Here is an 83137-nt window from a genome sequence, read left to right on the forward strand (position 1 = left end):
TCAAGCGTCAATGCCATTCGTCGTCCGCTCCGTTCAATTCGCCGAACCGGACAGCGCCTTGAGCACCTTGTCGGTGATGTCGATGCGCGGGCTGACGTATACGGCTTCCTGCACGATCAGATCGTAGTTCTGCTGCTCGGCAATCTGCTTGATAACCTTGTTCGCGCGCTCGAGCACCGCCGCGAGCTCCTCGTTGCGACGCTGGTTGAGATCCTCGCGGAACTCGCGCTGCTTGCGCTGGAAATCGGTGTCGAGCTGGGCGAGATCGCGCTGCTTCTGCGCGCGATCGCCCGCCGACAGCGATGCGCCGCTCTTGTCGAGCGAATCGGACATCGACTTCAGGCGTGCCGCCAGGTCCTGCAGATCCTTGTCGCGTTTCGCGAACTCGGCTTCGAGCTTCGTCTGCGCCGCCTTGGCGGGCGCGGACTCGCGCAGGATCCGATCCGAATTGACCGCCGCGATGCGGGCGACGTCCTGTGCATGCGCCGTTGCCGCGCCCAAGGCCAGCGCAACGGTCAGCGCACACATCACTCGTTTCGAAAACTTACCGGTTAGCAAAATTACCCTCTCGTTGCTGTTGTCATGTGCGTTCGATCAGAACGCCGTCCCGATCTGGAACTGGAATTTCTGGTACTTGTCGCCTTCGTTCTTCTGGATCGGGAAGCCGAGGCTCAGCTTGAGCGGCCCGATCGGCGAGATCCACGCGAGACCGACGCCGTAGCCGTAGCGCAGGCCGTTCGCGCCCGTGCTGGTGCCGCCCGGCGCGTTGCCCCAGACGTTGCCGCCGTCGACGAACGTGAACACGCGCAGCGTGCGGTCGTAGCCGGTGCCCGGCAGCGGGAACGTCAGCTCGATGTTGCCGACGACCATCTTCGAGCCGCCGATCGGGTCGTTCGTCTTCGAGTCGCGCGGGCCCAGCGAGCTCGGCTCGTAGCCACGCACGGAGCCGATACCGCCCGCGTAGTAGTTCTTGAAGATCGGGTACGGGTTGCCGATGCCGTTACCGTAGCCGCCCTGGATGTTCATGCCCAGGATGAAGCCGCGCGAGAACGAATAGTAGTACTGCGCCTGCAGGTCGGCCTTGTAGTACTGGATCTTGCCGACCGGCACGCCGTACTCGATGTTCGCCTGCGTGAAGTAGCCGCGGCTCGGGATCAGCGCGCTGTCACGCGCGTCGCGCGACCACGCGACCGTCAGCGGCACCGTGTTCGACACACGGCCGAATTCGTTGACATAGGCCTGGTAGCTCTGCGGCGTGTTCGAATCGACGTCGAGGCGGTTCTGCTCGAAGCCCGCGCCGAAGTAGATGGTATCGACTTCCGAGAACGGGATGCCGAACTTCATGTTGCCGCCCGCGCTGACGATCTTGAAGCTCGAGTTCGTCGAATAGTAGAGCGGCTGGTACGTGCGGTAGTAGACGTCGGTGATCCGCTTGATGCCGTCGACCGTGAAGTACGGATCGACCTGCGTGACCGTCAGCGTACGGTAGCTCTTCGCGGTGTTGACGTTCACCGCGAGACTCGTGCCCGAGCCGAACACGTTGTCCTGCGACACGCCGGCCGACAGCACGACCTTGTCGGTCGACGAGAAGCCCGCGCCCAGCGTGATCGCGCCGGTCGGCTTTTCCGCGACCTTCACGTTCACGTCGACCTGGTCGTTCGTGCCTTCGACCGGCACCGTCGACACGTCGACGTCGGTGAAGTAGCCGAGGCGGTTCACGCGGTCCTTCGACAGCGCGAGGCGGCCCGAATCGAACCACGAGCTTTCGAGCTGGCGCATTTCGCGGCGCACGACCTCGTCGCGCGTACGCGTGTTGCCGACGATGTTGATGCGGCGCACATACACGCGGCGGCTCGGATCGACGACCAGCGTCAGGTTCACCTTGTGGTTCGCCTGGTCGATGTCCGGCTGTGCATTGACGGTCGCGAACGCATAGCCGTACTGGCCGAGCTTGTCGACGATCGCCTTCGTCGTCTGCTGCAGCTTCTCGGCCGAGAAACGGTCGCCCGCCTTGATCTTGATGAGCTTGTTCAGCTCGGCCTCGCGGTCGAGCAGGTTGCCCGCGAGCTTGATGCCGGACACGGTGTACGGTTCGCCTTCATGCAGCGTGACCGTCATGTACATGTCTTTCTTGTCCGGCGAGATCGACACCTGGGTCGACTCGATGTTGAACTCGAGGTAGCCGCGGTTCAGGTAGTACGAGCGCACCGCCTCGAGGTCGCCCGTGAGCTTTTCCTTCGAGTAGAGGTCGTTCTTCGTGTACCAGGAGAACCAGTTCGGCGTCGACAGCTGCATCTCGTCGCGCAGCGTGCTCGTCTTGAACGCCTTGTTGCCGATGAAGTTGATCTGGCGGATCTTCGCGCTCGGCCCTTCGGCGACCGCGAACAGGATCGACACGCGGTTCGCGTCGACCGGCGTGACCGTGGTCTTCACCTCGGCCGCGTAGAAGCCGCGCGTCAGGTACTGGCGCTTCAGTTCCTGCTCGGCCTTGTCGACGAGCGCCTTGTCGTAGTAGCGGCCGTCCGCGAGGCCGACTGCGCGCAGCGCCTTCGTCAGGTTGTCCTTGTCGAATTCCTTCGTGCCGGTGAAGTCGATCGACGCGATGGCCGGACGCTCCTGAACCTGCACGATCACGACGCTGCCCTGGGTGGCGATGCGCACGTCGTTGAAAAAGCCCGTCGCGTACAGCGCGCGGATTGCTTCGGATGCCTTGTCGTCGGTAAAGGTGTCGCCTTGCTTGATCGGCAGGTAGGCAAACACGGAACCCGGTTCGACGCGCTGCAAGCCCTCGATCTTGATGTCTTGCACCACGAACGGCGCGGCTGCATGCGCCGCGAGTCCGTGCGCGGCGAGCGCCGCCGCTGCAACTGTCTTAGGTACAAAGCGATGAGGTTTGAACAACATGCATCCCCAATATTTAGCTGCATCAAATCAGGCGGCTGCCCGGCGGGCGCCACCTGACGCTTCAAAAATGGATTAACCGAGCCAGATCGTTGAACAGCGCGATCGCCGACAATGCGACGATGCAGATCAACCCGGCTCTTTGCAGAATCAGTTGCCAGCGCTCCGAAACGGCTTTCCCGGTCGCGGCTTCAACCAGATAATATAACAGATGACCCCCGTCCAAAACGGGAATCGGCAACAAGTTCAGTACGCCAAGGCTAATGCTGACAAGGGCGAGGAACGACAGGAACGCCGACGGGCCGAGCCGGGCGCTCTTGCCCGCATAGTCGGCGATCGTCACGGGGCCGGACAGGTTCTTCAGCGACGCATCGCCGGTGATCATCCGCCCGAACATCCGCAGCGAGTACACCGCGATGTCCCACGTGCGGTGCGCGCCGAGCTTCAGGCTGTCGATCGGGCCATAACGCACGTCGACGCCCGGCGTATGCATCGACAGCGCCGCGCCGATGCGGCCGACCTGCTGCCCGGTCTCCTCGTCGCGCTGCGCCTGCGGCACGATCGTGACCGTCTGCGCGGCGCCGCCGCGCTCGATCTTCAGCGCGAGCGGCTTGCCTGCATGGTGCTTGACCGCGTCGATGAAGCGCGACGCGCCGCCGACCCGCTCGCCGTCGATCGCCAGCAGCTTGTCGCCGGGCTTCAGGCCCGCCTGCTGCGCCGCGCTGCCGGGCTGGACCGATGCGACCGACAGCGTGCCGCCGCCCGTCTCGAAACCCAGTCGCGCCATGAAATCGTCGTCGATCGCGCCTTCGTCGATCTGCCGCAGGTCGACGCGGAAATCGTAGGTCGAGCCGCCGTCGCGCGCGCCGAGCACGACCTCCCGGTGATCGAACGCCGCCGCGAGGAGCTTCCAGCGCAGATCCGACCAGGACCGCACGGCCTGCGCGTCGCCGCCCTGCGCGTCGCGGATCGACACGATCGTTTCGTTGCCGTCGAAGCCGGCCCGGGCTGCGACGGTGCCGGCCGCCGGCGGCGCGATGATCGCCGCGGGCTCGGTCACGCCGGTCGCAAAAACCGCGGCGAACAGCACGATTGCCAACAGGAAATTGGCAATCGGCCCGGCCGCTACGATCGCGATGCGCTTGCCGACCGACTGGCGATTGAACGCCTGCCCGAGCTCCTCCGGCTTCACGCCGGGGCCCGGCTCGCGCTCGTCGAGCATCTTCACGTAGCCGCCGAGCGGCAGCGCGGCCAGCGTCCACTCGGTCCCGGTCTTCTTGCTGACCCAGCGCGCGATCGGCTGGCCGAAGCCGATCGAGAACCGCAGCACCTTCACGCCGCACCAGCGCGCGACGCGGTAATGACCGTACTCATGCACGACGACCAGCACGCCGATCGCCACCGCAAACGCGATCAGTTCGACCAGCACGTTCATGAGCACCTCATTCAGGCAGTGCGCTCCACGCTCGGCGCAGGCGCTTTCGAAATGAACGCGGCAGCGAGGCGGCGCGCCTCGGCATCCGCCGCGATGACGTCATCGAGCCCGTCGGGCGTGCGGTTCGGCAGCGCGTTGAGCACCGCGTCGACCGTGGCCGCGATCGCCATGAAGCCGATCCGGCGCTCGAGAAACGCTTCGACCGCGACTTCGTTGGCCGCGTTCAACGCGGCGCTCGCGATGCCGCCTTCGGCCAGCGCCTTGACCGCCAGCGCGAGGCACGGGAAGCGCGCGTAATCGGGCTTCTCGAACGACAGCTGCGCGATCTGCACGAGGTCGAGCTGCTCGACGCCCGCATCGACGCGATCCGGATACGCGAGCGCGTGCGCGATCGGCGTGCGCATGTCGGGATTGCCGAGCTGCGCGAGCACCGAGCCGTCACGGTACGACACGAGCGAATGGATCACGCTCTGCGGATGGATCAGCACGTCGATCCGGTCGCCCGGCAGCCCGAAGATCCAGTGCGCCTCGATCACCTCGAGGCCCTTGTTCATCATCGTCGCGGAATCGACCGAGATCTTGCGCCCCATCACCCAGTTCGGATGCTTGCACGCCTCGTCCGGCGTCACGTCGACGAGCGTCGCCGGCTCGCGGGTGCGGAACGGGCCGCCCGACGCGGTCAGGATGATCTTCGCGATCCCGCCGTGCTCGGCCGCGTCGCGCGGCATGCACTGGAAGATCGCATTGTGCTCGCTGTCGACCGGCAGCAGGATCGCGCCGTGGTCGCGCACCGCGTCCATGAAGATCGCGCCCGACATCACGAGCGATTCCTTGTTCGCGAGCAGGATGCGCTTGCCGGCGCGCGCGGCCGCGAGGCTCGGCGCGAGGCCGGCCGCGCCGACGATCGCCGCGACGACGGTGTCGCAGCAGTCGCTCTTCGACACGTCGACGAGCGCCTGCGGCCCGTAGGTCACCTCGGTCTTGCTGCCGGCCGCGCGCAGTTGCGCCTCGACCTGCGCGGCCGTTTGCGCGTCGCCGACCACCGCGATCTCGGGCGCGAAGCGCAGGCACTGGGCGACCAGCTTGTCGCCATTGCGGTGCGCGGTCAGCGCGTAGACCGAAAAGCGGTCGGGATGGCGCGCGACCACGTCGAGCGTACTGTCTCCGATCGAGCCCGTCGAACCGAGCAATGTCAGGCGTTTTTGCATAACAGAAGTGTAGGTATTAACCGTGAAACAGCAGCATCGCGAGCGGCAGCACGGGCAGGAGCGCGTCGACGCGGTCGAGCACGCCGCCGTGCCCCGGCAGCAGTCCGCTCGAATCCTTCACGCCGGCCTGGCGCTTCAGCAGCGATTCGAACAGGTCGCCGATCACGCTGTACGCGACGAGCAGCGTCAACGCCGCCCAGGCGCCCGGTCCGCCGAACTGCGCGGCAAAGGCAGAAAAAAGGGTCGGCTCGAACAGGTGCGCGGCCATCGCGACGCTCGCGACGACCATCACGGCAAGCCAGCCGCCCGCGGCCCCTTCCCAGGTCTTCCCGGGGCTGATCGAGAGCGCCAGTTTACGCTTGCCGAAGGCCTTGCCCGCAAAGTATGCGCCGATATCGGCCAGCCAGACCACGAGCAGCAGCGACAGCACGAACGGCACGCCCTGCGCGCGCGCGGCCACCAGCGCGTGCCAGCAGGCGGCGAAGATCACCAGGCCGGCCGCCAGCAGGAACGGCCGCCACACGCCGCCGGCGAGCACGGGCTTGCGCCACAGCACGAACGGGCCGACCAGCAGCCAGAACACGCCGGCCGCGGCAAAAAGGGGGCGGGATGAGGTTTCGCCGATGCCGAGCCGCGTGGTCGCGAGCAGCGCCAGTGCCGCGACGATCGCATAGACGACCGGGCCGGCGCCGCCGAGCTTCAGCAGGCGCGCCCATTCCCAGGCGGCAAATACCAGCACGACGCCGATCAGCGCGCCGAACGCGCCCAACGGCGCGAACAGCGTGACCGGCAGCAGCACCGCCAGCAACACCACCGCCGTGATCACACGGGTTTTCAGCATGAAAGGGAATCGGCGTTCTGGGACTGCGGTTCGAGTTGCGCGCTCGTGCGCCCGAAGCGGCGCTCGCGATCGGTGTACGACGCCAGCGCGGCGGCCAGCGCCGCGCCGTCGAAGTCCGGCCAGAAGGTATCGGTGAAATAGAATTCGGTGTAGGCGAGCTGCCACAGCAGGAAGTTGCTGATCCGCTGTTCGCCGCCGGTGCGGATGAAGAGATCGGGTTCCGGCGCGTAGGCCATCGCCAGGTGGGGCGCGAAGCTGTCCTCGCTGACCTCCACCTCGCGGCCCTCGCGCGCAGCCTGCTCGACGAGCTTGCGGGTCGCCTGCAGGATGTCCCATCGGCCGCCGTAGTTCGCGGCGATGGTGAGCGTGAGGCGCGTGTTGCGCGCCGTCTTGGTTTCCGCGCGGCGGATCAACGCCTGGATGCGCGGTTCGAAACGGTCGAGATCGCCGACGACGCGCAGGCGGATCCCGTTGGCATGCAGCTTGCCGACCTCGCGCTCGAGCGCGGTGATGAACAGCCGCATCAGGAACGACACTTCGTCGTTCGGCCGCCGCCAGTTCTCCGAGCTGAACGCGAACAGCGTCAGGTATTCGACGCCGGCGCGCGCGCAGCCTTCGACCACCGCGCGCACCGCGTCGACGCCGCGGGTGTGCCCCGCCACGCGAGGCAAGCGGCGTTCGGTCGCCCAACGGCCATTGCCGTCCATGATGATCGCGATATGACGCGGCACGACGCCGACGTCAGGCACGCGAACGGTAGAGCTGGTATAGGTCATGGCCGTTGAGACAGGAATGCGGAAACAGAAGGCGGCACGCGAGAACGACGGTCGTCAGACCGTCATGATCTCCGCTTCCTTGCTCTGCACGAGCTTGTCGACTTCAGCCACGTGCTTGTCGGTCAGCTTCTGCACGTCGTCGCCTGCACGGCGCTCGTCGTCTTCCGAGATTTCCTTGTCCTTCACGAGCTTCTTCAACTGCTCGTTCGCGTCGCGGCGCAGGTTGCGGATCGCGACCTTGGCCGTTTCGCCTTCGCTCTTGACGACCTTCGTCAGCTCGCGGCGGCGCTCTTCCGTCAGCGCCGGCATCGGCACGCGGATCAGGTCGCCGGCGGTTGCCGGGTTCAGGCCGAGGTCGGCTTCGCGGATCGCCTTCTCGACCTTCGCGACCATGTTCTTTTCCCACGGCTGCACGCCGATCGTGCGCGCGTCGACGAGCGTCAGGTTGGCCACCTGCGAGATCGGCACCATCGAGCCGTAGTAGTCGACCTGCACGTGATCGAGCAGGCCCGTGTGCGCACGGCCCGTGCGGATCTTCGCCAGATCGTTCTTGAACGCTTCGATCGAGCGCTGCATCTTCTGCTCTACGCCCTTCTTGACATCAGCGACACTCATTTCAACCTCCGAACCTTCAAACCTTCAATGAACGCGGGCGCTGCACCTGCGCAGCGGCGCCGCGCCGACACCCGCAATCGGTCGCCCGCATCCGCGGGAGTTTACACGTGGACGAGCGTCCCCTCGTCCTCACCCAGCACGATGCGCTTGAGCGCACCCGGCTTGTTGATCGAAAACACGCGAATCGGCAGCTTCTGGTCGCGGCACAGCGCGAACGCGGTCGCGTCCATCACCTGCAGGTTGCGGCTGATCGCCTCGTCGAACGTGATCGTCGTGTAGCGCGTGGCGGACGGATCCTTCTTCGGGTCGGCCGAATACACGCCGTCGACCTTCGTCGCCTTCAGCACCACCTCCGCGCCCACTTCGGAGCCGCGCAGCGCGGCGGCCGTATCCGTCGTGAAGAACGGGTTGCCGGTGCCGGCCGCGAAGATCACCACGCGGCCTTCCTCGAGCTGGCGGATCGCGCGGGGGCGGATGTACGGCTCGACGACCTGATCCATCCGCAGCGCGGACTGCACGCGCGCCTCGATGCCGGCGTGGCGCATCGCATCCTGCAGCGCCAGCGCGTTCATCATCGTCGCCAGCATCCCCATGTAGTCGGCCGTCGCGCGGTCCATGCCCGCCGCGCCACCCGCGACACCGCGGAAAATATTGCCGCCGCCGATCACCACCGCGAGCTGCGTGCCGAGACGCACGACTTCGGCGATATCGGCCACCATCCGTTCGATCGTCGCGCGATTGATGCCGAAGGCATCGTCGCCCATCAGCGCTTCGCCGGAAAGTTTGAGGAGGACGCGTTTATAGGCATTGGGCATAGGGGCTTCCGAGCGACGAGAGGATGACAACCACGAACTGTAGGGGCGAATACTGATTCGGGCAAGCGCCGCCGGCCTGGCCGGGGTTCCGGCCGGCCGGCGGCGGCGCCGGCCGCGGCGGGAGCGGACGCCCGCCGCGGATGCTGCTGGACTGCTTACTGCTGCTTTGCTGCTGCGACTTGCGCGGCCACTTCGGCGGCGAAGTCGTCCTGACGCTTCTCGATGCCTTCGCCGACGACGAACAGCGCGAACTTCTGCACTGCAGCATTCGCCGCCTTCAGCATCTGCTCGATCGTCTGCTTGTCGTTCTTCACGAACGTCTGGTTCAGCAGCGACACTTCCTTCAGGTACTTCTGGACGCTGCCGTCGACCATCTTCGCGACGATCTCGGCCGGCTTGCCCGATTCCGCAGCCTTCTGCTCGGCCACGCGGCGTTCCGTTTCGATCAGTTCCGCCGGCACGTCGGCTGCCGACAGCGCGACCGGCTTCATTGCCGCGATGTGCATCGCGACGTCCTTGCCGACCTGCTCTTCCGCACCCGTGTACTCGACGATCACGCCGATGCGCGCGCCGTGCAGGTACGTTGCGATCTTGTTCGCGGTTTCGAAACGGACGAAACGGCGGATCGAGACGTTCTCGCCGATCTTGCCGATCAGCGCCAGGCGCACTGCGTCGACCGTCGAGCCGTCGAGCGGCAGCGCCGACAGCGCGGCCACGTCGGCCGGGTTCTGCGTCGCGACGAGTTCGGCGACGGTCTTCGAGAATGCGAGGAAGTCGTCGTTCTTCGCGACGAAGTCGGTTTCGCAGTTCAGTTCGACGAGCGCGCCAGCGTTGCCGCCGACGAACGATGCGACGACGCCTTCGGCCGTCACGCGCGATGCCGCCTTGCTCGCCTTGTTGCCGAGCTTGACGCGCAGCAGCTCTTCAGCCTTGGCCAGGTCGCCGTCGGCTTCCGTCAGCGCCTTCTTGCACTCCATCATCGGTGCGTCGGTCTTTGCGCGCAGTTCTGCCACCATGCTTGCGGTAATTGCCGCCATCATTCGCTCCTTGAGTCTGTATTCACAACGCCGCCCGCTTGGACGCGAACGGCCGAGATTCGTTTCCGGACCCGCGCCAACGCGGCGCGATCAGGTCCGGCGCACAAGCTTAAAAAAAGGGGGCCTGTTGAGAGCCCCCTTCTTGCGCCGGCTCGGGGCCAGTTACGCGTTTTCCTCGACGTACTCGTCGTCGCCGCCACGCACTGCCTGGACCACTTCGTTGACCGCGTTCGCACGGCCTTCCAGGATCGCGTCGGCCACGCCTTCCGCGTACAGCGCGACGGCCTTGCTCGAGTCGTCGTTACCCGGGATCACGTAGTCCACACCTTCCGGCGAGTGGTTCGTATCGACCACTGCGATGACCGGCACGCCCAGCTTGTTCGCTTCCGTGACGGCGATCTTGTGGTAGCCGACGTCGACGACGAAAATTGCGTCCGGAATGCCGCCCATGTCCTTCACGCCGCCGATCGACTTCTGCAGCTTCGCGATTTCGCGTTCGAACAGCAGCGCTTCCTTCTTGCTCATCTTCTCGAGCTCACCCGCCTCGACCGCCGCTTCCATGTCCTTCAGGCGCTTGATCGAAACCTTCAGCGTCTTGAAGTTGGTCATCATGCCGCCGAGCCAGCGTGCGTTGACGTACGGCATGCCCGCGCGCTGCGCTTCCTGGGCGATCGTGTCGCGCGACTGGCGCTTCGTGCCGACGAACAGGATGGTGCCGCGGTTCGCTGCCAGCTGACGCACGTACTTCTGTGCGTCCGTGAACATCGGCAGCGTCTTTTCGAGGTTGATGATGTGAATCTTGTTGCGGTGACCGAAAATGAACGGTGCCATCTTCGGGTTCCAGAAACGGGTCTGGTGACCGAAGTGGACACCCGCTTCCAGCATTTGGCGCATCGTAACTGCCATGTAAATTCTCCACGAGGGTTGGGTCTTAAGCCGGCCGCCGTACCGCCGCGCGAACGTGCCCCGAAAGGCTGCCGCTCCGCGCGGCCGGCACCCTGGTTGCGCCGGCTTGCGATTTGGCACGCGCGAAATGCCCGTGCCGCCAGCCGTCACCGCAAACACCGCCCCAGCTTGGGGCATGAATGGTATTTGAGTGCCGACTTAGCCAAAGAGTATAGCATGCGAAAGTGTCCGCCCTCAAGTCGCGCGGCACTTTGCCGGCGGGCCGGCGGCCCGTGCGGCAATCCGCAAAAACCCGCATCCGCGCAGGCGCCAGGGGCTGCGACGCCCGGCATAAGGTGCGATAATTCGTCAATTCACCGCTTTCCAGGCACACCTCGATGGCTATTACGCTCAAAAACGAACACGATATCGCGCAGATGCGCGTCGCCTGCCGTCTGGCGAGCGAAGTGCTCGACTACCTCACCCCGTACGTGGCCGCAGGCATCACGACGGCCGAACTCGATCGCCTCTGCCACGACTACATGGTCAACGTGCAGGGCACGGTTCCCGCGACGCTGAACTACCAGCCGCCCGGCTACCCGCCCTATCCGGCGTCGTGCTGCATTTCCGTCAACGACGTGATCTGCCACGGCATCCCGGGCGACAAGGTGCTCAAGAACGGCGACGCGCTCAATATCGACGTCACCGTGATCAAGGAAGGCTACTTCGGCGACACGAGCCGGATGTTCATCGTCGGCGAAGGGTCGATCCTCGCGAAGCGCCTCGTGCAGACCACCTACGAATGCATGTGGCTCGGCATCGACCAGGTCAAGCCGGGCGCGCATCTCGGCGACATCGGCTACGCGATCCAGAAGCACGCGGAAGCGCAGGGCTACAGCGTCGTGCGCGAATACTGCGGCCACGGCATCGGCACCGTGTTCCACGAGGATCCGCAGGTCGTCCACTACGGCCGCCCGGGCACCGGCGTCGAACTGAAGCCGGGCATGATCTTCACGATCGAGCCGATGATCAACGCCGGCAAGCGCGACATCCGCACGATGCCCGACCAGTGGACCGTCAAGACCCGCGACCGCAGCCTGTCCGCGCAGTGGGAACACACCGTGCTCGTCACCGATACCGGCTACGACGTGCTGACCGTGTCCGCGGGCTCGCCGGCCCGCCCGGTGTTCGCCCATCCGGCGCCGGCGGCCTGAGCGCCGTCGCGCCTGCCCGCCCCGCCCGCACCTGAGCCGCCGCCCATGAGCGCCCACGCCGCCCCCTCGACCGAAGCGCTCTCGCGGCGCGCCGAATTCAAGGCCGCCAAGGCCGACCTGCTCGCGCGCTTTCGCAGCGCGACCAACGTCGCGTCGCTGATGCACGCGCTGTCGAGGGCCACCGACGACGCGCTGCGGCTCATCTGGGACGACTGCAGGCTGCCCGCGACCCTCGCGCTGGTCGCCGTCGGCGGCTACGGGCGCGGCGAGCTCGCACCGTATTCCGACGTCGACATCCTCGTGCTGCTGCCCGACGGGCACGATGAAGCGCTCGATGCGCGCATCGAGCGCTTCATCGGCATGGCCTGGGATCTCGGCCTCGAGATCGGCAGCAGCGTGCGCACGGTCGAGCAATGCATCGAGGAGGCGTCGCAGGACGTCACGGTGCAGACGTCGCTGCTGGAAGCGCGCCGCATCGTCGGCAGCACGGCGCTGTTCGAGCACTTCACGGTGCGCTACCACGAGGCGCTCGACGCCCGCGCATTCTTCACCGCGAAGGTGCTCGAGATGCGCCAGCGCCACGCAAAGAGCCAGGACACGCCGTACAGCCTCGAGCCCAACGTGAAGGAAAGCCCGGGCGGGCTGCGCGACCTGCAGACGATCCTGTGGATCGCCCGCGCGGCCGGCTTCGGCAGCAGCTGGCGCGAGCTCGACACGCGCGGCCTGATCACCGACCGCGAGGCGCGCGAGCTGCGCCGCAACGAGGGTTTCCTCAAGACGCTGCGCGCGCGGCTGCACGTGATCGCCGGGCGCCGCCAGGACATGCTCGTGTTCGACCTGCAGACCCAGGCGGCGGAAAGCTTCGGCTACCGGCCGACGCCGGCCAAGCGCGCGAGCGAGCAGCTGATGCGGCGCTATTACTGGGCCGCGAAAGCCGTTACGCAGCTCGCGACGATCCTGATCCAGAACATCGAGGCGCAGCTGTTCCCCGCGACGAGCGGCATCACCCGCGTGCTGTCGCCCGACCGCTTCGTCGAGAAACAGGGGATGCTCGAGATCGTCGACGACAACGTGTTCGAGCGGCATCCGGACGCGATCCTCGAGGCGTTCCTGCTCTACGAGACGACGCGCGGCGTGAAGGGCCTGTCGGCGCGCACGCTGCGGGCGCTGTACAACTCGCGCGAGGTCATGAACAACGTGTGGCGCCGCGATCCGCAGAACCGCCGCACGTTCATGCAGATCCTGCAGCAGCCCGAAGGCATCACGCACGCGTTTCGGCTGATGAACCAGACAAGCGTGCTGGGCCGCTACCTGCTGAACTTCCGCCGCATCGTCGGCCAGATGCAGCATGACCTGTACCACGTGTACACGGTCGACCAGCATATCCTGATGGTGCTGCGCAACATCCGCCGCTTCGCGGTGGCCGAGCATGCGCACGAATATCCGTTCTGCAGCCAGCTGATCGGCAACTTCGAGCGGCCGTGGGTGCTGTACATTGCCGCGCTGTTCCACGACATCGCGAAAGGCCGCGGCGGCGACCACTCGACGCTCGGCATGGCCGACGCGCGGCGCTTCTGCCGCGAGCACGGCGTCGCCGGCGACGATGCGGCGCTGATCGTCTGGCTGGTCCAGCATCACCTGACGATGAGCCAGGTCGCGCAGAAGCAGGACACGAGCGACCCGGAAGTCATCAAGCGCTTCGCCGAACTCGTCGGCAGCGAGCGCCGGCTGACGGCGCTCTACCTGCTGACGGTCGCCGACATCCGCGGCACCAGCCCGAAGGTCTGGAACACGTGGAAGGGCAAGCTGCTCGAGGATCTGTACCGCGCGACGCTCGCGGTGCTCGGCGGCGCGCAGCCCGATGCGCACTCCGAGCTGAAATCGCGCCAGGAAGAAGCGCTCGCGCTGCTGCGCCTCGAGACCGTGCCCACCGACGCGCACCGCGCGCTGTGGGATCAGCTCGACGTCGGCTTCTTCCTGCGCCACGACGCCGCCGACATCGCATGGCAGACCCGCGTGCTGTACCGGCACGTGAACGCCGACACCGCGATCGTCCGTGCGCGGCCGTCGCCGGTCGGCGACGCGCTGCAGGTGCTCGTCTACGTGAAGGACCGCGCTGACCTGTTCGCAGGCATCTGCGCGTACTTCGACCGCAACGGGCTGTCGGTGCTCGACGCGCGCGTCAGCACGACGCGGCACGGCTATGCGCTCGACAACTTCATCGTCACGCAGACCGAGCGCGACGTGCAGTATCGCGACATCGCGAACCTCGTCGAGCAGCAGCTTGCGATGCGCCTCGCCGAGGCCGCGCCGCTGCCGGAGCCGTCCAAGGGCCGGCTGTCGCGGCTGTCGCGCACGTTCCCGATCACGCCGCGCGTCGACCTGCGGGCCGACGAGCGCGGCCAGTACTACATCCTGTCCGTGTCCGCCAACGACCGGCCGGGCCTTCTTTATTCGATCGCGCGCGTGCTGGCCGAGCACCGGGTCGGCGTCCATGCGGCGCGGATCAACACGCTCGGCGAGCGCGTCGAGGACATCTTCCTGCTCGATGGTGCCGGCCTGTCCGACAACCGTCTGCAGATCCAGGTGGAAACCGAGCTGCTGCGCGCGATCGCAGTCTGAAACAGTCTGAGTCCGAAAGTATCCCAGCGTTTATGCGCACCAAATTGACCGTCAAGAATCCGCGGCCGGCGTCGCCGACCCGCGCCCCCGTCCGTTCCGGCAGCCTCGTCGCCCGCAAGCCGGTGCGCGCCGCTGCACCGGATGCGGCCGCCAAGCCGGCCCGCCCGAAGAAGGCGCCTGCGCCGGCGGCCGCCGGCGAGCGTGCGTTCAAGCCGCGCGCCGCCAGTGGCGCGGATCGCCCGGGCGCGGATCGCGCGCCGGCGAAACGCCCGCCGCGCGACGGCAGCACTGAGCGGACCTATCGCGGCGGCGATGCGAAGCCCGTCGGCCGCACCGAACGCGGCGCAGGCCGCCCCGGTGAGGGTCGCCCGTATCGCAGCGCGGAAGGCAAGCCCGCCGCACGTGGCGAGCGCGGCGAATCGCGCCCGTACCGCGACAAGGATTCGAAGCCCGCAGGTCGCACCGAACGCGGCGAAGGCCGTCCGTATCGCAGCGCGGAAGGCAAGCCCGCCGCACGCGGCGAACGCAGTGAATCGCGCCCGTACCGCGACAAGGATTCGAAGCCCGCGGGTCGCACCGAACGTGGCGAAGGCCGCCCGTATCGCAGCGCTGAAGGCAAGCCCGTCGCACGCGGCGAACGCAGCGAATCGCGCCCGTACCGCGACAAAGACGCGAAGCCCGCGGGTCGCACCGAACGTGGCGAAGGCCGCCCGTATCGCAGCGCTGAAGGCAAGCCCGCTGCACGCGGTGAACGCAGCGAATCGCGCCCGTACCGCAGCGCCGACGCGAAACCCGCCGGCGAGCGCCGTGGCGCCGACGGCAAGTTCAGCCGCGGCAACCCCGATGCACGCCCGGCACGCCGCGGCGACGACGATGCGCGGCCGCGCCGCGCGAGCGCCGGCGCCGAAGGCGGCAAGCGCCCGTCCTATCGCGACACGGCAGGCGGCGAAGGCACGAAGCGCAGCTTCGGCGATCGCCGCACGTCGTCCGACCGGCCGGCCCGCGCGCCGCGCGACGGCGAACGCAGCGCGCGGCGCACGGATGCCCCCGCCAAGCCTCGCGGCGCCGAGCGGCCGTCGTCCGGCGCGGGCTTCAAGGCCGCACAACCGGTGAAGCGCCGCGCGGCCGACGTCGATTACGGCGACGAGTCGGGCCTGATGCGCCTGTCGAAGCGGATGTCGGAGCTGGGCCTGTGCTCGCGCCGCGAAGCCGACGAATGGATCGAGAAGGGTTGGGTACTGGTCGACGGCGAGCGCATCGACACGCTCGGCACCAAGGTGCGCGCCGACCAGCGCATCGAGATCGACGAACGCGCGAGTGCCGCGCAAGCGGCGCAGGTGACGATCCTGCTGCACAAGCCGGTCGGCTATGTGTCCGGCCAGGCGGAAGACGGCTACGAGCCGGCGGCCGTGCTGATCACGCGCGAGAATCACTGGAGCGGCGACCGCTCGGCGCAGCGCTTCTCGCCGCAGCATCTGCACTCGCTCGCGCCGGCTGGCCGGCTCGACATCGATTCGACGGGCCTGCTCGTGCTGACCCAGAACGGCCGGATCGCGAAGCAGCTGATCGGCGAGCAGTCGGACATCGACAAGGAGTATCTGGTGCGCGTGCGCTTCGGCGAGCACCTGCTCGACGTCGACCAGCACCTCCCGGCGGAATCGCTCGCGAAGCTGCGCCATGGCCTCGAGCTCGACGGCGTCGCGCTGAAGCCGGCGATGGTGAGCTGGCAGAACGGCGAGCAGCTGCGTTTCGTGCTGCGCGAAGGCAAGAAGCGCCAGATCCGTCGCATGTGCGAGCTGGTTGGCCTCGAGGTGATCGGCCTCAAGCGCGTGCGAATGGGCCGCGTGATGCTGGGCGCGCTGCCGCAGGGGCAGTGGCGCTACCTGTCGGCCGACGAGACGTTCTGATGGCGCGGCGGCCTGCGCCGCCCGCCCCGGCAGACGTGAAAAAGCCCGCTTGAATGAACTGACAGCGGGCTTTTCTCATTCCGGCGCGCATGCCGCGCGCCGCCGGCTCAGTCAGTCGTCCGCCGCATCGAGCCCCGGGAACAGCACCTCGGTGAAGCCGAAGCGCGTGAAGTCGGTGATCCGCATCGGGTACAGCTTGCCGATCAGGTGGTCGTATTCATGCTGGACCACGCGCGCATGGAACCCTTCGGCGACGCGGTCGATCCGCTCGCCGAACTGGTCGAAGCCGCTGTAGCGGACCTTCGCGTAGCGGCTGACGACACCGCGCATGCCCGGCACCGACAGGCAGCCTTCCCAGCCCTCCTCCATGTCCGGCGGCAGGTACTCGAGCTTCGGGTTGATCAGCACCGTCTCCGGCACGGGCGGCGCTTCGGGGTAGCGATTGTTGTTGCCGAAGCCGAAGATGATGACCTGCAGCCCGACGCCGATCTGCGGCGCGGCCAGCCCGGCGCCGTTCGCGTGATGCATCGTCTCGAACATGTCCGCGACCAGCTCGTGCAGCGCCGGCGTGTCGAACTGTTCGACCGGCGCGGCAATTTCGAGCAGGCGCGGGTCGCCCATCTTCAGAATCTCGCGAATCATGGCGCGTGGCCCTCCAGGAGTTGGTGCAAACCGTCTTCGTCCAGCACGGGGATGCCGAGTTCCTCGGCCTTCGCGAGCTTGCTGCCCGCGTCCGCCCCCGCGACGACGTAATCCGTCTTCTTCGAGACCGAGCCCGCGACTTTCGCGCCGGCCGCCTCGAGCATTTCCTTCGCGGCCTCGCGCGTGAGCGTCGGCAGCGTGCCGGTCAGCACGACCGTCTTGCCGGCGAGCACGCCCTGCGGCGCCTTCGGCGCGGGCGGCCCTTCGGCCCACGTGACCTTGCCGGGCGCGCGCAGCTGCTCGATCACGGTGCGGTTGTGCTCTTCGGCAAAGAACTGGCGGAGCGATTCGGCGACCACCGGCCCGACGTCGTTGACTTCGAGCAGCGCCTCGAGCGACGCATCCATGATCGGATCCAGCGAGCCGAAGTGCTTCGCGAGATCCTTCGCGGTCGATTCGCCGACATGGCGGATGCCGAGCGCGTAGATGAAGCGCGCGAGCGTCGTGTGCTTGGCCTTCTCGAGCGAATCGAGCAGGTTCTGCGCGGACTTCTCGGCGAACCGGTCGAGTTCCGCGAGTGTCGCGAAGCCGAGGTTGAACAGGTCGGCCGGCGTGCGCACGAGGTTCTGCTCGACGAGCTGGTCGATGATCTTCTCGCCGAGGCCGTCGATGTCGAGCGCGCGCCGCTGCGCGAAATGCCACAGCGCCTGCTTGCGCTGCGCCGGACAGAACAGGCCGCCCGTGCAGCGCGCGATCGCCTCGTCCGGCAGCCGTTCGATGCGCGAGCCACACACCGGGCATTCGGTCGGCATCACGAACTCGGGCGCGTGTTCGGGCCGCCGCTCGAGGATCGCGCCGACCACCTCGGGGATCACGTCGCCCGCGCGCCGCACGATCACGGTGTCGCCGATGCGGATGTCCTTGCGGCGGACTTCGTCTTCGTTGTGCAGCGTCGCATTGGTCACCGTCGCGCCGCCGACGAACACCGGCTCGAGCCGCGCGACCGGCGTGATCGCGCCGGTGCGCCCGACCTGCACGTCGATCGCGACGAGCGTCGTGAGCGCCTCCTGCGCGGGGAACTTGTGCGCCAGCGCGAAGCGCGGCGCGCGCGACACGTAGCCGAGCCGCTCCTGTTCGTCGCGGCGGTTCACCTTGTAGACGACGCCGTCGATGTCGTACGGCAGCGCGTCGCGCTTCTCGCCGACCTTGCGGAAGAATCCGAGCAGCCCTTCCGCGCCGCGCACGACCGCGCGCTCGCGGTTCACCGGCAGGCCGAGCTGTTCGTACCAGTCGAGCAGCGCGCTGTGGGTCTCGGGCATCGCTGCGCCGTCGAGCACGCCGATCCCGTATGCGAAGAACGACAGCGGGCGCTGCGCGGTGATCTTCGGGTCGAGCTGGCGCAAGCTGCCGGCCGCCGCGTTGCGCGGATTCGCGAACTCGCGCTGCTCCGCGGCGCGCTGGCGTTCGTTCAGGCGTGCGAAATCGCGCTTGAACATCAGCACCTCGCCGCGCACGTCGAGCACGGCAGGCAAGTGGCTGCCCTTCAGCTTCAGCGGAATCGAGCGGATCGTGCGGACGTTTTCCGTCACGTCCTCGCCGGTCGTGCCGTCGCCGCGCGTCGCCGCCTGCACGAACACGCCGTGCTCGTAGCGCAGCGAAATCGCGAGGCCGTCGAACTTGAGTTCGCACGCGTAATCGACCGGGTCGGTCACGGTGCCGGCGAGGTCGACGTCCTTGTCGAGCGCATCGGCGACGCGCTTGTCGAACGCGACGATGTCCTCGTCGGCGAAACCGTTGTTGAGCGACAGCATCGGCATCGCGTGGACGACCGGCGTGAAGCCGCTCGCGACTTCGCCGCCGACGCGCTGCGTCGGCGATTCGGGCGTCACGAGTTCGGGGTGATCCGCTTCGAGCTGCTGCAGCTCGAGGAACAGCCGGTCGTATTCGGCGTCGGGCAGTTCCGGCTGGTCGAGCACGTAATAGGCGTAGTTCGCCCGCTCGAGTTGATCGCGCAGCCACGCGGCGCGCGCGTCGGGCTGGCTGGCTGGCGGTTCGGCTTGGGTTCGGGCCATGCTGGCGGCGTTTATTTCTGAGACAGTCGGATGTCGAATTATCTCAGTTCGCCGGGGCTTCGGCACATGCTTTCACAGTGATCCGGTTGATCGTCGGAAAGCATTTCACTCGGCGGTCGACCGCGCACGATCCGTGCACGGATCGTGCGCAATTCGTGCGCAATTCATGCGCGTTACTGACTGAACAACCGCCGCGTCACCGGGGAGCCCGCCGGAATACCGGCCTCTTCGAGCTTCGCGTACAGCTTCATCAGCTGCTGCTCGATCGCGAGCAGCGTCGATTCCGGCAGCGGCCGGCGCGAATCGTCGACGACCCGCGCACCGATCCGCTCGGACAGCGACTTCGCGTAATCGCACATCAGCCGGAACGGCAGGATGTCCTCTTCCGCCACCGGCACGTCGAGCACCAGCGTGATCATGTTGCCGCCCTTGTAGGTCAGGTCGTCGCGCAGGAAGTTGGTGTCGCCGAACTGCAGCATGAACACCGGATTCTGCTTCGCGTCGAGCTTGACGAAGCGCGTGCCGTCGCGCGACAGCAGCAGGCCGTCCTGCGACGCAACCGCCTGCACGTAGTTGGCCGACCACGGCGCGCCGTCCGACATCACGTTGATCGACAACTGCGCATCGCATTGCGCGGCGAAGCCGTCGAGCTCGCGCGCCATCGACACCGTTTCCATCATGTCCGGGAATTCGGGCGCGCCGTCGATCGCATCGGCGAACTGCTGCACGCCCGTCACGAACTCCGAGAACTCCAGCTCGTTCAGCGGGCCGCCGCGGTTCGCGAGCTGCGCGGCCGCGCGCAGCTCCTCGTAGCGCACGCCGTTCTGCAGCAGCTCCCAGCCGCCGCCTTCCGGCTTGCCTTCGATGTGCACCGGCTTGCTGCCCGCGCGGCGCAGGCGCTGCGCGGCCGGCAGGACCTTGTCGCCCGGCAGCGGCGACGCGAGGCGGATCGGCACGATGCAGTCGATCCGGCGGTCGACGACCGCGGGCGGCGCCGCGGAAATCGTCGTCGCGGCCGGCAGCACCGGCTCGGCCGGCTCGCTCGCGCCGGTGGTCTCCTCGACCGCTTCCGCAGCCGGCAGGTCGGCCGAGGTCGCCTCGGCCTGCAGGTCCGCCGGCATGTCGGCCGGCGCCGCGCCGCCGAAGGTCGGCTCGACGCGCGCGGCCTCGGCCGACGCCGCGGCGCCCGCTGCGGCCTCGGGGGCCGGCGCCGCCGCCTCGCGGCGGGCCGGCTGACGCACCGGCTCGATGAACGGCAGCTCATCGTCGCGCTCGGGGCGGTTCATCGCATCCGCCGTTTCCTGCGGCATCGGACGCGGCATCTTGCGCCGCACCTTCGCGCCCTGCCACGCGTTGTAGACCACGACGCCGCCCACCACGACCGCGCCTGCGCCGATCAATCCGAGTGTCAACTCGTCCATGCACGCTCCATCAGCAATTCTTTTTCGTCGGAACCGCGAACGGGCGCCCATGCGCCGCGCGAACGCGGTCCGGTTTCTTCAAACGTCAATTCTGGGCAAAACCCGCGGCGGTTTCCATGTCCACCGCGACGATCCGCGACACGCCCTGCTCCTGCATCGTCACGCCGATCAGCTGCTGCGCCATCTCCATCGCGATCTTGTTGTGCGAGATGAACAGGAACTGCGTCTTGTCCGACATCGCGCGCACGAGATTCGCGAAACGCTCGGTGTTCGCGTCGTCGAGCGGCGCGTCGACCTCGTCCAGCAGGCAGAACGGCGCCGGGTTCAGCTGGAACATCGCGAACACCAGCGCGGTCGCGGTCAGCGCCTTCTCGCCGCCGGACAGCAGATGGATCGTCGCGTTCTTCTTGCCGGGCGGCTGCGCCATCACCTGCACGCCGGCGTCGAGAATCTCGTCGCCCGTCATGATCAGCTTCGCCTGGCCGCCGCCGAACAGGCGCGGGAACAGGTCGCTGAAGTGACGGTTGACCTCGTCGAAGGTTCCCTGCAGCAGCGTGCGGGTTTCCTGGTCGATCTTGTGGATCGCGTCCTCGAGCGTCGTGATCGCGTCGGTCAGGTCGGCCGATTGCGCGTCGAGGAACACCTTGCGCTCGCTCGCGGCCTTCAGCTCGTCGAGCGCCGCCATGTTCACGGGGCCGAGCGCATTGATCGCATTGTTGATCCGCGTGACCTCGCCCTGCAGGTACGACGGCTTCAGGTCCGGCGTCAGCTTCTCGCGCAGCGCGGCCTCGTCGACCTCGGCCGTCGCGAGCTGCTCGGCGAACTGCTCGACCGACAGGCGCGCGGCCTGCTCCTTGAGCTGCAACTCGGTGATGCGGTCGCGCAGCGGCTGCAGCGATCGCTCGGCCACCAGGCGCTGCTCGTCCGACGCGCGCAGCTTCGACGTCAGGTCGTCGAGCTCGATGCGCGCGGCCTGCAGCGCCTCTTCCTTCACCGCGCGGATCTCGAGCGCGTCCTGCAAACCCGTGTGCGCGGTCTGCTCGTTGATCGTCTCGAGCTCGGCGCGCGCGTCCTCCAGCGATGCGGCGACGCGCTCGCTCTGCTCGTGCGCGACCTGGATGCTGCGCTTGAGCTCGTCGATCCGGGTCGCCGCATTGCGCGCGGCGAAGCGCGCGTCGTTCGCGCCGCGCTCCAGGTCGCGCGCTTCCTGGCGCGCCTGCGACAGCGACTCGTCGAGCGCCTCGAACGCCAGCTGGTTGTCCTCGAAGCGCGCCTGCAACTCGGCGAGCTCGCCGTCGAAGCGCTCGAAATTCGCTTCCGACTCCGCGCGCAGCGCACGCTGCTCCTCGATCTGCGCGCCGATCTCCTCGAGTTCCTCGCGGATCTGCGTGCTGCGCTGCGTGTAGCGCTCGTGCGCCTGCGCGAGCTTCAGCACGTCCATCTGCAGCGCATGCACGCGCTGCGTCGCGCGCTCGGCCTGCGCGCGCACGTCGCCGAGCGCCTGCGTCGCCTGCGTGTGTGCGGCTTCGGCCCGCACGGCGGCCGTGCGCGCGTCGTCGGCGAGCAGCGCCTGTGCGCGCACCTGGCGCGTCAGGTTCTCGATTTCCTGCTGGCGGGCCAGCATCCCGGCCTGCTCCGAATCGGCCGCGTACAGCTGCACGCCGACGCGCGTGACGATGTGGCCGGCCTTCACGACGAACGCGCCGCCGGCCGGCAGCTGCGTGCGGGTGGCGAGCGCCTGCGCGACGTCGTCCGCGACGTACACGTTGCCGAGCCAGTCGTTCAGCACCGCGCGGATGCCTGCGTCGTCGATGCGCACGAGCGACAGCACCGGGCGCAGCCCGGCCGCCGCCGCGGGCGGCTCGCCGGCCGCCGGCGGCGCGTAGAAAGCGAGCTTCGCGGGCGGCGCATCGGTCGCGAACGCCTTCACCCAGTCGAGATTCGACACTTCGAGCGCGGCGAGCCGCTCGCGCAGCACGGCCTCGAGCGCCGCTTCCCAGCCCGGCTCGACGTGCAGCTTCTTCCACAGGCGCGGCAGCGCGCCGAGCTCGTGCTTGTCGAGCCACGGCTGCACCTTGCCCTCGGTCTGCACGTTCTCCTGCAACTGCTTGAGCGCCGCGAGGCGCGCCTCGAGCTGGTGGATCTGCGCGCTTTCGGCCTGCACGCGCTCGTGCGCGGCGCGGCGCTCGGCGTCGAGCCGCGGCACCGTCTCCTGCGCATCCGCGAGGCGCGCCTGCGCCTCGGCGAGGATTTCCTCCTGCTCGGCCAGCTGCATGCGCAGCTCCTCGAGCTGCGCTTCGTCCGGCACGTCGAGGCCGCCGGCCTCCGCCTTCAGCCGCTCGTGACGCTGCTGCAGCTGCTGGAGCTGCTGGTCGGCGTTGCGCTGGTGCGCGGCCTCGAGCTTCAGCGACTGCTCGGTTTGCGCAATCCGCGCGCGCTCGTCGTTGAGCTGCGCCTGCGCGTCGCGCCATTTCGCCTCGAGCGCCGGCAGCGCATCGTGCTTCGACGCGGCATCGTCCTCGGCGAGCGCGGCCTTCTCGTCGGCCATCGCGCGCGCCTCTTCGGCTTCCTCGAGCTCGTCCTGCGCCTTCTCGGCCTGCGCGCGCCACTGCTCGCGCTGCGCGTTGAGCGCGGCGATCTGCGCCTGCACGCGGTTGCGCGATTCGACGATGAACTTGATCTCGGCTTCCAGCCGGCTGACCTCGGCGTTCGCCTCGTAGAGCGAGCCCTGCGCGCCTTGCATCGCGTCACTCGCCGCGTAGTGCGCGACGCGCAGCGTCTCGAGCTGCGACTCGACCTCGCGCAGCCGGGCCGTCTGCGCTTCCAGGTCGATCTGCGCCTGTTCGATCGCGCGCTGCTGCTTCTGCTGCTCGCCGGCGGCCTCGTTCTTGCGCAGCAGCCACAGCAGGCGCTGCTTCTCCTCGCCGTCGGCGACGAGTTCCTTGTACCGGGTCGCGACGACCGCCTGCCCCTCGAGCTTCTCGAGGTTCGACGACAGCTCGCGGATGATGTCCTCGACGCGGGTCAGGTTCTCGCGCGTGTCGTGCAGCCGGTTCTCGGTCTCGCGGCGGCGCTCCTTGTACTTCGACACGCCCGCGGCTTCCTCGAGGAACACGCGCAGCTCCTCGGGCTTGGCCTCGATGATCCGCGCGATCATGCCCTGCCCGATGATCGCGTATGCACGCGGCCCGAGGCCGGTGCCGAGGAAGATGTCCTGGATGTCGCGGCGGCGCGCCGGCAGGTTGTTGATGTAGTAGCTCGACGTGCCGTCGCGCGTCAGCACGCGCTTCACGGCGATCTCGCCGTACTGGCCCCACTGGCCGGCCGCACGGCCGTCGGAGTTGTCGAAGATCAGTTCGACGCTCGCCCGGCTGCCGGGCTTGCGGGCGGTCGAGCCGTTGAAGATCACGTCCTGCATCGATTCGCCGCGCAGCTCGGAGGCGCGCGACTCGCCGAGCACCCAGCGCACGGCATCGATGATGTTGGATTTGCCGCAACCGTTCGGGCCCACGACGCCGACGAGCTGGCCCGGAACCTGGAAATGCGTGGGATCGACGAAGGATTTGAAGCCAGCGAGTTTGATCGAGCTCAGACGCACGGCGGTATCGGATGTGAAGAATGGGTGAAACGGACGACGACACGCCGCGCCGGACCAGCCGGCCCATGCGCGCGGCGCGCCTCGGAATTCAAAAGCGGGGCCGCGCGCATCAGCGTTGGGCCCCGCAAACGGCACCCATCATACCATCGCGCGTGCGCCGTCCCGACCGTCGCCCGGTTTGCCGGGTGCCGGCGCCGAGCGATGGACCCGGCTCGACAGCAGCGTCGCGAGCACGATGCACGCGCCGCCCGCCCATTCGCGCGCGCTCGGCAATTCGTTCGCGAACACCCACGCGGACAGCGCGGTGATCACGATCTCGAACAGCATGATGATCGACGCGCGGTTCGCGGGCACGCGGGCGAGCCCGTACTGCACGAGCAGGTTGTTCGACGCCACCGTCACGCCGATCGCGACGACGATCAGCGCGACGACGCCGAGACTGCCGCTCGCCGGCACGGCCGGGAGCCCCTCGAACAGCGCGGCGATCGCGCCGAACACCGCCGCGCCGCCGAACAGCGTCGCCGTGCGCATCTCGGCGCGCATGTCGGGCAGCTCGCGGCTCGCCTTGATCACCAGCACGTTGCTCATCGCGAAGCTGAGCCCCGCCGCGAGCCCCGCCCACTCGGCCGGATTGGCCGGCAGCGGCACGCCGAGCCGGGGCGACCACAGCATCAGCATCGCGCCGCCGATCGACAGCGCCGCCAGGCCCGCGCCCGCCCAGGTGAGGCGCTCGCGCAGCAGGAAGTGCGCGTAGACGGCGGTCCACGCCGGGGTCAGATAGAACAGCAGCATCACGCGCAGCACCTCGCCGTGGATCGTGCCCCAGACGAAGCCGAGGTTCGTCACGCCAGCCGTTACCGCGATCCCCGGCAGCACCCAGTGCCAGCGCAGGGTCGCGATCGTGCTGCGCCGCGCGACGATCACGAACAGGAACGCGACGGCGCTCGTCAGCGCGCTCGCCGCGGTGCCCGTCATGCCGAGCGACGCCAGGATCCGCAGCGGATACCAGATCAGGCCCCATACCGATGCGCCGATCAGGATCGCCAGCGTCGGCAGGCTGCCGCGTACTGCATTGTTCATCGTGTTCGACACCCTTATCTTTCGTTGCCCGGCCGGCGTTTCGGCCCGCCGTGACCGCATTCCGTCACGCTATAATCGTCGGCTGCGAAACGCGTTGCCGCTCCCGGCGGCGGCGCTTCGCCGCCGCGCGGCGCGCCCGCCGCCCCTTTCGCTCCAACCGGCCGCGATGGCCGCTTCGCCCGTGAATCCTCGACTCGACTCGCTCCAGCCCTATCCCTTCGAAAAGCTGCGCGCCCTGTTCAAGGACGTGACGCCTGCCGCCGGCCTGAAACCGATCAGCTTCGGCATCGGCGAGCCCAAGCACCCGACCCCGGCGCTGATCCGCGACGCTGCGGTGGCCGCGCTCGACGGCCTCGCCGCCTACCCGGCCACGGCCGGCTCGGACGCGCTGCGCACGTCGATCGCGCGCTGGCTCGAGCGCCGCTACGGGCTGCCGGCGATCGATCCGGCCACGCAGGTGCTGCCCGCGTCCGGTTCGCGCGAGGCGCTGTTCTCGCTCGCGCAGACGGTGATCGACGCGAACCGCGCCGACCGCGGCGAGAAGGCGATCGTACTCTGTCCGAATCCGTTCTATCAAATTTACGAAGGCGCGGCGCTGCTGGCGGGCGCCGAGCCGTACTTCGCGAACAGCGACCCGGCCCGCAACTACGCGTGCGACTACGCAGCCGTGCCGGACGACGTATGGGCGCGCACCCAGCTGCTGTTCGTCTGCTCGCCCGGCAATCCGACCGGCGCGGTGCTCACGCTCGACGACTGGCGCGAGCTGTTCGCGCTGTCGGACCGCCACGGCTTCGTGATCGCGTCCGACGAATGCTACTCGGAGATCTACTTCGACGAGGCCAACCCGCCGCTCGGCGGCCTAGAGGCCGCGCACCGCCTCGGCCGCGGCTTCGAGCGGCTCGTGATGCTGTCGAGCCTGTCGAAGCGCTCGAACGTGCCCGGCATGCGCTCGGGCTTCGTCGCAGGCGATGCGGCGCTGCTCAAGCAGTTCCTGCTGTACCGCACCTACCACGGCGCGGCGCTGTCGCCCGTGTGGCAGCACGCGAGCATCGCCGCGTGGAACGACGAGGCGCACGTGCGCGAGAACCGCGCGCTGTACCTGCAGAAATTCAACACCGTGACGCCGATGCTCGCCGACGTGATCGACGTGAAGCTGCCGGACGCCGCGTTCTACCTGTGGGCCAACGTGGCGCGCACCGGCCTGTCGGACACCGAGTTCGCCCGCCGCCTGTACGCCGACTATAATGTGACGGTTCTGCCCGGCTCGTACCTGGCGCGCGACGCGCACGGCACCAACCCGGGCCGCGATTTCATCCGGATCGCGCTCGTCGCGGGCACCCCCGAATGCGTCGAGGGCGCGCAACGCATCGTCGATTTCTGCCGCAACCTCGCGCGGTAATCGTCCATCCCGATCAATTCCATCTTTCCTGCGAAAACGAACATGTCGCAACAACTTCAGCAAATCATCGATACCGCCTGGGAAAACCGCGCCGAGCTGTCGCCGAAGGCCGCGCCCGCCGAAGTCCGCGAAGCCGTCGCGCACGCGATCGAGCAGCTCGACAAGGGTGCCCTGCGCGTCGCCGAGAAGATCGACGGTGACTGGACCGTGCACCAGTGGCTGAAGAAGGCCGTGCTGCTGTCGTTCCGACTGGAAGACAACGCACCGATGCCGGCCGGCGGCTACTCGCAGTTCTACGACAAGGTGCCGTCGAAGTTCGCGAACTACACGGCCGAAGATTTCGCCGCGGGCGGCTTCCGCGTCGTGCCGCCGGCCATCGCGCGCCGCGGCTCGTTCATCGCGAAGAACGTCGTGCTGATGCCGTCGTACACGAACATCGGCGCGTATGTCGACGAAGGCACGATGGTCGACACGTGGGCCACGGTCGGCTCGTGCGCGCAGATCGGCAAGAACGTGCACCTGTCGGGCGGCGTCGGCATCGGCGGCGTGCTCGAGCCGCTGCAGGCGAACCCGGTCATCATCGAAGACAACTGCTTCATCGGCGCGCGCTCGGAAGTCGTCGAAGGCGTGATCGTCGAGGAAAATTCGGTGATCTCGATGGGCGTGTACCTCGGCCAGAGCACCAAGATCTACGATCGCGAAACCGGCGAAATCAGCTACGGCCGCATCCCGGCCGGCTCGGTCGTCGTCGCGGGCAACCTGCCGTCGAAGGACGGCTCGCACAGCCTGTACTGCGCGGTGATCGTCAAGAAGGTCGACGCGAAGACCCGCGCGAAGGTCGGCCTGAACGAGCTGCTGCGAGGCGACTGATGGCGAAGCCGCCCACCGTGGTCGTGTACGGCATTCCGAACTGCGACACCGTGAAGAAGGCCCGCGTGTGGCTCGACGATCACGGCGTCGAATTCGAGTTTCACGACTTCAAGAAGGCCGGCGTCAGCGCGCCGCTGGTCGAAGACTGGCTGAAGGACGTGTCGCTCGACGCGCTCGTGAACAAGCGCGGCACCACGTGGCGCGGCCTGGACGACGCCATGAAGGCCGCCGCCGATACGCAGGCCGGCGCGATCGCGCTGATGATCCACAAGCCGTCGGTCATCAAGCGCCCCGTGCTCGTCGTCAACGGCCGCGTGAAATCGCTCGGCTTCGCGGCCGACCAGTACGCGGCGCTGTTCGCCGCCTAGGGCGCGCCCCGCGCTGCACGGCGCCCGAAGTCATCGCTGCCGGCCACCGCGCCGGCATTTTTTATCGAAAGTGGTCCGAACCATGTCCGCCACCCTAGCCCTTACCGAACAGCTGATCGCCCGCGCGTCCGTCACGCCCGACGACCAGCACTGCCAGCAGATCATGACCGAGCGCCTCGCCGCGCTCGGCTTCGAATGCGAGACCATCGCGTCGCACGGCGTGACCAACCTGTGGGCCGTCAAGCGCGGCGCCGACGGCCGCGACGGCAAGCTGCTCGCGTTCGCCGGCCATACCGACGTCGTGCCGACCGGCCCGCTCGAGCAGTGGACGTCGCCGCCGTTCGTGCCCGCGCACCGCGACGGCAAGCTGTACGGCCGCGGCGCGGCCGACATGAAGACCTCGCTCGCCGGCTTCGTCGTCGCGGCCGAGGAATTCGTCGCCGCGCACCCCGGCCACCGCGGCTCGATCGCGATGCTGATCACGAGCGACGAGGAAGGCCCGGCGACCGACGGCACCGTCAAGGTCGTCGAGCTGCTCGAAGCGCGCGGCGAGCGCCTCGACTACTGCATCGTCGGCGAGCCGACGTCCACCGCCGAGCTCGGCGACGTCGTCAAGAACGGCCGCCGCGGCTCGATGTCGGGCACGCTGATCGTCAAGGGCGTGCAGGGCCACATCGCGTACCCGCACCTCGCGAAGAACCCGATCCACCTGCTCGCGCCGGCGCTCGCCGAGCTCGCCGCCGAGCAGTGGGACGAAGGCAACGAATACTTCCCGCCGACCACCTGGCAGGTGTCGAACCTGCACTCGGGCACCGGGGCGACCAACGTGATCCCCGGCCACGCGGACCTGATGTTCAACTTCCGCTTCTCGACGGCGAGCACCGTCGACGGCCTGCAGGCGCGCGTGCATGCGATCCTCGACAAGCACGGGCTCGACTACACGCTGAACTGGTCGGTGAGCGGCCTGCCGTTCCTGACGCCGCGCGGCGAGCTGTCGAACGCGCTGGAGAACGCGATCCGCGCGGAGACGGGCCTCACGACCGAACTGTCGACGACCGGCGGCACGTCGGACGGCCGCTTCATCGCGCGCATCTGCCCGCAGGTGATCGAGTTCGGCCCGCCGAACGGCAGCATCCACAAGATCGACGAGCACATCGAAGTCCGCTTCATCGATCCGCTGAAGAACGTGTACCGACGCGTACTCGAACAACTGATCGCCTGACGGAGCCCCGCATGACGACACCTTTTGCAACAGTCCGCGACCTTCTGCGCTTCGCGGTCACGCGCTTCTCGAAGGCGAAGCTCGCATTCGGCCACGGCTCGGACAACGCGTACGACGAAGCGGCCTACCTCGTGCTGCGCACGCTCGACCTGCCGCTCGACACGCTCGAGCCGTTCCTCGACGCGCGCCTGCTGCCGGATGAAATCGACGCCGTGCTCGCCGTGATCGAGCGGCGCGCGACCGACCGCGTGCCGGCCGCCTACCTCACGCACGAAGCGTGGATGCACGGCCACCGCTTCTATGTCGACGAGCGCGTGATCGTGCCGCGCTCGTTCATCGGCGAGCTGCTCGACGACGGCCTGCAGCCGTACGTCGCCGACCCCGAACAGGTCGGCGCCGTGCTCGAGCTGTGCACCGGCTCCGGCTGCCTCGCGATCCTCGCGGCAAGCGCGTTCCCGAATGCCGAGATCGACGCGGTCGACCTGTCGGACAAGGCGCTCGAAGTCGCGGAGATCAACGTGCGCGACTACGGCCTCGAGGACCGCATCGCGCTGCACCGCGGCGACCTCTACGCGCCGCTGCCGGCGTTCCGCTCGACCGACCCGGGCGCACGCTACGACGTGATCCTGACGAACCCGCCGTACGTGAACGCCGCGTCGATGGCCGCGCTGCCGCCGGAATACCGGCACGAGCCCGAGATGGCGCTCGCGGGCGGCGAGGACGGCATGGACATCGTCCGCCGCATCATCGGCGAGGCGCGCAACTGGCTGCACGACGACGGTGTGCTCGTCGTCGAGATCGGCAACGAGCGCGAGCATGTCGAGGCGGCGTTCGGCGGCCTCGAACTGACGTGGCTGCCGACCAGCGCCGGCGACGACAGCGTGTTCCTGATCCAGGCGTCGGACCTCCCGAAAAAAGCCTGACGACCTTGCCAGCCCGAACCGGGCGGCGCCCCGCTGCGCCGCGCGGTTCGGTAAGATGCGCGTAATGCGGCCGCCGCGCCGCGCGACTTCAGGAGTCCGTCACGCGCCCATGACCCTCGACTGGCTACACCTTGGCACCCTCATCCTTGCCATCCACGTGCTCGGCGTCGTTGCGGCAGGCCATGCGATCCTGAACACCCGCACGTCGCAAGGCGCGATCGCATGGGCGGTGTCGCTCGCGGCGATGCCCTACCTGACGCTGATCCCGTATCTGTTCCTCGGACGCAGCAAGTTCTCCGGCTACGTCGACGCGCGGCGCCACGAGACCGCGGCGCTGCGCACGCATACGCCCCCCGTGCCGTGGCACGACAGCGATTCGACCGAGGGCCCGCCCGCGGACGCGCTCGGACGCTCCGCGGTGCTCGCGCTCACCCGCCTCGGCGGCATGCCGTTCCTCGCCGGCAACGCGGTGCGCACACTCGTCAACGGCGAGGCGACGTTCGCGGCGATCCTGTCGGCGATCGACGCGGCGCGCGATTACGTGATCGTCCAGTTCTTCATCATCCACGACGACGCGCTCGGCCAGATGCTGCGCGACACGCTGATCGCGCGCGCGGCCGCGGGCGTGCGCTGCTACGTGCTGTACGACAGCATCGGCAGCTTCGACCTGCCGCACAGCTTCGTCGACGACCTGCGCGCCGGCGGCGTCGAAGTCCATCCGTTCGCGACCAAGCGCCAGTTCGTGAACCGCTTCCAGCTCAATTTCCGCAACCACCGCAAGATCGTCGTAGTCGACGGCCATCGCGCGTTCGTCGGCGGACACAACGTCGGCGTCGAATACCTCGGCGCGAAGCCGCGGCTGTCGCCGTGGCGCGACACGCACATCGAGGTGTGCGGCCCGGCCGTCGCGAGCATCCAGTACGTGTTCGCGGAAGACTGGCACTGGGCGACGCAGAAGCTGCCGCCGCTCGCGCCGCCGCCCGCCGCGCTGCCCGACGCCGACATGCACTGCCTCGCGGTGCCGATGGGGCCGGCCGACAAGCAGGAAACCGGCTCGCTGTTCTTCGTCGAGACGATCAATGCGGCGCGCGAGCGGATCTGGATCACCACGCCGTATCTCGTGCCCGACGAAGCCGTGATCGCCGCGCTCAAGCTCGCGGTGATGCGCGGGGTCGACGTGCGCATCCTGATCCCGAGCCGGCGCGACCACTATGTCGTGTTCGAGGCGTCGAAGCTCTATGCGCGCGACCTGGCCGATGCCGGCGTCAAGGTGTTCCGCTACCGGCCGGGCTTCCTGCACCAGAAGGTGGTGCTGATCGACCGCAGCGCTGCCGCGATCGGCAGCGCGAATCTCGACAACCGCTCGTTCCGCCTCAACTTCGAGATCATGGTGCTGACCGTCGACCGGGCATTCGCCGACGAAGTCGAGGCGATGCTCACGGCCGATTTCGCGCTCGCGTACCAGGTCGACGCAAGCGAATACCGCCGCTCGCCGGCATGGCGGCAGGTCGCGATGCACATCGCGCGGCTGTTCGCGCCGATCCTCTAGGCGGGCCGCGGCGTCACCGGCGCACGCCGCGTCACAGCAGCTTTTCGATGTCGGCGGCGATCTCGTCGGGTTTGGTCGCCGGTGCGTAGCGCTTGACGATCCGGCCGTCGCGCGCGACCAGAAACTTCGTGAAGTTCCATTTGATCGCCTTGAGCCCGAGGATGCCCGGCGCTTCGTCGGTCAGGTAGCGGTACAGCGGATGCGCGCCGTCGCCCTTCACGTCGATCTTCGCGAACATCGGGAACGTCACGCCGTAGTTGCGCTCGCAGAATGCGCCGATCTGCGCGGCGTCGCCCGGCTCCTGCTTGCCGAACTGGTTGCACGGGAAGCCGAGCACGAAGAAGCCGCGCGCCGCGTACTGGTCGTACAGCTTCTGCAGGCCCGCATACTGCGGCGTGAACCCGCACTCGCTCGCGGTATTGACGATCAGCAGCACCTTGCCGCGATACGCGTCGAGCGACGCCGGCGCGCCGGCGAGCGTCTCTGCGCTGAATGAATACAGTGTGGACATCGTGCCCCCTTCTTTCGCAATCGGATCGACCCGGAGTATAGGGCCTGCCTGCGCCGAAACGGTATCTACCGGACGGCCGATGCCCGGTGTGCGGCGCGCAGTCTAGAATAGCGGTTTTGGCCAGTCATTTCCGCCGTGATCCGTTTCAATCAGTTCAGCCTAGCGCGCGGCACCAAGCCGCTGTTCGACGCGGCCTCGTTCGTGCTCAATCCCGGCGAGAAAGCCGGCCTGATCGGCGCGAACGGCGCCGGCAAGTCGACGCTGTTCGCGGTCCTGCGCGGCGAGCTGCACGCCGACGCCGGCGATTTCTCGATGCCGCCGTCGTGGCGGATCGCCCACGTGTCGCAGGAAACCCCGGCCGTCGACCGCACGGCGCTCGACTACACGCTCGACGGCGACGCCGCGCTGCGTGAGATCGAGGCGCGCATCGCCGCCGCGTCCGCCGCGCATGACGGCTCGGCCGAAGCGGAAGCGCACGCGGCGTTCGCCGATGCCGACGGCTACACCGCCCCGGCGCGCGCCGAGGCGCTGCTGCTCGGCCTCGGCTTCACGCTCGCGCAGACGCGCGAGCCGGTCTCGAGCTTCTCGGGCGGCTGGCGCATGCGCCTGAACCTCGCGCAGGCGCTGATGTGCCGCTCCGACCTGCTGCTGCTCGACGAACCGACCAACCACCTCGACCTCGACGCGATCGTCTGGCTCGAAGACTGGCTGCACCGCTATCCCGGCACGCTCGTCGTGATCTCGCACGACCGCGAATTCCTCGATTCGATCTGCAACGTCACGCTGCATCTCGAAAACCGCCAGGTAAAGCGCTACGGCGGCAACTACTCGCAGTTCGAAGTGCTGCGCGCGCAGCAGCTCGCACTGCAGCAGAGCGCATACGAGAAGCAGCAGAAGACGGTCGCCCATCTGCAGAGCTTCATCGACCGCTTCAAGGCCAAGGCCACCAAGGCCCGGCAGGCGCAGAGCCGGATGAAGGCGCTCGAGAAGATGGAGCTGATCGCGCCGGCGCACGTCGCGTCGCCGTTCACGTTCGAATTCCGCACGCCGGACGCGGCGCCGAACCCGATGATGGTGATGGAAGACGTCCGCTGCGGCTATCACGCCGACGACGGCGGCGAGATCCCGATCGTCGAGCGCGTGTCGCTGTCGATCCAGAACGGCCAGCGCATCGGCCTGCTCGGCGCGAACGGCCAGGGCAAGTCGACGCTGATCAAGACGCTCGCAGCAACGCTCGAACCGCTGTCCGGGCACGTACGCGAAGGCAAGGGCCTGACGATCGGCTATTTCGCGCAGCACCAGCTCGAGACGCTGCGCGAGGACGATTCGCCGCTCGCGCACCTCGCGCGGCTCGCGCCCGACACCCGTGAACAGGAACTGCGCGACTTCCTCGGCGGCTTCAATTTCTCGGGCGACATGGCGACGAGCCCGGTCGGCCCGTTCTCGGGCGGCGAGAAGGCTCGCCTCGCGCTCGCGCTGATCATCTGGCAGAAGCCGAACCTGCTGCTGCTCGACGAACCGACCAACCACCTCGATCTCGAAACCCGCCACGCGCTGACGATGGCGCTCGCGCAATTCGATGGCACGCTGATCCTGGTATCGCACGACCGGCACCTGCTGCGCGCAACGACCGACCAGTTCATGCTCGTCGCAAAGCATCGGCTGCAACCGTTCGACGGCGATCTCGACGACTACCGCGACTGGCTGCTGCAGCACGCGGCCGAGCAGCGCGCCGCCGCGAAAGCCGACAGCGCCGCGGCGCAGGACGCCGGCCCGGCCGTCAATCGCAAGGATCAGAAGCGCCAGGAGGCCGAAGCGCGGCAGCGGCTGTCGCATCTGAAAAGGCCGCTGCAGACGCGCATCACGAAGCTGGAAAAGGAAATGGACGCGCTGCACACGGAGAAGGCTCGCCTCGACGCGTTCGTCGCCGATCCGGCCAGCTACGAAGCCGCTCGCAAGGTGGAGCTCACCGACGCGATCCGCAAGCTGGGTGATGTCAACGCGCGGCTCGAAACCATCGAGGCGGATTGGCTCGCGGCACAGGAAGAACTCGAGCAGATCGGCTGAATGCCACACCGCGCAGTGCCAACGCATGCGCCACTTGCGACAAGGCCGGGCGTAACGGCCCGGCCTGGGTGCGCATCGTCCGCCGCATGTGGCCCGGCGCCTCGGCAGCGCGATGAATCAGCGCCGCGGCAGCGTGTCCCGCGGCATCTGCTCGTCGTCGCCCATCAGGTGGCGACGCCCCTGCGTCGGCCGGCGCATCGCCGCGACGACTTCCGCCTCCGTCACGTCCTCGGCGACGACCCGGCGAGCGATGCGCCCTTCGTCGTCGATCCATTCGACGATCCGGCACCCGCCGCCCCACGGCTGGCGGATCGGCTCCGATACGCGGCAGCCGCGCAGGTTGTAAAGGCGTCCGCCGGGCGCCTGCCCATATTGTTTGAACATAGGTCCCTTTCGCATTGCGCGGTTCGACAGTCCGCCCAAGGATAGGGAAAAGCGATGTCCGCCGGGTTACACAACCCTACGGATTGTTTACATCGAATTACGTGACAGATCGCCGGAGGCATCGCCTCCGGCGTGCGGGAATGCTCATTCGAGCCCGCGGACGCGGTCGATTGCCTGCTCGATCCGGTCGACCGCCATCACCTCGAGGCCGTCGATCGGCTGCTTCGGCGCGTTCGCCTTCGGGATCAGCGCGAGCGTAAAGCCGAGCTTCGCGGCCTCGCGCAGGCGCTCCTGGCCGCGTGGGCACGGCCGGATCTCGCCGGCCAGGCCCACTTCACCGAACACGATCAGGCCCTTCGGCAGCGGCTTGTTGCGCATCGACGAATGGATCGCGAGCAGCACCGCGAGGTCGGCGGCGGGCTCGGTGATCTTCACGCCGCCCACCGCGTTGAGGAACACGTCCTGGTCGAAGCACGCGATGCCCGCGTGGCGGTGCAGCACCGCGAGCAGCATCGCGAGCCGGTTCTGCTCGAGGCCGACCGCGAGACGGCGCGGGTTCGGCACATGCGCGGTGTCGACGAGCGCCTGGATCTCGACGAGCAGCGGGCGCGTGCCCTCCTGCGTGACGAGCACGCACGAGCCGGGCACGACCTGCTCGTGCTGCGACAGGAACAGCGCGGACGGGTTGGCGACGCCGCGCAGCCCGCGCTCGGTCATCGCGAACACGCCCAGCTCGTTCACGGCGCCGAAGCGGTTCTTGAACGCGCGCACGAGGCGGAACGACGAATGCGTGTCGCCTTCGAAGTACAGCACCGTGTCGACGATGTGCTCGAGCACGCGCGGGCCCGCCAGGTTGCCCTCCTTCGTCACGTGCCCGACCATGATGATCGCGGTGCCGGACTGCTTCGCGATGCGCGTGAGCTGCGCCGCGCACTCGCGCACCTGCGCGACCGAGCCCGGCGCCGACGTGAGCGCCTCCGAATAGACGGTCTGGATCGAGTCGACGACCGCGACGTCCGGCCGCTCCGCATCGACCGCCGCCTGGATCTTCTCGAGCTGGATCTCCGCGAGCAGCTTCAGCTCGGCGGCCGGCGTGCCGCCGTCGAGCAGCGACAGCCGTTGCGCGCGCAACGCGATCTGCGCGGCCGATTCCTCGCCGCTGATATAGAGCGCGCGGCGCTCGCTCGCGATGCCCGCGAGCGACTGCAGCAGCAGCGTCGACTTGCCGATGCCCGGATCGCCGCCGATCAGCACCACGCCGCCCGCGACCAGGCCGCCGCCGAGCACGCGGTCGAATTCGCCGATGCCGGTCGAGAAGCGCGGCACGTCGGCCGCCTCGATGTCGACGAGGCGCTGCACCGGCGCGCGTTTCGCAAGCGACTGGAAGCGGTGCGCCGACGGCGATTCAGCGACCGATTCGACGAGCGTGTTCCAGGCCTGACACGACGGGCACTGCCCCTGCCACTTCGGGGACTGGCCGCCGCACTCGCTGCAGACGTAGAGCGTTTTCTGTTTGGCCACGCGGTGCGCCCTTATTCCGCGCGCACCGGTACGCGGGCGGCCACCGCGCACATCAGTTCATAGCCGATCGTCCCGCAGTGCCGCGCCACGTCGTCGATCGGCAGATCGTTGCCCCACAGTTCGACGCGTGCGCCGACACCGGCCTGCGGGCACGGCGTCAGGTCGACGGTGATCATGTCCATCGACACGCGGCCGACGATCCGCGTGCGGATGCCGTCGACGATCACCGGCGTGCCCTCGGGCGCGACGCGCGAATAGCCGTCCGCGTAGCCGCACGCGACGACGCCGATCCGCATCTGCGCCGGCGCCGAGAACGTCGAGCCGTAGCCGATCGATTGCCCTTTCGCGATCGTCTGCACCGCGATCAGCTCGGACGCGAGCGTCATCGCCGGCTTCAGGCCCGTATCGGCGATGTCGGCGGAGCGCCCGGACGGCGACGCGCCGTACAGCACGATCCCCGGGCGCACCCAGTCGAAATGGGTTTGCGGATGCCAGAGCACCGCCGCCGAATTCGCGAGGCTGCGCGCGCCGGCAATGCTTTGCGCGCCGCGCTCGAACGCGGCCAACTGCTCGGCGACGCCGCGCTCGCTGTCCGCGTCCGAAAAATGAGTCATCAACGTGATCTGGCCGATGCCGTGGCAGGCACGCGCCCGTTCCCACGCGGCGCGATACTTCTCGGGCGAGTAGCCGAGGCGGTTCATCCCGCTGTTCATCTTCAGCTGCACGTTGACGGGCTTCGACAGCCGCGCCGTTTCCAGCATCCGCATCTGCTCGTCGTTGTGGACGGTCGTGGTCAGGCTGTAGCGGTCGATCACGTCGATGTCGGTCGAGCGGAAGAATCCTTCCAGCAGCAGGATCGGGCCGGCCCAGCCGAGTTCGCGCAGCTTGACGGCCTCGTCGAGGTCGAGCAGGCCGAAGCCGTCGGTGCCGCGCAGGCCGGGAAACACGCGCGCGAGGCCGTGACCGTAGGCGTTCGCCTTGACGACCGCCCAAACCTTGGACTGGCCGGCGTAGCGGCGGACGACGGAAAGATTGTTCGCGAGAGCGGCGGTGTGGATGGTGGCGGAGATCGGGCGCGGCATGGGAAATTTACGTAAAGACGCTTGCGAATCATCAGCTTACCGTGCCTTTTGAGCACCGAAGCCGACAACTTGCGGAACGATCGGGGAATCTTGCTAGTCCGAATTGCTGTATTTTCGTGTTATAAAGCCGTGCGCACAACCCATTTCGAACGGAATAAGCCGATCGCATACCTGGCGGCCTACGCGGCCGGGCCGCAGCGACGAACGCATCGCATCAGATGAAAAAAGGTTTTTACACCATCATGGCCGCGCAGTTTTTCTCGTCGCTGGCCGACAATGCGCTCCTCATCGCCGCCATCGCCCTGCTGAAAGACCTTCACGCCCCGAACTGGATGACACCGCTGCTGAAGCTGTTCTTCGTGTTGTCCTATGTCGTGCTCGCGGCGTTCGTCGGCGCCTTCGCGGATTCCCGCCCGAAGGGCCGCGTGATGTTCATCACCAACTCGATCAAGGTCGTCGGCTGCCTGATCATGCTGTTCGGCGCCCATCCGCTGGTTGCGTACGGGATCGTCGGCTTCGGCGCGGCGGCCTACTCGCCCGCCAAATACGGCATTCTCACCGAGCTCCTGCCGGCCGACCGGCTCGTCGCGGCGAACGGCTGGATCGAAGGCACGACCGTCAGCTCGATCATCCTCGGCACCGTGCTCGGCGGCGCGCTGATCAGCCCGCACATCGCATCGCACGTGATCGCGCACACGCCGTCGTGGATCAACACGCCGGCCGAATCCGCGATGGCGATCATCATGGCGATCTATGTCGTCGCCGCGCTGTTCAACCTGCGCATTCCCGATACCGGCGCACGCTACCCGCGCCAGCAGCACGGCCCGATCAGGCTCGTCACCGACTTCGCCGACTGCTTCATGGCGCTCTGGCGCGACAAGCTCGGCCAGATCTCGCTGGCCGTCACGACGCTGTTCTGGGGCGCCGGCGCGACGCTGCAGTTCATCGTGCTGAAATGGGCCGAGGTGTCGCTCGGCATGTCGCTGTCCGAAGGCGCACTGCTGCAGGCGGTCGTCGCGGTCGGCGTCGCGGCCGGCGCGATCGCCGCCGCGGGCCGGATCCCGCTGAAGAAGTCGCTGACGGTGCTGCCCGTCGGCATCATCATGGGCGTCGCCGTGATGCTGATGGCGTTCTACACGCGCGACATGATCCCGTCGAACTGGGTCCTCCATCTCGGCCACATCCGCATGCCGATCTACCTGCTCATCGCGTACATCTTCCTGATGTGCGTCGGTGCGCTGTCCGGCTACTTTGTCGTGCCGATGAACGCGCTGCTGCAGCATCGCGGCCACGTGCTGCTGTCGGCCGGCCACTCGATCGCGGTGCAGAACTTCAACGAGAACCTGTCGGTGCTCGTGATGCTGTGCCTGTACGCGGTGCTCGTGTGGCTCGACGTGCCGGTCGGCGTCGTGATCGTGCTGTTCGGCACCTTCGTCTGCCTGACGATGTGGCTCGTGATGCGCCGCCACCAGGCGAACCAGCGCCAGTTCGATTCGGTCGCGCTGATCGGCGAATCGAAGCACTGACGCTACACTTCCCGTTTCCGCATGCCCGCGCCGGTTGCCGAACCGGCGCCTTGCCATCATGACGCACCCGATTCCCAACGTCCTGACGATCGCCGGCTCCGACTCCGGCGGCGGCGCAGGCATCCAGGCCGACCTGAAGACGTTCTCCGCGCTCGGCGCGTACGGCGCGAGCGTGATCACCGCGCTGACCGCGCAGAACACGCGCGGCGTGACCGGCGTGCATGCGCCCGACGCCGCGTTCGTGACCGCGCAGCTCGACGCCGTGTTCGACGACATCCGCATCGACGCGGTGAAGATCGGCATGCTCGCCAATGCGGCGATCGTGCATGCGGTCGCCGACGCGCTGCGGCGCTACGCGCCCCGCTACGTCGTGCTCGACACGGTGATGATCTCGAAGAGTGCGCACGCGCTGCTCGCGCCGGACGCGGTCGATGCGCTGCGCGGCGCGCTGCTGCCGCTTGCGACCGTCGTCACGCCGAACCTGCCCGAAGCGGCGGCGCTGCTCGGCGACGCGCATGCGACGACCGAGGACGAGATGGTCCGGCAAGGGCAGGCGCTGGTGAAAATGGGCGCGCACGCGGTGCTGATGAAGGGCGGCCATCTGCCGGATGCCGACGCGAGCCCCGACTGGCTCGTCGACGCGACGCACGCCGTGCGGCTCGACGGCCCGCGCGTGCCTGTCGCCAATACGCACGGCACCGGCTGCACGCTGGCATCCGCGATCGCCGCGCTGCTGCCGCGGCATCCCGACCTGGAAAGCGCCGTGCGCGACGCGAAGGCCTACCTGACCGGCGCGATCGCCGCGAGCGGCCGTCTCGACGTCGGTCACGGCGTCGGGCCCGTGCATCACTTCCACCGCTGGTGGTAAGCGGCGGCCCGCGCAGCGTCAGTCCGCCTTTGCAGCAAACGCCCGCGCCTGCTCCGGCCAGTCGTCCGGCACGATGAACCCGCGGGCCGTCTCACGCCACGCGGCGTCGGCGTCCGGCCGATAGACCCCGATCAATGCCGGCGCCTCGCGCGCCGACAGGACGGCCGGCAGCGCCTGTGCCGCCGCAAGCGGCTCGGGCGCGCTGGCGCCGTTTGCGATGCGCCGCGGCGCGAGCCACGCAAGGCGCGGCAGCACCGCCCACGCGGCATCCTCCGGCAGCGCGGCGGCCCACGCCGCCCACTGCGCGCGGGTCAGCCAGAAGCCGCGCGGATGGTCCGGCGCGACTTCCTCGCGCACATCCGGCAACGGCGCGCCATGCGGGTAGAACAGCCATCCCTTGATGAACATCTGCGCATCGGACGGCTTGCCGTAGCCGAGCAGCGCGAAGCCGTCGCGCCCGCTCAGGCGCAGCTGGTGATCGATCAGCCGGCGGCGCTTGCGATCGAAGCGGTCGACGAGATTCGGTCCGACGAAGTCGGCCAGCGATGCCGTGCCTTGCACGGGCGCGCACAGATAGCACTTCACCGCGAGTTCCCAGTGCAGGCGCCGCCCGCCGGGCGTGTCGACGAGGAAATCCACCTCGCCGAGCGTCTGGCGGTTGCTGCGCAGCGCAAGATTGGCCGCGACGAGCCGCAGCGACGGCCCGTGCGTCAGGAAGTATTCGAGCAGGCATTCGGCGTAGCGGCCGAGCCGGACCGGCCGCAGCCCCTCGAGCGCGCGATGCAGCGGCTCGGGCGCCGCGTCGAGCGCGGCCAGCCATGCCTCGGCCGCCGCCCGCTCCGCGGCATCGGCCCACGGCCGCGCGAGCGGCGCGCCGGGCGCCGCGGCGAGCAGGTCCGGGCTCGACAGCAGCCATGCCAGATCGCGGACCGCGGCATCGCGCAGCGTTTCGACGAACGACGACGCCGCGCCGGCCGTCATGGCGCGGACCGCTCGCCGTTCGCCTCGCCGGAGGCCGCCCCACGGATGGCCGCCCCACGGAACGTATCGCGCGCGAGGCACAGGTCGGCCCATGCCTTCGCCTTGTCCTGCAGGCTGCGCAGCAGATAGGCGGGGTGGTAGGTGACGATCACCGGCACGCCTTCGTACGTGTGCACGCGGCCGCGCAGCGACGCGATGCTGGCGTCCGTCTTCAGCAGCGTCTGCGCGGCGAAGCGCCCGAGCGCGACGATCAGCTTCGGCTTCACGAGCGCGACCTGGCGCTGCAGGTACGGCTCGCAGCGCGCGACCTCGTCCGGCTCCGGGTTGCGGTTGCCGGGCGGGCGGCACTTGATCACGTTGGCGATGTAGACGTTGTCGCCGCGTTCGAGCGACAGCGACCGCAGCATGTTGTCGAGCAGCTTGCCGGCCTGGCCGACGAACGGCTCGCCCTGTTTGTCCTCGTTTTCACCCGGCGCCTCGCCGATCAGCATCCAGTCCGCCTCGCGATCGCCGACGCCGAACACGGTGTTGGTCCGCTTCTCGCAGAGGCCGCAGCGCGTGCAGTCGGCCACGCGCGCCGCGAGCGCGTCCCAGTCGAGTTCCGCGACCGGTGTTTCGGCTGGGCGCGGGTCTGCGGCGGGTGCAAGCTCCGCCGGCGGGGCTGCGTCGAACCACGCGAAATCGTCGTCGGTGAGCGGCGGTGCGTCGTCGGCGGGCGGGGTGAAATCGTCGCCGCGCGCAGCCGATGCGGGTTGCGCGGGCATCGCGCGGCGGCCGGCTGCGGGATCCGCATCTGCATAAGCTTGCGGCGCGGGCGACGCGGCAGGCAATCGCGCGCCGCCATCGTCACGCACCGCTGCCGCTCCGCCCGCTTCGGCGAAAACGCGCGCCGGTCGCGGCGGCGCGTCGGCCGGCCGCGCGGCCGTCTGCGTGGCCGCCGCGGCCGGGATCTCTCCTGCAGCGACGCCGACGGGCGTTTCCACCTGCTCTCCCGCCGCCTGCGTCACGGCCTCCTGCCCGGGTGCCGCCGGCACCTCGCCTGCGTTCAGCCCGCGCCGCACCCAGCGGTGCGTCAGCCCCATCTCCTCGAGTGCCGCTTCAGCCCACGCCATGCGCGCCTCCGTCCCTGTTCAGCGTCAGACGCATCACGATCGCGTCCTCCCGGCTGCGATGCCGCGCCGGATAGTAGTTCTTGCGCCGCCCGATCGTCACGAAGCCGAAGCGCTCGTACAGATGGATCGCGCGCGGATTCGACGGCCGCACCTCGAGCAGCACCCCTTCGAGCCCCTCCGCCTGCGCGATGCGCACCGCCTCGCGCAGCAGCGCGAGCCCGGCGCCCGAGCATTGCGCGGCCGGCGCGACGCACAGGTTCAGCAGGTGCATCTCGTCGATCACGGGCATCAGCACACAATAGCCGACGAGTGCGCCCGTCACGTGACGCAGGCACACGCCGAAGTAGCCGTTGCGCAGCGAGTCTTCGAAGTTGCCGCGGCTCCACGGGAATTCGTAGGCGGCGCGCTCGATCTCGACGACCTCGTCGAGATCGGCGTCCGTCATCGGCGACAGATACCGGTCGCTCAGCAGCACGCCGGTCATCCCTGCGCTCCTCCCGGCCGGGCCGCGCGCGCCGCCATCCGTTCGGCGGTAGTCTGCGCGACCTTGTCGCGCACGTACTCGGGCGCGGCCTGGTCGGCCGGCACCGTGCGCCCGGCGCGAAACGCGCGCAGCGCGACGTGCGCGACCGCCAGCGCATGCGGCAACGCGTCGCCGTCGGCCGCCGCGGCGCGCGCGAGCGCCGGCAGCTGCGCGCCGAACGCAGCGGCCGCGTTGCCCGCGAGCGTGAACGGCACGTCGGGCACGCCCACCGCGCCGGGCGCATCGAGCGCGGCCGGGTGCAGCGTGCGCCAGTCGCCGGCGGCTTCGTCCCATGCGAAATCGGCCCAGTAGACCTCGTCCATCCGCGCATCGAGCGCGGCCAGCACGCGCGCCGTACCCGGCGCGCGCAGCCGCGCGTGCTCGGCACACGCGAGCAGCGTGCCGACCGGCACGACCGGCAGCCCGCGGCCGAACGCGAGGCCCTGCGTGATGCCGGTCGCGGTGCGCAGGCCCGTGAACGAGCCGGGGCCCGCGCCGAACGCGATCGCGTCGCAGTCGGCGAGCGTCAGCCCCGATTCGGCGAAGAGTTCCTGGATCGCCGGCAGCACGCGCGTGCTCGAGACGGCGCCCGTCAGTTCGTGGCGGACCCAGCTTTGTGGGGCGGAAGCGGCGGATTCGGCCGTGGCCGAGCGCAGCAATGCGACCGAGCAGTATTCGGTCGACGTATCGATGGCGAGGAGCACTGTTTGCATCATGGCCGACATTGTAATGCGGCGCCCCGCTCCCACGGGCGATCGCCGCGGCCCATGATGCCGGCCCGGCGCACGCGCCGGTTTGGAAGGATCGCTCGACCCGCCGCGGCGGCGCGCTTGTTAAGATCGCCCGACTTGAAACCTCCACGGAGACACCCGATGAGCGACATCACCGCCCAGTTCAACCAGGCCCAGGAAGACGTGAAGCAACTGTCCGAGCGCCCGGGCAACCTCACGCTGCTGCGCCTCTATGCGCTCTTCAAGCAAGCGACGGACGGCGACGCGCACGGCGACAAGCCGGGCTTCACCGATATCGTCGGCAAGTACAAGTACGACGCATGGGACGCGCTGAAAGGCACGTCGCAGGATGCCGCAAAGCAGCAATACGTCGAGCTCGTCGAATCGCTGAAGAACGGCACCGCGTCCTGATTGCATTCAGCCGCAACACAATGGTGGCGCAGCGCAGCAAAAATCACTATAATGCTCGCTGCGTCACATCCGCGCTCGGCCCATCGGCCGTCCGGCCAGACGCCTCGCTGCGTTAAGCTCCAATCCGGTTTAGAACCTGTCCCCTTCCTGCTTCGGCTCTCGCGGCCGTCACTTATCAGGCTGGCGGCAACGCTGTCATAGCACGCCGCACCCAAAACAGCTTCTAGCCTCATCCGCCACGTGACTGGCGGATTGCACCCGTTTTCCGATTTGCTCGTTGAATCCGACAACTTGGGCATGCGCGATTGGCGCCGACGTTTCACCCACTGTGTTTCAAGGATTGTTATGACTTCGAGCATTTCCACCAGCCCCCTCAACGCGACCGCCGACAAGGCACTCGGTCTCGACGACGCCGCGCAGGCTGCAGCCGCGCCGGCCGCCGACGAGCCGACCTTCGCGTCGCTCGGGCTGTCGCCGGAGATCGTCTCCGCGCTGGAGGCCGCCGGCTACGTGAAGCCGACGCCGGTGCAGCAGCGCGCGATTCCGGCCGGCATCGCCGGCCGCGACCTGCTGGTGTCGAGCCCGACGGGTTCGGGCAAGACCGCAGCCTTCATGCTGCCCGCGATCGAGCGTTTCGCGCAGCTCCAGAAGGCGCAGGCGCAGCAGCCGCGCGCGCCGCGCGAACCGAACAACGGCGATCGCCGTGTCCGCCGTCCGCAGCCGGTCGCACGCCCCGGCCTCCTCGTGCTGACGCCGACCCGCGAACTCGCGATGCAGGTCACGACGGCCGCATCGACGTACGGCAAGCACCTGAAGCGCCTGCGCACGGTCAGCATCCTCGGCGGTGTCGCCTATGGCCAGCAGTTGATGCTGCTCGCGAAGAACCCTGAAATCCTCGTCGCGACCCCGGGCCGCCTGCTCGACCACCTCGAGCGCGGCCGCATCGACCTGTCCGAACTGAAGATGCTCGTGCTCGACGAAGCCGACCGCATGCTCGACATGGGCTTCATCGAAGACATCGAGACGATCGTCGACGCCACGCCCGAATCGCGCCAGACGATGCTGTTCTCGGCCACGCTCGACGGCAAGATCGGCTCGCTGACGAGCCGCCTGCTGAAGGATCCGGAGCGCATCGAGATCCAGCAGCGCCTCGAGTCGCGCGCGAACATCGCGCAGACCGTGCACTACGTGGACGACCGCGACCACAAGGATCGCCTGCTCGATCACCTGCTGCGCGACAACGCGCTCGACCAGGCGATCATCTTCACGGCGACCAAGATCGACGCCGACCAGCTCGCCGGCCGCCTCGCGGACGCGGGCTTCGAATCGGCCGCGCTGCACGGCGACCTGCCGCAGGGCGCACGCAACCGCACGATCCGCGCCCTGCGCGAGCGCCGCGTGCGCGTGCTCGTCGCGACCGACGTCGCGGCGCGCGGCATCGACATCCCCGGCATCACGCACGTGTTCAACTACGACCTGCCGAAGTTCGCGGAAGACTACGTGCACCGCATCGGCCGTACCGGCCGCGCGGGCCGCTCGGGCATCGCGGTGAGCCTCGTGCATCACGCCGAACAAGGCGCGCTGAAGCGCATCGAGCGCTTCGTGCGCTCGCCGCTGCCGGTCAACGTGATCGAAGGCTTCGAGCCGCGCAAGGCGCCCCCGCGCAACGATCGCGGCAACGGCGGCCGCGGCCGTCCGGGTGGCGGCAACGGTGGCGGCCGTCGCTTCGGCGGCAAGCCGGGCGGCGGTTACGGCAACGGCAACGGTAGCGGCCGCAGCTATGGCGGCGGCGGCGGCAACGGCGGCTGGAGCGGCAAGCCGGGCGGCAGCCGCGACGGCGGCAACCGCCGCAGCGACGGCCAGCGCGGCGGCCCGCGACGCAGCAATTCGGCGTCGTGACGGCGTGCGGACGGCCTCGTCGGCCGTCCGTCGATCGCCCCGCAACACGCAACCGGCGCACCCGCGCCGGTTTTTTTTCGCCTCGGCCAACATTTCACGATGCGAAAAATTTTTTTGTGTCGTAAAAAATCATGCTGCGTGGCACAACCCACGATATTGCGGGATGGGAAAGTCCATTTCTCATCACGGAATGCCTGATTCAAGATACTGAATTATAACGATTTAAATTTTCAAGGCTTCCTGAAAAAGCCCCTGTTTCGCGACTCCCTGTTTGCCTAGACTCTTATACAAGACTTCACGAAACGGAACGCCACGCTCTCCGCCTCGTGAAAAGCGTCTCCGTCTTCGGATTCATCCGATTCAGGCAACACCATGTCAAGGAGCACATCATGTCGCGTCAGCAACAGGCACAGGAACTGCAAAAGCAATGGGAAACCGATCCGCGCTGGAAAGGCATCAAGCGCAGCTACTCGGCTGAGGACGTGGTCCGCCTGCGCGGCTCGATCCAGGTCGAGCACACGCTGGCCAAGCGCGGCGCGGAAAAGCTGTGGGGCCTCATCAGCAACGAACCGTTCGTCAACGCGCTCGGCGCGCTGACCGGCAACCAGGCCATGCAGCAGGTGAAGGCCGGCCTCAAGGCGATCTACCTGTCGGGCTGGCAAGTCGCGGGCGACGCGAACCTCGCGGGCGAAATGTACCCGGACCAGTCGCTGTACCCGGCGAACTCGGTGCCGCAGGTCGTCAAGCGCATCAACAACACGCTGACGCGCGCCGACCAGATCCAGTGGTCGGAAGGCAAGAACCCGGGCGACGAGGGCTACGTCGATTTCTTCGCGCCGATCGTGGCTGACGCGGAAGCCGGCTTCGGCGGCGTGCTGAACGCGTTCGAACTGATGAAGGCGATGATCGAAGCCGGCGCATCGGGCGTCCACTTCGAAGACCAGCTCGCATCGGTGAAGAAGTGCGGCCACATGGGCGGCAAGGTGCTGGTGCCGACCCGCGAAGCGGTCGCGAAGCTCGCGGCGGCACGTCTCGCAGCGGACGTGATGGGCACGCCGACCGTGCTGGTCGCCCGTACCGACGCGGAAGCCGCGGATCTGATCACCTCCGACATCGACGACAACGACAGGCCGTTCCTGACGGGCGAGCGCACGGTCGAAGGCTTCTTCCGCACGAAGCCGGGCCTCGAACAGGCGATCTCGCGCGGCCTCGCGTATGCGCCGTACGCCGACCTGATCTGGTGCGAAACCGGCAAGCCGGATCTCGAGTACGCGAAGAAGTTCGCGGAAGCGATCCACAAGCAGTTCCCGGGCAAGATGCTGTCGTACAACTGCTCGCCGTCGTTCAACTGGAAGAAGAACCTCGACGACGCGACGATCGCGAAGTTCCAGAAGGAACTCGGCGCGATGGGCTACAAGTTCCAGTTCATCACGCTCGCTGGCTTCCACGCGCTGAACTACTCGATGTTCAACCTCGCGCACGGCTACGCCCGCACGCAGATGAGCGCGTTCGTCGAGCTGCAGCAGGCCGAATTCGCGGCAGCGGACAAGGGCTTCACCGCGGTGAAGCACCAGCGCGAGGTCGGCACCGGCTACTTCGACGCGGTGACGCAGACGGTCGAACGCGAAGCGTCGACGACCGCGCTGCACGGCTCGACCGAAGACGAACAGTTCTTCGACGGCAAGAAGGTCGCCTGAGACGCCCCGGCGTCATGCCGACGCCCGCCGGTCATGCGGCGGCGGGCGTCGGCGCCCGAATCACGAAAGAGCATCAGGGAGAAGACGGCGGGCGCGCGACGGCAGGCGCGCGACCCGCCGCGCGGCCTGCGGGCCGCACACGACGACGCGCGCCGGCCCAGCCGGCATGCGCTGCTTTCAGCCTCGGCCGGAAAGCCCGCCCCGCTTCGCGCGGGCCGGCGCCTGGCCTACCGATAGACGATCACCGGAATTTTCGTATGGGTCAGCACGCGCTGCGTTTCGCTGCCGATCAGCAGACTGCCGAGCCCGCGTCGCCCGTGCGACGCCATGAAGATCACATCGCAGCCGCCTCGTTCGGCCGCCTCGATGATGCCGAGGTATGGCGACGGATGAACGCTCGTCCAGGTGTCGCAGTGGACACCCGCCTGCCGCGCGGCAGATTCCACCTCGTCGAGATGCGTGCGTGCCTCGCGCTCGCTGCGCGCCCGGAAATCGGCGGGCGGCTCGATGATCACCTCCGAGAACGGCGAGTACGGATACTGCGGCAGGCACGCATAGGCCGTCACGCGCGCGCCGACCGCGCGGGCGAGATCGATCGCGCCGTCGATCGCCTTCTTCGACAGGTCGGACCCGTCGGTCGGAACGAGGATGTGCTTGAACATCGCGCCCTCCATCGTCAATCGCACGTTGTGCGCCGCGCCGCCTGCCGCGGCCGCGACGCCACCGGTATGCCTGTTTCGATTGTAGTGTGCGAAAACGTGCCGCCAGCCGGGGCAGCGGGTTCGCCCTCATATCGGAAACACGCGGGTCGGGCGGCAGCGCCGCTCGCCCCGCTGCCGCTAGCCCCAATAACCGGGCCGCTCGTACGTGTGCTTCAGGTAATCGAGAAACAGCCGCACGCGCAACGGCAGGTGCCGGCGCTGCGGAAACACCGCGTGGATGCCGATCGGCGGCGCGGCGAACGCGTCGAGCACGCTGACGAGGCGGCCGGCCGCGATGTCCTCGCCGACTTCCCACCACGAGCGCCACGCGAGGCCGTGGCCCGCCAGGCACCACTCGTGCAGCACCGCGCCGTCCGAGCACTCCATCATGCCGCTCACGCGGATCGACACGACCTTGCCGTCCTCCTGGAATGCCCAGCCGCGCTGCTGGTTCGCGTTCGCGGCGAGCGCAAGGCAGTTGTGCCGCGCGAGCTCCGCGAGCGTCGCCGGCGTGCCGCGCCGCGCGAGATACGCCGGCGACGCGACGCACACCCGGCGGTTCTCGCCGAGTTTCAGCGACACCAGCGACGAATCGGGCAGCTCGCCGAGCCGCACCGCGCAATCGAAGCCCTCGTTGACGAGGTCGACCATCCGGTCGGACAGGTCGAGCGTGACCGACACGTCCGGATGCGCGCAGCTGAATTCGGGCACGAGCGGCGCGACGTGCCGCCGGCCGAAACCGGCCGGCGCGGAGATCCGCAGGTGGCCGCTCGCCTTCACGCCGCCCGCGGACACGCTCGCCTCCGCGTTCTGCATGTCGTTGATGATGCGCTGGCAATCCTCGAGGAACGCCGAGCCTTCGAAGGTCAGCGTGAGCTTGCGCGTCGTGCGCACCAGCAGCTTGACGCCGAGCCGCTCCTCGAGCGCGTCGAGCCGGCGGCCGATGATCGCCGGCGCGACCCCTTCCGCGTGCGCGGCCGCCGACAGGCTGCCTTTCGCCGCGACCGCGGCGAACGTTTCGATCTGTTTGAACCGGTCCATGAATCGGGAGGACGGCGCCAACGTCCCTCATATTGACTGAAGCGGCTCCAGATTAGGTATATGAAAGTAAAAGATCAAGTGATGTTTAGCGTCTTTTTTAGCACTGACGAGCACGAATAAAATCGTTTCCGACCTCTGATACTGGAGCGCAAGGCTATGTCGGCCACAACGACACTCTCTCCTGACGCCATTCTCTTCGACGCATACGGAACGTTGTTCGACGTGCATGCGGTCGTGGCCGCGGCAGAGCAGATGTTCCCCGGCCACGGGGAACGGTTGTCGCAGCTGTGGCGACGCAAGCAAATCGAATACTCGCAGCTGCGTACGCTCGCCGATCCGGCCGGCGCCCGCTACCGCCCGTTCTGGGACATCACGCTCGACGCGCTGCGCTTCGCCGCGCGCGCGCTCGGCCTCGCGCTCAACAGCGCCGCCGAGAAACGCCTGATGGACGAATATGCGTGCCTGTCCACCTATCCCGATACCGTGCCCGCGCTGCGCAAGCTGCGCGCGCTCGACCCGCGCCCGCAACTCGCGATCCTGTCGAACGGCAACCCGCAGATGCTCGACATCGCGATCAAGAGCGCCGGCATGAACGGCCTGTTCGACCGCGTGCTGTCGGTCGATGCGGTGCGCGCGTACAAGCCGTGCCCGGCCGCCTATGCGCTCGGCACCGCCGCGTTCGGGGCGCACCCGCGCGACATCGTGTTCGTGTCGTCGAACGGCTGGGACGTGACGGGCGCCGCATGGTTCGGCTACACGACGTTCTGGCTCAACCGCACGGGCGCGCCCGCCGAGGAGCTCGGCGCGCCGCCGGACGGCACCGGCGCCGGCATGGCCGACCTGCTCGCTTTCCTCGCCACCCCGGCTCCGTCCGGCAGACCTGCCAGCCGCGCGCGCCCCGGCCCGGGCGCGTAACGCCTGCATCGCTGCCGGCCACTTCCCCCTTTACCGAAACCGCAACTGACCGACCAAGGAGATGAGACTCATGATCACCCCGCTCACGCTGCCGCAAGGCATGGCGATTACCGGCGAGATTCGCCCGGGCTACGAAGCAATCCTGACGCCCGACGCCCTTGCGCTCGTCGCGGCGCTGCACCGCACGTTCGAACCGCGCCGCCAGACGCTGCTGCAGGCGCGCGCCGAACGCACGAAGCGTCTCGACGCCGGCGAGCGCCCCGACTTCCTGGCCGACACGAAGGCCATCCGCGAAGGCGACTGGAAGGTCGCGCCGCTGCCGGCCGACCTGCAATGCCGCCGCGTCGAAATCACCGGCCCGGTCGAGCGCAAGATGATCATCAACGCGCTGAACTCGGGCGCCGATTCGTACATGACGGACTTCGAGGATTCGAACGCGCCGAGCTGGACGAACCAGATCGACGGCCAGATCAACCTGAAGGACGCGATCCGCCGCACGATCTCGCTCGAGCAGAACGGCAAGTCGTACAAGCTGAACGACAAGGTCGCGACGCTGATCGTGCGCCCGCGCGGCTGGCACCTCGACGAGAAGCACGTGACGGTCGACGGCCAGCGCGTGTCCGGCGGCATCTTCGATTTCGCGCTGTTCCTGTTCCATAACGCGAAGGAGCTGATCGCACGCGGCTCGGGCCCGTACTTCTACCTGCCGAAGATGGAAAGCCATCTCGAGGCGCGCCTGTGGAACGACATCTTCGTCGCCGCGCAGGAAGCGGTCGGCGTGCCGCGCGGCACGATCCGCGCGACCGTGCTGATCGAGACGATCCTCGCCGCGTTCGAGATGGACGAAATCCTGTACGAGCTGCGCGAGCACAGCTCGGGCCTGAACGCGGGCCGCTGGGACTACATCTTCTCGGCGATCAAGAAGTTCAAGAACGACCGCGACTTCTGCCTCGCTGACCGTTCGAAGATCACGATGACCGTGCCGTTCATGCGCGCATACGCGCTGCTGCTGCTGAAGACCTGCCACAAGCGCAACGCGCCGGCGATCGGCGGCATGAGCGCGCTGATCCCGATCAAGAACGATCCGGAAGCGAACGACAAGGCAATGGGCGGCGTGCGCTCGGACAAGCAGCGCGATGCAACCGACGGCTACGACGGCGGCTGGGTCGCGCACCCGGGCCTCGTGCCGATCGCGATGGAAGAGTTCGTCAAGGTGCTCGGCGACAAGCCGAACCAGATCGCCAAGCAACGCGACGACGTGCAGGTCGAAGGCAAGAACCTGCTCGACTTCCAGCCGGAAGCGCCGATCACCGAGGCCGGCCTGCGCAACAACATCAACGTCGGCATCCACTACCTCGGCGCATGGCTCGACGGCAACGGCTGCGTGCCGATCCACAACCTGATGGAAGACGCGGCGACGGCCGAGATTTCCCGTTCGCAGGTGTGGCAATGGATCCGTTCGCCGAAGGGCGTGCTCGACGACGGCCGCAAGGTGACCGCGGAGCTCGTGCGTGACTACGCGAAGGCCGAGCTCGAGAACGTGAAGAAGTCGGTCGGCGGCAACACCCAGCCGTATGAGCGCGCCGCGGCGATCTTCGAGCAGATGTCTACGTCGGAAGGCTTCACGGAGTTCCTGACGCTGCCGCTGTACGAGGAGATCTGACGCAGCCGGCTAGGTGCGGCCGGCTAGGTGCGGCCGGCTAGGTGCGGCCGGTTGGGCGCGGCCCGCGGTCGCACCTTTCACGCCGCGCACGGCACACGAAAAAGGCGCCCTCGGGCGCCTTTTTCTCATGCTGCGTCGACCGTCACGCGCTCACGCGCTCACGCTCGCGCCGATGCTGAACCCAGTCGCCCGACGCGATGCGCGGCTTGTCCGTCACCGCGTGCGCGGCAATCGGGTAATACAGGCATGCGTACTGCCGGCCGCCCAGCTCGACGGTTGCCGTCTCGGGCTTGAACAGGCTGTCGACGCCCGGATAGACGCGCTCGATCTCGTCGAGCACCGGCACGAGCCGCTCGTCCACTTCGTAGACGTCGCCCCAGACGAGCGCCCTGGCATCGGCCGCGGCGACCATGCCCGGATACGTGCCGCAATCGTAGAGTTCGCCCGGCAACGCGGCCGCACCGACGAGCGTCGGCGCGGCGATGCCATGCTTCGCCGCCGCGTGGCCGATATCGTTGGCCTCTCCCGCTCTCAACGTGCCGTAGACGAAAACGTGGCGCATCGTGTTCCTCCTTCTTCGATTCGTGGGTTGCCGTGTCAGGTCAGCGGCGTCGCGCTGACGAGCACGCCGTCCTCGTCGGCGTAGATCCATTCGCCGGGGGCGATCCGCGTGCCGAGCACCGTGACGGGAACATCCCGTTCGCCGGCGCCGCGCTTGTCGCTCTTGCGCGGATGCGTCGCGAGCGCGAGCACGCCGACGTTGCAGACGCGCAATTCTTCGGAATCGCGCACGCATCCATAGACCACGATGCCGGCCCAATGGTTCTTCTCGGCCAGCGCACCGAGGTTGCCGCCGACCAGCGCGCAGCGCCGGCTGCCGCCGCCGTCCACGACCAGCACGCGCCCGCCGCCGTCCTGCTCGAGCGCCGCGCGCACGAGCGTGTTGTCCTCGAACAGCTTGAGCGTCGCCGCGGGGCCCGCGAAGCGCGCCGCGCCGCCGTACGGGCGCAGCGCCGGCTCGAGCACGCGCAAGGTGCCGGCCGCGAGCTGGCCTTCGTGGGCATCGCAGAGGTCGGTCGTGGCAAACGTCATGTCATCGTCTCCTGTCGATCGAACCCGGCGCGCCTGCGCCCGATTCGGTCGCGTGGTTCACACGCGGGGTCCATGCAAGGGGCATTCGAACGCTGCATTATCGGCGGAAAAACCACCGCGTGCGTTTGCACGGCGCCTTCTACAATAGCGGCATCGCTGCGTATCGCCCGAATCGCCCATGAATTCGCCCGCCCGCGCCGACGAGCGCGCCCATCAGGACGTCATCGACATTCCACCGGAATTCGCGCCGACTCCCGCTCATCCGATGCGCGTGCGCGCACGGCCGCTTCCCGCCGGCGTGCGTGTGCCGCGTCACACGCACGCGTGGGCGCAGCTCGCGTACGCGTCCCGCGGCGTGCTGCGGATGGCGACGACAGGCACGACGTGGATGGTGCCGCCGTCGCGGGCGATCTGGGTGCCGCCGCGCGTGACCCACGAGGTCGTGATCGTCGAGGATGCCTATCTGCGCACGCTGTACATCGACGCGTCGATCGTGCCGGACGGGCTCGACGCGTGTCGCGTCGTCGAGGTGACGGGGCTGCTGCGCGAGCTGGTCGTCGCGCTCGATGCGCGCGACCTGAGCGCGACGCGCGAGCGCATGCTCTGCGCGCTGGTGCTCGACGAGCTGAGCCGCGCCGAACCGTTGCCGCTCGCCGTGCCGATGCCCGACGAGAAACGGCTGCGCACGCTGTGCGAGGCGATGCTCGCGCAGCCTGCGCATGCGGAATCGCTGGAACACTGGGCGAGCGAAATCGGCGCGAGCACGCGCACGGTTTCGCGGCTGTTCAAGCAGGAGCTCGGCGTGAGCTTCTCGCAATGGCGGCAGCAGGCGCTGCTTGCGCGCGCGATCCCGCTCCTGAACCAGGGGCGCCCGCTGTCGCATATCGCGCGCGAGCTCGGCTACCAGAGCCAGAGTGCGTTCTCCGCGATGTTCCGGCGGGCATTCGGAGAGAGCCCGCGCGCGTTCATGCTGCGCGGCCACGAACACGAGGCCGCCGAAAACCCTGCGGGAGACGACGAGCAGCTGCACGACGACACGGCGGACGCGCGACGCTGACGCCGCGCCCTCGCATCAGACTCGCCGCACCATGTGCCGGATCGAGCCGAGTTGCGCGAAGCGCGCGCCGGTCACGCGATAGCCCATGCGCTGGTAGAGACGCGCGGCGGGATTGTCGACGAACACGCGCAGCTGCAGCTCGCTCAGCCCGCGCGCCCTCGCCCAGCGATGCGACATCTCGAGCAGATACGTGCCGGCGCCCTGCCCGCGATGGCCGGCCGCGATCTGTACGTCGCGGATATGCAGCGAATCGCCCTCTTCCGTAATGCGCAACACGCCGATGCGTTCGCCGTCGGCTTCGAGGATGAAGTTCTCGGACTCGCGCCAGCTCGCGTAGAACAGGTCGCTGCGCCATACGAGCCCATGGCGCTTGTAATAGCCGCCCATGTTGCCGTGCGTCAATGCTTCGGCAAACGGAAAATCGCCGGGCTCCGCGGGGCGGAGCTGGTACAGGATTCGCAGGTCGGTAGGATCGAGCATCGCGCAAGGGTCAGGGACGCATCCCGCCAAGATAGCGCAGTCCGATGCAGATGCAATCGCGGTTTTCGCGTAGCCGAACGACACAAACAAAAATGCCCGCACGAGGCGGGCATTTATTGTTTTGGCGGAGCGGACGGGACTCGCCTACATCCCGCAGGCCGCGGATGCGCCTGCAGGCGCATCCCTTCGACTCCCGCCGGAAGCCGCGCAGGCGGCTTCCTCCACTCCGCAGTCACGCGCCCGCAAGCGGGCACGACCGAACGACACAAACAAAAATGCCCGCACGAGGCGGGCATTTATTGTTTTGGCGGAGCGGACGGGACTCGAACCCGCGACCCCCGGCGTGACAGGCCGGTATTCTAACCGACTGAACTACCGCTCCAGTCTTGCTGCTTGCCTGGCAGGCGTCGGTTGCTTCCTGCCGGCGCATCGTTTGTTCGAACGACGCCGAAATCTGGCGTCCCCTAGGGGATTCGAACCCCTGTACTCACCGTGAAAGGGTGATGTCCTAGGCCTCTAGACGAAGGGGACAACATACTGCTTACATCTTTAATGCAAAAGCCCGTTCAAAAGACGCTTGAACGGGCTTCGTTCTGGCGGAGCGGACGGGGCTCGAACCCGCGACCCCCGGCGTGACAGGCCGGTATTCTAACCGACTGAACTACCGCTCCAGCTTTCTGCACCCTACCCGCAGGACGTCGGTTACGTTCCTGCCGGCTTTGCGACACTTCCAACGAAACGCCGCTTAATCTGGCGTCCCCTAGGGGATTCGAACCCCTGTACTCACCGTGAAAGGGTGATGTCCTAGGCCTCTAGACGAAGGGGACAAAATCTTTTCAGATCTGTCTGGTTTTCGCTATTAATTTTTCGTCAACAGCGAAGACCGAAATTCTAACTGCTTTAAATCGTTTTGTGAAGCATTTTTTAACTACCCTGCTTCGCGTCACGACTTGTTTGTTCTGTTGGTGGAGGTAAGCGGGATCGAACCGCTGACCTCTTGCATGCCATGCAAGCGCTCTCCCAGCTGAGCTATACCCCCTTGCAGAACAGAAATGAGATTATATGGACCTGCTTTGAACTTGTAAATACCCTTTTTGCGATTCGAGCAGATTTTTTTGCGAAACCGCCGAACGACGGTTCCGCAACGGCTCGGACCTCAGGCCAGCGCGGCCTCGATACGCGACACGACGACGTTACGGCCGAACAGCATGAGCACCGCGTCGATCGACGGCGTATGCGTCGTGCCCGCAACCAGCAGGCGCACCGGCATCGCCAGTTGCGGCATCTTCAGCTTGTGCGCGGCGAGCGTCGCCTTCAGCGCAGCCGCGATCGCTTCCTTGCTCCACTCGGCCGCCTTCAGCGCGGCAGCCAGTTCGGCCAGCGCCGGACGCACCACGTCGGTCACATGCTGCGCAAGCGCATCCGCTTCCGGCGCGGGCACGCGGTAGAACATCGCCGCGCCTTCCGCGAGCTCCTTGAGCGTCGACGTGCGATCCTTCATCAGGCCGATCACCGATACGAGGTCCGGGCCGGCCGCGAGCGCCGCGTCGTCGATGCCGAGCGCCGCGAAGAACGGCTTCGACAGCTCGGCGAGACGCGCGTTGTCCGCTTCCTTGATGTAATGGTTGTTCAGCCAGTTCAGCTTGCTGTGGTCGTACTGCGCCGGCGACTTGCCGAGGTGCTCGAGATCGAACCATTCGACGAACTGCTCGCGCGAGAAAATTTCGGCGTCGCCGTGCGACCAGCCGAGACGCGCCAAGTAGTTCACGACCGCTTCCGGCAGATAGCCTGCTTCGCGGTACGCCATCACGCTCATCGCGCCGTGGCGCTTGCTCATCTTCTCGCCCTGCTCGTTGAGCACGGTCGGCAGGTGGGCGTACACCGGCACCTCGCCGCCCAGCGCACGCAGGATGTTGATCTGGCGCGGCGTGTTGTTCACGTGGTCGTCGCCGCGGATCACGTGCGTGATCGCCATGTCGAGATCGTCGACCACCACGCAGAAGTTGTACATCGGCGTGCCGTCCGGGCGCGCGATCACGAGATCGTCGAGCTCCTCGTTCGAAATCTCGACGCGCCCCTTCACCGCGTCATCCCACGCGACGCTGCCGGTCAGCGGGTTGCGGAAGCGCAGCACCGGCTTCACGCCGGCCGGCGGCTCGGGCAGCACCTTGCCCGGCTCCGGGCGCCACGTGCCGTCGTAGCGCGGCTTCAGGCCGGCTTCGCGCTGGCGCTCGCGCAGCGCGTCGAGCTCTTCGGTCGACATGTAGCACGGATACGCGAGCCCTTCCGCGAGCATCTTCGCGAGCACCTCGCGATAGCGGTCCATCCGCTGCATCTGGTAGAACGGGCCTTCGTCGAAATCCAGGCCGAGCCATTCCATCCCCTCGAGGATCGCATCGACCGCCTCCACCGACGAACGCTCGACGTCGGTATCCTCGATGCGCAGCACGAACGTGCCCTTCGTCTTGCGGGCGAACGCCCACGGATAGAGCGCGGAGCGGATGTTGCCGAGGTGGATGAAGCCGGTGGGGCTCGGCGCGAAGCGGGTACGGACAGGACGGGTCATAAACGGTAACTCGAACGCCTGGGGCGGGTGAATGATTCGACGCGGGGCCGACAGCGGCTGCTCGATTGCTGCGGATGCTGCAACGGAGCCGGCGGCGCCCGGAACGGAAATGAAGCCGGAATTATACCCGCGCCGCCCATCGCGCCAAGCGCGCCGCTTGCTTTATGATGTGCGCGCCGCGGCCGCCAGCCGGCGCCGCGCCGGCCGCGCGGCGCATGTCGCGCCGCCGCCCGGAACCTACCGCCGCGGCGGGCCCGTCGCCCGCCGCCCGACGCTGGAGAACCCTCGATGTCGTCCCCTCGCCTGTCGCGCCGTCAATTCACGATCGCCGCCGCTTCCGCCAGCCTCGCCGCCTGCACGTCGCTCGGCGGCAAGAGCCGCCCCGACAATGCCGCCACGACGGCCCAGCCGCACGAGAAGCCGGTGAAGATCGGCATCGCGCTCGGCGGCGGCGCCGCACGCGGCTTCGCGCACATCGGCGTGCTGAAGGGGCTCGAGGCGCGCGGCATTCCGCTCGACCTCGTCGCCGGCACGAGCGCGGGTTCGGTCGTCGGCGCGCTCTACGCGTCGGGCATGAACGCGCTGCAGCTGAACAAGCTCGCGCTCGAAATGGACCAGACCGCGATCAGCGACTGGGCGCTGCCGTTCCGCTCGCGCGGCCTGCTGCAGGGCGTCGCGCTGCAGAACTTCCTGAACAAGTCGCTGAACAACCGGCCGATCGAGAAGATGGCCAAGCCGCTCGGCGTGGTCGCCACCGATCTGCAGAACGGCCAGCCGATCCTGTTCCAGCAGGGCAACACGGGGCTCGCGGTGCGTGCGTCGTGCAGCGTGCCGTCGGTGTTCGAGCCAGTGAAGATCGGCAGCCGCGAGTATGTCGACGGCGGGCTCGTGAGCCCGGTGCCCGCATCGTACGCGCGCAAGATGGGTGCGACCTTCGTGATCGCGGTCGACATCTCTTCGCGCCCGGACGGCGCGGCGACCGGCAACCCGATCGAGATGCTGCTGCAGACCTTCACGATCATGGGCCAGACGATCAAGACCTACGAGCTCGACAAGTACGCCGACGTCGTGATCCGGCCGAACCTCAGCGCGATGGGCGGCAGCGACTTCAACCAGCGCAACGCGGCGATCCTCGCCGGCGAGGAAGCGGTCGCGCGCATCATGCCCGAACTGCAGCGCAAGCTCGCGGCAGCGCGCGGCGTGACCGCGTAAGCGACGCCGGCCGGCGGCAGCAGCATCAGCCGCTACCGCCAAAACAAAAAACCCTGCCGCCTTTCGGGCGACAGGGTTCTGTCTGATCCAACTGCCTGCGAACGCTCAGTTGCTGCCGTTCGCCGTATCGTCGCCCAGCGTCGCGCGCACGCGCTGGCGCAGGTCGTCGGCCTTCATCGGAAACTGCGACTCGATCCGGCGCGCGCCGTTGAAGCGCTTTTCCCAGTAGGTGCTGTCGAGATCGTCGACGCGCACCGTGCTGCCGGTCGACGGCGAATGCACGAACTTGTTGTCGCCGATGTAGATCCCGACGTGCGAGAACGTGCGGCGCATCGTGTTGAAGAACACCAGGTCGCCCGGCTTCAGCTCGCTCACGCGCACCTTCTCGCCGACCCGGCTCATCTCTTCCGCGCGGCGCGGCAGCGACATGCCGAGCGTGTCCTGGAACACATAGCGGACGAAGCCGCTGCAGTCGAGGCCCGAATCCGGCGTGTTGCCGCCCCAGCGGTAGCGCACGCCGATCATGTTCAGCGCGCCGACGACGACGTCGCCCGCCTTGCCCGCCATGCCGGACAGGAACGACTTCGCGCCGCCGCCCGACGACGGCTGGCTGCTGGCTTGGGAATTCTGGGCGGACGCCGACCCGGATTGGGTCGAGAATGCGGCATTCTGGTTAAAACTGCTTGCTTCGTCGGCGAACGCGCCGGAACTCGCAGCCAACAGGACGCCGATAAACATCCCGGCGACGGCGCGCGCGCATGCCTGGGTCAGGGATCGGTGCTGCATTGGTCGATGGATTGTGCTTAAAAATCAGCTGATTGGCGGAAAATTTCGGTCGATACTAGCCAGCGCGTATCCGTTTGTCAAAACAAATTAAAAAATACAATCGAGATGGTCAGACCATTGGCGGCCTATCACGCTTTCCAGACGGCTTTCAACAGCTTTTGTGTGTAAGGATGTGACGGTTTGCCGAAGATGTCGGCGACCTCGCCGAACTCCACGATCGCCCCGTCCTGCATCACCGCGACGCGGTGCGCCATCGCGCCGATCACCTCCAGGTCGTGGCTGATGAACACGTAGCCGAGGTTGTATTTCTGTTGCAAATTCGCGAGCAGCTTCAGCACCTGCTGCTGGATCGACACGTCGAGCGCCGACGTCGGCTCGTCGAGGATCAGGATGCGCGGCTCGAGCACCAGCGCGCGGGCGATCGCGATCCGCTGCCGCTGCCCGCCGGAGAATTCGTGCGGATAGCGATGCATCACGGTGCGGTCGAGGCCGACCTCGCGCAGCACCGCGAGCGACTTCGCGCGCCGCGCGTCGGCCGACAGGTCCGGGCGGTGCAGCTCGAGCCCCTCGCCGACGATCCGTTCGATCGTGTGGCGCGGCGACAGCGAACTGTAAGGATCCTGAAATACGACCTGCAGGTTCGAGCGCAGCGCGGTCTGCTCGCGGCCGCGATAGCTCGACAGCGCGCGCCCCTGGAATTCGATCTCGCCGTGCGCCGTCTTCTGCAGCCCGAGCAGCGCCATCGCGAGCGTCGACTTGCCGGAGCCCGACTCGCCGACGATGCCGAGCGTCTCGCCCTGCCGGACCGACACCGACACGTCCGCCACCGCGGTGACCGGCGCCGTGCGGAACCAGCCGGCGATGCCCGGCCGCTTGCGCGCGAACTGCACGCTCACATGGCGGGCGTCGAGCAGCACGGGCGCGATCGGCATGACCGGCGCGACCGCGCGCTGCGGCCGGCTGTTCAGCAGGCGCTGCGTATACGGGTGCTCGGGCGCCGCGAAGATCCGCTCGACCGGCCCGCTCTCGACGAGCCGGCCCCGCTCCATCACCGCGACGCGCTGCGCGAAGTGCCGCACGAGGTTCAGGTCGTGCGTGATCAGCAGGATCGCCATCCCGCGCTTCTCGGCTTCCTCGCGCTGCAGCGCGAGCAGCAGTTCGACGATCTGCGCGCGGATCGTCACGTCGAGCGCGGTGGTCGGCTCGTCGGCGAGCAGCAGGCGCGGCCGGCACGCGAGCGCCATCGCGATCATCGCGCGCTGCCGCTGGCCGCCCGACAACTGGTGCGGATAGCTGTCGACGCGCTTGTCGGGCTCGGCGATGCCGGTGCGCGCGAGCAGCGCGATCGTGCGCTTGCGCGCCTCGGCGGCGGTCACACCGTCGTGCAGCACGATCGTCTCGCCGATCTGCGCGCCGATCGTATACAGTGGGTTGAGCGCGGTCATCGGCTCCTGGAAGATCATCGCGATGTCGGAGCCGCGCAGCCCGCGCATCTCGCGCTCGCTGCGCGCCGCGAGATCCTGGCCGGCGAAGCGGATCGTGCCGCCCACCTCGGCGTCGCGCAGCAGCCGCAGGATCGACAGCGCGGTCACGCTCTTGCCCGAGCCCGACTCGCCGACCAGCGCGACGCGTTCGCCGCGCCCGATCGCGAAGGTCACGTCCTCGACCGCGACGGTGTCGCCGAAGCGCACCTGCAGGCGTTCGAGCGACAGCAGCGGCTCGCCGTCCGGCGGCGGCATCGTCGAGGCGTTCATCGCTGGCCTCCCGCAGCCCGCACCGAATCGGAAATCCGCGTATCGAGCGCATTGCGCAGCGCGTCGCCCATGAAGGTCAGCAACAGCAGCGTCGCGACCAGCACGCCGAAGGTCGACAGCGAGATCCACCACGCATCCAGGTTGCCCTTGCCCTGCGCGAGCAGTTCGCCGAGGCTCGGCGTCGGCGGCGGCACGCCGAGGCCGAGGAAGTCGAGGCTCGTGAGCGCGAGGATCGCACCGCTCATCCGGAACGGCAGGAACGTGATCACCGGCGTCAGGCTGTTCGGCAGCACGTGGCGCCAGATGATCTGCGCGTTCGACAGCCCCATCGCGCGCGCCGCGCGCACGTAGTCCTGCGTGCGGTTGCGCAGGAACTCGGCGCGCACGTAGTCGGCGAGCCCGATCCAGCCGAACAGCGACAGCAGCACGATCAGCAGCAGGAAGCTCGGCTCGAAGATCGACGCGAAGATGATCAGCAGGTACAGCTCGGGCAGCGAGCTCCAGATCTCGATCAGGCGCTGCCCGACGATGTCGATGCGGCCGCCGAAGAAGCCCTGCACCGCGCCCGCGGCGATGCCCAGCAGCGTGCCGATCAGCGTCAGCACCAGCCCGAACTCGACCGACACGCGAAACCCGTAGACGAGCCGGGCCAGCAGGTCGCGGCCCTGCGCGTCGGTGCCGAGCCAGTTCTCGCGCGACGGCGGCGCCGGGTTCGGCACGCGCGAGAAGTAGTTCAGCGTGTCGTAGTGGTAGCGGTTCGGCGGGTAGACGACGAAGTTGCCGGGCGCGTCGAGGCGCTTGCGGACATACGGATCGAGATAGTCGGCGGGCGTCGGGAAGTCGCCGCCGAAGGTCGTTTCCGGATACGCCTTGAACATCGGGAAGTAGTACTGCCCGTCGTAGCGCACCACCAGCGGCTTGTCGTTCGACCACAGCGGCGCGGCGAGGCTCGCGGCGAACGCGACGACGAAGATCACGAAGCTCCAGTAGCCGAGGCGCTGCTGCGTGAAGCGCCGCCACACGCGGCGCACGGGCGACGGCGACACGCGCGCGCGGGCGGCGTCGAGGCGGGACGAGGCGGCGGCCTGGCTCATGCGCGCGCCTCCGGGAGGGCCCGGCGCGCGCCGGCGCCGTGGTCGAAGCGCCGCGGCGGAAGCGGTCGTGCGAGGTGCGTCATGTCAGCGCTCCAGGTTCTCGAATTGAATGCGCGGGTCGACCCATACGTAGCACAGATCGGAGATCAGCTTGGTCGCCAGCCCGATCAGCGTAAACAGGTACAGCGTGCCGAGCACCACCGGGTAATCGCGCCGCACGACCGACTCGTACGACAGCAGCCCGAGGCCGTCCAGCGAGAACAGCGTCTCGATCAGCAGGCTGCCGGTGAAGAACGCGCCGATGAACGCGGCCGGAAAGCCGACGATCAGCGGCAGCAGCGCGTTGCGGAACACGTGCTTCCACAGCACGGTCCGCTCCGACAGCCCCTTCGCGCGCGCGGTCAGCACGTATTGCCGGCGGATCTCGTCGAGGAACGCATTCTTCGTGAGCATCGTCACCACCGCGAAGCTGCCGACGACCGACGCCGTGATCGGCAGCGCGATATGCCACAGGTAGTCGAGCACCTTGCCGGCCATCGACAGCTGCGCGAAGTTGTCCGACGTGAGCCCGCGCAACGGGAACAGTTGCCAGAACGAACCGCCGCCGAACAGCACGAGCAGCAGCACGCCGAGCACGAAGCCGGGAATCGCGTAGCCGACGAGCGCGACGAGGCTCGTCGCGACGTCGAACGGCGAGCCGTTGCGCACGGCCTTCGCGATGCCGAGCGGCACCGAGATCAGGTAGGTGAGGAAGAACGTCCAGAGCCCGATGCTGATCGACACCGGCAGCTTCTGCACGATCAGCGACCACACGCTCTGGTGGCGGAAGTAGCTGTCGCCGAGATCGAAGCGCGCGAAGCGCTTCAGCATCAGCACGTAGCGCTCGAGCGGCGGCTTGTCGAACCCGTACAGCGCCTTGAGCTGCGCGACCTGCTGCGGGTCGACGCCCGTATGCGCGCGCATCCCGAACGGTGCCGCGCCCTGCTCCGTCGCGCCCTTGCGCAGCTCCTGCACGGCCTGTTCGACGGGGCCGCCCGGCACGAACTGGATCACGACGAAGGTCAGCGTCAGCACGCCGACGAGCGTCGGGATCATCAGCAGCAGGCGTTTGAGGATATAGCTCCACATAGGCGTCGACTCGCGATCGATAAGCAATGGTTGGGACGGCGGCCGCCGTGCTCAGCTGCCCGGCTTGATCCACCAGGTCGACACGACCCAGTCCTCCGCCGAATAGTACAGCGGCAGCGTCTGCGGATAGGCAAGCGTGCGCTTGTACGCGACCCGGTGCGTCGTGCTGTACCACTGCGGGATCGCGTAGTAGCCGTGCATCAGTACGCGGTCGAGCGCATGCGTCGCGTCGAGCAGCTGCTCGCGGGTCTCGGCCGCGCCGAGCGCCGCGAGCAGCGCGTCGACGGCCGGCGACTTGAGCCCGATCACATTGGACGAGCCCGGCTCGTCCGCGAACTTGCTGCCGTAGCGCGCCAGCTGCTCGGGTCCGGGCACCTGCACCCCGAGGTAACGGATCGTCGTCATGTCGTAGTCGAATGCGTCGAGACGCTTCTGCAGCAGCGCGTAGTCGGCGGTACGAAACTTCACGTCGATGCCGAGCTTCGCGAGGTTGCGCTGGTATGCGATCACGACCGGCTCGAACGCGGAGCCCGCATCGTCGAGGATCTCGAACGTGAACGGCTCGCCCTTCGCATTGCGCAGCGCGCCGTCGCGATACGTCCACCCAGCCGCGGCGAGCAGCGCGCGTGCCTTCAGCAGGTTCGCGCGCAGCGAGCCGGGCGGGTTCGTATTCGGCTGCACGACCATCGGGCCGAACACCGCCGGGTCGAGCTGCGCGCGCAGCGGATCGAGCAGCGCGAGTTCGCCCGGGCCCGGCATGCCGGTTGCCTGCAGGTCGGTGTCGGCAAAGTAGCTGTCGAGGCGCGTGTAGCCACCGTAGAACAGCTGGCGGTTCAGCCATTCGAAGTCGAGCGCGAGGTCGAGTGCCTGGCGCACCCGCACGTCGCGGAACAACGGTCGGCGCAGGTTCATCATGAAGCCCTGCATGCCCGCGCCGTTGTGCTGCCGGAACTCGCGCTTGATCAGCTCGCCGCTGTCGAAGCGCTTGCCGACGTCGCGCCGCACCCAGTTGCGCGCGATGTTCTCGACCAGCACGTCGTACTCGCCGGCCTTGAACGCCTCGAGCCGCGCGACGCCGTCGCCGTACAGCTTGTAGACGATCCGCTCGAAGTTGTGGGTGCCCACCCGCACCGGCAGGTCGGCGCCCCAGTAGGCGGGGTTGCGCCGGTACGTAATATTGCGGCCGTTGTCGTAGCGCTCGATCAGGTACGGCCCGCTGCCGATCGGCTGCTCGAACGCGAGCTGGTCGAACGGAATGCGCGTGCCGTCCGCGCGCAGCCCCCACTTGCGCGAGAACACCGACACGCCGCCCGCGATCAGCGGCAGCTCGCGGTTGCGCCGGCGGAACTCGAAGCGCACCGTGGCCGGGTCGACGATCACCGCGCGCACGATGTCCGCGTAATACGCGGCGTACTGCGGCGCGGCCTGCTTGCTCTTCAGCATGTCGAACGAATGCTTGACGTCGGCGGCCGTCACCGGGTCGCCGTTCGAGAAGCGCGCGCGCGGGTTCAGGTGGAACGTGACCGACAGGCCGTCCGGCGCGACCGCGATGTCGTCGGCGAGCAGGCCGTACATGGATGCCGGCTCGTCCGAGCTGCCGGTCGCGAGGCTTTCGAACAGCAGGTCGATGCCGGGCGCGATGTTGCCGCGCATCGTATACGGGTTGAACTTGTCGAACGACGTCATCCGGCTCGGGTTCGCGAGCACGAGCGTGCCGCCCTTCGGCGCATCCGGGTTTACGTAGTCGAAGTGCTTGAAGCCCGGCGGATACTTGGGCTCGCCGTACTGGGCGATCGCATGGGCGGCATGCGCGGCGGTCGCGGCCAGCGCCGTCTGCACCAGCAGCGCCGCAGCCGTGCGGCCGGCGGCCCGCACGGCGCGCGCGATGCCGGAACGGGCGCACGCGGCGGCCCGGGGCGAACCTTGCGTCATAAGGCTCCTGTCGGTCGATTGAAGGTGGCGATGTGCGGGAATTCTACCTATTCGCACCCGCTTGCAGCCACTGCGCGCCATGCCGCCACGGACGCGGGCTGCGCGCCCATAAAAGAAAACCGCCCCGAAGGGCGGTTTCTCACGAACCTGCGACGCGCGTGCGTATCAACGCCAGCCGTTGTGGCGGCCGCGATCGTGATCCCAGTGGCCACGGTCATCCCAGCCGCGGCCGCGATGGCGATACCACTCGTCGCGGCCCCAGTAGCGGCGGCCGTCCCAGTAGCGATCGCCGTGCCAGCCGATCACGATGGCCGGCGCGGGCGCGACGTACACCGGCGCGGCATACGCAGGCGCCGCATACACCGGCGCCGGCTGGTAGACGACCGGCGGCGGCGGCGGCGCGTACACCGGCGCGGGCGCGACGTAGACCGGCGCCGGCACGCCGACGTTGATCCCGACATTGACACCCGCCATTGCTGCGCCCGACACGAGCAAGGTCGCCATACCGGTCATGAGCGACGCAATACGCAAGGTCTTCATGGAGTCCTCTTCTGGTTGTTTCGTGGGTGATTCGACTATAGCGGGATGCCCCGCCCGCGCATATTTCAAGTTTGTAAGAACTGATGCGCGGGATCGCAACCGGGAAGCAGCGCTAACGTCTTGTAACATTCGCCCCGCCGCGGCCGGCCGGAATGATAGCGCAGCGGCTTGCCCGTGCCCCGCGTGCGGCGCCGCAACGACAAAGAGCGGCACATGCGTGCCGCTCTGTTCATCATGCCGGGGAACCGCTGCGCGCTAGCGCGACATCATGTTCATGCTGACGTTGTGCATCACCCACATCGTGCCGACGATCAGGATCGCGGCGGTCAGCACCGTGTAGCTGAACGCCATCACGTTCCAGCGCTGCCCGGACGAGCTGTTCATGTGCAGGAAGTACACGAGGTGCACGACGATCTGCACGAACGCCAGCACCGCGAGCGCGACAAGCGACGCATGCGGCGACAGCACGCCGCCCGTCACGAGGCCGAACGACGCGGCCGTGAGCACGACCGACAGGATGAAGCCGGCGACATAGCCGCCGACGCTGCCGTGCCCTTCTTCGAGTTGAGACGAATGCGAATGGGCCATTTAGATCACGCTCGCGAGATAGACAAAGGAAAACACGCAGATCCAGACGATGTCGAGGAAGTGCCAGAACAGGCTCAGGCACGTCAGGCGCCGGATGTCGCGATCGCTCAGCTCGGGCCGGGCGACGATCTGCGCGGCCAGCACGATCATCCAGATCAGGCCGGCCGTCACGTGCAGCCCGTGCGTGCCGACCAGCGTGAAGAACGCCGACAGGAACGCGCTGCGCTGCGGGCCCGCGCCGTCGGCGATCAGGTGCGAGAACTCCCGCATTTCCATCGCGAGAAACGCCGCGCCGAGCACGAACGTCACCGCGAGCCAGCCGAGCGCCGCGCCGCGCTTGCCGCGGTGCGCACCGAGCATCGCGAAGCCGTACGTGATGCTCGACAGCAGCAGCGCCGCCGTCTCGAGCGCGACGCCCGGAATGTCGAACAGGTCCTTGCCGGTCGGGCCGCCCGCATACTGGTGGCCAAGCACCGCGAAGGCTGCGAACAGCGCCGCGAAAATCACGCAGTCGGTCATCAGGTACAGCCAGAAACCGAACACCGAATGCGACGGCGGATGATCGTCCGCGTGCTCATGCACGTGCAGGTTCGCGTCGAGGGTTTTCTGCAACATCAGTTGGCCTCCAGTTCCACGTCGTCGACGCGCGCGGCCACGCGCGCCGTGTGTCGCGACTCTTCGATCCGCCGCACCGTCGAGGCGGGAATGTAATAACCGTCGTTGTCGCGCGAGCTGTAGATCACCAGCGTCGCGACGATGCCGACCAGGCCGGCGATCGCGAGCCACCAGATGTGCCACACCAGCGCGAAGCCGAGCGCCAGGCTGAAGATCCCGATCACGAGGCCCGCGCACGTGTTCGACGGCATGTGAATGTCGCGGTACGTCGCCGGATTCGGCCGGCCGTCGCCGCGCGCCTTCATGTCGGCGAACGCATCGAGCGCGCGCACCTGCGGGATGGCCGCGAAGTTGTAGTCCGCCGGCGGCGACGTGGTCGCCCACTCGAGCGTGCGGCCGCCCCACGGGTCGCCCGTCGTGTCGCGATTCTCGGGCAGGTTGCGATTGCGGATGCTGACGACGAGCTGCAGCAGCTGGCACGCGATGCCGACCGCGATCAGCACCGCGCCGAATGCGGCGACCAGCAGCCACGGGTGCCAGGCCGGGTTGTCGTAGTGGTTCAGGCGGCGCGTCATGCCCATGAAGCCGAGCACGTAGAGCGGCACGAACGCGACGTAGAAGCCGATCTGCCAGAACCAGAACGCGGCCTTGCCGAGCGTCTCGTTCAGCTTGAAGCCGAACGCCTTCGGGAACCAGTAGTTGAAGCCCGCGAGATAGCCGAACAGCACGCCGCCGATGATCACGTTATGGAAGTGCGCGATCAGGAACAGGCTGTTGTGCAGCACGAAGTCCGCGCCCGGGATCGCCATCATCACGCCGGTCATCCCGCCGAGCGTGAACGTCACCATGAAGCCGATCGTCCACAGCACCGGCGTCGTGAATTCGATCCGGCCGCGATACATCGTGAACAGCCAGTTGAACACCTTCACGCCGGTCGGGATCGCGATGATCATCGTCATGATCCCGAAGAACGCGTTCACGTTCGCGCCCGAGCCCATCGTGAAGAAGTGATGCAGCCACACGAGGAACGACAGCACCATGATCGCGCAGGTCGCGTACACCATCGTCTTGTAGCCGAACAGCGGCTTCTTCGCGAACGTCGCGATGACTTCCGAGAAGATCCCGAACGCCGGCAGGATCAGGATGTACACCTCCGGATGCCCCCACGCCCAGATCAGGTTCAGGTACAGCATCGCGTTGCCGCCCGCTTCGTTCGTGAAGAAGTGCATGCCGAAGTAGCGGTCGAGGCCGAGCAGCGCGAGCGTCGCGGTCAGGATCGGGAACGACGCCATGATCAGCACGTTCGTGCAGAGCGCCGTCCACGTGAACACCGGCATCTTCATCAGCGTCATGCCCGGCGCGCGCATCTTGATGATCGTCACGAAGAAGTTCACGCCCGTCAGCAGCGTGCCGACGCCGGAGATCTGCAGCGCCCACAGGTAGTAGTCGACCCCCACCCCGGGGCTGTACTGCAGCTCGGAGAGCGGCGGATACGCGAGCCAGCCCGTCTGCGCGAACTCGCCGATCACGAGCGAGATGTTGATCAGGATCGCGCTGACCGCCGTCATCCAGAAGCTGAGCGAGTTGATGAACGGAAACGCGACGTCGCGCGCGCCGATCTGCAGCGGCACGACCAGGTTCATCAGGCCGACCATGAACACCATCGCCATGAAGAAGATCATGATCACGCCGTGCGCGGTGAAGATCTGGTCGTAGTGGTGCGGCGGCAGGAAGCCGGGCGCGTTGTACGACAGCGCAAGCTGCATGCGCATCATGATCGCGTCGGCGAAGCCGCGCAGCAGCATGATGAATGCGACGATGATGTACATCACGCCGAGCTTCTTGTGATCGACCGACGTGAGCCATTCGCTCCACAGCCATTTCCAGCGGCCGGTGATCGTCAGTGCGGCGAGTATGCCCAGTACGACGAGCCCCATGAAGGCGCCCGCCCCCATGATGATGGGCTGATCGAACGGGATCGCCGAAAGTGTCAGTTTGCCGAACATGCGTTACCCCTTCGTGCCGCAGGCGGCGTCCTTCAGGTCGAGGACGTGGCCATCGTTGTATTTCGCGATGATGTTGTGAAAGAGCCGTGGATCGACCGACGAGAAGTAGCGCACCGGCGCCTTCTCGCTCGGCTGCGCGACGGTGCCGTACGCGGTCATGTCGAGCCGGTCCGGCGACGCCCTCACCTTCTTCACCCATGCATCGAACTGCTCGCGCGGCTCGGCGAGCGTGCGGAATTTCATGTCGGAGAAGCCGCGGCCGCTGAAGTTGGCGGACGTGCCCGCGTAGTTGCCGGGCTCATCCGCGATCAGGTGCAGGCGCGTCTGCATGCCGGCCATCGCATAGACCTGGCCGCCGAGCTGCGGGATGAAGAACGAGTTCATCACCGAATCCGACGTGATGCGGAAATTCACCGGCGTGCCGACCGGAATCGCAAGCTGGTTCACCGACGCGATGCCGAGCTCCGGATAGATGAACAGCCATTTCCAGTCGAGCGCGACGACCTCGACGTCGATCGGCTTGACCGACGACTCGAGCGGCTTGTACGGGTCGAGCTCGTGCGTGGTCTTCCACGTGAGGATGCCGAGGAACAGGATGATCAGCGTCGGCACCGTCCAGATCACGACCTCGATCGCGGTCGAGTGCGACCAGTCCGGCGCATAGGTCGCATTGCGGTTCGACGCGCGGTAACGCCATGCGAAGAACAGCGTCAGCAGGATCACCGGCACGACGACGAGCAGCATCGCCCACGTCGACGTCGCGATCAGCGCCTTCTCCGCGACGCCGATGCTCCCCTTCGGATTCAGCACGTCGAGCTTGCAGCCGGACAAGCCAAGTGCAGCGGCGAGCGGCAGCAGTCTCGACGCGCCTTTCAAAGCCTTTTCATTCATCACACAGCCTGATTGTCATTGAATCCATCCACGCCCGATGCGCATTCGATCCACGAAAGTGGCCGCATCTTACGGCGATAGGATTTGTCGAAAATCAACAAATGTGACAAATCATCGTTGCAGGATTTGTCGTGTGTCAGATTGTCGCGGGGTTGTGCGGCGCGCGCGCCGATAAGGATGCGCGCGCAACCATGCGCGCCTGCGGTCTCCCGCATGCGACGCATGAAGCACGACGACGATGACGCTCAGCTGTTGGGCGCGGATGCCACGTACGACGATTGCGCGGGCGCGGGGCCGTCCCCTGCCGGCATCTTCGAATGATCCGCTTCGTCGATCAGGCGCGCGACGGTCGGGTCGATCGCGTCGGTGAACGGCTTCGGATACAGGCCGACCATCAGCACGATCAGCGCGAGCGACGCGAACATCGCGATCTCGCGGCGGTTCAGGTCGACGAGCTGCGCGATGCGCGGGCTCTTGATCTTGCCGAACACGACGCGCTTGAGCATCCACAGCGTGTACGACGCGCTGAGGATCAGCGTCAGCGCCGCGATTGCGCCGATCCAGAAGTTGAAGCGGATCGCGCCCATGATGATCATGAATTCGCCGACGAAACCCGACGTGCCGGGCAGCCCGACGTTCGCCATCGAGAACAGCAGCGCGAACGTCGCGAAACGCGGCATCACGCTCGCGACGCCGCCGTAGGCCGCGATCTCGCGCTGCTTCGTGCGGTCGACCAGCACGCTCACGCACAGCAGCATCGCGCCCGCGACGAAGCCGTACGACACGAGCTGCACGATCGCGCCTTCGACGCCGATCTGGTTGAACAGGAACAGGCCGAGCGTGACGAGCCCCATGTGCGCGACCGTCGAATACGCGAGCAGCCTGGTGAGATCGGTTTGCGCAAGCGCGAGCAGGCTCGCGTAGATGATCGCGAACAGCGACAGCGCGAGCACGGCCGGCGCGAAGAAGTGGCTCGCGTCCGGCGTGATCGGCAGCGCGAAGCGCAGGAAGCCGTAGCCGCCGAGCTTCAGCATGCCGAGCATCAGCGCGGCGCCGGTCGGGCCGTCCGTGTACACGTCGCGCAACCACGTATGCACCGGCCACATCGGCACCTTGACCGCGAACGCCGCGAAGAAGCCGAGGAACACCAGCAGCTGCGGCGCGAAGCCGAGCCGCAGCGTGCGCCACGCGTTCATGTCGAACGTGTGCGACTGCGCGTACAGGTACAGCATCGCCATCAGCAGCAGCAGCGAACCCGCGAACGAGACGAAGAAGAACTTCACCGCCGCATGCACGCGGTTTTCGCGGCCCCACGTGCCGATCAGCAGGTAGAGCGGGATCAGCGTCGCCTCGAAGAAGATGAAGAACAGCAGGCCGTCCTGCGCGGCGAACACGCCCACCATCAGCCCGGACAGGATCAGGAACGATGCGAGGTATTGCGCGACGCGCACGGTGACGGATTCCCACGACGCGACGACGATCACGAGCGTGGTGAATGCCGTCAGCACGACGAGCCACAGCGATGCGCCGTCGATGCCGAGGCGCCAGCCAGCGTCGAACGCCGCGAGCCAGTTGCGCTGCTCGACGAACTGCATCGCGGCCGAATGCGAGTCGAAGCCGGTGATCAGCGGCACGACAGTCGCGAGCCCCGCCACCGCGCCGGCAAGCGCGATCAGCCGCGTGCGGCGCGGATGGCGGTCGGAACCGGCGCGCAACAGGCACGCGCCGAACAGAATCGGAACCCAGATCGCCAGGCTCAGAATGGGGAGATCATGCATGTCAGTAAGGCCCACAGAGTGCCGCGCGCTGGATCGGGGGCAGGCGCGGCGAAAGGAACGAAATCAAAAAGAAAGGTAGATTTCGTGGATCGCCGGTGTCGGGCAAATGTAAAGCGGCATCGTGCGAAAGCTTGATGCCGCTCAAACGCTACCGGGTTAACCAGCATAATTCGGTTGATTATTTTTTGCAGCGCAGCAATGCACCCCTGTGGAGCGGGTATTTAAATCGATGATTTTTCTGCGCTAATTTGTGCAGGACAGCAAAACAAGATTTGCCGGTTTCGTACGGGGACAGGTTATTTTGATATATCGGCGCGGCGCCGCGGCTCGCGAACAACGTCACGGATTGCACGGTGTGCCGTGAGTTGCGCCGGCGTTTCCTTACATCGAAAATTACATAATCCATTCATTTCGTCCGACACCGCGCGCATCGGACATCTCGATCGCGGTGCACGCCGACGCTTCAAGGTCACTCCGCGCGCACGCCTGTTTCCTTGTCAGACGTTTCACGCCCGAAACACCGTGCGCCACGCAACGTTTCGTCCGGCGCGTTTTCGGTCGCCAAGCACCGCCCCGACACCGGGAAGGCCGGCCGCACCGTGGCCCGAACGATGCCGCATGTTGCAGGACCGAAACATTTCCGCCTTCGAAATCCCCGCCGCATGTGAAGCGGCAACCGGCCATCAGGCAGCAAGCCCGTCCCGGCCAATTGGCACGCTCCCTGCGTGCGGGATTGATCAGCCCCACCGGCGATACGCAACCCGCTAGTCGGAGGATTTGCGTAAACGCTGGTTGGGCGGCGCATGTAGACGCCATACACTCAGATAAAACATTTCGTATTCGGGGTGAATATGAAAACCAGAGCGAAAGCCGCATGGGCGGCGAATTCGGGGTTGAGCAGCATGCTGCGCTCATTCATTTCGGCATGGCGGAAAACATGCCGTTTCGGCAGCCCTTTCCGGAATCGGCTTGCGCCTTCCCGCAGCCGTGGCCGCACGCGCTTCGACACACCCGGCCATATCGCGCCGTGGCCCGCAGCGGCCTACGCGACCGTCCGCGTGCGGCCGCCGCATCGCCGCACGCGATCGCAGTCCGGATGGTGATGACGCCGGCACCGGCCGCACCGGATGCCGGTGCGGTCCGCCGTCGGGCCCTGCGCTGAACACCACGCATTGCATTCGCCGCAGATGGGCGAAATGGCGCCGACGCGTCGGCAGGTGACGTCGGGCCGGCCCGCCATCGAACAAGAACCAGAAAAAGCACGAGACCAATCGGGAGATCCAGCATGGCGAGCGATATTCTTCTGCGCCCGGATTACGGCAGCACGTCGGGTTCGCCTCGCGCCGCGCCGGCCGCAGTCGCGAACGGGGCCTCGTCCGGACGAATCCGGGTGTCGGCCGTCATGCCTTGCCTCAACGAGGAAATGACGCTGGCGATGTGCATCGAGAAGGCGCAGCGCAGCTTCGCCGAGCTGGGCGTCACCGGTCAGGTCGTCATCGCGGACAACGGCTCCACCGACCGCTCGGTCGAGATCGCACGCCAGCTCGGCGCGAAGGTGGTGCACCAGCCGGTGCGCGGCTACGGTGCGGCGCTGATGGCCGGCATCGCGGCGGCCGACGGCGACATCGTCATCATGGGCGACGCGGACGACTCGTACGACTGGTCGAACCTGCGCGGCTTCATCGAGAAGATCGACGAAGGCTACGAGTTCGTGATCGGCAACCGCTTCAAGGGCGGCATCATGCCGCATGCGATGCCGCCGCTGCATCGCTATCTCGGCAATCCGGTGCTGTCGACGATCGCGCGGCTGATCTGCCGGGTTCCGGTCGGCGATTTCCATTGCGGGATGCGTGCGTTTACGCGCGAGGCGTTTGCGCGCATGAATCTGCAGACGTCCGGGATGGAATTCGCATCGGAGATGGTGATGAACGCGGCACGCAACGGATTGCGCATCGTCGAGATTCCGACCGTGCTCCACCCCGACAAGCGCAACCGCCCACCGCACCTGCGCTCGTTCCGCGACGGCTGGCGGCACCTGCGCTTCATTCTCACGTACGCGCCCAACCACGTCTTCGTGATGCCGGGGTTCCTGCTGTTCATTGCGGGCCTGCTGCTGCTCGGTCTGCTGGCAGGCGGCCCGACGACGCTGTTCGGACACTTCATGGGCCCGCACTTTCTTGCGCTCGGCAGTCTCCTGACGCTGGTCGGCTTCAATATCGTGACGATGGGCGTGCTGGCCAAGGTCATCCTCGCCGCAAAGCATCCGTCACTGCGCGGGCGCATCGTTCGATGGGCCACCGGCCCGCTCGCGATGGAAGCGTGCCTGATCAGCGGGGTCGCCGCCACGCTGGTCGGCCTCGCGCTGGATGCCGGCATGCTGTTCAACTGGCTCGCCGATCCGCTGCGCCCGATGGAAGGCACCGTGCATCTGGCCGTCGTCGCGACGACGCTGATCGTGCTGGGGCTGGACGGCGCATTCTCCGCGTTTCTCCTCAACATGCTGGTGTGGGAGCAGGGAAAGCGGCATGCTGCTTCCTCCACCGCGGCCGGGAAATAGCCCCTCATGACTCCCCTCGACCGAACCAATGATCGGATCCGGGTTGCGTCGATCGGACTCGGATGGGTCACGACGCACCGTCATCTGCCCGTCATGCGGCGCGACCCGAACTTCGAAGTCGTCGGCCTGATCGATCGAAAGCCGCAGCGCGCGGAAAACGTCGCCCGGCAGTTGAACATCCGGCACCACGCATGCACCGGATCGCTCGCCGACGTGCCGTGGCTGGACGATGTCGATGCCGTGACGGTAGGCGCCTGCCCTCACGCCCATTACCCGCTGATCGCGGAAGCGCTGCGCGCAGGAAAGCACGTGCTGACCGAAAAGCCGTTCACGATGTCGGTCGCGGAAGGCGAGGAACTGGTCCGGCTGGCCGCGCAGGTCGAGCGGACGTTGTGCATCGTGCACAACTTCCAGTTCGCATCGTCGACGAAACACCTGCTGCACGACATCGAACGCGGCGCGTTCGGCAACATACGCTCGATCGCCGCCCATCAGTTCGGGAATCCAGAACGTCGCCTGCCGGCCTGGTATGACGGCCTGCCGCTCGGGCTGTTCTACGACGAGAGCCCGCACATGTTCTACCTGCTGCGACGGCTGGCGCCCGGCGGGCTGACGCTCAATCAGGCCACCGTCGTCCCGAGCAGCACCGGGCTCAGCACGCCGTGCCTGATCACGGCGCACTACCGATGCGATGCCGCGCACGGCGCCGTTCCGGTCATGCTGAACATGAACTTCGAATCGCCGGTCAGCGAGTGGCAGGTCGTGGTCTGCGGCGAGCGCTACATGGGAATCGTCGACGTCTTCCGCGACATCTATATCCGCCTGCCGAACGACGGCGCGCATACGACGGCCACGGTCCTGCGAACCTCGTTGTCCGCGACGTGGCAGCACTGGCTGCAGCACTTCACGAGCGGGGTCCGGCACCTGCGCGGCACCCTCTTTTACGGCAACGACGACGTGTTTTCGCGCTTCGCAGCGTCGATTCGTACGGGAACCGTGGCGGAGCGCATCGGCGCCGACGATGCGCTGGCCATACTCGGCATGCAGCACCAGATCATCGAAAGCGCGAATCATGCGTAGGCTCTCCGCATTCCTCCTTCGCGCACAGGAGCCGGTCACGATAATTCCGCGCACGATCTCCGCCATCGACGGCTTGCCGGGACGGTTCCTGCGCTTCGTCCTCGTCGGCGGCCTCTGCACGCTGCTGAACCTGCTGACGCTCTGGTTCGTCACGACCCGGATCGGCTGGCATTACCTGGTCGCCGTCGTGATCTCGTTTCTCGTCGTCAACGGAATCGGCTTCGCCCTGAATAAGTACTTCACGTTCACGCACGCGTCGCGCCCTAAGCTGCGCGAAATCCGTCGGTACTACGCCGTGATGCTGGGCACCCTTGCATTGAACCTGTCGATCATGTTCCTGCTGGTGGACGTGCTGGGCATTCACTACCTGCTGGCGAGCATCGTCATCACCGTCCTGTTCACCCTCTTCAACTTCGTCGCCCACTCGGGCTGGACTTTCACGCCGTGACACACGACCTGCCGACCGTGCGTATCCTGCTGATAACCCACTTCTTCCCGGCCCACCGGGGCGGCGTGGAGATCGTCGCCGGCCATCTCGCCGAGGCGCTGGCGCGGAATTCGGCCGCGAAGATTACGTGGTTCGCCAGCGATTGCGACCCGGCACCCGTCCTGGAGGGCGTGACGTGCCTGCGCGTCCCCACGTGGAATCCGCTCGAGCGCCGCTTCCACATGCCGTATCCGCTGTGGTCGCCGCTGCTCGCGAGGTCGTTATGGAATGCCGTGCGGGACGCCGACCTCGTGTACCTGCACGACTACATCTACGTCGGCAGCCTTGCCGCGTACGTGATGGCGAAAATGCAGCGCAAGCCGGTGCTCATCACGCAGCACGTGGGTGCCGTGCCGTTTCGCAGCAGGCTCATTCGCTCGGTCCTTGATCTGGCGAACGCGACGCTCGGGCGCACGATGCTCAGGCGCTCGGATGCCGCGGCGTTCGTCAGCGCCGTCGTCAAGCGCCTTTTCCTTCCGGACGATCGGAACGGCCAGCATGCTCACCTGGTGCCCAACGGACTCGATCCTTCCACGTTTTTCCCGGTGGAGGACGCAGAGCGCGACAGGCTGCGCGCCAGCCTGAACGTTCCAGCCGGCCGTGCGTGCTTTCTGTTCGTCGGCCGCTTCGTCGAGAAGAAAGGCCTGGGCCTGCTGGAAAAGCTGACGGAGCGGCTGCCGGACGTGACATGGCTGTTTGCCGGCTCAGGGCAGCTCGACCCCGAGTGCTGGACGCGCAGCAACGTGCGCGTGTTCCGTGACCGCTCGGGCGCGACGCTCGCCGAGCTTTACCGCGCCGCCGACCTGCTGGTCCTGCCCAGCGTCGGAGAGGGCTTTCCCCTCGTGGTGCAGGAGGCGATGGCGTGCGGCACGCCGGCCATCGTGAGCCACGATACGGCATCGGCGTTGCCTGGCATCGGCGAGGTCCTGTTTTCCGAAAGCGTGGATGAGAGCGACGCCGAATCAGCCTGGCATCGTCATCTGGCAAAACTGGCCGGCGATCCGCACCTGCTCGCCCGGCGGCGCGGGGAAGTGGCAGCCTGGGCCGACAGCCATTGGTCCTGGGATCGTTGCGCGAACACCTATCGCGGCATCATCCGCGATCTGCTGACACGCCCGAGGTAAGCCATGGAGGGAATTGGAAAACGCGTGCCGCTCGTCGGGAACCTGTCCTCTCCCGCCACGCGCCTGTTCGTCCGGACCGGCGCAGGCGCCTGCATCTGCGCCCTGCTGCTCGCGTTCGATCCGCACGTGCCGGGCCTGATGTCGTCGTTCTTCTTCTACCTGCTCTACACATACGATCGTCCGGTCGCCGAGGCGAGCGTCTTGCTGATCCTGCTGGCCGCCGCGATCGCCCCGTTCTGCGGCCGCGTGTCCACCGTGGCCGCCGCGTGCGGGCGCCATCCGTGGCGTGTGGCCGCCGTGACCGGCGCCGTGCTCGCGCTGGCCGCGCGCTATGTCTATCACGCGCATCCGCTGTCGATGGACGAATACACCGCGTGGTTCCAGAGCCGCATCTTCGCGAGCGGCGCGCTGTCGGCGCACTTCCCGCCGTCGTGGCTCGACCGGCTCATCTATCAGCCATTCCAGAACTACTTCCTGGTCGTATCGCGCGCCGGAGGCGATGTGACCTCCGCTTACTGGCCCGGTTTCGCCCTCGCAATGGCGCCGTTCAGCCTGATCGGCGCCGAATGGCTGTGCAATCCGGTGCTGTCGGCGCTGACCGTCGTCGCGATCGCGCGCACCTGTCGCCTCTTGTTTCCGGAGAACGAAGCGGTGGCCGGCTGGGCGATCCTGTTCACCGTCGCCTCGCCCGCGTTCGCGGGCTCGGGCATTTCATACTTTGCAATGACCGGCCTGCTGCTGGCCAATCTCGTGTTCGTCTGGGGTTTCCTGCAACCGACCGCGCGCCGCCTGTTCGTCAGCGGCATCGTCGGCTCGCTTGCGCTGACCTTCCACAACCCGCTGCCCCACACACTGTTTGCGCTGCCGTGGCTGATCTGGTTTCTCGGCCGCCGCCCGCCGTTGCGACACGCGGCGGCGCTCATCGCGGGATACGCTCCGCTCACCCTGCTGCTCGGCCTGGGCTGGGTTCTGTTCAAGGCCCACGTCGCCGCCGACGGGGCCGGCCAGCTGGCGCACGCACCGTCCCAAGGCTTCCTCGCGCTGGTCGCGTCGGTGTTTTCGTTGCCGAGTGCATCGATATTCGTCATCCGCGCGGCCGGCGTCATCAAGTTGTGGGTATGGGCGGTGCCGGGCCTCCTGATCCTCGCGTGCATGGGGTACGCGCGTTGGCGGGAGAACCGCGCCGTGCAACTGCTCGCCGCATCGGCCCTCTTGACCTTCTTCGCCTACTTCTTCGTTCCGTTCGATCAGGGGAACGGCTGGGGATACCGCTATTTCCATCCCGCATGGGGCGTGCTGCCGATCCTCGCGGGCGCCGCCGTCGCCGGCGGATTCCGCAACGACGACGGCGAAGCGCTGCCGGCATTCCGGAACCTGGCCGGCGCCTTCATCGTGTGCAGCCTGCTGATCCTCGTGCCATGGCAGTTGCGGAATATCGAAACGCACATCAGCACCCAGCTCGCGCGGATACCCGACGCGCCAGCGAACCGGCGCAGCATCGTGTTCGTGTTCGTCGATCGCAACGTGTTCCTCAACGACCTCGTGCAGAACGACCCGCTCCTGCGGAATCGATCGATTCGCATGGTCGGCAAGGGGGAACAGGCGGACGGGGAATTCCTGCGCAGCGCGCACATCGCGGCGACGCCGCTGCCGGCCACCGAATTCGGGCAGGTCTGGCTGATCGGGCAATGAAGCGAAACGACTGCGCCGCGTGCGGCAGTCGGCGCGGCGGAGCCGGAAAAAGAAAAGCCCCGCAAGTCCGAGAACTTGCGGGGCTTGTTCCGCCATTTCTGGCGGAGACGGAGTCGGAATGGCGGAGAGAGTGTCCCATATTGTGAAATCCATGCAGCTCCACTGAGTTCCAAAAAGCCTTTGGATTCATAAAGTTGGAAATCTATGCGGGCGCGACCCATGCCGCATTCTTCCAACCGAATCCGAAGGGTTCCAGGAACCATTTGATAGCGAATTCGCTAGTCAGGAGCTTTGGATGCGGACCCTTAACCGACTCACCGTGCTGCAAGTAGCACGCGTGAAAAAACATGGCCTGTACAGCGACGGCGGCGGCCTCTACCTGCAAGTGACCAAGACGCTTTCCAAGTCGTGGTTGTTCCGGTTCATGCGCCGCGGACGCGCCAGGGGCATGGGGCTTGGCCCGACCCATGCCATTTCCCTCGCCGACGCGCGCATCAAGGCCATGGAATGCCGGCGCCAGCTCGCGGAGAACATCGATCCGCTGGATCACCGCCGCGCCCAGCATAAGGCGGGGCAGTTGGCGCACACGAAATCCCTGCCGTTCCGGGACTGCGCCAGCCAGTACATCGAAGCCCATCGAGGCTCATGGAAGAACGGGAAGCACGCGACGCAATGGGAAAACACCATTGAGACCTACGCCAATCCGGTGATCGGCAACCACGACGTTTCTCACATCGACACAGACGAAATCATGAAGGTGCTGGAACCCATCTGGAGCAGCAAGACGGAAACAGCCACACGACTGCGCGGCCGCATCGAGTCTATCCTGGCGTGGGCGACCGTGAAGCGCTACCGGTCCGGCCTGAACCCGGCGCGCTGGAAAGGACACCTCGACCAATTGCTGGCCAAGCCTTCCCGCATCCGCAAGCCCAAACACCATGCCGCCCTCCCCTATGGCGAAGCCGCCGACTTCATGGCGCGCGTGCAACGTGAAGACGGGAACGCGGCCCTCGCCTTGCAGCTCACCATCCTGACGGCGAGCCGCACAATCGAGGTGGCTGGCGCACGGAAAGAAGAATTCGATCTGACAGCGAAGATCTGGACCATTCCGCCCGAGCGCATGAAGGCCAAGCGCGAGCACCGCGTTCCGTTGTCCACGTCGGTGCTTCAAATCGTCACGCCGCTCGTTGAGGCAGGGGCGAGTCCGTTCCTGTTCCCAGGCGGCAAGAGTGGTGACAAGCACCTGTCGAACATGGCGATGCTTCAACTGCTCAAACGCATGGGGCGCAGCGACCTGACAGTTCACGGTTTCCGCTCAACCTTCAAGGATTGGGCACGGGAAACCACCGACTATGCACGGGAAGTCTCCGAGGCCGCACTCGCTCATGTGATCGGCGACCAGACGGAAGCCGCCTACGCGCGCGGCGATCTGTTTGCCAAGCGTACCGGCCTCATGCAAACCTGGGCGGATTATCTCGCCAGCGCTGAGCGAGGCTGATGCTCTAGACGGCCGCTCTCGGCAACAGGATCGGCCCGACCGTTTGCACCTAATCCCCGTGGGATAGATGGAGCAAACAGCTTTTCCTGGCGCAGCAAAAGCAGGGAAACCCAACATCGGGATGCCGACCTATCACCCGCCGACCTACCCCGTATGCACTTCCTGTCGCGTGCCACAAATGTCCATGCGACAGATTGCGCAAGAGGGTGGGCCCACGGAGCGGCCACCCCATATGCGCAACAGCGGGCCTCCGGATCTGTTGCCGCACCCACTCGCTGCGCCAAGGGGGCCGTCACTGCGACCGCAGTGACGGCCCCCCGGCCCCTGCGCGGAATACGGGCTTGCGCGCAATCCTATTGTTTGCGGCATGCGTGACGATGCCCTCCTACACTGGCCCTGCACTACGCCAGGACCGATGGGCGTTGTACATCGGCAACCCCAAAGACGCAGGTTCCTGCAAGCGTCGCCCGTCCAGGGTGGAACCGTCCCCATGCATGCCCAGGCTCCCCCGCATACCGCCCCTACCCACGGGGCAGAGCCTTCCTTGTTCCCGCGCTTCGGCGCCTGTCTGCATTCCCTCTGCGCCCACGGCGCGTCTTTCCTCGCGGTCTCGTGCCGGGTGCAACGCCCGGGGCTGTCCGTATCCCCATCCCGCTCACTTTTACGAAGGAGGTCTTCATCACCGCTATTGGCTTTGTCTTGCCCCGCAGTACCTCCCGCTCGACCTTCCTCCAGGAAGCACGGCGGGCGCCTCAGCTGAGGCAACAGGTGAACTGAGCACCTGGCCCTTGTCCTTCGGGAGTCTCGCCCTGGCGAGTCGGCAACAACACTTACCGAACCGCCACTCAGCCTTGCTATCTCGCCACCTTGACAGGAGAAATGCGATGCCTTCGTCTCAACCGTTTTCCGTACTGGAGCAATTGGTCCAGGAAGAGTCCCACTTTGCTCAGGCGCCCAACGCTTTTTTCGATGCCTGGAAGCAGGGCGTTCGTCTGGCCGGCCCGCAGTTTTTCGGTGATGGCCGCCGCGATGCGTTGGCCCATGCCAGGAACAAGTGGGATCTGGAGCCTGACCTGCCGTGTATTGGCCAGGCACTGGGCGTGATGAGTTCCGGTGAACGGGTCTTCATCGCTGCCCTGGTCAGCTTCTACAACGCTCACGACAGCCAGGAACTGCTGCGCCGCGCCGGCGTGGAAGGCCTGGCCGATCTGGGCAGCCTCGACCAGCAGCGCCGCCGGGTGATTGCATCCCTGCTGCTGCACTACACCGGCTGGTAAGCCGAACGGAACGCGGGAGCCACCTTCGTGGTGGTCCCGCGCCCCCGTCGCAACGGAGCCGCAATGGATGACCTGACCTACACCTTGCGCCAGCTCTGCCAGCGCAACCGCGACGGCAGCCACGCCACCCAGGCCGACCGCCTGCGCGCACTGACGCTGGTCAGCCGCCAGCTGCGCGAAGCCGGTTTCAGGCAGATGCGCGCCAACTCACTCAAGGGCAAACATGTGGAGGCGCTGGTCGAACGCTGGCAGGCCGAAGGCTTGTCGGCCGGCACCGTGAAAAACCGCATGTCGCATCTGCGCTGGTGGGCCGAGAAGGTAGGCAAGGCCGGCATCCTTCCCGCCGACAACGCCCACCTCGGCATCCCGGAGCGGCAGCATGTAACCAACGCCGACAAGTCAAAGACGCTCGGGGATGCGCTCGACGGCGTGCGCGATGCGCATGTGCGGATGAGCCTGCAATTGCAGCAGGCCTTCGGCCTGCGGCGGGAAGAGTCCATCAAATTCCAGCCCGTCTATGCCGACCGGGGCGACCATATCGCGCTCAAGGGGAGTTGGACCAAGGGTGGGCGCGAGCGTACCGTGCCGATCACGACGGCCGAGCAGCGGCGCGTGCTCGACCTGGCGCACCAACTGGCCGGCGCGGGCTCGCTGATCCCGGCGCACAAGAGCTATATCGGGCAGCGCCACACCTACGACGGGCAATGCAAGGCGGCGGGCCTGAGCAACATGCACGGTCTGCGGCATCGTTACGCGCAGGATCGTTACGAAGCGTTGACGAGTTGGAAGGCGCCGGCCGCTGGCGGGCCTTCGGCGCGGTCACTGACATCTGCGCAGCGCGCCTTGGATGCACAGGCGCGGCAGGCGATCAGCCGAGAGTTGGGACACGAGAGGACGCAGATTACGTCGGTGTATCTAGGTCGATAGCGTCTCGGGGAAAGGTATCCATTGCCAAAGGGACGGCCTTGTAGCGCATCCAGGCCTTGGATTTTAGGCTAGTTATTTGCGCCATATAGGAGCACTCCCTACGCATCGGCGTGACTGTCCGGGATAATCCACTGGTGGCGATCTCGGCTTTATCTAGCCGCATGTCTCAGGAGGGAGACCAATGGCAGCAAAGAAACGTCAGCGGCAAACCAGGTGGTATACGGATGCCGAGGTCATGGAGCCATCATTCCGGCTTGAAGCTGGTGTGACCGAAAATGGCGTGGAATACAGGGATCTGTTCATGCAGACCTTCGAGCAGGACACCTCGGAACCTCGTCGTTGGCAGAGCCTGCCCGAGTCCGATTGGCATCAGCTGGCAAGGGTGTTTCTGAAAGAAATCATCACCTATCCGGTATTTACGAATCCGCATGCACTGCGGTACCTGAGCCCACGGCATGGTCCGTTCAGAACAGTCATCTATGAAAAGAGTTTTGGAAGCGATCTGCCGGATAGTGCTGCATCGGCGGTCTCCCACATCGAACTTGCGCTTCCATGGCGCACGTCCAACCAGTGCATCTTTGGACTGGGGCTCACCAGGGATTTGGAAGAAATCTGGCGAGGCCTGCTGAGCCTTCGGAAACTCAACACCCTCGTGGTGGCACGCGATGGCGCATTGCGGGTGGACGGCGACACGGTGCGAATTCCGGAGAGCGAAGTTGACCGGATACGTCGTGCTTTCGAACGCACAACTCGCAAGATGCGCGACGTCGCGAAACAGGCCCGGGTGACTCACATCCGCAATGCGCTTCTGGCCCCGCTGGACCCTAAGCGGTTTCCACCGATTGTCCAGGTCAATCCGGAAGGCCAATTGGTCGAGGTTCGCCTGGACCGGGGCAGGCAAAACAAAGACGCCGCTCGCTCCGGGCGAAAAGCCACGGTGAAAGCAGTGCGCGCCAACGTGGAAACGTTGGCGGCCGAAGCGCCCGAGGAACTCATCGAGCTGCATGCCGAAATTGAACGCGTCACGCTGGCCCAGATGATTGAAAAGTACGAGGATATGCTTCAGAAGGGCCTGCCTGAGACGGCGTGGCAGAAGTTCTTCGAGCGCAACATCTTCATCCTGACCATGATTTTCGCCCGTCCCGTCAGGCTGCTTCATACTCAGTTCCACGCCCAAGGCGGAGGACTGGACGGTACCGGCGCACAAATTGGAGATTTCCTGCTGGCCGAAAAAGGCTTCGCCATGGCCATCGTGGAAATCAAGACACCCGCAAGCCCCTTGCTGCGCCCAAAGGCCTACCGAAACAGGGAAGTGTTCGCGCCAGACGAAGACCTGAGCGGCGCGGTGTCGCAGGTGCTGTACCAGCAAAGCAAGATCCATGAGAACTGGCTGATTCATCGGGTACGGCCCGAGCTCCAGGATTCGCGCCCAGATGCCATCAAGTGCGTGGTCATCACTGGCATGTTGCTCAAGGATGAAATGCAGCGCCGGAGCTTCGAGGTGTTTCGCAATGCCTGCAAGAACGTCGAAGTCATCACCTTCGACGAACTGCTGGACAAACTGAAGCTGCTGTCGGAGCACCTGACGCCACATGAGGAGCCGCCGCGCGAGGTGACGCAGGATGAGCTGCCGTTCTAGGGAATCTGGTCGAGGTAGGCCATGATCCCAGCGCAGCGGGCCGCCCAACTTCTAACGCGGCGGCAAGTTGTTCGCCTCCTACCATGTCGACGATCACGTCGATGCCCTCAGGCGCCACTTTGGCCAGTTGCTCACCTTCGCGATCTCATCCGCGATTTTCGCGATTATCCAATTTGAGGTGACCTGCCCCCGGTTTTAGTCCGAACTGCAGTTAGAGTCCGAGGTTAAAAACTGCTGCTTCGCGTCGTGCGCCCGGGCGAACTGCGCAGGCGTCAGATAGCCGAGCGAACTATGAGGCCGCTCG

The 83137-nt window shown here is 67.1% G+C and carries 70 protein-coding genes and 5 tRNA genes (1 of these 75 only partly in view); 29 read left to right on the forward strand and 46 right to left on the reverse strand.

Annotation, left to right across the window (positions count from 1 at the left end):
* The 11 genes from lpxD to rpsB all read right to left on the reverse strand — a co-directional run.
* Window positions 1–17, reverse strand: the 5' portion of a protein-coding gene (gene lpxD, locus HWY45_RS24285) for a UDP-3-O-(3-hydroxymyristoyl)glucosamine N-acyltransferase (RefSeq protein WP_059885168.1). It extends 1066 nt beyond the left edge of the window; only the first 17 of its 1083 coding nucleotides appear in the window; its start codon is at window positions 15–17; its stop codon lies beyond the left edge, outside the window.
* Between the two features lie 16 nt (window positions 18–33).
* Window positions 34–528, reverse strand: a complete 495-nt coding sequence (locus HWY45_RS24290) for an OmpH/Skp family outer membrane protein (protein WP_059563464.1) — start codon at window positions 526–528, stop codon at window positions 34–36.
* 66 nt (window positions 529–594) lie between these two features.
* Window positions 595–2904, reverse strand: a complete 2310-nt coding sequence (bamA, locus tag HWY45_RS24295) for an outer membrane protein assembly factor BamA (protein ID WP_059563465.1) — start codon at window positions 2902–2904, stop codon at window positions 595–597.
* 61 nt (window positions 2905–2965) lie between these two features.
* Window positions 2966–4336 (reverse strand): RIP metalloprotease RseP, encoded by a 1371-nt coding sequence (rseP, locus tag HWY45_RS24300; RefSeq protein WP_059885170.1) that lies wholly within the window; start codon window positions 4334–4336, stop codon window positions 2966–2968.
* Window positions 4337–4347: 11 nt separating this feature from the next.
* The gene (locus HWY45_RS24305; protein WP_059885172.1) at window positions 4348–5544 is read right to left on the reverse strand and encodes a 1-deoxy-D-xylulose-5-phosphate reductoisomerase; all 1197 of its coding nucleotides are present in this window, start codon (window positions 5542–5544) and stop codon (window positions 4348–4350) included.
* A gap of 16 nt (window positions 5545–5560) precedes the next feature.
* A complete protein-coding gene (locus HWY45_RS24310; RefSeq protein WP_059809604.1) occupies window positions 5561–6385 on the reverse strand; it encodes a phosphatidate cytidylyltransferase in 825 nt (274 codons plus the stop codon).
* On the reverse strand, window positions 6379–7161 hold the full coding sequence (gene uppS / locus HWY45_RS24315) for a polyprenyl diphosphate synthase (RefSeq protein ID WP_026044642.1): 783 nt from the start codon (window positions 7159–7161) through the stop codon (window positions 6379–6381). The genes HWY45_RS24310 and uppS overlap by 7 nt, the downstream gene beginning before the upstream one ends.
* A gap of 54 nt (window positions 7162–7215) precedes the next feature.
* Window positions 7216–7776, reverse strand: a complete 561-nt coding sequence (frr, locus tag HWY45_RS24320; protein ID WP_059563469.1) for a ribosome recycling factor — start codon at window positions 7774–7776, stop codon at window positions 7216–7218.
* Between the two features lie 101 nt (window positions 7777–7877).
* The gene (gene pyrH / locus HWY45_RS24325; RefSeq protein WP_026044643.1) at window positions 7878–8591 is read right to left on the reverse strand and encodes a UMP kinase; all 714 of its coding nucleotides are present in this window, start codon (window positions 8589–8591) and stop codon (window positions 7878–7880) included.
* A gap of 155 nt (window positions 8592–8746) precedes the next feature.
* Complete coding sequence (tsf, locus tag HWY45_RS24330; RefSeq protein WP_059885209.1) at window positions 8747–9628, reverse strand: translation elongation factor Ts; 882 nt, start codon at window positions 9626–9628, stop codon at window positions 8747–8749.
* Window positions 9629–9790: 162 nt separating this feature from the next.
* The gene (rpsB, locus tag HWY45_RS24335) at window positions 9791–10534 is read right to left on the reverse strand and encodes a 30S ribosomal protein S2 (RefSeq protein ID WP_059809605.1); all 744 of its coding nucleotides are present in this window, start codon (window positions 10532–10534) and stop codon (window positions 9791–9793) included.
* Between the two features lie 377 nt (window positions 10535–10911).
* Between rpsB and map the strand changes: the two genes are divergently transcribed.
* Genes map through HWY45_RS24350 form a run of 3 tightly spaced genes read left to right on the forward strand, consistent with a single transcriptional unit; the run spans window position 10912 to window position 16256 of the window.
* Window positions 10912–11727, forward strand: coding sequence for a type I methionyl aminopeptidase (gene map, locus HWY45_RS24340; RefSeq protein ID WP_059563471.1), 816 nt, complete (start codon window positions 10912–10914; stop codon window positions 11725–11727).
* Window positions 11728–11772: 45 nt separating this feature from the next.
* A complete protein-coding gene (locus tag HWY45_RS24345; protein ID WP_059885173.1) occupies window positions 11773–14349 on the forward strand; it encodes a [protein-PII] uridylyltransferase in 2577 nt (858 codons plus the stop codon).
* A 32-nt stretch (window positions 14350–14381) separates the two neighbouring features.
* Entirely contained in the window at window positions 14382–16256 is a 1875-nt protein-coding gene (locus HWY45_RS24350; protein ID WP_176118397.1) for a pseudouridine synthase, read from the forward strand.
* 111 nt (window positions 16257–16367) lie between these two features.
* Here HWY45_RS24350 and def read toward each other — a convergent pair whose 3' ends face one another.
* The 5 genes from def to HWY45_RS24375 all read right to left on the reverse strand — a co-directional run bounded on the left by def (window position 16368) and on the right by HWY45_RS24375 (window position 25069).
* Window positions 16368–16898, reverse strand: a complete 531-nt coding sequence (def, locus tag HWY45_RS24355) for a peptide deformylase (protein WP_059563473.1) — start codon at window positions 16896–16898, stop codon at window positions 16368–16370.
* On the reverse strand, window positions 16895–18970 hold the full coding sequence (gene ligA, locus HWY45_RS24360; protein WP_059885175.1) for an NAD-dependent DNA ligase LigA: 2076 nt from the start codon (window positions 18968–18970) through the stop codon (window positions 16895–16897). The genes def and ligA overlap by 4 nt, the downstream gene beginning before the upstream one ends.
* Before the next feature lie 173 nt (window positions 18971–19143).
* Window positions 19144–20391: a cell division protein ZipA C-terminal FtsZ-binding domain-containing protein gene (locus HWY45_RS24365; protein WP_059885177.1), complete on the reverse strand. Its 1248-nt coding sequence runs from the start codon at window positions 20389–20391 to the stop codon at window positions 19144–19146.
* Window positions 20392–20476: 85 nt separating this feature from the next.
* Entirely contained in the window at window positions 20477–23989 is a 3513-nt protein-coding gene (smc, locus tag HWY45_RS24370; protein WP_059563476.1) for a chromosome segregation protein SMC, read from the reverse strand.
* 138 nt (window positions 23990–24127) lie between these two features.
* The gene (locus HWY45_RS24375) at window positions 24128–25069 is read right to left on the reverse strand and encodes a DMT family transporter (RefSeq protein ID WP_059809614.1); all 942 of its coding nucleotides are present in this window, start codon (window positions 25067–25069) and stop codon (window positions 24128–24130) included.
* Window positions 25070–25235: 166 nt separating this feature from the next.
* On the opposite strand from HWY45_RS24375, the gene dapC reads away from it, so the two are divergent.
* The 6 genes from dapC to cls all read left to right on the forward strand — a co-directional run bounded on the left by dapC (window position 25236) and on the right by cls (window position 31400).
* Window positions 25236–26468: a succinyldiaminopimelate transaminase gene (gene dapC, locus HWY45_RS24380; RefSeq protein ID WP_059809616.1), complete on the forward strand. Its 1233-nt coding sequence runs from the start codon at window positions 25236–25238 to the stop codon at window positions 26466–26468.
* A gap of 42 nt (window positions 26469–26510) precedes the next feature.
* Window positions 26511–27338 carry a 2,3,4,5-tetrahydropyridine-2,6-dicarboxylate N-succinyltransferase gene (gene dapD / locus HWY45_RS24385; protein ID WP_059563479.1) on the forward strand — a complete coding sequence of 276 codons (828 nt, stop codon included), beginning with the start codon at window positions 26511–26513 and terminating at the stop codon, window positions 27336–27338.
* Window positions 27338–27706 carry an ArsC family reductase gene (locus tag HWY45_RS24390; RefSeq protein ID WP_017331714.1) on the forward strand — a complete coding sequence of 123 codons (369 nt, stop codon included), beginning with the start codon at window positions 27338–27340 and terminating at the stop codon, window positions 27704–27706. The genes dapD and HWY45_RS24390 overlap by 1 nt, the downstream gene beginning before the upstream one ends.
* Window positions 27707–27788: 82 nt before the next feature.
* Window positions 27789–28928 (forward strand): succinyl-diaminopimelate desuccinylase, encoded by a 1140-nt coding sequence (gene dapE / locus HWY45_RS24395; RefSeq protein ID WP_059809618.1) that lies wholly within the window; start codon window positions 27789–27791, stop codon window positions 28926–28928.
* An 11-nt stretch (window positions 28929–28939) separates the two neighbouring features.
* Entirely contained in the window at window positions 28940–29851 is a 912-nt protein-coding gene (gene prmB / locus HWY45_RS24400) for a 50S ribosomal protein L3 N(5)-glutamine methyltransferase (RefSeq protein WP_059885179.1), read from the forward strand.
* 109 nt (window positions 29852–29960) lie between these two features.
* Window positions 29961–31400, forward strand: a complete 1440-nt coding sequence (cls, locus tag HWY45_RS24405) for a cardiolipin synthase (RefSeq protein ID WP_059885182.1) — start codon at window positions 29961–29963, stop codon at window positions 31398–31400.
* A 31-nt stretch (window positions 31401–31431) separates the two neighbouring features.
* Here cls and HWY45_RS24410 read toward each other — a convergent pair whose 3' ends face one another.
* Complete coding sequence (locus HWY45_RS24410) at window positions 31432–31911, reverse strand: glutathione peroxidase (RefSeq protein ID WP_059885184.1); 480 nt, start codon at window positions 31909–31911, stop codon at window positions 31432–31434.
* Between the two features lie 135 nt (window positions 31912–32046).
* Between HWY45_RS24410 and HWY45_RS24415 the strand changes: the two genes are divergently transcribed.
* Window positions 32047–33978 (forward strand): ATP-binding cassette domain-containing protein, encoded by a 1932-nt coding sequence (locus tag HWY45_RS24415; RefSeq protein ID WP_059885187.1) that lies wholly within the window; start codon window positions 32047–32049, stop codon window positions 33976–33978.
* Window positions 33979–34095: 117 nt separating this feature from the next.
* Here the strand turns inward: HWY45_RS24415 and HWY45_RS24420 are convergent, their stop codons facing one another.
* From HWY45_RS24420 to alr, 3 genes are all read right to left on the reverse strand, one after another.
* The gene (locus HWY45_RS24420; RefSeq protein WP_059563486.1) at window positions 34096–34362 is read right to left on the reverse strand and encodes a DUF2866 domain-containing protein; all 267 of its coding nucleotides are present in this window, start codon (window positions 34360–34362) and stop codon (window positions 34096–34098) included.
* A gap of 144 nt (window positions 34363–34506) precedes the next feature.
* Entirely contained in the window at window positions 34507–35883 is a 1377-nt protein-coding gene (gene radA, locus HWY45_RS24425) for a DNA repair protein RadA (RefSeq protein WP_059563487.1), read from the reverse strand.
* 11 nt (window positions 35884–35894) lie between these two features.
* Complete coding sequence (gene alr / locus HWY45_RS24430; protein ID WP_059885189.1) at window positions 35895–36965, reverse strand: alanine racemase; 1071 nt, start codon at window positions 36963–36965, stop codon at window positions 35895–35897.
* Window positions 36966–37183: 218 nt separating this feature from the next.
* Between alr and lplT the strand changes: the two genes are divergently transcribed.
* Together lplT and thiD are read left to right on the forward strand one after the other, a co-directional pair.
* Window positions 37184–38491, forward strand: coding sequence for a lysophospholipid transporter LplT (lplT, locus tag HWY45_RS24435; RefSeq protein ID WP_059809626.1), 1308 nt, complete (start codon window positions 37184–37186; stop codon window positions 38489–38491).
* Window positions 38492–38549: 58 nt separating this feature from the next.
* The gene (gene thiD, locus HWY45_RS24440) at window positions 38550–39359 is read left to right on the forward strand and encodes a bifunctional hydroxymethylpyrimidine kinase/phosphomethylpyrimidine kinase (RefSeq protein ID WP_059885211.1); all 810 of its coding nucleotides are present in this window, start codon (window positions 38550–38552) and stop codon (window positions 39357–39359) included.
* Between the two features lie 18 nt (window positions 39360–39377).
* Here the strand turns inward: thiD and HWY45_RS24445 are convergent, their stop codons facing one another.
* The 4 genes from HWY45_RS24445 to tsaB are packed head-to-tail and all read right to left on the reverse strand — an operon-like array spanning window position 39378 to window position 42700.
* Entirely contained in the window at window positions 39378–40340 is a 963-nt protein-coding gene (locus HWY45_RS24445; RefSeq protein WP_059885191.1) for a DUF1853 family protein, read from the reverse strand.
* On the reverse strand, window positions 40337–41452 hold the full coding sequence (locus HWY45_RS24450; RefSeq protein WP_059885193.1) for a uracil-DNA glycosylase: 1116 nt from the start codon (window positions 41450–41452) through the stop codon (window positions 40337–40339). The genes HWY45_RS24445 and HWY45_RS24450 overlap by 4 nt, the downstream gene beginning before the upstream one ends.
* The gene (gene rimI / locus HWY45_RS24455) at window positions 41439–41936 is read right to left on the reverse strand and encodes a ribosomal protein S18-alanine N-acetyltransferase (protein WP_059809633.1); all 498 of its coding nucleotides are present in this window, start codon (window positions 41934–41936) and stop codon (window positions 41439–41441) included. Before rimI ends, HWY45_RS24450 begins: the two co-directional genes overlap by 14 nt.
* Window positions 41933–42700 carry a tRNA (adenosine(37)-N6)-threonylcarbamoyltransferase complex dimerization subunit type 1 TsaB gene (gene tsaB / locus HWY45_RS24460; protein WP_059809634.1) on the reverse strand — a complete coding sequence of 256 codons (768 nt, stop codon included), beginning with the start codon at window positions 42698–42700 and terminating at the stop codon, window positions 41933–41935. Before tsaB ends, rimI begins: the two co-directional genes overlap by 4 nt.
* A gap of 147 nt (window positions 42701–42847) precedes the next feature.
* Here tsaB and HWY45_RS24465 point away from each other — a divergent pair, with 147 nt between their 5' ends.
* The 3 genes from HWY45_RS24465 (at window position 42848) to aceA (ending at window position 46713) form a co-directional block, all read left to right on the forward strand.
* Complete coding sequence (locus HWY45_RS24465) at window positions 42848–43117, forward strand: acyl-CoA-binding protein (RefSeq protein WP_059563494.1); 270 nt, start codon at window positions 42848–42850, stop codon at window positions 43115–43117.
* 345 nt (window positions 43118–43462) lie between these two features.
* Window positions 43463–45016, forward strand: coding sequence for a DEAD/DEAH box helicase (locus HWY45_RS24470; RefSeq protein ID WP_059885195.1), 1554 nt, complete (start codon window positions 43463–43465; stop codon window positions 45014–45016).
* Window positions 45017–45405: 389 nt separating this feature from the next.
* Entirely contained in the window at window positions 45406–46713 is a 1308-nt protein-coding gene (gene aceA / locus HWY45_RS24475) for an isocitrate lyase (RefSeq protein ID WP_059885197.1), read from the forward strand.
* A gap of 227 nt (window positions 46714–46940) precedes the next feature.
* Here aceA and HWY45_RS24480 read toward each other — a convergent pair whose 3' ends face one another.
* Together HWY45_RS24480 and HWY45_RS24485 are read right to left on the reverse strand one after the other, a co-directional pair.
* Window positions 46941–47375 (reverse strand): universal stress protein, encoded by a 435-nt coding sequence (locus tag HWY45_RS24480; protein ID WP_059885212.1) that lies wholly within the window; start codon window positions 47373–47375, stop codon window positions 46941–46943.
* A gap of 177 nt (window positions 47376–47552) precedes the next feature.
* Window positions 47553–48455 carry a LysR family transcriptional regulator gene (locus HWY45_RS24485; RefSeq protein WP_017331733.1) on the reverse strand — a complete coding sequence of 301 codons (903 nt, stop codon included), beginning with the start codon at window positions 48453–48455 and terminating at the stop codon, window positions 47553–47555.
* Window positions 48456–48611: 156 nt separating this feature from the next.
* Here HWY45_RS24485 and HWY45_RS24490 point away from each other — a divergent pair, with 156 nt between their 5' ends.
* Together HWY45_RS24490 and aceB are read left to right on the forward strand one after the other, a co-directional pair.
* Window positions 48612–49370, forward strand: a complete 759-nt coding sequence (locus HWY45_RS24490; RefSeq protein ID WP_059885199.1) for a haloacid dehalogenase type II — start codon at window positions 48612–48614, stop codon at window positions 49368–49370.
* Between the two features lie 70 nt (window positions 49371–49440).
* Complete coding sequence (gene aceB / locus HWY45_RS24495; protein WP_059885214.1) at window positions 49441–51033, forward strand: malate synthase A; 1593 nt, start codon at window positions 49441–49443, stop codon at window positions 51031–51033.
* A 142-nt stretch (window positions 51034–51175) separates the two neighbouring features.
* Here the strand turns inward: aceB and HWY45_RS24500 are convergent, their stop codons facing one another.
* Both HWY45_RS24500 and rraA read right to left on the reverse strand, forming a co-directional pair.
* Window positions 51176–51595 carry a gamma-glutamylcyclotransferase family protein gene (locus HWY45_RS24500; RefSeq protein WP_059885201.1) on the reverse strand — a complete coding sequence of 140 codons (420 nt, stop codon included), beginning with the start codon at window positions 51593–51595 and terminating at the stop codon, window positions 51176–51178.
* 35 nt (window positions 51596–51630) lie between these two features.
* The gene (gene rraA, locus HWY45_RS24505; RefSeq protein ID WP_059885203.1) at window positions 51631–52125 is read right to left on the reverse strand and encodes a ribonuclease E activity regulator RraA; all 495 of its coding nucleotides are present in this window, start codon (window positions 52123–52125) and stop codon (window positions 51631–51633) included.
* A 178-nt stretch (window positions 52126–52303) separates the two neighbouring features.
* Here rraA and HWY45_RS24510 point away from each other — a divergent pair, with 178 nt between their 5' ends.
* The gene (locus HWY45_RS24510) at window positions 52304–53182 is read left to right on the forward strand and encodes an AraC family transcriptional regulator (RefSeq protein ID WP_059563500.1); all 879 of its coding nucleotides are present in this window, start codon (window positions 52304–52306) and stop codon (window positions 53180–53182) included.
* 15 nt (window positions 53183–53197) lie between these two features.
* Here HWY45_RS24510 and HWY45_RS24515 read toward each other — a convergent pair whose 3' ends face one another.
* From HWY45_RS24515 to gltX, 7 genes are all read right to left on the reverse strand, one after another.
* Window positions 53198–53662, reverse strand: a complete 465-nt coding sequence (locus HWY45_RS24515; protein WP_059563501.1) for a GNAT family N-acetyltransferase — start codon at window positions 53660–53662, stop codon at window positions 53198–53200.
* 305 nt (window positions 53663–53967) lie between these two features.
* Window positions 53968–54044: transfer RNA gene (locus HWY45_RS24520), tRNA-Asp, on the reverse strand.
* Window positions 54045–54117: 73 nt separating this feature from the next.
* Window positions 54118–54193: transfer RNA gene (locus HWY45_RS24525), tRNA-Glu, on the reverse strand.
* A gap of 63 nt (window positions 54194–54256) precedes the next feature.
* Window positions 54257–54333 (reverse strand) — tRNA-Asp (locus HWY45_RS24530).
* A gap of 80 nt (window positions 54334–54413) precedes the next feature.
* Window positions 54414–54489, reverse strand: a tRNA-Glu gene (locus HWY45_RS24535).
* A gap of 136 nt (window positions 54490–54625) precedes the next feature.
* Window positions 54626–54701: transfer RNA gene (locus HWY45_RS24540), tRNA-Ala, on the reverse strand.
* 117 nt (window positions 54702–54818) lie between these two features.
* Window positions 54819–56228, reverse strand: coding sequence for a glutamate--tRNA ligase (gene gltX, locus HWY45_RS24545; protein ID WP_059885715.1), 1410 nt, complete (start codon window positions 56226–56228; stop codon window positions 54819–54821).
* Window positions 56229–56516: 288 nt separating this feature from the next.
* On the opposite strand from gltX, the gene HWY45_RS24550 reads away from it, so the two are divergent.
* Window positions 56517–57440 (forward strand): patatin-like phospholipase family protein, encoded by a 924-nt coding sequence (locus HWY45_RS24550; RefSeq protein WP_059885717.1) that lies wholly within the window; start codon window positions 56517–56519, stop codon window positions 57438–57440.
* Between the two features lie 105 nt (window positions 57441–57545).
* Here HWY45_RS24550 and HWY45_RS24555 read toward each other — a convergent pair whose 3' ends face one another.
* From HWY45_RS24555 to HWY45_RS24605, 11 genes are all read right to left on the reverse strand, one after another.
* The gene (locus tag HWY45_RS24555; protein ID WP_059885719.1) at window positions 57546–58226 is read right to left on the reverse strand and encodes a C40 family peptidase; all 681 of its coding nucleotides are present in this window, start codon (window positions 58224–58226) and stop codon (window positions 57546–57548) included.
* Window positions 58227–58354: 128 nt separating this feature from the next.
* Window positions 58355–59980 (reverse strand): ABC transporter ATP-binding protein, encoded by a 1626-nt coding sequence (locus HWY45_RS24560; protein ID WP_059885721.1) that lies wholly within the window; start codon window positions 59978–59980, stop codon window positions 58355–58357.
* Window positions 59977–61074 (reverse strand): ABC transporter permease, encoded by a 1098-nt coding sequence (locus HWY45_RS24565; protein WP_059885722.1) that lies wholly within the window; start codon window positions 61072–61074, stop codon window positions 59977–59979. The genes HWY45_RS24560 and HWY45_RS24565 overlap by 4 nt, the downstream gene beginning before the upstream one ends.
* 84 nt (window positions 61075–61158) lie before the next feature.
* A complete protein-coding gene (locus tag HWY45_RS24570; protein ID WP_059885724.1) occupies window positions 61159–62202 on the reverse strand; it encodes a microcin C ABC transporter permease YejB in 1044 nt (347 codons plus the stop codon).
* 51 nt (window positions 62203–62253) lie between these two features.
* A complete protein-coding gene (locus HWY45_RS24575) occupies window positions 62254–64134 on the reverse strand; it encodes an extracellular solute-binding protein (RefSeq protein WP_059885726.1) in 1881 nt (626 codons plus the stop codon).
* 165 nt (window positions 64135–64299) lie between these two features.
* Entirely contained in the window at window positions 64300–64674 is a 375-nt protein-coding gene (locus HWY45_RS24580; protein WP_059885729.1) for a hypothetical protein, read from the reverse strand.
* Between the two features lie 255 nt (window positions 64675–64929).
* Window positions 64930–65262, reverse strand: a complete 333-nt coding sequence (gene cyoD, locus HWY45_RS24585; protein ID WP_017331748.1) for a cytochrome o ubiquinol oxidase subunit IV — start codon at window positions 65260–65262, stop codon at window positions 64930–64932.
* On the reverse strand, window positions 65263–65877 hold the full coding sequence (gene cyoC, locus HWY45_RS24590; protein ID WP_059885731.1) for a cytochrome o ubiquinol oxidase subunit III: 615 nt from the start codon (window positions 65875–65877) through the stop codon (window positions 65263–65265).
* The gene (gene cyoB, locus HWY45_RS24595; RefSeq protein ID WP_059885733.1) at window positions 65877–67883 is read right to left on the reverse strand and encodes a cytochrome o ubiquinol oxidase subunit I; all 2007 of its coding nucleotides are present in this window, start codon (window positions 67881–67883) and stop codon (window positions 65877–65879) included. The genes cyoC and cyoB overlap by 1 nt, the downstream gene beginning before the upstream one ends.
* 3 nt (window positions 67884–67886) lie before the next feature.
* Window positions 67887–68774, reverse strand: coding sequence for a ubiquinol oxidase subunit II (gene cyoA, locus HWY45_RS24600; RefSeq protein ID WP_059885735.1), 888 nt, complete (start codon window positions 68772–68774; stop codon window positions 67887–67889).
* A 245-nt stretch (window positions 68775–69019) separates the two neighbouring features.
* Window positions 69020–70552, reverse strand: a complete 1533-nt coding sequence (locus HWY45_RS24605) for a complex I subunit 4 family protein (protein ID WP_059885737.1) — start codon at window positions 70550–70552, stop codon at window positions 69020–69022.
* 874 nt (window positions 70553–71426) lie between these two features.
* On the opposite strand from HWY45_RS24605, the gene HWY45_RS24610 reads away from it, so the two are divergent.
* From HWY45_RS24610 to HWY45_RS24655, 10 genes are all read left to right on the forward strand, one after another.
* Entirely contained in the window at window positions 71427–71714 is a 288-nt protein-coding gene (locus HWY45_RS24610) for a hypothetical protein (RefSeq protein WP_150999260.1), read from the forward strand.
* Between the two features lie 240 nt (window positions 71715–71954).
* Window positions 71955–73109: a glycosyltransferase family 2 protein gene (locus HWY45_RS24615; RefSeq protein ID WP_063895674.1), complete on the forward strand. Its 1155-nt coding sequence runs from the start codon at window positions 71955–71957 to the stop codon at window positions 73107–73109.
* 6 nt (window positions 73110–73115) lie between these two features.
* Complete coding sequence (locus HWY45_RS24620; protein WP_059885740.1) at window positions 73116–74189, forward strand: Gfo/Idh/MocA family protein; 1074 nt, start codon at window positions 73116–73118, stop codon at window positions 74187–74189.
* On the forward strand, window positions 74182–74637 hold the full coding sequence (locus tag HWY45_RS24625) for a GtrA family protein (RefSeq protein WP_124480056.1): 456 nt from the start codon (window positions 74182–74184) through the stop codon (window positions 74635–74637). Before HWY45_RS24620 ends, HWY45_RS24625 begins: the two co-directional genes overlap by 8 nt.
* Window positions 74634–75800, forward strand: a complete 1167-nt coding sequence (locus HWY45_RS24630; RefSeq protein ID WP_081069926.1) for a glycosyltransferase family 4 protein — start codon at window positions 74634–74636, stop codon at window positions 75798–75800. The genes HWY45_RS24625 and HWY45_RS24630 overlap by 4 nt, the downstream gene beginning before the upstream one ends.
* A gap of 3 nt (window positions 75801–75803) precedes the next feature.
* Window positions 75804–77492, forward strand: a complete 1689-nt coding sequence (locus HWY45_RS24635; RefSeq protein ID WP_059885744.1) for a hypothetical protein — start codon at window positions 75804–75806, stop codon at window positions 77490–77492.
* Window positions 77493–77787: 295 nt separating this feature from the next.
* The gene (locus HWY45_RS24640) at window positions 77788–78990 is read left to right on the forward strand and encodes a tyrosine-type recombinase/integrase (RefSeq protein WP_059885746.1); all 1203 of its coding nucleotides are present in this window, start codon (window positions 77788–77790) and stop codon (window positions 78988–78990) included.
* An 884-nt stretch (window positions 78991–79874) separates the two neighbouring features.
* Window positions 79875–80267 (forward strand): hypothetical protein, encoded by a 393-nt coding sequence (locus tag HWY45_RS24645; protein WP_059565738.1) that lies wholly within the window; start codon window positions 79875–79877, stop codon window positions 80265–80267.
* A 63-nt stretch (window positions 80268–80330) separates the two neighbouring features.
* Window positions 80331–81194, forward strand: coding sequence for a phage integrase N-terminal domain-containing protein (locus HWY45_RS24650; protein WP_059565737.1), 864 nt, complete (start codon window positions 80331–80333; stop codon window positions 81192–81194).
* Between the two features lie 181 nt (window positions 81195–81375).
* Window positions 81376–82833 carry a Shedu immune nuclease family protein gene (locus HWY45_RS24655; RefSeq protein ID WP_059885748.1) on the forward strand — a complete coding sequence of 486 codons (1458 nt, stop codon included), beginning with the start codon at window positions 81376–81378 and terminating at the stop codon, window positions 82831–82833.
* The last annotated feature ends 304 nt before the right edge of the window (window positions 82834–83137 follow it).

It is taken from the genome of Burkholderia stagnalis (assembly GCF_902830275.1).
In the GTDB taxonomy this organism is placed as follows: Bacteria; Pseudomonadota; Gammaproteobacteria; order Burkholderiales; family Burkholderiaceae; genus Burkholderia; species Burkholderia stagnalis.

Excerpts from the sequence above, each read along its gene's own strand:
- tsf (WP_059885209.1), bottom strand. The coding sequence starts at position 9,628 with ATGGCGGCAATTACCGCAAGCATGGTGGCAGAACTGCGCGCAAAGACC.
- cls (WP_059885182.1), top strand. The coding sequence starts at position 29,961 with ATGACCCTCGACTGGCTACACCTTGGCACCCTCATCCTTGCCATCCAC.
- HWY45_RS24485 (WP_017331733.1), bottom strand. The coding sequence starts at position 48,455 with ATGGACCGGTTCAAACAGATCGAAACGTTCGCCGCGGTCGCGGCGAAA.
- HWY45_RS24645 (WP_059565738.1), top strand. The coding sequence starts at position 79,875 with ATGCCTTCGTCTCAACCGTTTTCCGTACTGGAGCAATTGGTCCAGGAA.
- HWY45_RS24605 (WP_059885737.1), bottom strand. The coding sequence starts at position 70,552 with ATGCATGATCTCCCCATTCTGAGCCTGGCGATCTGGGTTCCGATTCTG.
- def (WP_059563473.1), bottom strand. The coding sequence starts at position 16,898 with ATGATTCGCGAGATTCTGAAGATGGGCGACCCGCGCCTGCTCGAAATT.
- HWY45_RS24580 (WP_059885729.1), bottom strand. The coding sequence starts at position 64,674 with ATGAAGACCTTGCGTATTGCGTCGCTCATGACCGGTATGGCGACCTTG.
- HWY45_RS24470 (WP_059885195.1), top strand. The coding sequence starts at position 43,463 with ATGACTTCGAGCATTTCCACCAGCCCCCTCAACGCGACCGCCGACAAG.
- HWY45_RS24500 (WP_059885201.1), bottom strand. The coding sequence starts at position 51,595 with ATGCGCCACGTTTTCGTCTACGGCACGTTGAGAGCGGGAGAGGCCAAC.
- thiD (WP_059885211.1), top strand. The coding sequence starts at position 38,550 with ATGACGCACCCGATTCCCAACGTCCTGACGATCGCCGGCTCCGACTCC.
- HWY45_RS24390 (WP_017331714.1), top strand. The coding sequence starts at position 27,338 with ATGGCGAAGCCGCCCACCGTGGTCGTGTACGGCATTCCGAACTGCGAC.
- prmB (WP_059885179.1), top strand. The coding sequence starts at position 28,940 with ATGACGACACCTTTTGCAACAGTCCGCGACCTTCTGCGCTTCGCGGTC.
- HWY45_RS24635 (WP_059885744.1), top strand. The coding sequence starts at position 75,804 with ATGGAGGGAATTGGAAAACGCGTGCCGCTCGTCGGGAACCTGTCCTCT.
- dapD (WP_059563479.1), top strand. The coding sequence starts at position 26,511 with ATGTCGCAACAACTTCAGCAAATCATCGATACCGCCTGGGAAAACCGC.
- HWY45_RS24640 (WP_059885746.1), top strand. The coding sequence starts at position 77,788 with ATGCGGACCCTTAACCGACTCACCGTGCTGCAAGTAGCACGCGTGAAA.
- HWY45_RS24445 (WP_059885191.1), bottom strand. The coding sequence starts at position 40,340 with ATGACGGCCGGCGCGGCGTCGTCGTTCGTCGAAACGCTGCGCGATGCC.
- rraA (WP_059885203.1), bottom strand. The coding sequence starts at position 52,125 with ATGACGTTTGCCACGACCGACCTCTGCGATGCCCACGAAGGCCAGCTC.
- HWY45_RS24465 (WP_059563494.1), top strand. The coding sequence starts at position 42,848 with ATGAGCGACATCACCGCCCAGTTCAACCAGGCCCAGGAAGACGTGAAG.
- uppS (WP_026044642.1), bottom strand. The coding sequence starts at position 7,161 with ATGACCTATACCAGCTCTACCGTTCGCGTGCCTGACGTCGGCGTCGTG.
- dapE (WP_059809618.1), top strand. The coding sequence starts at position 27,789 with ATGTCCGCCACCCTAGCCCTTACCGAACAGCTGATCGCCCGCGCGTCC.
- aceB (WP_059885214.1), top strand. The coding sequence starts at position 49,441 with ATGATCACCCCGCTCACGCTGCCGCAAGGCATGGCGATTACCGGCGAG.
- HWY45_RS24365 (WP_059885177.1), bottom strand. The coding sequence starts at position 20,391 with ATGGACGAGTTGACACTCGGATTGATCGGCGCAGGCGCGGTCGTGGTG.
- HWY45_RS24290 (WP_059563464.1), bottom strand. The coding sequence starts at position 528 with ATGTGTGCGCTGACCGTTGCGCTGGCCTTGGGCGCGGCAACGGCGCAT.
- HWY45_RS24490 (WP_059885199.1), top strand. The coding sequence starts at position 48,612 with ATGTCGGCCACAACGACACTCTCTCCTGACGCCATTCTCTTCGACGCA.
- cyoC (WP_059885731.1), bottom strand. The coding sequence starts at position 65,877 with ATGTTGCAGAAAACCCTCGACGCGAACCTGCACGTGCATGAGCACGCG.
- ligA (WP_059885175.1), bottom strand. The coding sequence starts at position 18,970 with ATGGCCCGAACCCAAGCCGAACCGCCAGCCAGCCAGCCCGACGCGCGC.
- HWY45_RS24560 (WP_059885721.1), bottom strand. The coding sequence starts at position 59,980 with ATGAACGCCTCGACGATGCCGCCGCCGGACGGCGAGCCGCTGCTGTCG.
- HWY45_RS24375 (WP_059809614.1), bottom strand. The coding sequence starts at position 25,069 with ATGAACAATGCAGTACGCGGCAGCCTGCCGACGCTGGCGATCCTGATC.
- cyoD (WP_017331748.1), bottom strand. The coding sequence starts at position 65,262 with ATGGCCCATTCGCATTCGTCTCAACTCGAAGAAGGGCACGGCAGCGTC.
- aceA (WP_059885197.1), top strand. The coding sequence starts at position 45,406 with ATGTCGCGTCAGCAACAGGCACAGGAACTGCAAAAGCAATGGGAAACC.
- dapC (WP_059809616.1), top strand. The coding sequence starts at position 25,236 with ATGGCCGCTTCGCCCGTGAATCCTCGACTCGACTCGCTCCAGCCCTAT.
- HWY45_RS24350 (WP_176118397.1), top strand. The coding sequence starts at position 14,382 with ATGCGCACCAAATTGACCGTCAAGAATCCGCGGCCGGCGTCGCCGACC.
- HWY45_RS24515 (WP_059563501.1), bottom strand. The coding sequence starts at position 53,662 with ATGCTCGATCCTACCGACCTGCGAATCCTGTACCAGCTCCGCCCCGCG.
- cyoB (WP_059885733.1), bottom strand. The coding sequence starts at position 67,883 with ATGTTCGGCAAACTGACACTTTCGGCGATCCCGTTCGATCAGCCCATC.
- HWY45_RS24575 (WP_059885726.1), bottom strand. The coding sequence starts at position 64,134 with ATGACGCAAGGTTCGCCCCGGGCCGCCGCGTGCGCCCGTTCCGGCATC.
- HWY45_RS24610 (WP_150999260.1), top strand. The coding sequence starts at position 71,427 with ATGGGCGGCGAATTCGGGGTTGAGCAGCATGCTGCGCTCATTCATTTC.
- HWY45_RS24565 (WP_059885722.1), bottom strand. The coding sequence starts at position 61,074 with ATGAGCCAGGCCGCCGCCTCGTCCCGCCTCGACGCCGCCCGCGCGCGC.
- HWY45_RS24620 (WP_059885740.1), top strand. The coding sequence starts at position 73,116 with ATGACTCCCCTCGACCGAACCAATGATCGGATCCGGGTTGCGTCGATC.
- HWY45_RS24555 (WP_059885719.1), bottom strand. The coding sequence starts at position 58,226 with ATGCAGCACCGATCCCTGACCCAGGCATGCGCGCGCGCCGTCGCCGGG.
- HWY45_RS24655 (WP_059885748.1), top strand. The coding sequence starts at position 81,376 with ATGGCAGCAAAGAAACGTCAGCGGCAAACCAGGTGGTATACGGATGCC.
- rseP (WP_059885170.1), bottom strand. The coding sequence starts at position 4,336 with ATGAACGTGCTGGTCGAACTGATCGCGTTTGCGGTGGCGATCGGCGTG.
- HWY45_RS24650 (WP_059565737.1), top strand. The coding sequence starts at position 80,331 with ATGGATGACCTGACCTACACCTTGCGCCAGCTCTGCCAGCGCAACCGC.
- cyoA (WP_059885735.1), bottom strand. The coding sequence starts at position 68,774 with ATGAATGAAAAGGCTTTGAAAGGCGCGTCGAGACTGCTGCCGCTCGCC.
- tsaB (WP_059809634.1), bottom strand. The coding sequence starts at position 42,700 with ATGTCGGCCATGATGCAAACAGTGCTCCTCGCCATCGATACGTCGACC.
- HWY45_RS24480 (WP_059885212.1), bottom strand. The coding sequence starts at position 47,375 with ATGTTCAAGCACATCCTCGTTCCGACCGACGGGTCCGACCTGTCGAAG.
- HWY45_RS24550 (WP_059885717.1), top strand. The coding sequence starts at position 56,517 with ATGTCGTCCCCTCGCCTGTCGCGCCGTCAATTCACGATCGCCGCCGCT.
- HWY45_RS24410 (WP_059885184.1), bottom strand. The coding sequence starts at position 31,911 with ATGTCCACACTGTATTCATTCAGCGCAGAGACGCTCGCCGGCGCGCCG.
- gltX (WP_059885715.1), bottom strand. The coding sequence starts at position 56,228 with ATGACCCGTCCTGTCCGTACCCGCTTCGCGCCGAGCCCCACCGGCTTC.
- HWY45_RS24615 (WP_063895674.1), top strand. The coding sequence starts at position 71,955 with ATGCCTTGCCTCAACGAGGAAATGACGCTGGCGATGTGCATCGAGAAG.
- HWY45_RS24450 (WP_059885193.1), bottom strand. The coding sequence starts at position 41,452 with ATGGCGTGGGCTGAAGCGGCACTCGAGGAGATGGGGCTGACGCACCGC.
- HWY45_RS24310 (WP_059809604.1), bottom strand. The coding sequence starts at position 6,385 with ATGCTGAAAACCCGTGTGATCACGGCGGTGGTGTTGCTGGCGGTGCTG.
- HWY45_RS24345 (WP_059885173.1), top strand. The coding sequence starts at position 11,773 with ATGAGCGCCCACGCCGCCCCCTCGACCGAAGCGCTCTCGCGGCGCGCC.
- rimI (WP_059809633.1), bottom strand. The coding sequence starts at position 41,936 with ATGACCGGCGTGCTGCTGAGCGACCGGTATCTGTCGCCGATGACGGAC.
- HWY45_RS24420 (WP_059563486.1), bottom strand. The coding sequence starts at position 34,362 with ATGTTCAAACAATATGGGCAGGCGCCCGGCGGACGCCTTTACAACCTG.
- bamA (WP_059563465.1), bottom strand. The coding sequence starts at position 2,904 with ATGTTGTTCAAACCTCATCGCTTTGTACCTAAGACAGTTGCAGCGGCG.
- pyrH (WP_026044643.1), bottom strand. The coding sequence starts at position 8,591 with ATGCCCAATGCCTATAAACGCGTCCTCCTCAAACTTTCCGGCGAAGCG.
- alr (WP_059885189.1), bottom strand. The coding sequence starts at position 36,965 with ATGCCGCGCCCGATCTCCGCCACCATCCACACCGCCGCTCTCGCGAAC.
- HWY45_RS24305 (WP_059885172.1), bottom strand. The coding sequence starts at position 5,544 with ATGCAAAAACGCCTGACATTGCTCGGTTCGACGGGCTCGATCGGAGAC.
- lplT (WP_059809626.1), top strand. The coding sequence starts at position 37,184 with ATGAAAAAAGGTTTTTACACCATCATGGCCGCGCAGTTTTTCTCGTCG.
- map (WP_059563471.1), top strand. The coding sequence starts at position 10,912 with ATGGCTATTACGCTCAAAAACGAACACGATATCGCGCAGATGCGCGTC.
- frr (WP_059563469.1), bottom strand. The coding sequence starts at position 7,776 with ATGAGTGTCGCTGATGTCAAGAAGGGCGTAGAGCAGAAGATGCAGCGC.
- HWY45_RS24510 (WP_059563500.1), top strand. The coding sequence starts at position 52,304 with ATGAATTCGCCCGCCCGCGCCGACGAGCGCGCCCATCAGGACGTCATC.
- rpsB (WP_059809605.1), bottom strand. The coding sequence starts at position 10,534 with ATGGCAGTTACGATGCGCCAAATGCTGGAAGCGGGTGTCCACTTCGGT.
- HWY45_RS24570 (WP_059885724.1), bottom strand. The coding sequence starts at position 62,202 with ATGTGGAGCTATATCCTCAAACGCCTGCTGCTGATGATCCCGACGCTC.
- HWY45_RS24625 (WP_124480056.1), top strand. The coding sequence starts at position 74,182 with ATGCGTAGGCTCTCCGCATTCCTCCTTCGCGCACAGGAGCCGGTCACG.